The organism is Spiroplasma eriocheiris (assembly GCF_001029265.1).
GTDB classification, from domain to species: domain Bacteria; phylum Bacillota_I; class Bacilli_A; order Mycoplasmatales; family Mycoplasmataceae; genus Spiroplasma; species Spiroplasma eriocheiris.
The window spans coordinates 865,073-980,415 of record NZ_CP011856.1 but is presented as its reverse complement, the minus strand read 5'-3'; the positions used below and the strand labels follow the sequence as shown (position 1 = coordinate 980,415).

General features: G+C 30.1%; 106 protein-coding genes (1 of these 106 cut by a window edge). 95 read left to right on the top strand and 11 right to left on the bottom strand.

Annotated features, from left to right (window positions below):
* On the top strand, nucleotides 1-734 hold the 3' portion of the coding sequence (gene hemW / locus SERIO_RS04465) for a radical SAM family heme chaperone HemW (RefSeq protein WP_047791658.1). Its footprint begins 361 nt before the window's first position; 734 of the gene's 1,095 nt are visible here — the last part of the coding sequence; its start codon lies off the left edge, out of view; it ends in the stop codon at nucleotides 732-734.
* Between the two features lie 82 nt (nucleotides 735-816).
* Nucleotides 817-2,166 (top strand): Sapep family Mn(2+)-dependent dipeptidase, encoded by a 1,350-nt coding sequence (locus SERIO_RS04460; protein WP_047791657.1) that lies wholly within the window; start codon nucleotides 817-819, stop codon nucleotides 2,164-2,166.
* A gap of 22 nt (nucleotides 2,167-2,188) precedes the next feature.
* Here SERIO_RS04460 and SERIO_RS04455 read toward each other — a convergent pair whose 3' ends face one another.
* On the bottom strand, nucleotides 2,189-2,458 hold the full coding sequence (locus SERIO_RS04455) for a hypothetical protein (protein ID WP_047791656.1): 270 nt from the start codon (nucleotides 2,456-2,458) through the stop codon (nucleotides 2,189-2,191).
* Between the two features lie 180 nt (nucleotides 2,459-2,638).
* On the opposite strand from SERIO_RS04455, the gene SERIO_RS04450 reads away from it, so the two are divergent.
* The 15 genes from SERIO_RS04450 to pflB all read left to right on the top strand — a co-directional run bounded on the left by SERIO_RS04450 (nucleotide 2,639) and on the right by pflB (nucleotide 19,268).
* Entirely contained in the window at nucleotides 2,639-3,556 is a 918-nt protein-coding gene (locus SERIO_RS04450; RefSeq protein WP_047791655.1) for a lipoprotein, read from the top strand.
* 51 nt (nucleotides 3,557-3,607) lie between these two features.
* Nucleotides 3,608-4,492, top strand: coding sequence for a hypothetical protein (locus SERIO_RS04445; protein ID WP_047791654.1), 885 nt, complete (start codon nucleotides 3,608-3,610; stop codon nucleotides 4,490-4,492).
* Between the two features lie 267 nt (nucleotides 4,493-4,759).
* A complete protein-coding gene (locus tag SERIO_RS04440) occupies nucleotides 4,760-6,430 on the top strand; it encodes a PTS transporter subunit EIIC (protein WP_047791653.1) in 1,671 nt (556 codons plus the stop codon).
* A 14-nt stretch (nucleotides 6,431-6,444) separates the two neighbouring features.
* Nucleotides 6,445-7,821: a M17 family metallopeptidase gene (locus SERIO_RS04435; RefSeq protein ID WP_053040852.1), complete on the top strand. Its 1,377-nt coding sequence runs from the start codon at nucleotides 6,445-6,447 to the stop codon at nucleotides 7,819-7,821.
* Nucleotides 7,811-8,869, top strand: coding sequence for a M24 family metallopeptidase (locus SERIO_RS04430; protein WP_053040851.1), 1,059 nt, complete (start codon nucleotides 7,811-7,813; stop codon nucleotides 8,867-8,869). The genes SERIO_RS04435 and SERIO_RS04430 overlap by 11 nt, the downstream gene beginning before the upstream one ends.
* 22 nt (nucleotides 8,870-8,891) lie before the next feature.
* Complete coding sequence (locus tag SERIO_RS04425; RefSeq protein WP_047791651.1) at nucleotides 8,892-9,701, top strand: MurR/RpiR family transcriptional regulator; 810 nt, start codon at nucleotides 8,892-8,894, stop codon at nucleotides 9,699-9,701.
* A 19-nt stretch (nucleotides 9,702-9,720) separates the two neighbouring features.
* The gene (locus tag SERIO_RS04420; protein WP_047791650.1) at nucleotides 9,721-10,920 is read left to right on the top strand and encodes a MalY/PatB family protein; all 1,200 of its coding nucleotides are present in this window, start codon (nucleotides 9,721-9,723) and stop codon (nucleotides 10,918-10,920) included.
* A gap of 1 nt (nucleotide 10,921) precedes the next feature.
* Nucleotides 10,922-12,295, top strand: a complete 1,374-nt coding sequence (locus SERIO_RS04415) for a M17 family metallopeptidase (protein WP_053040850.1) — start codon at nucleotides 10,922-10,924, stop codon at nucleotides 12,293-12,295.
* A 221-nt stretch (nucleotides 12,296-12,516) separates the two neighbouring features.
* Nucleotides 12,517-12,894 (top strand): hypothetical protein, encoded by a 378-nt coding sequence (locus SERIO_RS04410; protein ID WP_047791649.1) that lies wholly within the window; start codon nucleotides 12,517-12,519, stop codon nucleotides 12,892-12,894.
* Between the two features lie 107 nt (nucleotides 12,895-13,001).
* A complete protein-coding gene (locus SERIO_RS04405) occupies nucleotides 13,002-13,370 on the top strand; it encodes a hypothetical protein (RefSeq protein ID WP_047791648.1) in 369 nt (122 codons plus the stop codon).
* A 113-nt stretch (nucleotides 13,371-13,483) separates the two neighbouring features.
* Nucleotides 13,484-14,182 carry a hypothetical protein gene (locus SERIO_RS04400; protein ID WP_047791647.1) on the top strand — a complete coding sequence of 233 codons (699 nt, stop codon included), beginning with the start codon at nucleotides 13,484-13,486 and terminating at the stop codon, nucleotides 14,180-14,182.
* Between the two features lie 18 nt (nucleotides 14,183-14,200).
* Entirely contained in the window at nucleotides 14,201-14,992 is a 792-nt protein-coding gene (locus SERIO_RS04395; RefSeq protein ID WP_047791646.1) for a TrmH family RNA methyltransferase, read from the top strand.
* 2 nt (nucleotides 14,993-14,994) lie between these two features.
* Complete coding sequence (gene yihA / locus SERIO_RS04390; RefSeq protein WP_047791645.1) at nucleotides 14,995-15,588, top strand: ribosome biogenesis GTP-binding protein YihA/YsxC; 594 nt, start codon at nucleotides 14,995-14,997, stop codon at nucleotides 15,586-15,588.
* A gap of 115 nt (nucleotides 15,589-15,703) precedes the next feature.
* A complete protein-coding gene (locus tag SERIO_RS04385; RefSeq protein WP_047791644.1) occupies nucleotides 15,704-16,858 on the top strand; it encodes a formate/nitrite transporter family protein in 1,155 nt (384 codons plus the stop codon).
* 325 nt (nucleotides 16,859-17,183) lie between these two features.
* The gene (gene pflB / locus SERIO_RS04380; protein WP_047791643.1) at nucleotides 17,184-19,268 is read left to right on the top strand and encodes a formate C-acetyltransferase; all 2,085 of its coding nucleotides are present in this window, start codon (nucleotides 17,184-17,186) and stop codon (nucleotides 19,266-19,268) included.
* Nucleotides 19,269-19,306: 38 nt separating this feature from the next.
* Here the strand turns inward: pflB and SERIO_RS04375 are convergent, their stop codons facing one another.
* On the bottom strand, nucleotides 19,307-20,062 hold the full coding sequence (locus SERIO_RS04375; protein WP_047791642.1) for a hypothetical protein: 756 nt from the start codon (nucleotides 20,060-20,062) through the stop codon (nucleotides 19,307-19,309).
* A gap of 223 nt (nucleotides 20,063-20,285) precedes the next feature.
* Between SERIO_RS04375 and SERIO_RS04370 the strand changes: the two genes are divergently transcribed.
* The 14 genes from SERIO_RS04370 (at nucleotide 20,286) to SERIO_RS04305 (ending at nucleotide 39,242) form a co-directional block, all read left to right on the top strand.
* The gene (locus tag SERIO_RS04370; protein ID WP_053040849.1) at nucleotides 20,286-21,806 is read left to right on the top strand and encodes a prolipoprotein diacylglyceryl transferase; all 1,521 of its coding nucleotides are present in this window, start codon (nucleotides 20,286-20,288) and stop codon (nucleotides 21,804-21,806) included.
* Nucleotides 21,807-21,835: 29 nt separating this feature from the next.
* On the top strand, nucleotides 21,836-22,966 hold the full coding sequence (locus SERIO_RS04365) for an NADH-dependent flavin oxidoreductase (RefSeq protein ID WP_047791641.1): 1,131 nt from the start codon (nucleotides 21,836-21,838) through the stop codon (nucleotides 22,964-22,966).
* A gap of 88 nt (nucleotides 22,967-23,054) precedes the next feature.
* On the top strand, nucleotides 23,055-23,579 hold the full coding sequence (locus SERIO_RS04360; RefSeq protein ID WP_047791640.1) for a ferritin-like domain-containing protein: 525 nt from the start codon (nucleotides 23,055-23,057) through the stop codon (nucleotides 23,577-23,579).
* 126 nt (nucleotides 23,580-23,705) lie between these two features.
* Complete coding sequence (locus SERIO_RS04355; RefSeq protein ID WP_047791639.1) at nucleotides 23,706-24,917, top strand: DMT family transporter; 1,212 nt, start codon at nucleotides 23,706-23,708, stop codon at nucleotides 24,915-24,917.
* Nucleotides 24,918-25,087: 170 nt separating this feature from the next.
* Entirely contained in the window at nucleotides 25,088-26,617 is a 1,530-nt protein-coding gene (gene rny / locus SERIO_RS04350) for a ribonuclease Y (protein WP_047791638.1), read from the top strand.
* Between the two features lie 206 nt (nucleotides 26,618-26,823).
* A complete protein-coding gene (ffh, locus tag SERIO_RS04345; protein ID WP_047791637.1) occupies nucleotides 26,824-28,173 on the top strand; it encodes a signal recognition particle protein in 1,350 nt (449 codons plus the stop codon).
* A 144-nt stretch (nucleotides 28,174-28,317) separates the two neighbouring features.
* Nucleotides 28,318-29,040 carry a UMP kinase gene (pyrH, locus tag SERIO_RS04340; protein WP_047791636.1) on the top strand — a complete coding sequence of 241 codons (723 nt, stop codon included), beginning with the start codon at nucleotides 28,318-28,320 and terminating at the stop codon, nucleotides 29,038-29,040.
* A gap of 4 nt (nucleotides 29,041-29,044) precedes the next feature.
* On the top strand, nucleotides 29,045-29,593 hold the full coding sequence (gene frr / locus SERIO_RS04335) for a ribosome recycling factor (protein ID WP_047791635.1): 549 nt from the start codon (nucleotides 29,045-29,047) through the stop codon (nucleotides 29,591-29,593).
* Between the two features lie 109 nt (nucleotides 29,594-29,702).
* The gene (locus tag SERIO_RS04330; RefSeq protein ID WP_047791634.1) at nucleotides 29,703-30,443 is read left to right on the top strand and encodes a glycerol-3-phosphate acyltransferase; all 741 of its coding nucleotides are present in this window, start codon (nucleotides 29,703-29,705) and stop codon (nucleotides 30,441-30,443) included.
* Nucleotides 30,444-30,516: 73 nt separating this feature from the next.
* Nucleotides 30,517-31,239 carry a polyprenyl diphosphate synthase gene (gene uppS, locus SERIO_RS04325; RefSeq protein ID WP_330217077.1) on the top strand — a complete coding sequence of 241 codons (723 nt, stop codon included), beginning with the start codon at nucleotides 30,517-30,519 and terminating at the stop codon, nucleotides 31,237-31,239.
* A complete protein-coding gene (locus SERIO_RS04320; protein WP_079450802.1) occupies nucleotides 31,232-32,314 on the top strand; it encodes a phosphatidate cytidylyltransferase in 1,083 nt (360 codons plus the stop codon). The genes uppS and SERIO_RS04320 overlap by 8 nt, the downstream gene beginning before the upstream one ends.
* Nucleotides 32,314-33,459, top strand: a complete 1,146-nt coding sequence (gene dxr, locus SERIO_RS04315; RefSeq protein WP_047791632.1) for a 1-deoxy-D-xylulose-5-phosphate reductoisomerase — start codon at nucleotides 32,314-32,316, stop codon at nucleotides 33,457-33,459. Before SERIO_RS04320 ends, dxr begins: the two co-directional genes overlap by 1 nt.
* Before the next feature lie 36 nt (nucleotides 33,460-33,495).
* The gene (locus SERIO_RS04310; RefSeq protein WP_047791631.1) at nucleotides 33,496-34,836 is read left to right on the top strand and encodes a site-2 protease family protein; all 1,341 of its coding nucleotides are present in this window, start codon (nucleotides 33,496-33,498) and stop codon (nucleotides 34,834-34,836) included.
* A 32-nt stretch (nucleotides 34,837-34,868) separates the two neighbouring features.
* Nucleotides 34,869-39,242 carry a PolC-type DNA polymerase III gene (locus SERIO_RS04305; protein ID WP_047791630.1) on the top strand — a complete coding sequence of 1,458 codons (4,374 nt, stop codon included), beginning with the start codon at nucleotides 34,869-34,871 and terminating at the stop codon, nucleotides 39,240-39,242.
* 24 nt (nucleotides 39,243-39,266) lie between these two features.
* Here SERIO_RS04305 and SERIO_RS04300 read toward each other — a convergent pair whose 3' ends face one another.
* Together SERIO_RS04300 and SERIO_RS04295 are read right to left on the bottom strand one after the other, a co-directional pair.
* Entirely contained in the window at nucleotides 39,267-39,626 is a 360-nt protein-coding gene (locus SERIO_RS04300) for a hypothetical protein (RefSeq protein ID WP_047791629.1), read from the bottom strand.
* Complete coding sequence (locus SERIO_RS04295; RefSeq protein ID WP_047791628.1) at nucleotides 39,626-40,414, bottom strand: polysaccharide deacetylase family protein; 789 nt, start codon at nucleotides 40,412-40,414, stop codon at nucleotides 39,626-39,628. Before SERIO_RS04295 ends, SERIO_RS04300 begins: the two co-directional genes overlap by 1 nt.
* Before the next feature lie 159 nt (nucleotides 40,415-40,573).
* Here SERIO_RS04295 and era point away from each other — a divergent pair, with 159 nt between their 5' ends.
* The 7 genes from era to SERIO_RS04260 all read left to right on the top strand — a co-directional run bounded on the left by era (nucleotide 40,574) and on the right by SERIO_RS04260 (nucleotide 48,340).
* Nucleotides 40,574-41,470: a GTPase Era gene (era, locus tag SERIO_RS04290; protein ID WP_047791627.1), complete on the top strand. Its 897-nt coding sequence runs from the start codon at nucleotides 40,574-40,576 to the stop codon at nucleotides 41,468-41,470.
* Between the two features lie 6 nt (nucleotides 41,471-41,476).
* Nucleotides 41,477-42,232: a DNA repair protein RecO gene (gene recO / locus SERIO_RS04285; protein ID WP_047791626.1), complete on the top strand. Its 756-nt coding sequence runs from the start codon at nucleotides 41,477-41,479 to the stop codon at nucleotides 42,230-42,232.
* A gap of 61 nt (nucleotides 42,233-42,293) precedes the next feature.
* A complete protein-coding gene (locus SERIO_RS04280) occupies nucleotides 42,294-43,664 on the top strand; it encodes a glycine--tRNA ligase (protein ID WP_047791625.1) in 1,371 nt (456 codons plus the stop codon).
* Between the two features lie 21 nt (nucleotides 43,665-43,685).
* A complete protein-coding gene (dnaG, locus tag SERIO_RS04275) occupies nucleotides 43,686-45,539 on the top strand; it encodes a DNA primase (RefSeq protein ID WP_047791624.1) in 1,854 nt (617 codons plus the stop codon).
* 6 nt (nucleotides 45,540-45,545) lie between these two features.
* Entirely contained in the window at nucleotides 45,546-46,904 is a 1,359-nt protein-coding gene (locus SERIO_RS04270) for a sigma-70 family RNA polymerase sigma factor (protein ID WP_047791623.1), read from the top strand.
* Between the two features lie 4 nt (nucleotides 46,905-46,908).
* Nucleotides 46,909-47,571, top strand: a complete 663-nt coding sequence (locus SERIO_RS04265) for a tRNA (adenine(22)-N(1))-methyltransferase (RefSeq protein WP_047791622.1) — start codon at nucleotides 46,909-46,911, stop codon at nucleotides 47,569-47,571.
* Between the two features lies 1 nt (nucleotide 47,572).
* Entirely contained in the window at nucleotides 47,573-48,340 is a 768-nt protein-coding gene (locus tag SERIO_RS04260) for a Nif3-like dinuclear metal center hexameric protein (RefSeq protein WP_047791621.1), read from the top strand.
* Nucleotides 48,341-48,350: 10 nt separating this feature from the next.
* On the opposite strand, the gene ispH is transcribed toward SERIO_RS04260, so the two are convergent.
* Nucleotides 48,351-49,232 (bottom strand): 4-hydroxy-3-methylbut-2-enyl diphosphate reductase, encoded by an 882-nt coding sequence (ispH, locus tag SERIO_RS04255; protein ID WP_047791620.1) that lies wholly within the window; start codon nucleotides 49,230-49,232, stop codon nucleotides 48,351-48,353.
* A 135-nt stretch (nucleotides 49,233-49,367) separates the two neighbouring features.
* Nucleotides 49,368-49,676, bottom strand: a complete 309-nt coding sequence (locus SERIO_RS04250) for a hypothetical protein (RefSeq protein ID WP_047791619.1) — start codon at nucleotides 49,674-49,676, stop codon at nucleotides 49,368-49,370.
* A 315-nt stretch (nucleotides 49,677-49,991) separates the two neighbouring features.
* On the opposite strand from SERIO_RS04250, the gene SERIO_RS04245 reads away from it, so the two are divergent.
* The 9 genes from SERIO_RS04245 (at nucleotide 49,992) to SERIO_RS04205 (ending at nucleotide 61,664) form a co-directional block, all read left to right on the top strand.
* The gene (locus SERIO_RS04245; protein ID WP_047791618.1) at nucleotides 49,992-51,176 is read left to right on the top strand and encodes a hypothetical protein; all 1,185 of its coding nucleotides are present in this window, start codon (nucleotides 49,992-49,994) and stop codon (nucleotides 51,174-51,176) included.
* Nucleotides 51,177-51,348: 172 nt separating this feature from the next.
* Nucleotides 51,349-54,375: a hypothetical protein gene (locus tag SERIO_RS04240; RefSeq protein WP_047791617.1), complete on the top strand. Its 3,027-nt coding sequence runs from the start codon at nucleotides 51,349-51,351 to the stop codon at nucleotides 54,373-54,375.
* Between the two features lie 93 nt (nucleotides 54,376-54,468).
* Nucleotides 54,469-55,050 (top strand): hypothetical protein, encoded by a 582-nt coding sequence (locus SERIO_RS04235; RefSeq protein WP_047791616.1) that lies wholly within the window; start codon nucleotides 54,469-54,471, stop codon nucleotides 55,048-55,050.
* 145 nt (nucleotides 55,051-55,195) lie between these two features.
* Nucleotides 55,196-55,951 carry a hypothetical protein gene (locus SERIO_RS04230; protein ID WP_047791615.1) on the top strand — a complete coding sequence of 252 codons (756 nt, stop codon included), beginning with the start codon at nucleotides 55,196-55,198 and terminating at the stop codon, nucleotides 55,949-55,951.
* Nucleotides 55,952-55,975: 24 nt separating this feature from the next.
* Nucleotides 55,976-56,650 (top strand): ATP-binding cassette domain-containing protein, encoded by a 675-nt coding sequence (locus tag SERIO_RS04225; protein WP_079450800.1) that lies wholly within the window; start codon nucleotides 55,976-55,978, stop codon nucleotides 56,648-56,650.
* A 23-nt stretch (nucleotides 56,651-56,673) separates the two neighbouring features.
* The gene (locus SERIO_RS04220; RefSeq protein ID WP_047791614.1) at nucleotides 56,674-57,546 is read left to right on the top strand and encodes a hypothetical protein; all 873 of its coding nucleotides are present in this window, start codon (nucleotides 56,674-56,676) and stop codon (nucleotides 57,544-57,546) included.
* Between the two features lie 6 nt (nucleotides 57,547-57,552).
* Entirely contained in the window at nucleotides 57,553-60,246 is a 2,694-nt protein-coding gene (locus SERIO_RS04215) for an endo-beta-N-acetylglucosaminidase (protein WP_047791613.1), read from the top strand.
* Between the two features lie 8 nt (nucleotides 60,247-60,254).
* Nucleotides 60,255-61,103, top strand: coding sequence for a hypothetical protein (locus SERIO_RS04210; protein WP_047791612.1), 849 nt, complete (start codon nucleotides 60,255-60,257; stop codon nucleotides 61,101-61,103).
* Nucleotides 61,104-61,223: 120 nt separating this feature from the next.
* The gene (locus SERIO_RS04205) at nucleotides 61,224-61,664 is read left to right on the top strand and encodes a hypothetical protein (protein ID WP_047791611.1); all 441 of its coding nucleotides are present in this window, start codon (nucleotides 61,224-61,226) and stop codon (nucleotides 61,662-61,664) included.
* A gap of 43 nt (nucleotides 61,665-61,707) precedes the next feature.
* Here the strand turns inward: SERIO_RS04205 and SERIO_RS04200 are convergent, their stop codons facing one another.
* Nucleotides 61,708-62,844: a hypothetical protein gene (locus SERIO_RS04200; RefSeq protein ID WP_047791610.1), complete on the bottom strand. Its 1,137-nt coding sequence runs from the start codon at nucleotides 62,842-62,844 to the stop codon at nucleotides 61,708-61,710.
* Nucleotides 62,845-63,277: 433 nt separating this feature from the next.
* Between SERIO_RS04200 and SERIO_RS04195 the strand changes: the two genes are divergently transcribed.
* The 21 genes from SERIO_RS04195 (at nucleotide 63,278) to SERIO_RS04090 (ending at nucleotide 86,107) form a co-directional block, all read left to right on the top strand.
* A complete protein-coding gene (locus SERIO_RS04195) occupies nucleotides 63,278-64,171 on the top strand; it encodes a lipoprotein (RefSeq protein ID WP_047791609.1) in 894 nt (297 codons plus the stop codon).
* Nucleotides 64,172-64,173: 2 nt separating this feature from the next.
* On the top strand, nucleotides 64,174-64,953 hold the full coding sequence (locus SERIO_RS06320) for a hypothetical protein (RefSeq protein ID WP_158500495.1): 780 nt from the start codon (nucleotides 64,174-64,176) through the stop codon (nucleotides 64,951-64,953).
* Between the two features lie 344 nt (nucleotides 64,954-65,297).
* On the top strand, nucleotides 65,298-65,756 hold the full coding sequence (locus tag SERIO_RS04185) for a lipoprotein (protein WP_047791608.1): 459 nt from the start codon (nucleotides 65,298-65,300) through the stop codon (nucleotides 65,754-65,756).
* A gap of 73 nt (nucleotides 65,757-65,829) precedes the next feature.
* Entirely contained in the window at nucleotides 65,830-66,198 is a 369-nt protein-coding gene (locus SERIO_RS04180; protein ID WP_148553463.1) for a hypothetical protein, read from the top strand.
* A complete protein-coding gene (locus SERIO_RS04170; RefSeq protein WP_053040847.1) occupies nucleotides 66,185-69,001 on the top strand; it encodes a hypothetical protein in 2,817 nt (938 codons plus the stop codon). Before SERIO_RS04180 ends, SERIO_RS04170 begins: the two co-directional genes overlap by 14 nt.
* A complete protein-coding gene (locus SERIO_RS04165) occupies nucleotides 68,991-71,081 on the top strand; it encodes a hypothetical protein (RefSeq protein ID WP_047791606.1) in 2,091 nt (696 codons plus the stop codon). Before SERIO_RS04170 ends, SERIO_RS04165 begins: the two co-directional genes overlap by 11 nt.
* Nucleotides 71,082-71,145: 64 nt before the next feature.
* Entirely contained in the window at nucleotides 71,146-72,627 is a 1,482-nt protein-coding gene (locus tag SERIO_RS04160) for a hypothetical protein (protein WP_047791605.1), read from the top strand.
* A 189-nt stretch (nucleotides 72,628-72,816) separates the two neighbouring features.
* Nucleotides 72,817-73,050 (top strand): hypothetical protein, encoded by a 234-nt coding sequence (locus SERIO_RS04155; protein ID WP_148553459.1) that lies wholly within the window; start codon nucleotides 72,817-72,819, stop codon nucleotides 73,048-73,050.
* 41 nt (nucleotides 73,051-73,091) lie between these two features.
* Nucleotides 73,092-73,370 (top strand): PTS sugar transporter subunit IIB, encoded by a 279-nt coding sequence (locus SERIO_RS04150; RefSeq protein WP_047791603.1) that lies wholly within the window; start codon nucleotides 73,092-73,094, stop codon nucleotides 73,368-73,370.
* Entirely contained in the window at nucleotides 73,370-73,843 is a 474-nt protein-coding gene (locus SERIO_RS04145; RefSeq protein ID WP_047791602.1) for a PTS sugar transporter subunit IIA, read from the top strand. The genes SERIO_RS04150 and SERIO_RS04145 overlap by 1 nt, the downstream gene beginning before the upstream one ends.
* Nucleotides 73,844-73,855: 12 nt before the next feature.
* Entirely contained in the window at nucleotides 73,856-74,509 is a 654-nt protein-coding gene (locus SERIO_RS04140) for a 3-keto-L-gulonate-6-phosphate decarboxylase UlaD (RefSeq protein ID WP_047791601.1), read from the top strand.
* Between the two features lie 3 nt (nucleotides 74,510-74,512).
* Entirely contained in the window at nucleotides 74,513-75,376 is an 864-nt protein-coding gene (locus SERIO_RS04135) for an L-ribulose-5-phosphate 3-epimerase (RefSeq protein WP_047791600.1), read from the top strand.
* A complete protein-coding gene (locus SERIO_RS04130; RefSeq protein ID WP_047791599.1) occupies nucleotides 75,376-76,083 on the top strand; it encodes an L-ribulose-5-phosphate 4-epimerase in 708 nt (235 codons plus the stop codon). The genes SERIO_RS04135 and SERIO_RS04130 overlap by 1 nt, the downstream gene beginning before the upstream one ends.
* Nucleotides 76,084-76,248: 165 nt before the next feature.
* Nucleotides 76,249-77,427 carry a Vmc-like lipoprotein signal peptide domain-containing protein gene (locus SERIO_RS04125; protein WP_047791598.1) on the top strand — a complete coding sequence of 393 codons (1,179 nt, stop codon included), beginning with the start codon at nucleotides 76,249-76,251 and terminating at the stop codon, nucleotides 77,425-77,427.
* Between the two features lie 97 nt (nucleotides 77,428-77,524).
* Complete coding sequence (locus SERIO_RS04120) at nucleotides 77,525-77,851, top strand: hypothetical protein (protein ID WP_053040846.1); 327 nt, start codon at nucleotides 77,525-77,527, stop codon at nucleotides 77,849-77,851.
* A gap of 165 nt (nucleotides 77,852-78,016) precedes the next feature.
* Nucleotides 78,017-78,736, top strand: a complete 720-nt coding sequence (locus SERIO_RS04115) for a hypothetical protein (protein ID WP_047791597.1) — start codon at nucleotides 78,017-78,019, stop codon at nucleotides 78,734-78,736.
* A gap of 125 nt (nucleotides 78,737-78,861) precedes the next feature.
* Complete coding sequence (locus tag SERIO_RS04110; RefSeq protein ID WP_047791596.1) at nucleotides 78,862-80,232, top strand: DEAD/DEAH box helicase; 1,371 nt, start codon at nucleotides 78,862-78,864, stop codon at nucleotides 80,230-80,232.
* A 69-nt stretch (nucleotides 80,233-80,301) separates the two neighbouring features.
* The gene (locus tag SERIO_RS04105) at nucleotides 80,302-81,159 is read left to right on the top strand and encodes an SPE_1075/MLC_0560 family membrane protein (RefSeq protein WP_047791595.1); all 858 of its coding nucleotides are present in this window, start codon (nucleotides 80,302-80,304) and stop codon (nucleotides 81,157-81,159) included.
* Nucleotides 81,160-81,249: 90 nt separating this feature from the next.
* A complete protein-coding gene (locus tag SERIO_RS04100; protein ID WP_047791594.1) occupies nucleotides 81,250-83,289 on the top strand; it encodes an ABC transporter permease in 2,040 nt (679 codons plus the stop codon).
* 1 nt (nucleotide 83,290) lies between these two features.
* Nucleotides 83,291-84,286 (top strand): ABC transporter ATP-binding protein, encoded by a 996-nt coding sequence (locus SERIO_RS04095; RefSeq protein ID WP_047791593.1) that lies wholly within the window; start codon nucleotides 83,291-83,293, stop codon nucleotides 84,284-84,286.
* Between the two features lie 261 nt (nucleotides 84,287-84,547).
* Entirely contained in the window at nucleotides 84,548-86,107 is a 1,560-nt protein-coding gene (locus SERIO_RS04090; protein ID WP_073797481.1) for an MATE family efflux transporter, read from the top strand.
* A 13-nt stretch (nucleotides 86,108-86,120) separates the two neighbouring features.
* Here the strand turns inward: SERIO_RS04090 and SERIO_RS04085 are convergent, their stop codons facing one another.
* Nucleotides 86,121-87,227, bottom strand: a complete 1,107-nt coding sequence (locus tag SERIO_RS04085) for a GNAT family N-acetyltransferase (RefSeq protein WP_047791592.1) — start codon at nucleotides 87,225-87,227, stop codon at nucleotides 86,121-86,123.
* A gap of 257 nt (nucleotides 87,228-87,484) precedes the next feature.
* Here SERIO_RS04085 and SERIO_RS04080 point away from each other — a divergent pair, with 257 nt between their 5' ends.
* The 7 genes from SERIO_RS04080 to rpsU all read left to right on the top strand — a co-directional run bounded on the left by SERIO_RS04080 (nucleotide 87,485) and on the right by rpsU (nucleotide 93,385).
* On the top strand, nucleotides 87,485-88,450 hold the full coding sequence (locus SERIO_RS04080) for an L-lactate dehydrogenase (RefSeq protein WP_047791591.1): 966 nt from the start codon (nucleotides 87,485-87,487) through the stop codon (nucleotides 88,448-88,450).
* Between the two features lie 75 nt (nucleotides 88,451-88,525).
* On the top strand, nucleotides 88,526-88,909 hold the full coding sequence (locus SERIO_RS04075) for a hypothetical protein (RefSeq protein ID WP_047791590.1): 384 nt from the start codon (nucleotides 88,526-88,528) through the stop codon (nucleotides 88,907-88,909).
* 75 nt (nucleotides 88,910-88,984) lie between these two features.
* Nucleotides 88,985-90,229: a replication-associated recombination protein A gene (locus tag SERIO_RS04070; RefSeq protein WP_047791589.1), complete on the top strand. Its 1,245-nt coding sequence runs from the start codon at nucleotides 88,985-88,987 to the stop codon at nucleotides 90,227-90,229.
* Between the two features lie 117 nt (nucleotides 90,230-90,346).
* Entirely contained in the window at nucleotides 90,347-91,141 is a 795-nt protein-coding gene (locus SERIO_RS04065; RefSeq protein WP_047791588.1) for a Pr6Pr family membrane protein, read from the top strand.
* A 211-nt stretch (nucleotides 91,142-91,352) separates the two neighbouring features.
* Nucleotides 91,353-92,441: a hypothetical protein gene (locus SERIO_RS04060; protein WP_053040845.1), complete on the top strand. Its 1,089-nt coding sequence runs from the start codon at nucleotides 91,353-91,355 to the stop codon at nucleotides 92,439-92,441.
* 62 nt (nucleotides 92,442-92,503) lie between these two features.
* Nucleotides 92,504-93,088 carry a hypothetical protein gene (locus SERIO_RS04055; RefSeq protein ID WP_053040844.1) on the top strand — a complete coding sequence of 195 codons (585 nt, stop codon included), beginning with the start codon at nucleotides 92,504-92,506 and terminating at the stop codon, nucleotides 93,086-93,088.
* Between the two features lie 132 nt (nucleotides 93,089-93,220).
* Nucleotides 93,221-93,385, top strand: coding sequence for a 30S ribosomal protein S21 (gene rpsU / locus SERIO_RS04050; RefSeq protein WP_025317533.1), 165 nt, complete (start codon nucleotides 93,221-93,223; stop codon nucleotides 93,383-93,385).
* Between the two features lie 34 nt (nucleotides 93,386-93,419).
* On the opposite strand, the gene SERIO_RS04045 is transcribed toward rpsU, so the two are convergent.
* Nucleotides 93,420-94,382 carry a GMP reductase gene (locus tag SERIO_RS04045; RefSeq protein WP_047791587.1) on the bottom strand — a complete coding sequence of 321 codons (963 nt, stop codon included), beginning with the start codon at nucleotides 94,380-94,382 and terminating at the stop codon, nucleotides 93,420-93,422.
* 319 nt (nucleotides 94,383-94,701) lie between these two features.
* Between SERIO_RS04045 and SERIO_RS04040 the strand changes: the two genes are divergently transcribed.
* From SERIO_RS04040 to SERIO_RS03995, 10 genes are all read left to right on the top strand, one after another.
* A complete protein-coding gene (locus SERIO_RS04040; RefSeq protein ID WP_047791586.1) occupies nucleotides 94,702-96,357 on the top strand; it encodes a TcdA/TcdB catalytic glycosyltransferase domain-containing protein in 1,656 nt (551 codons plus the stop codon).
* Between the two features lie 77 nt (nucleotides 96,358-96,434).
* Nucleotides 96,435-96,857: an amastin family protein gene (locus SERIO_RS04035; RefSeq protein WP_047791585.1), complete on the top strand. Its 423-nt coding sequence runs from the start codon at nucleotides 96,435-96,437 to the stop codon at nucleotides 96,855-96,857.
* A 210-nt stretch (nucleotides 96,858-97,067) separates the two neighbouring features.
* Nucleotides 97,068-98,297, top strand: coding sequence for a hypothetical protein (locus SERIO_RS04030; protein WP_047791584.1), 1,230 nt, complete (start codon nucleotides 97,068-97,070; stop codon nucleotides 98,295-98,297).
* A gap of 91 nt (nucleotides 98,298-98,388) precedes the next feature.
* On the top strand, nucleotides 98,389-98,781 hold the full coding sequence (locus tag SERIO_RS04025) for a hypothetical protein (protein WP_047791583.1): 393 nt from the start codon (nucleotides 98,389-98,391) through the stop codon (nucleotides 98,779-98,781).
* Between the two features lie 56 nt (nucleotides 98,782-98,837).
* On the top strand, nucleotides 98,838-100,898 hold the full coding sequence (locus tag SERIO_RS04020; protein WP_053040843.1) for a cysteine peptidase family C39 domain-containing protein: 2,061 nt from the start codon (nucleotides 98,838-98,840) through the stop codon (nucleotides 100,896-100,898).
* Complete coding sequence (locus SERIO_RS04015) at nucleotides 100,891-101,289, top strand: hypothetical protein (RefSeq protein WP_047791582.1); 399 nt, start codon at nucleotides 100,891-100,893, stop codon at nucleotides 101,287-101,289. Before SERIO_RS04020 ends, SERIO_RS04015 begins: the two co-directional genes overlap by 8 nt.
* A gap of 38 nt (nucleotides 101,290-101,327) precedes the next feature.
* Nucleotides 101,328-101,804, top strand: a complete 477-nt coding sequence (ybeY, locus tag SERIO_RS04010) for an rRNA maturation RNase YbeY (protein WP_047791581.1) — start codon at nucleotides 101,328-101,330, stop codon at nucleotides 101,802-101,804.
* A 30-nt stretch (nucleotides 101,805-101,834) separates the two neighbouring features.
* A complete protein-coding gene (locus tag SERIO_RS04005) occupies nucleotides 101,835-102,263 on the top strand; it encodes a diacylglycerol kinase family protein (RefSeq protein ID WP_047791580.1) in 429 nt (142 codons plus the stop codon).
* A gap of 24 nt (nucleotides 102,264-102,287) precedes the next feature.
* The gene (cdd, locus tag SERIO_RS04000) at nucleotides 102,288-102,683 is read left to right on the top strand and encodes a cytidine deaminase (protein ID WP_047791579.1); all 396 of its coding nucleotides are present in this window, start codon (nucleotides 102,288-102,290) and stop codon (nucleotides 102,681-102,683) included.
* Between the two features lie 2 nt (nucleotides 102,684-102,685).
* Nucleotides 102,686-103,801 (top strand): alpha/beta hydrolase, encoded by a 1,116-nt coding sequence (locus tag SERIO_RS03995; RefSeq protein WP_047791578.1) that lies wholly within the window; start codon nucleotides 102,686-102,688, stop codon nucleotides 103,799-103,801.
* A 22-nt stretch (nucleotides 103,802-103,823) separates the two neighbouring features.
* Here SERIO_RS03995 and SERIO_RS03990 read toward each other — a convergent pair whose 3' ends face one another.
* The gene (locus tag SERIO_RS03990; RefSeq protein ID WP_047791577.1) at nucleotides 103,824-104,690 is read right to left on the bottom strand and encodes a hypothetical protein; all 867 of its coding nucleotides are present in this window, start codon (nucleotides 104,688-104,690) and stop codon (nucleotides 103,824-103,826) included.
* Between the two features lie 133 nt (nucleotides 104,691-104,823).
* On the opposite strand from SERIO_RS03990, the gene rbfA reads away from it, so the two are divergent.
* From rbfA to SERIO_RS03970, 4 genes are all read left to right on the top strand, one after another.
* Complete coding sequence (rbfA, locus tag SERIO_RS03985) at nucleotides 104,824-105,165, top strand: 30S ribosome-binding factor RbfA (RefSeq protein ID WP_047791576.1); 342 nt, start codon at nucleotides 104,824-104,826, stop codon at nucleotides 105,163-105,165.
* Nucleotides 105,166-105,279: 114 nt separating this feature from the next.
* Complete coding sequence (locus SERIO_RS03980) at nucleotides 105,280-105,795, top strand: hypothetical protein (protein ID WP_047791575.1); 516 nt, start codon at nucleotides 105,280-105,282, stop codon at nucleotides 105,793-105,795.
* Between the two features lie 26 nt (nucleotides 105,796-105,821).
* A complete protein-coding gene (locus SERIO_RS03975) occupies nucleotides 105,822-106,529 on the top strand; it encodes an ABC transporter ATP-binding protein (RefSeq protein ID WP_047791574.1) in 708 nt (235 codons plus the stop codon).
* Nucleotides 106,522-107,586 carry an FtsX-like permease family protein gene (locus tag SERIO_RS03970; protein WP_047791573.1) on the top strand — a complete coding sequence of 355 codons (1,065 nt, stop codon included), beginning with the start codon at nucleotides 106,522-106,524 and terminating at the stop codon, nucleotides 107,584-107,586. The genes SERIO_RS03975 and SERIO_RS03970 overlap by 8 nt, the downstream gene beginning before the upstream one ends.
* Nucleotides 107,587-107,856: 270 nt before the next feature.
* Here the strand turns inward: SERIO_RS03970 and SERIO_RS03960 are convergent, their stop codons facing one another.
* Nucleotides 107,857-108,711, bottom strand: a complete 855-nt coding sequence (locus tag SERIO_RS03960) for a bifunctional 5,10-methylenetetrahydrofolate dehydrogenase/5,10-methenyltetrahydrofolate cyclohydrolase (protein ID WP_047791571.1) — start codon at nucleotides 108,709-108,711, stop codon at nucleotides 107,857-107,859.
* 130 nt (nucleotides 108,712-108,841) lie between these two features.
* Here SERIO_RS03960 and SERIO_RS03955 point away from each other — a divergent pair, with 130 nt between their 5' ends.
* The 6 genes from SERIO_RS03955 to SERIO_RS03930 all read left to right on the top strand — a co-directional run bounded on the left by SERIO_RS03955 (nucleotide 108,842) and on the right by SERIO_RS03930 (nucleotide 114,980).
* Entirely contained in the window at nucleotides 108,842-110,446 is a 1,605-nt protein-coding gene (locus SERIO_RS03955; protein ID WP_047791570.1) for a formate--tetrahydrofolate ligase, read from the top strand.
* Between the two features lie 66 nt (nucleotides 110,447-110,512).
* Nucleotides 110,513-111,850 (top strand): hypothetical protein, encoded by a 1,338-nt coding sequence (locus SERIO_RS03950; protein ID WP_047791569.1) that lies wholly within the window; start codon nucleotides 110,513-110,515, stop codon nucleotides 111,848-111,850.
* Nucleotides 111,851-111,999: 149 nt separating this feature from the next.
* Nucleotides 112,000-112,479 (top strand): hypothetical protein, encoded by a 480-nt coding sequence (locus SERIO_RS03945; RefSeq protein ID WP_047791568.1) that lies wholly within the window; start codon nucleotides 112,000-112,002, stop codon nucleotides 112,477-112,479.
* Nucleotides 112,472-112,963, top strand: coding sequence for a hypothetical protein (locus tag SERIO_RS03940; protein ID WP_047791567.1), 492 nt, complete (start codon nucleotides 112,472-112,474; stop codon nucleotides 112,961-112,963). Before SERIO_RS03945 ends, SERIO_RS03940 begins: the two co-directional genes overlap by 8 nt.
* 84 nt (nucleotides 112,964-113,047) lie before the next feature.
* Nucleotides 113,048-114,211 carry a bifunctional phosphopantothenoylcysteine decarboxylase/phosphopantothenate--cysteine ligase CoaBC gene (coaBC, locus tag SERIO_RS03935; RefSeq protein WP_047791566.1) on the top strand — a complete coding sequence of 388 codons (1,164 nt, stop codon included), beginning with the start codon at nucleotides 113,048-113,050 and terminating at the stop codon, nucleotides 114,209-114,211.
* A 1-nt stretch (nucleotide 114,212) separates the two neighbouring features.
* Nucleotides 114,213-114,980, top strand: a complete 768-nt coding sequence (locus SERIO_RS03930) for a type III pantothenate kinase (protein ID WP_047791565.1) — start codon at nucleotides 114,213-114,215, stop codon at nucleotides 114,978-114,980.
* Nucleotides 114,981-115,343: the final 363 nt, after the last annotated feature.

Below are 115,343 nucleotides of genomic sequence, written 5' to 3'. Positions count from 1 at the left end.
CTTTTAATGATGAGTTATTAGCCAAGTTAAACCGTAAACATACTGTCCAGCAAGCAATTGATAGTTATTATTTAGCTCGGAAATTAGGGTTCAATAATATTTCCTTTGACTTAATGTATAACTTATTTGACCAAAGTTATCAACAAATTAACGATGATTTAACAATGGTTAACCAGTTACAACCTGACCATCTTAGTTGATATTCCTTAATTTTAAAAGAAAACTCTTACTGGGGTAAAACAAAAACTAAGTTACCAGATAATGATTTAGCTTTTGATGAGATTATTAATGCCGCTTTAGTTAACTTTGGCTATCATCGATATGAAATTTCAAATTATTCTTTAACTCCTGAAAAGCAGTCCCAACATAACCTTTGTTATTGAACTAATAAATCTTTTTTACCATTAGGGCCAGGAGCTAGTGGCTTTCTAAATGAAAACAACCAGTACTTATTATTAGAAAATACTCGGCGCTACCAAGGATGAGAACAAAAGGTAAGTGAAATTAGTTTACCGGATTATTATTTTCAAATCTTAATGATGGGGTTACGATTAACCGCGGGAATTGATTTAGATAATGTCAAAGATGCCCGAGAAGCTTATGAATATTACCAAGGAAAAATTAGGGGAGAAATTACCAAGGGTAATCTAGTTTTAGCTAATAATCAATTTTTAAAATGTACTTCGAAGGGATACAATGTTTTAAATGATATTTTAGTCAATATTATGGATTAAATCAATTTCTAGGCCTTAAAGTATGTTATATTATAAATAAGAACAAGATAACAAGTGTTAGGTTAGAAAGAAGGTACTAATAATGAAAATTGATCTTGAAAAACTACAAAAGGAATATTTTCCCGCTGCTTTAGAAAGTATTAAAGAAATTATTAAAATTCCCTCAGTACGTGGTGAAAAAGCTCCCCAAGCTCCGTTTGGAGAAAATACAAAAAAAGTTCTTGATTTTGCAATTAATTTAGCAAAGGAATTAGGATTTAAAGCATACCAAGACCCGGAAAATCGCTACGGGTATGTTGAATATGGAACTGGCGAAAAAATCTTTGCAATTTTAGGGCACTTAGATGTGGTGCCAACCGGAGATTTAACCAAATGGGAATTTGAACCATTTAATCCTCAAGTTAAAGATGGCAAGTTATTAGGTCGTGGTTCATTTGATGATAAAGGACCAACAATAATTAACTTATATGCGTTAAAATATTTAAAAGACAATGGTTTTGAACCAGATTATCGGATTCGCTTAATTTTTGGGTTAACCGAAGAAACCGACTGGTCATCAATTACTAGTTATATGGAAACAGAAGGGACTCCTGATTTAGGATATACTCCCGACGGAGAATTTCCGGTGGTATATGCCGAAAAAGGAATTTTAAATGCCGATATTGTTGGTGGAGGCGAAAACTTTACCCTAATTGGTGGGGAAGCTTATAATTCTGTTAATGATGTGGTTAAATACCAAGGACCAGAAATGAGCAAGATTGAAGCAATCTTAACTGCCGAAAATATTGAAAATTATGTTGAAAAAGACATGTTAATTATAAAAGGAAAATCTTCCCATGGAAGTTTACCAGAACGTGGAATTAATGCTGCTTTAGAAGCATTAAATGCCATTGCCCATGTTAATTCAACTTCAAAAATTGCAAAATTTGTGGAAGAACACTTATACCGGGACTATTCTTTTAGCAAAATTTTTTCGACAATGCACGATGAATCAGGGAACTTAACAGTTAATAATGGGATTGTTGAAATTAACCAGGACAAAACACGGTTAACTTTAAATTTACGGGTTCCGATTACTTATCACCAAGAAGATGTTGTTAAACCATTAACAACTGAGTTAGCAAAATTTGATTTACAATTAACTGATCTCAAATGAGAAAATCCCGTGCATATGCCAAAAGATAGTACAATGATTCAAAATATTATGCAAGTTTATCGTGAAGTTACCGGTGATCATAATGCCCAACCGTTAGCAATTGGTGGGGGGACATATGCCAAGGCAATGCCCAACTGTGTAGCGTTTGGAGCCGAATTTGATATTGAAGAATCAACAATGCATGCTTATAATGAATATGTTAAAATTGATGATCTTCGCAAAATGTTAGAAATCTATACAAAATCAATTCCACTGTTAACAAAAATTAATAAATAAAAAAGGATTTAAAATCCTTTTTTTATTGGGCAGCACCACTTATAATAGTTGCAATTGATGGTTTATCTAATACTCACATTACAATAACAACTACTGTCCCAATAATAGTAAACATAATAATTCATTGTAATAATGAACAGGCTCCAAAAATTAATTTCCCTTTTCTAGTTGATGGTACGCTAATTCCGGTTACTAATGTCCCAATTGGGTCAATATTGAAAATTCATAAGATTAAATTTAACCAACAGAAAATCATATTTAAAAAAGAAGCTAATAGTCTTTTTAATGACATAGTTTTCCCTACTTTCTATTTTGATATATATAATTATATCTTTTTTCCATTATAAATAGAATAGAAGCGATAATTTTTTTATTATTTTTTATGATATAATTTAATTAAGCAAGAATGAAAAAACATAATTAATTAATGTCAAAAAAATATAATTTTATCTTTGTGAAAGGAACATTAATAATGAAAAAATTATTAGCAAACTTAGGTGCTTTAGTAATTACGGGAACGACTGTTTCAAATGTAATTAGTTGTAATGAAATTATTCGCATCGGAACCATTGATTTAAATAAATTAGACGATCCAAAAGTTCACTTTGCTGAAAATTTACAACTTTATTTAGCGGGCTTACCTACTTTGGATGTTAAAAATTTTGGTTATTTAAATAATGCCATTATGCAAAAGTTAATTGAATCAATTTCTATTTTTAACCCAGATGATATTGCCGCCAGTTTAAAAATAAATATTTATAATGCACAAACAAAAAAAATATTAACCTCAACTAGCCCCACTAACGATTGACCCAAAGCGGAGGATGGAATTATTGTTGAAGTTGTTGCTAATCCTGACAAACCAGCTGATATTAAAGTAGTCGGCATGTTTAAGACTGTTCCAATTGTTTGAAAGCCAGCCATTAGTGAACTAGATATTAGCCAAATTATTAATTGGAATGACCTAATTAATATCTCAATTATTTGGAATTACATTAAAATTAGATTAACTGACCCAGCCTTTAAAGATATTTCAGATAGTGAATTAACAATTGGTGATGAACGAGCAATAATTATGTTGGCAATTAAAGATCCTTGAAAATATACCAATATTGCTTTTAATGATTCAGCATTATTTAATAAGATTGAATTAAAAATTTATAAAGATAAAGATAACCAGCCTGATTTTAATAATAGTTATGATGATAATACTAAGATCGCTTCCTTATCAACAGTTGAAAATCAAAACGAATGATTTGTCTTTAGTCAAATAACCGCCGATGATTTTACTCCTTCCATAACTAAATTTGCTAATTACCAAATTCAATATAATAAAACAAGTTCAAACAAAAAATTAACTTTTATCAAAAATTTTTATGATTTAAAATAAATTATTATTTTAATTATTGGATTAAAAATCGGTAGAAGGAAAAAACTGCTAATGAAAAAACAACATCAAGATCTTAATGTATTTAAAAAATGTTTGAAAGAATACCATAGTTATTTAAAACAGTATAAAAAAGTTAGCCCGCTAAATTTATCCTTGTTTATTATTGATTGTCTAATTTTTGTTATTATCATGGTTGGCTTTATTTTTCAATTAGTCAACCATAAGACCAATAATCCGCTTAATATTATTTTTTCGTATGTTGTTCTAACATTATCATTTTATATTTTAATAAAATTTACCATTGCTAACTTTTTTTACACTAACATTTATTTTATTAAAATAGTAGTATATGAAAAAAGTATTTTGTTAAAGAATATTAAAATTGAAAAAAAGGAAGTCATTAATTGAGTTCCGTTTTGGTTTTTAAACCTTTTAATATTAATTAATGTTATTTCTACAATTGTGATTAATTATCAAGCAGTAGAAATTTTTAAAGATAGCTCAATTATTTCAGCATGTATTTCGACTTTAGCAAATATTTTATTAATTCCATCGTTCGCAACTATTCTTAATAAAATTACCGAAATTCGCAAACCAATCCTGAATAATTATACTAATTTAATTAAAGTTCAATTTGTCGGTTTTCAAGATTTATTTAAAACTTATCAAGCTGCTGAGAATTTTGAGTATATTTCTTTTGAAAACATTTCAATCACTAGTAAAAGGGGAATCTTTGTTTTAAATAATTTAAAAAGTGATGCTTCACGCATTACTAAATTTAATGAAGCAATTGTTGCAATTTATCATGAAATCTGGAAAAAGTATGTTGATTTTTTAAAAGTTACCCGCCAACCTAATAATAAAAGAATTCAGAAGAAAGTTTATTTTATTGAACGAGTTTTTGACCAAATTTTTATTAATTTTTTAGAGTTATAAGATAACTTAGTAAAAAAATAAGTTAAGAACTTTTGTTTAACAAGGCAGTTTATTACTTGTCTTGTTTTTATTTTCTTTTTCCTTTTTTGAAGTACATTTTCCTTAACTAATTAAAAATATTTTCTTTTAATTACCTTAGTGGTATCTTTTCTATAAGAAAGGAGCGAAATATTTTATGGAAAAAAAAGAAAATCCAGAAAAAAAATACCTAAATCAGTCGGTGACTTTAAAAAAGTTAGTAGTTTTTTACAACGGTGGTTTGCCCCAATGCGTAATAAAAAACCTCGCACCGATAATAAATTTTTTGGTTTCATGCAGCAATTAGGTGGGACATTTATGCTACCAATTGCCGTATTATCAGTAGCCGGAATTTTCTTAGGAGTTGGGAGTGCTTTTGGGAGTGATGATTTTTTAAAAATGTGTAATGTTGTTGTTAATAGCAGCAGCTGAAAAGGATTAAAAGGCTTTTTTGGTTTTATTGAATTAATTGGGTCATTTTTCTTTGATATTTTACCATTAGCATTTTGTATGGCAATTCCAATTGGATTAGCTAGTGATAATAAAGGAACTGCTGCGTTTAGTGCTTTTCTAGCATATGTTGCAACTGAAGCTACTATTAACTGATTCTTAGGAGTGTTACCCCCAGAATTTAGTGATTGAATTTTAAACAGTGGGGGAATTAAAGCTAGCGATATTAAAATCGTTAAAAATGTTTTTGGTTATCCCAATGGAATGGACTTAAATGTTTTGGGCGCAATGATTATTGGGATTATTGTTTGAAAAATGCATGAACGTTTTCAATACCAAAAATTACCCTCAGGGATTGCATTCTTTAGTGGTAAACGTTTTACCCCCGTATTATGTTTATTTGTTTTTACTGCTTTTGGGTTAGTCTTAACAATTATTTGACCATTTATTTGTAAAGGACTGTATTACTTTGGCAGAGCATTAAAACATTTAGGGGTGTTTGGACCAGGTATCTTTATTTTAATTAGTCGGTTGTTATGCCCAACGGGACTACATCATATGATAAACTCAATGTTTAATTATACTGCCGTGGGAGGAACATATGATTTACAACTTTTGGATGGCACAATTAAAACAGTTTCGGGTAACTATTATGCGATGAAAGAATCATTAGCGAATGGAATTCCCCTAAGTCCTGATATTGCAAAATGATTAACAGGATCTTATATTTTACCAATTGCTTTTGGTTTACCAGCTGCTGGGATTGCCATGTATGTAACTGCCAAACCAGAACGCAAAGCATTTGTCAAAGGAGTTATTATTTCAGGAATTGTTGCTACTGCCGTAGGAGGAATTACTGAAACAATTGAATTCTTATTCTTATTTATTTGTCCGTGATTATATATTTTCCATGCGTTTATGGTGGCAGTGGGCTATGTTGTGTGAGGAGCGATTGGTGCCTCGGTTGGTGTTGGTGGCGACTTGATTAGTTTTATTGTTTACGGACCATTACAAGGAATTGGCACAAAATGATGATTAGTCTTTCCGTGTGGGGCAGTTGATGCCGCAATTTACTTTACTGTCTTCTACTTCGTGATTAAAAAATTTAATATTAAAACAATTGGTCGTGAAGATGATACCCAATCAACTAAAATGGGTGCAATTTTAGATACAGGGGCGAAAGATACTAATTCTAAAAAAAGAGACAAAGCAACAAATAGTCCTAACTATTTAATGGCCGAAAAAATTTTACAATTATTAGGCGGTTGAGCTAACATTGCTAAACTAGAAAATTGTTTTTCACGGTTACGGATCACTTTAAAAAATCCGTTAGAAATTTCCGATGCTGATGTTAAAGCCGTTGGGGCGGTTGGGGTAAAAACAATTTCCCCAATTAGTCATCAAATTATTGTAGGCATTCAGGTTGAGGATGTCAAACAACAAATGATTAAGATGAAATCCGAAAGTTAGAAGGAGATGGAATAATGATTTTTATTAATGACAAATCCCAAAAATATCAGGCAACATTAAAGTTTTTAACAAAAGAAGACCCGCAGTACAATAATATTTTTGTGGATAAAACACCAGGGGCTATCTCATTTTTAGATAGTACTCACACCTTTTACTTAGCTGGTGAACTTAGCGACCCGGATTGTTATCAAACAATTAGTACTAGTTTAAGAAAATTTATTAAGGGTAATAACTTTACCTTATTAGTTGACATTGATTCTTTTACGTTGGATAACATAGAAATTATTACTGCTATTATTGAAGCAATTTTATATGCAACCCATCCAGAATGAACAATGCAATCACATGTTCAACCCAAAACAGAGCATTATCTACTTAAAACAAGTTATCGCGATATTGATATCTTATACCAACGCTTATTAGCTGAAATTACTAGTGTTAATTTAGCTTGTGATTTACAAGATGGGGCACCCAATATTATTTATCCGGCTGCTTTTGTGGACATCATTACTAATAAGTACCACCATCTTAAAAACTTAAAAATCTCGGTTTTAAATTTAGAAGATATTAAAAAGTTAAAAATGGGATTATTTTTATCTGTTAACCAAGGAAGTGCGGATGAAGGAAAAATTTTAATTATTGAATATCATAATGATCCGACAACCCCCGAAAAAACCGCATTTATTGGTAAAGGAATTACCTTTGATAGTGGGGGTTATGCGTTGAAGCCACCAAGTGGGATGGTTAATATGTGTTATGATATGTCCGGAGCGGCAAGTGTTATTAGTGCTATGTATGGAGTTAGTCAGTTAGCTCCTAAAATTAATGTTGTTGCTCTGGCCCCTTTAACAGATAATCGTATTGGCGGGGCAACTACTTTAAACACTGCCATTGTTCAAGCAATGAATGGTAAAACAGTGCAGGTTACTTCAACTGATGCGGAAGGGCGAATGGTAATGGCCGATGCAATTACCTATGCCATTCAAAAATTGCAAGCAACTAAAATTATTACTGTTGCTACTTTAACGGGGGCAATGATTAAAGGTTTGGGAAAATATGTCACCGGAGCGATGGCAACTAGTGATGAATTATTTCATCGCTTTTACCAAGCAACTCGCCAAGCGCACGAAACTTTTTGACGAATGCCTGTCACCCGAGAAAATTATCAAGCAATGAGTAATACCCAATATGCTGATTTAGTCAATCATTCTTATGATAAATATAATCCGACCGGTAATTCAATGGCATTTTTAGATAATTTTACAGAGTCACTACCATTTCTCCACATTGATATTGCGGGAACCGCCTACATTGATGATCGTGGAAAAGGAACAATGGTAAAATCAATCATTGAATATTGCTTATTAGAAGGTCAGTATTATGAAAAATAAGATTGTTACTGATTTATTAGTCAGCAATGATTTAGATGCCATTTTGATAACTTCAAAAGTGAACCGGTATTGATATACTAATTTTCCATCTTCATCGGGTTATTTATTAATTACCCGCACAAAAGCGTTTTTATTATTGGATGGCAGATATTTAACTGATGCGAAAACAAAAGTTCAGAATGCGGAAATTATTGCCATTAAAGATATTTTTAAAGATCTAAAAACATTAATTACTGCTGCCGAAATTAAAAAACTTGGGTTTGAAAATGAATATTTAACATATGATTTCTATTTAATGTATCAAGAAAATCTTGGCATGTCCTTAATTCCAACTTCGGTGCGTCAATTACGGATGGTCAAAACCCCGGAAGAAATTAATTTATTACAACATTCAGCGTGAATCACAGACCAGGCGTTACAACAAGTAATTGATAATTTTGATGTTGGAATGAGCGAAGATGACATTGAAAATATTATTTTTACAACTTTTGCAAAGCTCGGTGCTGATAAAATTTATCCTCGGGCAATTGTAACCTCCGGTGTGAGGGGATCCTTACCCCACGGAAAACCAACTACCAAGCCAATCATGCAAGGTGAATTAGTAACTATTGATTTTGGCTGTGTTTACCAAGGGTATTATTCCGATATGACGCGAACATTAGCTGTTGGTGAGATTAGTTCGCAGTTACAAGAAATCTATGAAGTTGTGCAAACAGCCCAACGCTTAGGAGTCCAAGCAATTGCCCCGGGGGTTAAAGCATCAGATATTCACCGAATATGTTATGATTATATTAATCAAAAGGGATATGGGGAATATTTTGTTCATCAAACTGGCCATGGCGTTGGTTTAGAAGTTCATGAAGCCCCGCGGATCGCAACATATGATAACACACCTTTACAAGCGGGGATGGTAGTTACTGTTGATCCAGGGATTTATTTACCCAATGTTGGGGGTGTGCGGATTGAAGATGATATTTTAGTTACCACCAACGGTTTTGAATATTTAACCAAACATTCCCATGCTTTAATTAATTTATTGAAGCGTTAAGAACTTAAGGAAGCAACATATTATGGCAAAACAACAACTGTTGAAACAAATTAAAGAGTTAGCAAAAGATGACAATCCAATTCGTAGTTCGATTGCAAGTGTTATTTTAGATAATTTAGACCATATTAGTAAATTATCAATTGTTGATATTGCAAAATTAAGTAATGTCTCTACTACTGTTATTCGTTTTTGCAATAGTTTAGGGTTAAGCGGATTTAAAGAATTGAAAATGGTCTTGAAGTTTTTAAGTCTGTACCATATTAGTGATGATATGTCGTATGCGATTGATAATAGTTTATTAAATCAATCAATGAAGTTTTTAAATCAATACAATGCAATTAAATACCAAGCTAGTTTAGAATTAAGCAATTTATATGAAGACTTAACAATTTATAATTTAGCTAAAATAATTAATGAACGAAAAAGAATTCATATTTTTGCTTTTTCGCTAGCTTATAAAATTGCGAGTATTTGAGCAACACGGTTGGGATGACTAAATATTCAAACTTTTTGTTTGAATGATTATAATTTAATGGAAAACCAAATTAATTTAATTCACGATGAGGATATTTGTTTGTTTATTACCCTGAGTGGACAAAATAAACAGTTAGCAAATTTTTTAGCAACTGTTGAAGAAAATACTAATAATTTACAAATCTATGTGATTATGGGTCAGTATCCAACCCAGCTCTTTAATGATGTTGAAAACAAAATTATTATTCATTGTGATGAACAACAAATCTGAGATAGTTATTCTATCACAGCTCAAACTTTAATTCAGTTTTTAGATTTAGTCTATTATGAATTATTAAATAAGGTCATCAAAAAATAAATAGAAATAGGTGAAAAGAATGAAATATAATTTTGATGAAATTGTCGATCGTAGCGAAACATATGATCGTAAATGAAATATTGAATATTTAACACAAACTTACCAGATTAATCCCCACCAAAAAATTTATTCCGCGTGGATTGGTGATACTGATTTTAAATGTCCGATTGCGGTTGTGGATGTTATTAAAAAACGAGTAGAGACTAATATTTATGGTTATAACTATGTCCCGACTCAGTTTTATCAAAGTATTATTAAATGGCACCAAGAACGCTTAAAGGTTAATCTCCAACCCTCATGAATTCATTTAACTTATGGAACTGTTGGAACTTTATATTATTTAATCCAAGAGTTTAGTAATGTGCAGGATCGGATTTTAGTGCAAACTCCTGTCTATGGTCCCTTTGGAGAAAGCATTATTGATAATAACCGCACCTTAGTTTGTAATAATTTGCTTTACCAGGATAATAGTTATCAGATTGATTTTACTGATTTTGAAAATCAAATTATTAATAACCAGGTTAAAATTTTTATTTTTTGTTCGCCCCATAATCCCGGAGGGATTGTCTGAACTAAACAAGATATTAAAAAAATGTTAAAAATTTGTCAAAAACACCAGGTGTTAGTTATTGCCGATGAGGTTCACCGTGATTTAATTATTAACCAGGAAGCAACATTTACTAGTTGTTTAGCTTTTCCTGAACATTATTCTCATTTAATAGTTTGTACTAGTCCAAATAATGCATTTAATTTTGGAGGTTTTAAAACAAGTTATATTGTGATTCCTGATGAAACATTAACAACAAGATTCTTAAATTGTATGAAAATTAACCGGGTTACTTCTCCTAATACTTTTGGGGCAATTGCTCTCATTGCTGCTTATGATAACTGTCAGGATTGGTTAGAACAGTTAAATGTGTATTTATGAAATAATTTTGTGATTGTTAAAGAATTTTTTCAAACTGAACTTCCATTTTGTAAAGTAATGCATAGTGATGCTTCTTTTTTTGCCTGAATTAATTTTGTCGAAACAGGATTAACTGCCGAGGAAATTGAAGAACTCTTTTTAAAGAAAAATATTATTCTTTCGTATGGGAAAGATTTTGTTCAAAACGGGGAATTCTTTTTTCGACTAAATTTTGGTTGCTCACAAGTATTTTTAAAAGAATTATTGCTACAAATTAAAACTGCTTTTATGGAATTAGAAGGGAAGCGATAGGATGTTAATAATTCAAGCAACTACTAGTCGTGAAAATTCAGATTATTTAACAATTATCTTTATTATTGAGAAAACAAGTAAGCAGAAAATTATTCTCCAGAATATTACCAGCGAAAACCAATCCCATATTGAATTAGTAGTTTCCTATGATTTATTAGCTGATTTATTTCATTATAAAAAAAAGCTAATTAATGTTTTAACCCAGATTTCGAATTCACAAATATTATTTGATTTTAGTTCTTTTTCATCAACACTTCCTAATTGTACGGAGTTATTAAAAACAAGTTTGAAAGCAATTTTATATGTTTTTAATCCACAAAAATGTCAATTTAAAAAAGAACTTCCGAATGTGGATTATAATCTTTTAATTTATCACTCAGCTTATCCGGACTTAGAGGATATTATTCCAACTACCCAGCGCCTTATGCAATGGGTTAATACAGCTCGGTATTTACAAGATATGCCTGCTAATTTAATGACCCCAGTTTTGTTTACTAATTTTTGAAAAGACAAGTTAAAAAATATGAAGAATTTAATAATGAAGATTTATGAAAATCAAGAATTGACAAAAATGGGATTAAATTTATTATTAGCAGTAAACCAGGGTAGTAGTCACCGTGCTTGTATGATTATCGTGGAGTATCAAGGTAATAAAACTACTAGTGAATACCAGACTGCTTTCGTTGGCAAGGTAATAACTTTTGATAGTGGTGGTTATTGTTTAAAAAGTAGTAGTGGGCAGTTAGGGATGAAATTTGATATGTCTGGGGCCGCAATTGTTTTAGCAGCCATTAGCGCATTAGCTGAGCAAGAAGTACCTGCCAATATACTTGCAGTTGCAATGTTAACGGAAAATGCAATTGGGGGTAATGCAATTTTAACTGAAAGTGTTGTTAAATCACATGCAGGTTGATATGTTGAAATTAATAACACGGATGCTGAAGGACGTCTTGTATTAGCAGATGGAATTAGTTATGCTAAACAAACTTACCAGCCAGCCACAATTATTGATGTTGCAACGTTGACTGGTTCGGTTAAAAATGCTTTGGGGGTTAACATTAGTGGGATGTTTAGCAACAATGAAAAGTTGGTGAAGAATTTTACAAAGGTTACTAAGAATACCTTAGAACCAGTTTGATGATTACCAATTCAGTTAGAAAATTATGATAATTTAACTTCTGAAATTGCTGATTTTAAAAATGCGGCCACTAACCGTGAATATGGAGTAGGAAATGGTGCCGCTTTCATTAGCAAATTCGCGGGAGAAACCCCGTGATTGCACTTAGATATTGCCGGAACTGCTGATTATCATAGTCGGGGGACTGGTGTGATGGTTGAAAGTTTAGTTGAATTTATCAAAATAAAGAATTTTTAAATAGTAATTAGCTTAATTACTATTTTTATTTGTAAAATTTACCTATTAGTTGCTAGCTGTTATTTTACTTAAGATCAAATCATAGCAATAACTGAAATTTTAAAAGTTAACATAAAAAAACAGAAAATGGTTTGTTTTTATTTTAACAATGTTATACTTAACTCAGAGAGATGCCATTGGCTTTCTCTTTTTTTATTTTTAAGGAGGTAATTAAAAAAATAATGATTAATTTGCTATCACTAACTACCAAACAAAAGATTTTAATGGAACAATTAACCAAGTTTCATCAGATCTTTATGGATCATCCGGTTAAACAAGATTATTTATTTTTAATGGATAAAATTTTTGATCCCTTTTTAAATAGCATCATAACCTTAGAATTATTAGACGATAATAAGATTTATAATTATTTAATTTTATTTTTGCAATGAACCCAAGAAATTGTTGATAATAAGATTATTTTTCTGGCTAGTAATTCATCCCCAACATTAAATTCAAATTATAATCATAAAATCCGGCGCCAAATCTTAACTAATTTAAAAATTCAAATTACGCAAACGATTCCCTATTTAAAAAAAATATTAGTAATGATGATTTAAATTATTTAGAAACGGCTTTTAATTATTCAAACTTGGTTAATTGTATTAAAAAGCTATTTTTAACCTATTATTGTGATTGAAATAAAATAATTGGGTATTTGGACCAAATGAAAAAGGAATTAAAAAATTATGATGAGGAACTTTTTAATAATAAGAATGATATTTATAGTAAATATAGCAAAAAAGTTAATGAACTTTTGAATGAAAATTATCAAAAGAAAGAACAGCAATTTTTATTGGATTTTTTCATTGAAAAGATAAAACCAGGTAATTTTGAATTGTGACTAGAGTTATGACATGATGTGATTTATGTACGCAACCGGATTACCCATTATCCGGATTCGTTAGTTATTCATAATAGCCTTAATTTTTTGAAAAAAGATGAATACATCTTAGTTTTTGTTTATATTGATTTTATCCTATTTATTTTAGAAAAATATGAGGAAGATTTTTATCAAAATACTGTGGGAACCTAAAAACAAGGTTTTCACGATTTACTTTGACTTAAACCCTAATAAAATATAAAATATATCATATAATAGAATAACGTAATAGAATAACGGATAGTTAGTAAAAAGGTGGTGCATTAATGGTTTCCTATTATACTCAGCGTATTATTAATATGAAAGAAGCTAAGTTAAAAGCCCATTTGACCCAAGATGAAAAACAACAATTTATTGATGCATTTAAAGATTTAGTAATTTTAATTAAAAAAGATTGTGTTGTTATTAAACATCAAAAATTTGGTTATGAATTGTTTAAAAGTAAATCAGATGATAAATATTGGTCCTATGCAATTACTTTTACCGAGCCAATGGATCCTGTCAAACCAATTTATAAGCACCATTGAGTTGGGAATGCTTTTGTTGGTTATGGGTTTGAAACAATTGACCAAACAATTGCGCGGACTTTTAAAATGATGGAACAAGGACCAACAGCAAATACCCAGATTCGGGATTATTTAGTAGGATGAGATGAAAAAAAAGACCGCATTATTTTAGGGTGAGAAGAAAAAGAATGATCATACCATGATTATGTTCATTTCCAAAAATGGTTTAAAAAAAATAAGGTGCGGATTATGGCAAAACAAGAGGGAGTAAAGGATACTGAAGATTATAATAAAGAAAGTAATAAAACAGCATTGACTGTGTTATTAGGTAAAATGCAAGATCCTCCGAAACGCCCTCGTTCAATGGTGACTATTATGCGCAAAACAAAAGCAACTAAAAAAGATTGGGCTAATCCAACGACAAAACGCTATATTGTTGGGTTTTTATATGTTGATTAAAAAAGAAAAGAGAAAATTATGGGGTATCGTGAAATTAATTCAAGTCAAAATGAATATATTAAAGAATTAGCTAAATTAAAGCATAATAAAATTCGTCATGTTAAACAGTTAGCCCTTATTGAAGGTTTACATTTAATTAGTAGTGCCTATGATAATAATTTATTAGTGGAGATTTTAGTAACGAAGGATAATTTACATTTAGTTAACCAATACCAAAATGTTAATATTATTATAGTAACCGACCAAATTATTAGGAAACTGTCAACAAGTGTCACGAGCCAACCAATTTTGGGAATTATTAACTTAGCCAAATATTTTAGCCATCAAAAAATTGATTACCACCAGAATGCTTTAATTCTGGAAAATATTCAAGACCCAGGGAACTTAGGAACATTATTACGGACTAGTTTCGGATTTAATTTTCCCAATGTTTTTTTAGTTCATAATGGGGTTGACTTATTTAATGATAAAGTTATCCGTGCTAGTCAAGGCGCTTTATTTTATTTGAATATTCATGTAATTTCTCACCCTGTTGCTGAATTTTTGGTCCATTTAAAAAAAGAACAATATCAAATTATTAGTACTAATCTTAGTGATAATTCAACATTTTTAGAAACAACCACTTTTGCTATCGACCAAAAATATGCCGTTTGCTTAGGCAACGAAGGTAGTGGGCTATCACCAATGATACTAGATAATAGTGATTTAAATGTTAAAATTAAAATTAATGTCAAGTTAGATTCATTAAATGTTGCTCAAGCAGGAACAATTTTAATGTATGAAATTAATAAGCAGCAGAAAGGAGAATAGTGATGTTCGCAGTTAAAACAGCATCCTATCTTACTTCAGCGGTTGATAAAAAAGACTGAATTAATGATGAGGTCAAAGAAATTTGCTTCTTAGGAAAAAGTAATGTTGGTAAATCAAGTTTTATTAATATGTTAACTAATCGTCGCCAACTCGCCAAGGTGTCCCAAACTCCGGGTAAAACAAGAATGTTAAATTTTTTTAGTATTAATAATAATCAGTTTCGAATTGTTGATGCTCCTGGTTATGGGTTTGCTAAAGTTAATAACCAGCAAAAATTAGCTTTTAGTAAAATGATGGAGAAATACTTAGCATCACGTTCTAACCTGGTTTTTGTTTGTTTATTAGTTGATTTACGACATAACCCAACAAGTGATGATATTACTATGTATGAATATTTACAGCACTATCAAATTCCAACAGTTATTATTGGGACTAAGTTAGATAAGTTAAAGAAAAATGATATTAAAAAAAATGAACAAAAAATTAAAACAATGTTAAATTTTAATCCCGCGGATTATTTTATTAAGACTTCGAGTGAAAAAAAACAAGGTTTAAAAGAGTGTTGGGAACTTTTTACAAAATTATTAAATTTATAAATTTTTTATTTTTTATTGTATAATATTACCGGTATTTATTTATCTGAGGCACGAATTCTTTTATTTGTAATTAGATAAGTACATACTAGCGTAATACAGAGAGGAAAATTATTGAATGGATAAGAAACTTACGCGGATTGTAAAATATCAACAACAACTAACTAAGTTGTCAACAGTTGAACTAAGTATTCTTGATGAACATCACTCTTATTCAGAACAAGCAATCATTGGCGCTTTTGAAGCATCAAATAAAAAGATTAATGCTAGTGTGATGAATACAATTATCAACGGAATCTTAGGTGGATTATTTATTTCGTTGGGTTACATTGTGGCATTGTTTGCGATGCAGGGTGTTAATACGACGGGAGTTAAACAATTAATTTTTGGGATTACCTTTCCAATTGGCCTAATTTTATTGACCTTTTTAGGAGGCGGATTATATACTTCTCATTGTGTCGGATTTATTAATAGTAGCATTGGTGCTGCTAGTCCGTGAAAATTTTATCGCAACTTGATGCTAGTTTTTTTAGGAAACTTTTTAGGAAGTTTATTAGCCGCTGTTGTGATTTATTTTGCCGTGGTATATGGCCATATTTTAACGGGTGATAAAGCAGTGACATTGAACACCCATGGTGATTCATGAAGTGCGGAAACAATGCAAATGATTGAACACAAAATGGGATTTGTGGGAAGTGCCCTTGCTGATGGGCTAATCCCAACTGGCCAACAAATTGGTCAAACCTTTTTAAATAATTTAATGTCGGGAATTTACTGTAATATTTTAGTCGGGGCCACTTTATATTTAACTTATTCTTCAAAAAATGCGGCCGCTTCATTTTTAGGAATTTTCTTAGCCTTGTTTGCTTTTTGCGTGGCGGGGTTCCAGCACGTTGTGGCTAATACATTTATTTTTTGAATGAATATTTTTATGGTTGGTGATCAGTTATCAGCCGCCCATGTCCTACCAGCATCTTCAGTTGGATATTTTGTGTTAGTTAATTTAATTCCTGCTTTTATTGGTAATTTTATCGGAGGGGGCTTATTAATTCCAGTTCTATGTTATTTTATTGCCCGTAAAAAAATCAATGCCGCCGCGGTTAAAGGACAAAAAAAATACTTTAGTGAACAAATTAAATTATTACAATTACAAACAGGGTTTGCTCAAATTATTAATCACGAATTTGTGTTAGATAATACCAAATTTAACCAAGCAATTCAGAATCTTGACAGTAAACCACATCGCCAATGATTTAAACGAAGCCATAAATAAAACACCAGAGTTTTTCTTGTTAAAAGGAAAATTTCCTTTTGGTAATTTTTGGCAATCTTTTGCGAGCAACTATTGCGAAAAAAGAATTATTAGGAGTATAATAAAAATAGATAGGTTTTTAAAAATTATTTGTTATTAAGTGATTACTTATAGTTAGAGATATAAACTATTAACTTAATGTGGGATTTCTGATGTGATAAAGTTATTTTCTGTTTGAAATATTGCATATTTAACAATTGTTATTTTTTTAATTTCAAAAGTAAATAATTTTGTCAAAACATTACTTTTAGTTTTATAACATATAGAGAAAAGAGGGGACAAAATAATGGGAAAAACATGATTTCCTGAGTGAGATGGTTTTACCGCTGGAAAATGAACAGATGAGGTAGACACTCGCGGATTTATTCAAAGTAACTATGTTCCATATACTGGTGATGATAGTTTTTTAGTTGGACCAACGGATGCTACCAAAAAATTATGAGATAAAGTTATGGAATTAACAAAACAAGAACGTGAAAATGGGGGAGTATTGGATGCCGATGAAGATTTACCAGCAACAATTACTTCGCATGCACCTGGTTACTTAGACAAAGACTTGGAAAAAGTAGTTGGAGTGCAAACTGAAAAACCATTTAAAAGAGCAATGATGCCAAACGGGGGAGTTCGAATGGTCCAAGCGGCTAATGAAGCGTATGGATTTAAAGTTTCCGACCGAGTGGTAGAAATTTTTACAAAATACCGTAAAACTCATAACCAAGGAGTTTTTGATGCTTATACAGAAGACATGCGTGCGTGTCGTAAGTCACATATTATTACTGGTCTTCCTGATGCTTACGGGCGGGGAAGAATTATTGGTGATTATCGTCGTTTAGCATTATATGGAGCAGATTATTTAATTGCTAAAAAAGAAGAAGACAAACGTAATACTTCATTAGTAATGACAGAAGATGTTATTCGTTTACGCGAAGAATTATCAGAACAAATTTTAGCGTTAAAAGAAATTAAAAAAATGGCCGCTTCATATGGGTTTGATGTTTCAAAACCAGCCGCTAATGCTAAAGAAGCTTTTCAATGAACATATTTAGGATACTTAGCAGCGATTAAAGAAAACAACGGAGCAGCCATGAGTTTTGGAAGAACAAGTGGTTTCTTAGATGTTTACATTGAACGGGACTTAAAAAATGGAGTCTTAACAGAAACTGATGTTCAAGAACTAGTTGACCATATGATTATGAAATTAAGAATTGTTAAATTTATGCGAACACCAGAATATAACCAATTATTCTCTGGGGATCCAATTTGGGCCACTGAATCAATTGGGGGAATGGGAATTGATGGCCGTACATTAGTTACTAAAACAGCATTCCGTTATATTCATACCTTAGCAAACATGGGACCTTCTCCCGAACCAAACTTAACAATCTTATGATCACAACATTTACCAGAAGGATTTAAAGCTTTTTGTGCTAAATACTCAATTTTATATTCATCAATGCAATATGAAAATGATGACTTAATGCGCGCAACCCACGGGGATGACTATGCAATTGCGTGTTGTGTATCACCAATGCGGGTAGGAAAACAAATGCAATTCTTCGGCGCTCGTTGTAATTTAGTAAAAACATTATTATATGCTATCAACGGGGGAATTGATGAAATCCATAAAAACCAAGTGTCACCACGCTTTGAACCTTGTCATGGCGATGAAAATACACCATTAAATTATGAAGAAGTATGAACAAAATTTGTCCAAATGGCAAAATGATTAGCGGGTGTATATTGTAACGCCTTAAATATTATTCATTATATGCATGACAAATACTTCTATGAAAGAAGTCAAATGTGTTTTATGGATACTAATGCTCACCGTTTCTTTGCCACTGGAATTGCAGGATTATCAGTCGTAACTGACTCGTTATCAGCAATTAAACATGCCAAAGTTTACCCATTAAAAGATAGCGATGGGGTGGTAACTGACTACCGCATTGAAGGGGATTTCCCAACTTATGGTAATAATGATGATCGTGCCGATGATATTGCAATTGAAGTTGTTAAAACTTTCATGAACGAAGTGCGTCGTCAACACCACTACCGTAATTCTGAACCAACAATGTCAGTACTAACTATTACTTCAAATGTGGTATATGGAAAAGTAACTGGTAATTCTCCAGATGGTCGTAAAGCTGGGGTACCATTCTCACCAGGGGCCAACCCAATGAATGGTAGAGATAAAACCGGAGCGGTAAATTCCCTAGCCTCGGTCGCTAAAATTCCATTCAAACATGCATCGGATGGTATTTCAAATACCTTTACAATTATTCCAAATGCCTTAGGAAAAGATCAAGACTTAATTATTCATGGTGATTTAAATATTAGTAGTATTGATCCCCATGATCAACATAAAAAATAGCATATAAAAAAATGAATTCTTTATGAATTCATTTTTCTTTACCGAATTGATTCTTCATCCGGATTGAATCCTGAGAATGACAAATCAATTGGTGAATCTTCCTCATATACGCTGGAACTTTCATAATTAGGTCCCGCCAGTTTGGTTTGATAAAATTTAAATTGGTTAGTAATTTCTTGTGATATTTTGGGGATGTTAAACTGTTCTTTGTAACTAAGGATAAAATCATTTATTTCAGTAAATTGGGCTTGTTCAGCATCCGTAAGTTTGAGATAAGCGGTTAGTAAATCAGCAATTTTAGTTAAATTTTTCTTTTTCTCTTTTTCTCAGCAGTTGGTAGTTTTCTTCATGATGTTTTCATTCTTTTTAATAAAATTATTAATTATACCAATTATTTTTTTCTCTTCTTTTGAGATTCGGAACTTGCCAGGAATTTTTTGAAAATTATGGTATGTTATCTTTTTCCAAATATCATTATTAATAATTTTTAACATCGCAATATTTGTGTTAGATTGAATGGTAGTAATATTTTTAACTAATTGTTCACATATTATTGGGACTATTGTTGTTGATTCTTCATCAGACCCGATTTTTTCTTTCACAATCTTAACTGCTAGTTGAAATTGGTCTTGAATTAATTTAACACTTTGGGTAAAAAATATAGAGAAAATATCATTCGGATCATCGGAAACACAGTCTCTTTGACATTTTTCCCAACTTGCTATTAACTTATTACCTTCAAAATCAGGAAATACAAAATTAGAAAACTCTGGGTATTTAGCATCATTTTTCATTAAAAGCACCTCCTTTTTGTGGATGATTAATAAAAAAACACCAACAAAATAATTGTTGGTGTTTTAAACACTCTCGGTTATTAACCTCCTTTTAAATATTATCATAATCGAGATTTTAAAAACTAAAATATTTTGTTTTTTTCCGCACTTAAAATCTTTATCATATATAATAAAAGAAACAATTAAAATTGTGGGAAAAGATATCTTGAGAAAGGATGACAAAATGTTAAATCAGTTGTTATTAGCCGAACCTTCACCGGGTTGAATTAATCCGGACAATACTCCCCATAATATTATTGCAACATATGGTGGTTGAGTCCATATGTATGCGGTATTTATTACGACCGGGATGATTTTAGCGGTTTTTGCTAGTTATATCCGTTTGAAGGCTAAGAATGTTCCCGTTGAACCGTTAATTTGAGCAGTGTTTATTATTATTCCATTTTCATTATTTGGGGCTAGTTTTTTTGGAAAATATAACGAAGATCCTAGCCAACCCTTAATTGGTTATGATGGGGGTGCACCCTTTTGATCATTATTTGCCTTTTGAAAAGCCGGAATGAGTATTCACGGAGGAGTATTATTTGGGGTTGTTGTCGGAATTATTGTCTTTGCCTTTGTCGCCCGAAAATCACGAGTTTCAATGTGAGTATATATTGACTGTATTGTGCCTAATATCTTATTAGGACAGGTATTAGGAAGATGAGGAAACTTCTTTAACCATGAATTATTAGGAGATCCTGTTTCTTATGAATCTTTAAAATGATTACCAGCTTTTATTCGGGATAATTGTTTCCAATGAGTTGGTGATCATCCTGAGTTAGTTCCTGGAACGGGGGGTATTCAGTGAAGAGCCCCAATCTTTTTATATGAATCATTCTGAAACTTTATTTTATGAGTAATCTTAACTTTTGTGGTTCCTAATTTTGGTAAAGTTTTAGGACCAAAACCATGAAAAAAAGATCCTCAAAAATATCCGTTTGATTTTAAATATAGTATTCGTCATTTCTTTAACCGAAAAATTGAAGAACCTGATAAATTAACTTGAAAAGAAGTGTGGGACAAAGCTTTTTACTATAATAATCCTACCCAAAAACAATTAGAACAAATTAAACCAAAAAAATTTAAAGAAACATCTTCTCCAACCATTAACCGTTTAAAAAAATGGTGGGTAAATGATGCGAAAGAACTAACCCGTTTAAATAACCCAGAAGGTTATTGAATTACTCGTTCGGGAGTCCAGGCTGGTTTATATTTCTTTGGTTGAAACTTAATTCGCTTTGTTCTAGAAACTCAGCGGGAAAATGGGGCAGATTTATTTGTGATGAATAACCGACCATTAGATTATGCAATGTTGTGAATGATTGCCATTTTTGGTTTACTAATGGCCGCTTATGCCCAATGATTCGCCCCAATTAAATTGCGGAAAAATGGTCATTTGTATGAGAAAGAATATGTTGATTATACTAATTTGGCAAACTGAAAATTAGAGTATTATCTTCAACACCAAATTAACTATAATCAAATTTCCCAACAGCAAGAATTAGAAACCTTAATTAAAACAAAAGTAATGACATACTTAGGATATGAAAACAAAAGTTTTGAGGAATACTTTAGTTTAAATGATTTTAAAGTTTTTAGTCACCAAGATCACATTACCAGTTTTACGTTTAAGATTATGACCCACAACCAACCATCAAATATTTTTAGTGATGAAATTAGTTGTGAAGTAGCATTAGTTTAATTATTAATAAATTGAAGGAGAAATTAATTATGAATCGCAAATATGAAAAATTATTTAGTCCCTTTACGTTTCCAAACCAGGTTACCATTAAAAATCGGATTATAATGTCGCCAATGACTACTTTTTCTGGCTTTGAAAACGGAAAATATACGTTGGATGAATTAAATTATTACCAAGCGCGAATTGAGGGAGTTGGAATGGTAATTGCTGGGTGTGCTTATGTTAACCGGAACGGAAAAGCTTTTATTGGCCAACCAGCCATTGATGATGATAAGTACATTCCTAATTTAAAAAAATTAGCTGATTTAATTCACGAGAAACATGGGGTTGCCATTATGCAACTTCACCACGGGGGGCGTGAATGTCACCGTGAGACTTTGTTATTACCAGAGCCATTATCTGCAAGTGCTGTTATTTCATTACGAGAATGAGCAATTACTCCCCGTGCTATGACATCGGAAGAAATTTTAGATACAATTGAAGATTTTGGTGCCGCAACATTACGCGCCATTAAAGCTGGTTATGATGGGGTTGAAATTCATGGGGCTAATACCTATTTATTACAACAATTTTTTTCACCTCATGCTAACCAACGGAAAGATGAATGAGGGGGAACTCTTAAAAAACGAATGAAATTTCCTTTAGCAGTCGTTGAAAAGGTGTTAGCTGTTGTGAAAGAACATAGTACCAAACCATTTATTGTTGGGTATCGGATTTCGCCCGAAGAAATTGAAAACCCAGGCATTACTTTGGAAGACACTTGTGCTTTAATGGATCACTTAGTTAAATATCCGTTAGATTATATTCACATTTCGAATTCGTGGGTATGGCGAAAAAGTTTACGAAATAAAGAAAATCCAACCCCAGTTATTAATGAAATTATCAATAGATTTCATGATAAAATTCCGTTAATTGCTGTGGGGGGTGTTAAAACTCCAGATGATGCCTTAAAAGTACTTGATAGTAACATTCCCTTAGTAGCAATGGGGCGGGAATTAATTGCAGAACCTCAATGAGTGCACAAAGTCGAAAGTGGCAATGAATTAGCAATTCGTACTAGCATCAAATTATCAGATTTAGCGGAATTACAAATTCCCCAACCATTATTAGATTTATTTATTGAAGATAATAAAAATTGAAAAATGAGTATTGAAGATTAATTTTATTTATAAAAATTATAAATAAAATTTAAAAAAAATAAAATAAAAGTGCTATAATTGTGGCAGATAGAAAGAGAGGCCAGATAAAATGCTAACAAAAGAAATGCAAAAAGATCTGCAAGAATATTTAGATGAACATGCGAAGATGCAATTTATTTGTTATAACTTAAGTACTAATGCTGATCGCTTAGGTTATCCCGGGTTTGCTCATTATTATCAAGTTCAAGCGCAAGATGAAGTTTTACATCAACGTCGTATTATGAACTTTATGATGGATCGCGATGGTACTTTTGAAATGACAAAAGTAGAACCTGTCTTTAAAGAATTAAAATCAATTAAAGAAGTTGTGGAAGAATATGCTCATCATCGTAAGCACTTTGCGGAAATTACAAATCATTTTGCGGCAAGATCCCGCGAACTAGGTGATTTAGTTACTAATAAATTCTATGATTGATTTATCATTGATTTTTATGAAGAACTAGCTGAAGTTAAAGATATCTTGGATTGAATCAACATGTCAAATGGTGATTATTACAAACTAGATCGTAAAATGGCAAAACGCGAAGAACCAGATACAAAAACAGTAATTGATCCGTTTAGTCCACATAATTAAAAAAACTGAGTAATCAGTTTTTTTAATTAGGAAATAAATAATAATTCAGAAAAATTAAACCCATTTATTTTTTTAAATTATTAGGGTATAATTTTAAAATAAAAAGGATATTTAAAAGGGGCATTTATGGAAACTAAAAATTTAGAACAATCAAAAAGTCATATGTTTGCAGCAAGTATTTTTGGTGTTACTTCGGCAATTTTTTATTCATTAACACCTTTATTTGTGTTCTTTTTTGCGGGAGATAATTCAACTAAAATTACTTATGCGATATTTTTAGCAACGATTCAAGAACTAATGTCCTTTCTGTTAGTAGCCTTTGCAACTGGATTTTTAGAATGAAAAAGTCTTATTCATAATAATCATAAATTTAAAAATTTAACTTATACTTTAGTCCTTCCTTTTGGTTATATGTGTGGAGTTGGGTTATACTCTTCCATTAAAAACCTAATTTTAAAATTAAAACATTTACGAGTATGAATTATGGCAGGCGTTGGTTTACTAGCTGGACCAATTTCAATGGCGTTATTAATGATTGCGGCGTTATTTTTAAATGATGGAACCCTAGGAAACGTTATTTTAAACACCGCTCCAATTTATTGTATGATTATTAGCCGGGTTGTTTTAAAAGAAAAAATTAACCGTTTTGGACTAGTAGGGATTTTAATAACCACCTTATTTACCTTTGGAATGTTATTTAACTACTTTTTCATGAAAGAACAAATTAATTGAAAATTAATTGCCGGAGTTTTATTATCCTTTGTTGCGGCGTTGTGTTATGCTTTTGAAGGAACTATTAGTGATTATTTTCTCCATAGTAATAAAATTCAACTATCTAACTATGAAGTGGTATCGGTAAAATCATTTATTAGTTTTTGAACAATGTTAATTATTGCGTTACCAATCGCTTCCGCCATTGACAACCAACCAGGTTACCAAGGATGAGTAGTATTTAAATCCAGCTTTGATTTATATGGGTGACAGGCAATTTTAGTGTATGTGTCAGGAATTGTAATGGGAACCGGCCGTTTGATGTATTTTGAAACTGTTAAATTATCAAACGGAACTTATGCTTTAGCAACCCAACTGACAATGTTGATTTGAACCCCAGTTTTACAAATCTTAGGAAATACCTTTATTAGTGAAATTAATGTTGATAAATTACAATGATACTATTGAGTATGATCGGCGCTCATTTTACTAGGATTAGTTATTATTACCTTTAATGAGAATTTAAATAGTTATTATAACCGTTGAAAACTAAAGCATTCAACCCAGCGAACGCTTAACAGTTCTGCCAAACCGGTGAAAAATCCGAACAAAATAATTGATAATTAAAATTACCGAATTATAACAAAGTGCTTAACCGCACTTTTTTATTATTTTGTTTTACCTTTTCTTTTTTAAATAAAATAGTAAAATATATATTGGTAGTTAAATACTATCTTATTCCACTTATTAAAAATAAAATATTTCTTTTCTTAATTAATATTAAGAAAGGAGCTATCATGCCAGTTTATGGATGAGTAATATTATTAGGGGCTTGTGCCTTAATATTTTATTTAATTGGATATTTAGTTGAAAAATATCTACGTTTTAAATTAATTAAAAATACTGAGAAAAAAATTAAAGAATCAGAACTAACTGCCAAAAAAATTATTAATGCGGCGAAAGCAGATGCAAAAGTTGAAGCCGCCCAAATTAGACAAGATGTACGCGAAGAAGTCGCACAAAAACGAGCAGAAATTTTAGAAAACGAAAATTTTTTTAAAGAACGTGAAAAGAATATTATTATAAGAGAAGAAGTATTGACGCACAAAGAGCAGGAGTTATTTTATAAAAGAGAGGAATTACAAGAGTTATTAGCTAAATATGATGGTTTAATCAATAATACAATTCAGCAATTAGAGCAAATTGCGGGGTTTTCGCAAGATCAGGCAAAAGATATTTTATTTAAAGAAATTAATGATAAATATCAAAAACAAATTGGGGAATTTTTAAAAAATGCGGAAGTAAATGCCCGATTAGCAGCAAAAGAAACAGCTGTTAATATTATTACCCAGGCAATTGAACGATATTCAGCGGATGTTGTTGTTGAAAAAACAACTGCGGTTATTAATTTAGCTGATGATAATATGAAGGGAAGAATTATTGGGAAAGATGGCAGAAATATTAAAACCTTTGAAACAACCGCGGGTGTTGATTTAATTATTGATGATACTCCTAATATTGTTCAGGTGTCTTCTTTCAATCCGATTCGGCGTGAAATTGCCAAAAAAGCCTTGGAACGGTTAATTACGGATGGTCGAATTCAACCCAATAAAATTGAAGAAGCAATTCGCTTAGAAAAAACTGATCTTGATACAACAATTTTACAAACTGGAAAAGATACTATTTCAGAGTTAGGAATTTATAATATTGATTTAGAACTAATTCGTTATATTGGAATGTTAAAATACTGCACTAGTTATGGGCAAAATGTTTTAATGCATTCGATTGAAGTCGCTAAACTAGCTGGTATTATGGCGAGCGAATTAGGACTCGATCCGGAAATCGCGATTCGCGCGGGCTTATTACATGATATTGGCAAAGCAGTTGATTTTGAAAATGAAGGTAGCCATGTAACCTTAGGGGTTCAGTTAGCAACTAAATATAAAGAAAGTCCAATTGTTATTAATGCCATTCATTCGCACCACGGTGAAGTTCCGATGGATAATCCGTACTCACCATTAGTAGCCGCTGCTGATACTTTATCAGCTGCGCGCCCTGGTGGTCGTAATAATAATGTTGAAAATTATATTAGCCGGATGAAAGAATTAGAACAAATGTGTATGGAAGTTCGGGGAGTCGCCAAAGCTTATGCTTTACAAGCAGGACGTCAAATTCGGGTAATTGTTAATCCCGAACGGACAACTGATATTCAAACCCAAAAAATTGCCTTTGATATTCGTGAAAAAATTAGTCATAATAAAATTGTCCCCGGGGATATTGTTATTACAGTAATTCGGGAATTACGCTTTATTGAAACCGTAATTTAGAAAAAATTATTAACTTAAATAATAATTTTTTCTTTTATTTTTAATAAATAAATTAAAAAAAATAGTCTGATTAAATCTTTAGTCAGATTATTTTTTTATCCTTAATCTACTATTTAAAATATCTTTAAAAAGATTTGAAATTCCATTGTTTTATGTATAATTATAAAGAGTTTGATTACATTAAAAATACTAGAGGAGTTGAAAACATGATTGGTGACTTTTTAGCTGGGAAATTGAAGAAATCAATTGAAAAAAATTTAAAAAAATCAACATTAACAGAAGAAACTGTTAAAGAAACTTTACGTGAGATTCGTTTGGCATTATTAGAGGCGGATGTTAATAATGAAGTTGTGAAAGATTTTATTAAAAATGTTGAACAAAAAGCTAAAGGCGAATATATTAGTGAAGGTTTAAATGCTTCCCAAATGATGATTAAAATTGTCCATGAAGAGTTAGTAAATATTTTTGGAAAAACTGTCAAAGAAATTTCTTTAACTTCAAAACCAACAATTATTATGATGGTTGGTTTACAAGGAAGTGGGAAAACAACAACAACCGGAAAAATTTCAAAATTATTAGAAAAAAAATATCATAAAAAACCATTATTAGTAGCTTGTGATATTTATCGTCCGGCTGCCATTGATCAGTTAAAAACATTAGGAAAAAATTTAAACATTGATGTTTTTGAAAAAGGAACACAAAACCCGGTATTAACTGCTCAGCAAGCAATTGAATATGCCAAAACTAATAAAAATGATGTTATTTTATTAGATACCGCAGGTCGTTTGCATATTGATGACGAATTAATGACCGAGTTAAAAGAAATTAAAAAAACAGTTAGTCCGGATGAAATTTTAATTGTTGTTGATGGAATGACTGGGCAAGATATTATTAATGTTGCTGAAAAATTTGATGACTTGTTAAAACTAACCGGAGTTGTTGTTACAAAATTAGATGGTGATGCCCGTGGGGGAGCAGCCTTATCAATTACCCATTTAACAAAATTACCAATTAAATTTATTGGAACCGGAGAAGGAATGAGTAATTTGCAAATTTTCTATCCCGATCGGCTGGCTGATCGGATTTTAGGAATGGGAGATGTCCAAACCTTATTTGAAAAAGCAAAAGATGTTTTAGATGAACGTGATATTAAAAAAACCATGAACCGGATGATGATGGGGCAATTTGATTTACAAGATTTATTAAACCAAATGCGCCAACTTTCCAAAATGGGTAAAATGGGAGGGATTATGAAATTAATTCCTGGAATGCCAAAAATTAGTGAAGAAAAAATTATTGAAGCTGAACGCAAATTAAAAGTTACGGAAGTATTATTATCGTCAATGACAGTTAAAGAACGAAGAGAACCACGATTATTAAAACATATCTCTCGCAAAACAAGAATTATTAAAGGTTCAGGACGTAGTGAAAAAGAATATAATGAATTAATTAACCAGTTTGAAAAAACTAAAAAACAAGTTGATGAAATGGCTAAACAAATCAAATCCGGGCGAATGCCAACAAAAGGTTTTGGTGGTTTTGGTGGTTTTAATTAAAAAATTTTCTAAGAACTTAGAAAGTTTTTTTATGGAAAAATTGCTAATTTCCCAACAATTTTTAACCAAAAACTTTTATTCTGAAAATAAATCATTATAATATTATAGAACAAGATATTTTTTGGAAAGGAACTTATTAAGATTATGGGTTTAAAATATAAAAGAGTTTTATTAAAATTATCTGGTGAAGCTTTAGGAGATCATCAAGAACCATATGATCCCCAAAAACTCCATGAAATTGCTAAACAAATTGTTACTTTGCAAAAAGAAGGTTTAGAAATTGCAATTGTTGTTGGTGGGGGTAATATTTGGCGTGGTAATCGAGCTGAAACAATTAATATGGATCCGATTAGCGCCGATTATATGGGAATGTTGGCAACAGTAATGAATGCTTTAGCATTAGAATCAGTGTTAAAATACGAAGGTAGTGACCAAGTTGTTGTTATGTCCAAAATTCAAGTTCCCGAAGTTTCGTCGCCATATTTATTTAAAAAGGCAAAATCACAATTAGAAAAAGGATTTATTGTGATTATGGCGGGGGGAACTGGTCAACCCAAATTTACAACTGATACAGCAGCGACAATCAGAGCAATTGAAATTGAAGCCGATGTTTTGCTAATGGCTAAAAATGGAGTTGATGGTATTTACGATAAGGATCCCAAAACGCATAAAGACGCCATTCGCTTTGAGAATATTAGTTTAAATGAATTACAAAACAAACAATTAAAAGTAATGGATTTAACCGCTAGTAGTTTAGCAATGGAAGATGAACTTGATATTGTTGTCTTTGATATTAATGAACCCAATAATATTTATAAAGCAGCACATGGGAGTGCTCGTTCAACATTAGTTACAGGAGGAAAGTAAAGAAATGACAAACCAAATTGTGGAAACAACCAAGTCCAAAATGGATAAGGTCATTAATAGTTTTGAAAATGAATTAATTAAAATTAGAACGGGAAGAGCTAACCCTAATATGTTAGCACATATTATGATTGATTATTACGGAACCTTAACCCCAATTCAACAAACTGCTAATATTATGGTCCCTGAAGCTCGCCAATTAGTTATTAAACCATATGATAAGTCATTAGTTAGCGTAATCGTGGGAGCTATTAATAAATCAGATTTAGGATTAGCCCCAATTGCGGAAGGAGACTTAGTTCGCTTAAACATCCCCCCTTTAACAGAAGACCGTCGAAAAGTTTTAGTGAAAGAGATGTGAAAAGAAGCTGAACATTTCAAAGTGGCAATTCGTAATGAACGCCGTGATGCGAATGACCATATTAAAAAAAGTAGTGATTTATCAGAAGATGATAAAAAATATTATGAAGTAGAAATCCAAAAATTAACTGATAATTATATTAAAATAATTGATGAAAAAGGGAAAACTAAAGAAAAAGAATTAATGGAAGTATAGCAATATACTTTTCTTTATTTTTTCCGTGGGAAGTTTACAGTAAGCTCTTTTCTTTTAATTAAAAAAATATTAAAATTAATACTAGAATAATTTATTAGAGGAAAGTACAATGAATGGTTATGGAATTTTAGGAACAATAATTGCTATTATTATTGGTTATTTATTAGGATCAATTAATTTTAGTATTTTAATTGCAAAATATTTTCATAAGGTTGATATTCAAAAAGTTAACACGGGGAATCCGGGTGCTACAAATATCACAATTACCTTGGGAAAAAAGTGAGGGTTACTAGTTGTATTCTTGGATGGGATTAAAACTATTATTGTGATGTTCATCACTTTTGGAATTAGTTGTATTAGAATTCCCGGAACAAGTTTTAACCTGGGCCAAACAAGTTATTATATTCCAGCGGTGTTTACGATTTTGGGCCATTGTTTTCCGGTGTACCACCATTTCAAAGGGGGCAAAGGAGTAGCTTGTTTTTTAGGTTTCTTATTAATGATTAATCCGTTTTATTTTATAATTTGTGTGGGGTTATGATGAATTATCTATCCGATTACTAAGCGGGTGACTTTTTCTTCCGGGCTTAGTATGTTAACAATTGCCCTAGTTTGTTGGTTACCATGAATTAGTATGATTACAACTGTTAGTGGCGATTACCATGTGATGATGACTAGCAAAGTAGTGTGATTTAATCATTTTCACCAATATAATGACACTGGTTACTGAGATAATTTTATTTTAATTAATGTTTGTTTAGACTTGGCCGCCTTATTAATTGGGATTGTGACTTATTCAAAAAGTAAGATAAAACAAAAACAACTGCATAATTTATCAAACATTAAATAATTATTTAATGTTTTTCTTTTGGAAAAGTACGAAGTACCCTGGAAATATATAGTATAATTTTGTTAAGTAAAATTTAGAAAAGAGGAATGATATTATTAATAAGATTCCACAACATATTGCTATTATTCTTGATGGTAATGGGCGGTGAGCCACATTACGGGGGTTAAGTCGCACAAAAGGCCATGAAGAAGGCGCACGCCGGATTAAAGATGTGGCATTAAAAGCCAATGAAATTGGGGTTAAATATTTAACAATTTATTGTTTTTCCACTGAAAATTGAAAACGAAATTTAGCGGAAGTTAATTATTTAATGACAATGCCCGAACGGTTGTTAAATGATGAGCAAGTTAAAAAATTTCACAAGGAAAATATTAAATTAAATTGAATTGGGCGGCGAACAAAAGTTCCTGCCGCGACAGCTAATGCTTTTTTAAAAGCAATTGCTGACACTAAAAATAATACAGGATTGGTGCTAACCTTTGCCTTTGATTATGGTTCCTTAGAAGAAATTACTCAGGCGGTTATGGCTATTAAAAACGATCCGCGCATTACTACCATTACTGAAGAAGTTATTTTCAACCATTTATATACTAAAGAACTCCCCCCTGTTGATTTACTAATCCGTACTGGGGGTGAGCAACGGTTAAGTAATTTTTTATTACTCCAAAATTATTATGCTGAGTTTTATTTTACAAAAAAATATTGACCAGATTTTAACGGAAATGCTTTAATTGAAGCAATAATAGATTATAATAATAGAGATAGAAGATTTGGGGGAATTAAACTTGATGAATAATATTAAACCAAAAACACCAGATAATAATCAACCACCAGCAAGTGATAATCAACCAGCTGTTGATAATAGCACACCATCACCAAACCAAAAACACTTAATGTTTCAGAAAAAATATCGCCAGCGCTATATTACTTTCGGGGTGCTATTATGTTTTTTAGTGTTATATATGTTTACCGGGGCAATTACTACTGAATGGCAAACAATGGCCCACATTGATGTTGCTAATTATGTTTTTATTATTTTAAATTGTTTAATTTTATGTTTAGTTAACTATGAAATTTTAAAATTAAACGGGGGAAATAAGTGACCAATTTATACCCAAATCATTACTTACCTATTAATTGTGTTCTTATATATTTTACCGGTCGAAAGGGTAAGTGAGGGTTATGCACCAATTAATTTTCCTTTTTATACTTATGCTAATTGAGGATGATTACAAAACTGACTAATTTTTGTGATTTACTTGTTTGTTTTCCTAGTTTACATGGTATTAATATTAAGCGGGAAAGATATTACCTTTGGAAAAATGTTTATTACTTTTGCCTTTAGTATTTATATGATTTTTGCTTTTAAAGCAATGACAAAATTTATGCTAAATCCTAATTTTGGATGAAGTAGTGTTTTATGACTAGCCTTAATTATTATTTTAACCGATACTTTTGCTTTTGTCGGAGGGGTTAGTTATGGGAAACATAAGTTAGCTCCAAATGTTTCACCTAATAAAACTTGAGAGGGAGCGGTTACTGGGACCCTAGTTGCTAGTGCAATTGCGATTGTATATGCAATTTTAATGTTTAAATTTACCGACCAGGCGGATGGCAAATGAGTGTTTGATTTCTTTTCAAATGATAATAGTCAAAATACAATGCGCTATATTATCTATGTGCTATTAGCAATTATTTTATCAATTTTATCGCAATTAGGTGACTTATCATTTTCATGAATTAAACGAAAATATAATATTAAAGATTTTAGTAATTTATTACCTGGGCACGGCGGTGTACTAGACCGTCTTGATTCGTTTTCACTAGTGTTTGTTGTTATGTTTATTATTAGTGCAATTTTAATGAAATAATGCGCGAAATTATTCTTTTTGGTGCTAGTGGAAATATTGGAAGTCAAACACTAAGAATTTTAAAAAATAACCCGCAGGATTTTTGTCTGGTTGCTGTTGGAATGGGGCAGAACTTCTCCAACCTTGCAGCAATAATTAAGAGTTTCCCTAGCATTAAAAAAGTTTGAGTTTTAGCAACCACAAAGGTTAAGCAATTACAACAAAAATATCCCCAACTCGAATTTTTGACTAATAATACTGGGTTTGATCAAATCTTAGCAAGTTATCCCCAGGCACTCGTAGTGAACGCAATTTCTGGATTTGGTGGGTTATACCCCACATTAGCTAGTTTGCAGACTAAAAATCGTCAGTTATTATTAGCTAATAAAGAATCTTTAGTTTTAGCTGGGGATTTGATTAACCAATTAATTACAACCAATAATTGTACGTTGTATCCTGTTGATTCGGAGCACTGTGCAATTTTTCAATGTTTAGAAGCAAATAATCACATTAATAAAATTTTCTTAACTGCTTCGGGGGGAATGTTTTCCCAACTTTCGTTAGCAGAGTTAGCAAAGATTGATGATACCACAGCCTTTTCCCACCCCACTTGAAAAATGGGTGCCAATATTACAATTGATTCTTCAAGTATGATGAATAAAGCATTAGAAATTCTGGAAGCTTACCATCTATTTAAAACTAAAAAGATTGAGGTTTTAATACATCCCCAATCAATTGTTCATTCTGCCGTGCAATATGATGATTATTCAATTATTGCCCAACTATCAGTTCCTAACATGGAACAGGTTATTAGCTATTTTTTATATTATCCAATTCGTAAAAGCCAAGTTACTTTTCAACCCCTTGATTTTAGTAATTTAACATTAACTTTTCAACCAGCAAATGTTAACCGGTGGTTGGCAATTAAATTAGCATATCAATGCTTAGCGCAACCAAACTCTCTGGCGGTGGTTATGAATGCTGCAAATGAAGCTTTACGAGCATTATTCATTGCTAAAAAAATTCGGTTTTACGAGATTGTTCCGTATGTTGAATATTTTATGCAGCATCATCAACCCCGAAATCTCACAAATTATCAAGAAATTAAAGAATTAAATGATATTATTAAAAGGGAAGTTAATAATTTTTTTGAAAAATCTGATTAACAGAAGCGTTCAGACAAATTGGAAATGGGTGAATAAATGTCAGCAGGAATAATTATTTTAGGGTTGTTTTTAGGAATCTTAATTTTATTAATCTTAGTAACAATTCATGAATTTGCTCATTTTATTGTGGCAAAATTAGCTGGAGCATATGTTTATGAATTTGCGATTGGTTTTGGTCCCAAAATTATTTCATGGGGTAAGAAAGAAACCAAATATTCAATTCGAATTTTTCCTTTTGGAGGTTATGTTTATATTGCTAGTGAATTAACTGATCCTCCGAAGGGAAGAGAAGATGAAGTTGTTCCGAAAGCTTGTAAGATGGAAAATATTGCGCGGTGAAAGCGCTTAATTTTCATTGTTGCGGGAGCATTAATGAATTTTTTTATTGCTGTTTTTATATTTACAACCATGTTTGCTGCAACCGGAATGAAAACTAATGATATGACTTATTGAGGTGCCCACTATGATGTTAATGAACCATTGTATAATGCCTTAGTGACTACTAAAAATAAAGAGACTTGTCAGGATGTTGTAATTTTAAATTATTGGTTGGGAACTGATCAAACAAAATTAAAAGTTGCTGCTCAAGAATATAAAACAACCGGAAAAGGAACTCCTGATGTTACCCGGGTTGATATCGGAACCGTTACTAATATTCCTAATTATTACACAACGGTTTATAGTTTTTTAGACCATTTAAAAACCCAATATAATAGTAATGAAAAACATGATGATTTGATTTTACTTAATTATGTATTAGTTAATAAATATCATGAGGTTTATCGTTATAAATCAGACAATGGTGTAGCATTCCGGGATGGAAATTTAACAGAAGCTGTTCCCCTAAAACAAGGAAATAATACTTATGTGGTGGGAATTGCCCCGCCTAATCGTATCTATCAATCAACAGCGCAAGCTTATGGGGCTGGGTGAACAGAAACCTTTAATGAATCAGTAACTATTTTAAAATCATTTGGGTTATTATTTACTGGTCAGTGACAGCAATTATCAGGGCCAGTAGGAATTGCAAAAACAATGTCGACAATTGTCTCCCAAGGACCAGAGCCATTCTTTATGTATGTAGCGATGTTATCGGCGAACTTATTTGTTTTAAACTTAATTCCCATCCCACCGTTAGATGGTTTCAAATTTTTAGAAACAATTGTTGAATCATTAGGAAATGGTTATTTCCGGATTCGCCAACGAATTTTACTATTAAAATATCGCGATGATAGTGATAAAATAAAAGCAATTAAGGAAGAACCAATTGGGAATTGACAATTGCCCCATAAATGAAAGATAGTTATTAATGTCACGGGAGCAGTATTATTTATTGGGTTATTTATTGGAATTACTATTAAAGATGTCTTTTTTTAAAATCTTAATTTAATAACAAGGAGAGGAATACAATGGATCAACAATTAATTAAACTTTTTATTGCTAATGATTTGGAAGTTGATAATGCATATTTTCAAGATGCCAAAGTAGTTAAAAGTGAATATAGTACTACTGATAGTATTTTTCGGATTGTTATTGCTGTTAATGAGTTACTACCAATTAATATTTTAGCGCATGTGGAATCAACATTACGACATAATAAAAAAATCCCCACTAAAATTACATTAGAAATTAATAATTTAAATTATAATATTAGTAATATTTTTGAATATATTGAGTATATTCGTACCCATAAATCGGAAGTTAAACAAAGTTATTTTAATAAGTTAAGCGCTGATAGTTTTCAATTAGATGATAATAATTTAATTGTTCGAGTTACTTCGGAAAGCGAACGCAAATTAGTTAATGAACATTGTTTATATTACCAAAATCATTTACGTCGCTATGGTTTTAAAGATTTAACTTTAACTGTCAAAGTTGAAGCGGTTGAAAATGATATTTTAGCAATTAACCAAGAAGAGATTGATAAAATTAGAGAAAATGTTCATCGCCAGTTAAGTGAGCAACCCCAGATTTCACCAACCGCCCTTAAAAGAGACAGTAATAATAATGGAACAAAACCCCGGAATTTTTATGGCAAAGTTAATTTAGAAGTTCCCACTTATAATAAGATTAAAGACATTGACCATGATGAACCTAATGTTATTATTCATGGGAAAATCTTTGCGAAGGATCGTGTCGCTACAACGACCAAAAAATTTATTTATGTTCTAACAATTACTGATGGTAGTGATTCAATTTCAATTAAGTATTTTACCCGCGATGAAAATCCCGATGAAAATTTAGAGACTCTTAATATTAATGATTGAATTAGTGTGTATGGTGATATTCGTTATGATACTTATGCTAGTGAGCAGGTTATTTTTTCAAAAAAAATTATTAAAATTGAAAAAGAAGAAATTACACGCCTTGATAATGCTCCAGTCAAACGTGTTGAACTTCATACCCACACCAAAATGAGTACGATGGATGGGGTTGTGAATGTTCCTGATTTGTTTAAATTATTATCAAAATGAAATCACCAAGCAATTGCTATTACTGATCACTTAAATATTCAAGTTTTCTCCGAGGTTTATAACACTAGTTTAAAATATCCGGATTTGAAGGTTATTTATGGATTAGAGGCGGATGTGTTAGATGATGTAGTTTGGTATGTTAAAAACCCGCAACAGCATAATTTACGAACAGCAAAATATGTTATTTTTGACTTGGAAACAACGGGGTTAAGTAATGAATATGATGAAATTATTGAATTTGGAGCAGTTATTATGGATGGGATTAGTGGTGAACGAGAAACTATTAATCACTTATTTAAACCAAGTATAAAATTATCTTCGTTCACCACCGAACTAACCGGAATTACTGATGATATGTTACAAGATAAACCAACTTTCTTAGAATCAGTAGATAAGATTTTAGACTATTTTCAAGATGCAATTTTAGTGGCCCATAATGCTGAGTTTGATATTGGGTTTATTCAATCCTGAATTCAAAAAGCAGGGCATCCAAAAATCAATAATACAATAATTGATACTTTGCAATTATCTCGAGCTTTAGAAAGTGGATTAAAAAATTATCGGTTAGGAAGTATTGCTCGCCGCTATAATGTTATTTATAATGAAGAAGTTGCGCACCGCGCGGATTATGATGCTATTGTCTTAGCTGATATTTATGAACATCAACTTCGTAAAATGATTAACGAATTTAATGTTGAAATTGATGACGACTTAAATAAAATTCATAATAACCAAGTTTATCAAAAAATGCGGGCTAAACATTTAACTATTTTAGCAAAAAACCAGTCTGGGATTTTAGATTTGTTTACCTTAGTTACCAAATCACATACTGATTACTTTTATTCTTCACCAAAATTATTAAAAAGTGTTATTAATCAACACCGCAAAAATTTATTAATTGGTTCTTCTTGTGTGAATGGGAAAATTTTTGAATTAGCGCGGAATAAATCAAATGAAGAGTTAGAAGAAGCAATGGCATTTTATGATTATATTGAAGTCCAACCACCAAGTGTTTATAAACACTTAGTACAACTAGGAGATTTAACCCAGGAGCGGTTGCTAACCGTCATTAGTAATATTATTCACATTGCTAAAAAATTAAATAAACTAGTAGTTGCAACAGGGGATGTCCACTATTTAAATCCCGAAGACAAAATCTTCCGTGAAGTTTATATTCATTCAAAAGGAATTGGGGGAAAACCGCACCCTTTATTTGACTATAAAAATCGGATTAGCGAGTATCCTGAGCAATTTTTACGAACAACCAATGAAATGCTTGCAGAGTTTAATTTCTTAAATGATGAAAAATTAGCATATGAAATTGTGGTTGAAAATACTAATAAGATTGCTGATCAAATTGAAAAAGTTCAAATTATTAAAGATAAACTATATACTCCATCAATTGAAGGTAGTGACCAGTTATTAAAAGAATTATGTTATAAAAATGCTTATGCAAAATATGGGAACCCGCTGCCAAAAATTGTTGCTGAGCGTTTAGAAAGTGAATTAACTGCAATTATTAAACATGGGTTTGGGGTTATTTATTGAATTGCCCATAAACTAGTTGATAAATCATTACGTGATGGTTATTTAGTTGGATCACGGGGAAGTGTGGGAAGTAGTTTTGTTGCCACTATGAGTGCGATTACCGAAGTTAACCCTTTACAACCCCATTATATTTGTGCGAACTGCCGTTATAGTGAATTTATTACAGATGGAAGTGTGCGGTGTGGTTATGACTTAGTTGACAAGGGATGCCCCCAATGTCAAAATATTATGCACGGAGAAGGTCATGACATTCCGTTCGAAACATTCCTTGGTTTTGAAGCAGACAAGGTCCCTGATATTGATTTAAACTTTTCTGGAGAATACCAACCAGTGGCCCATGATTTTACCAAAGAAATGTTTGGGGAACGCAGTGTTTATCGTGCTGGAACAATTTCTACAGTGGCCCAAAAAACAGCATTTGGTTATGTTCGAGGATATTTTGAAGCCAAAAATATTCTACATTTAAAACGAAAAAGTGAAATTGAGCGGATTACTAAAGCTTGTGAAGGGGTTAAAAGAACTACCGGTCAACACCCGGGTGGAATTGTTGTTATTCCCAATGAGTACCAAGTGGAAGCTTTTACGCCGGTTAACTTTCCCGCTGATGATACGACATCTAGTTGGCTAACTACCCACTTTGATTTTCACGCTATTCATGATAACGTCTTAAAACTTGATATTTTAGGACATGTCGACCCCACTGTTCTAAAAATGTTACAAGATTTAACTGGGGTTGATCCTAAAACAATTCCGACAAATGATCCCGCGGTGTTAAGTCTCTTTCAAAATTTAGATAGTTTAAAAATTAGTCCGGAAGATATTAATAATGAAAAAACGGGAGCGATTGGAATCCCCGAATTTGGGACTGGTTTTGTTCGCAAGATGTTATTAGACACGAAACCATCATCATTTGCTGATTTAGTCCAAGTTTCGGGGTTATCGCACGGAACTGATGTTTGAATTGGGAACGCCCAAGATCTAATTAAAAACCATAATATTACAATTTCCCAAGTTATTGGTTGTCGAGATGACATTATGGTTAACTTAATTTATAAAGGGTTACCTGCTAAAAGTGCTTTTAAAATTATGGAAGATGTCCGTAAAGGACGAGGATTAACTCCTGAGCATGTTGAGCTAATGAAAGAACATAATGTTGAACAATGATATATTGATTCATGTAACAAAATTAAATATATGTTCCCCAAAGCGCATGCCACTGCTTATGTTTTAATGGCGTGAAGAATTGCTTGGTTTAAAATTAATTACCCGGTTGAATATTATGCCACATATTTTTCAACCCGCACTGATGTGTTTGACATTAAAACAATCTTAAAAGGGAAAGCGACCATCCAAAATGTTTTACGTGACATTCAAACTCGTTTAGAATCAAAAGACTTTAATATGCTTAATAAACCTTCGCAAAAAGAAAAAGACCTAATTCCTGTTTACGAAGTTGCGTTAGAAATGTATGCCCGTGGAATTAAAATGAAAAATATTGATTTGCAAACTAGTGATATAAAGAATTTTAAAGTTATTGTTGAAAATGGTGAAAAAATAATTTTACCACCATTTGCGACGATTGATGGTTTGGGCGAAGCAGTCGGGGAAAGTATTGTCTCAGCACGGAATACTAAACAATTTATTTCAATTAATGATTTACAAAAAAGAACTAATATTACCAAAGCACATATGCAAGCTTTTGAAGAATTAGGAATTCTAAATCATCTTTCTGAGGATGATCAAATAACATTTAATTTTTAAAAATAAAAAGTACTTCTAAAATTATTAGGAAGTACTTTCTAATTTATATTTGTTAGTTTGCTTGAGGTTAACATTTTGTTTTGGCATTATCAGAATCGATGCCAAACTAATAACTAAACTACAAAAACTTAATCAATTAGTAGTTGTTACTTCTAATTGGTAAGAACTAGTAAAAATAGTAAAGGAAACTATTTTAAAGATAACCGCGGGGACAATGAGAATTTCGCTCATTACAATACTAAACAGTAAACTTCAAAAGTAAATTTTTTTTATTTGTTTATTTTTAATTAAAAGATTAAGCAAATAACTATTTAAACTAGTAATTAAAATAAAGATTAAAAATATTAAAGTGGTATATAAAATTTCCCAATTTGAAATAATCATTAGTCCACCAACTTTCCATATTTTTGGTAGTAATGCGGACTATTAGGATTAAAGGAAGCAAATTGATAGCCCTTATTTTTTAAAATCCGAATTAATTCTGGGAGTCATATTTTTGCATAATTACGAGTATGACAAACAAAAATCTGACCGGGATGTAGATGGGATAAATATTCATGCAAGATTTTATTTTTTCCAGCGCGTTTTTCATTATAGTCAGTTCCTAAATAGCCCCGAATGAAATATTTATTGTTAGTTTTTTGCCCGATATAATCCATTCCATTAAAATATTGCAAATATGCAAACCGCGTGGGGACCAACTCGGGGGTAATTGTTATCTTTAAAATATTTTGATAAATTTTTTGTAATAATTTATAAGTATGGTTTAATTCTTGAACCGCTAATTTTTGGCGACTAAGATAATTAAGATGGGAATAAGTATGACTGCCAATCCAAGAATGACTTGGTCCGGTTAAAATTCTTCGTTGGAGAGCTAAATATTTATTAGCAATGTTGGGGTCTTTGTTATAAAGACGTTGGTCAATATTCCGTCCAATTTGAAAAAACATCCCACTAACTTTTTCTTTTTCTAAAATATCAAGAATTGCATTGTCGGCACTTGCTTCGGGTCCATCATCAAAGGTTAACATCACTACTTTTTGCTTAGTATTAATCCGGTTTACCTCGTAATTATATATTTTATGGGTGTTAACTAAAATATTTAAAATTAAGATAAATATTGTTAAAGTACTAATAGTTAAAAGTAGTAAAATTTTAATTTTTACTTTCATCGAATTTTCCTCTTGTTTTTTCTTTATGAAAGTAGTATATATGATTTTTTGATAATAATTAATTATTTAATGTCAATTTTATAGAAAAGATGAGCCATTAAATCCTCAAATTATTGTTATCTAAGATATAATTATTGTAAAGAAACTGGAAGTGATAAAATGAAAGAAATTAAATCAGGTTTTGTAGCGATTGTTGGTCGTCCAAATGTTGGGAAGTCAACTTTATTAAATACTATTTTACATAATAAAGTAGCAATTGTTACTCCAAAAGCACAAACCACAAGAAACCGGATTCAAGGGATTTATAATGACAATGAAAGCCAAATTGTTTTTATGGACACCCCTGGGGTTCACAAAGCAAAACATGAAATGGGAAAGTTTATGAATAAAGTTGCTTTATCATCAACCAAATCAGCCGATGTTATTTTATTTTTAACTCCTGCCAATGAAAGAATTGGTGATAATGACCAGTTTATTTTAAAAGCAATTCAAGAACGGAATGTTCCGATAATTTTAGTTATTACAAAATCAGATTTGGTTAAAAAAGATGATTTGGTTCTTAAAATTACCGAATGAAATAAGTTGGCTAAATTTGACGAAGTAATCCCAATCTCTAGTCTCCAAAATGAAAATATTACCCAATTATTAACCTTAATTAAATCTAATTTACAACTAGGACCTCAGTATTATCCCGACGATGTTTTAACCGACCAACCCGAAAAATTCTTAATAAGAGAAATTATTCGAGAAAAAATTCTGTTATTAACCGAAGAAGAAATTCCTCATAGTGTTGCTATCTTAATTGATCAGTTTGAAGAACAAGATAATTTATTAAAAATTATGGCATCAATTTGTGTTGAAAGAACTTCCCAAAAGGGAATTATTATTGGGAAACAAGGGAAAATGATTAAAGAAATTGGAACCAAAGCCCGCTTAGAGTTAGAACAAATTTTAAATACCAAAATCTTTTTGGAATTATTTGTGAAAGTGGTGGAAAAATGGCGCGAAAAAGCATCAATGATTGCCAAATTAGGGTATAACAAAGAAAGTTATTAGTTTTGAATGGTTAGTCAAACTGTTGGCATTGTTATTAATACGCGTGATTATCATGAATTTGACCAAATTATCACCATTTTTTCCTTAGGATATGGGAAGGTTTCTTTTTATGCACCAGGTGTAAAAAAGAATAATTCAAAAAATAAATATTCTTTACAATTGTTTTGTGAATCAGAATTTGAATTATTTTTAACTTATCACGATGATAAATTAAGTAAATTAAAAACCGGAAATTTATTAACATCCCATTTATTCCTAGCTAATAATTATAATGATTATTTATTAGGAGTATTAGTATGTGAAATTACCGATCAGGGTTTTGAACCACGGGATAGTGATCCTCAATATTATTATCTTTTAAAACAAACCTTAAATTATTTAACTTCTGCAGAGGATAATTTAATTGTTGTTGTAATGTTAATGTTTTATAGTTTGCGATTTTTTGGCGTCCAATGAAAGTTATTATTTTGTACGCGCTGCTTTAGTAAAAAAAATATTAAAACTATTAGTTTTAGTGAAGAGGGCTTAATTTGCAAAAACTGTTGGCAACATGGTGAAGTTGTTTTTAGGGTCGATTTAATTAAGGATATTATGCAATGACAAACTTTAGAACAGATTAATTTTAGCACCTTAGTTAAGTATAAAACTAATAATGAAATTATACTTCTTTTTCGGATGCTTTGCGAATATTACCAAGATAAAATTGGTTTGTTTTCTTATAGTATTTTTGAAATGAAGAAAAAATCGATTTATTTTAAATAATAACATAGTATAATAATTTTTAGAGTAATACTTTATATACAAGAGAGGAAAAGAAAAATTAATGAAATATTCTTTAGAAGAAGTTGTTAATCATTTAAAAACCCAAGGATTTGTTTTTCAAGGTAGTGAAATTTATGGTGGTTTAGCAAATACCTGAGATTTTGGACCATTAGGAGTTGAAGTTGAACGAAATTTAAAAAGTCAATGGTGAGATTTTTTTATTACAAAATCAAAATTTAATGTTGGCTTAGATAGCGCAATTTTAATGAATAATAATGTCTGGAAAGCATCGGGACATTTAGGACATTTTTCTGATCCATTATTAGATTGTAAAAATTGTAAATCCCGTATGCGTGCTGACAAATTAATTGAGGAGGCTTATCCTGCGGTTAATCCCGGGGGATGAACTAATGAGGAATTGTCTGCTTTTATTGAAGAAAAACACATTTTATGTCCTATTTGCCATGCCCATGATTTTACTCCTATTCGTCAGTTTGAATTAATGTTTAAAACCAACCAGGGGGTTTTACAAGATGAAAAATCAGTTGTTTATTTACGTCCCGAAACTGCCCAGGGAATTTTTGTTAACTTTAAAAATATTCAACGTTCTTTACGCAAGAAATTACCATTTGGTGTTGGTCAAATTGGGAAGTCATTTCGTAATGAAATTACCCCAGGAAACTTTATTTTCCGTACTCGTGAATTTGAACAAATGGAATTAGAATTTTTCTTTGACCCCCAGGATGAAACTGACTGGTTTGAATATTGACTAGACCAAGTTAAATTATTTTTACAAAAAATTGGTTTACAACAACAAAACTATGTTTTACGTGAGCATGACCCCAAAGAATTAGCCCACTATGCAAAACGAACAGTTGATGTTGAATATAAATTTCCTTTTGGTCAAGGGGAATTATGAGGAATTGCCAACCGAACAGATTATGATCTAAAACGTCATAGTGAATTTTCAAAACAAGATTTAACATATTTAAACCAAGAAACTAATACTAAGGTATTTCCTTATGTAATTGAACCGTCAGTTGGGGTTGGCCGTTTAATGTTAGCATTATTATATGATGCTTATTGTGTGGAAACCATTAATGATAATGACACCCGTGTGGTGTTAAAATTAAATCCGCACTTGGCTCCATATCAAATTGCTATTATTCCGTTAAGTAAGCAATTAAATGACCATGCTTACCAATTATATGAAGAATTATTAGAAAAATATCATTGTATCTACGATGAAACTGGAAATATTGGGAAACGTTATCGCCGCCAAGATGCGATTGGAACACCATATTGTGTTACTTTTGACTTTGATAGTTTAGAAGATCAGAAAGTTACGGTCCGCGATCGTGATACAACAGAACAAACAAGAATTGAGATTAGTAAATTATCAGCATATTTAGATAAGTTATTAAATAAATAATTTTAATAAGGAGGGATGCTTATGGCGTTAGTCAGTAACGAAAAAATTGATTTAATTCGTTCAAAAGTTGATATTGTGGCAATTATTTCCCAATATTTAAAACTAGAAAAGCGGGGACGAAATTACTGAGCAGTATGTCCTTTTCACCAAGACTCACATCCTTCAATGAGCATTTCTCCCGAAAAGCAAATTTATCGTTGCTTTGCTTGTTCAGCGGGGGGTAATGTCTTTACTTTTTTACAAGAATATAAAAATATTCCTTTTGTTGAGGTTTTAAAAGAATTAGCCGCAATTGCCGGAGTTTCTTTAACAGAACTTGATAGCTATCAAGTTAAAGCACGCTATGATGACCTTGACAAAAAAATTTTTGCTTTGAATGAAGTTGTTAAAACCTATTTTATTAATAATTTAAATACTAAAAAAGGTCAGAGCGCGCGGGAATACTTAACAAATCGCCATATTGATCATCAGCAAATTGAAGAATTTATGATTGGTTATGCGGATAACACTCCGGATAGTTTGTACCAATTCTTGCTACAGAAAGGTTATCATATTAATGAGATGGAAGCCGCTGGGGTAGTTTCAATTAAAAATGGTAAAGTTTATGATTATTTTAATAACCGGGTAATGTTTCCGATTTTAGATGATGAAAATAACCTAATTGGTTTTTCGGGTCGGGTTTTAACAAGTACTGCGCACCAAGTAAAATATTTAAATACTCCTGAAACAAAAGTTTTTAAAAAAGAACAACTAATGTATAACATTCAAAATGCAAAACTAGAAGCTCGAAAGTTAGGGTACATGATTTTATTAGAAGGTTATATGGATGTTATTAGTTTAACCAAGATCGATATTAAAAATACTGTCGCTTTGATGGGTACTAATTTAAGTTCATATCACCTGCAAGCTTTAAAGAAAGTTACCAATGAATGTTTAATCTTTTTAGATGGTGATACTCCTGGGGTAAAGGCAAGTTTAAAAGCCGCTGGTAAATTATTAGCTAATAATTTTAAGGTTAAAATTGTTAATAATGAAACAAACCAGGATCCCGATGAATTAGTGAATAGTGGCCAGGTTGATGTTATTAGTGCGATGATTGCAAAAGCAACCCATCCTGTTAGTTTTGCAATTAGTTATTATCATTCGCGGTTTAATTTAACCGATGGTAATGAACTCCAAGAATTTATTAACATTGTGGGACCCTTAATTAAAGCAACCGATAATGCGATTGAGCAAGAATTATATATTAATAATTTAGCCCAAGTCACTAATATTGGGAAAGAAACTTTAATTAGTCAAATTAATAATCTTAAAAGTCCCCAGCCAGCAAAGGTTCCTAAACAAGTCCCAGCAGATTTACCTTATTCCCAAAAAATTAAGAAAACATCAGTTAATCCGAAAACAATAACCCAAAATGCGTTGGCTTATAAAATTAAAACTCTAAAACGATATTTATTAGCTGAACAACAAATGATTTTACAATTATTAAATTCACGGAAGGCTGCTGATTTTTATGAAAAGAAAATTAGCATTTTAAATGATAATGATAATCGGCTAATTGCTAATTATATTATTGACTATTACCATAGACATTTGGACCAAGAAAGTGTTAATATTAATATGTTGTGTAATGAAATTAATGAGGAAAAGTTAATTAACCAATTAACAACCATCCTCAATAGTTCAACATTTAAAACTGAATATAATACAAAAGCATTAGAAGACTATGCCATTTTAATAAATGATTTTGCAACGGAAAAAGAGATTGCAATGCTAAGGGCTAAATTAAAAAAAACAACTGATATTATGGAACAACAAGTAATATCAACTGAAATTGACAAAATGAATTTAAGATTAAAATTTAAGAAGGGGTAAAAAATTATGATGTTATCAAAAAAAGAAGTTAAAAACATGAAATCATTTGAAGAATTTAAGGAATATATTAATAAATTTCTTGAAGAAAACAACAATGAAATTGAACAAGAAAAAGTATTAGAGTTAATTAATGAACATTTTGAATTAGAAGATAATGATGTTGATGAATATTTTGAAGAATTATTGGCTAATGGTGTTGAATTTAGTGATGTAAATTTAGACGCCGAAGATTTAACCGAAGATTTAGAAGATGACTCGGCAACAATTAGCGAAGAAAAAACTACAAAAAAACCTCGCGAAGATCGCATTAAATATAAAGTCGGGGGAATTTCTAACGAAACAAAAATTCAAGATATTATTAAAGCTTATTTTAATGTGTTAGGGACAAGTAAAATTTTAACGCGAGATGAAGAAATTAAATATGCTAAAATGTTAGAATCTAGTGATCCTGAAGAAAAAAAATATGGTCGTGAAAAATTAATTACTTCTAACTTAAAACTTGTAGTTTCTGTGGCCCGAAAACATTTAAACCGTGGTTTAGATTTTTCTGATTTAATTGAAGAAGGCAATATTGGGTTAATGAAAGCAGTTGATAAGTTTGACTATACGAGAGGATTTAAATTTTCAACTTATGCAACGTGATGAATTCGTCAAGCCATTACCAGAGCCATTGCCGACCAGGGACGAACAATCCGAATTCCTGTTCATATGGTTGAAACAATTAACAAGTTAACAAGAATTGAACGGCAACTAACCCAAGAATTAGGAAGGGAACCTACTTTTGATGAAATTGCTGACCGCATGGGTCAAGGAATGACGGGGGAAAAAGTTCGGGAAATTAAACGATTATCAATTGAACCAGTGTCATTAGAAAAACCAATTGGAGATGAAGATGATACGCATTTTGGAGACTTTGTTGATGATAAAGATATTTTTACTCCGGATGAATATGCTGAAAAAGAATCATTACGCGAAGTTATTGATGAAGTTTTTCATGAAATTTTATCTGCTCGAGAAGAAAAGGTAATTCGTATGCGCTTTGGAATTTTACCAACAAAATTACGAACTGTGTTACGCTTAGCAAAAGAATGTGAAGATGAATCATTCCCTGAACTTGTGCAAACTGTTAAAAGTTTAGATATTCATTATGACACTCCGATTGAAAAAGTTCAAAGTCGTAAAAATAAAATTATTGATAAACACTTATCAAAATATGATTCGCCAAAAATATTAGAAGAGGTTGGAAAAGAGTTTAAAGTTACCCGTGAACGGATTCGTCAGATTGAAGCTAAAACAATTCGTAAGTTTAAACCTAATCAGTCAAATTCAAAAGCAAAAGTTTTGAAAGATTTCTTTAAAGGATAACACAATGGAAATTTTGTCAGAACGCTTATTGCTAATTGCTAAACAAGTTAATCATAATGATGTTATTTGTGATATTGGAACTGACCATGCGTTAATTCCAATTTATTTAGCAAGAGGTAATTTAATTACCAAAGCATATGCTTGTGATATTGCTGAACAACCTCTTGAACAAGCAAAAAAAAATATTGCTAAATATAAAGTTGGCGAAGTAATTACTCCCGTATTAGCAGATGGACTAACGGGGGTAAAGGAAATTGCTATTGATAGTTGTATTATTTCGGGATTAGGAAGTAACACAATTTTAACAATTTTAGAACAAGATGCTGATAATATTGAACGATATATTCTTTGTCCAAATGATGATGCCAATTTACTTCGCCAGTGGGTGAAAACACAGCATTATTTTTTAGAACAAGAATTAATTATGAAAGAAAATGATCTTATTTATGAAATTCTTGTTATTAATAAATCAGCTGGGAAAAAAGTTAAAAACCAAAAAGATATTATGTTTGGACCAATTTTACGCAAAGAAAAAAGCGCGATTTTTAAAGAAAAGTGGTTATTAAAAGTGGTTCATTATCAAAGTTTATTAGAAAAGGTTCCTGTCAAATCAACGAAAGCCAAAGAATTAACACAAAAAATTAAATTAATTAATAAGGTGATTTAAGATGCAAGCCAAAGCGATTTTTAAAATAATTGAAAAAGATTTTTCAAAGAAACTTGCCTGTAAATGAGATCCCACTGGCTATCAGTATGGTAAACCAACAACCCAAGTTAATAAAATTTTAGTAGCCTTAGATTTAACAACCGCCGTTATTAAAAAAGCAGTGGCGGAAAAGGTAAACTTAATAATTACCCATCATCCTTTTGTATTCAATAAATTGAAACAAGAAAAACAGGATGTTACTAAAAAACCAATTTTTCAGTTATTAGATCAATACCAAATTGTAGTTTATGCAACACATACTAATTATGACAGCCAATTAGCAAACGGGATGAATAGTTTAATTCTCCAGAATCTTGGATGTCAAAATATTATTAACCTAGCCCATGATAATATTGCTAAACAAGGGAGGCTACCAGTGCCATTAAACTATCAAGATATTATTACCAAGCTAAAAAATATTTTTCAAATTCCGGTGGTTCAACATAATATTAGTGATTTAACCACAAAAATTAGGACAATTGCCATTTGTACTGGTGCTGGTGGTAGTATCATCCATCGGTTAACTGATAAGATTGACTTGTTTATTACTGGTGAAATTAAATGAAATGAGTGGCTAAAATTTGATGAACAACAAATTCCCGTTGTTTGTTTTAACCATTATATGGAAAATTATTATACTAACCATTTTAGTGAATATTTAAAGGGAAAATTACCAAAACCAATTGATATTATTCCATATCAAATTAAAAACATTATTAACTATTATTAATAATGTTTTTTTATGGTAAATTTTCTAAATATTTAATAACTTCTAATTGCAGTAAGCTAGGAGTCGAAGCACCCGCGGTAACAGCCACGGTAGTAACATTTGTTAACCACCCCGGATTAATATCATTTTTATCATTAATGCGATAGGATTTAATATTAATACTTTCACCCATTTCCACTAATTTATTAGTATTATTACTCCGTTCATCTCCAACAACTAATAACAGTTGAACTTCGTGGGGATTCAAGTTTAAGACAGCATTTTGACGTTCTAAGGTAGCATTACATAAATCATTTTTAAAAAGAATACGATTTCCAAAGATATTTTTTAATTTGTTAACAATTTCTTCAATATCAATTTTGGAAAGGGTAGTTTGATTAGTAACTAAGATTGGTTTGTGGGGGTCAACTTTATCAATTATTTTATCAACATTGGCCAAGGTGGTTACTAAATGAATTCGTGAGTCAATTGACATTATGGCATTGGTCTCTGGGTGATAATCTTTCCCAATAAAAATTATTTCATAATCTTTGGTAAGGTATTCTTTAATTAAATCTTTGGTTGCTGTTACTCATTCACATTCAGTATCAATCAGGATAATATTCTTAGCTTGTGCAACATCCTTAATTTTTTCATGACTTCCATGGGCACTTAATACCACTACCGAATTATTAGGCAGGGTTTGTAGAATTGCCAAGCGATCTTGTTTGAAATCATTAATCGGAATAATTCCTAAGTTAGTAATTTCATTAACAACATGATGATTATGAACTAAAAACCCAAGCATATAAATTTGCTGTCCGGGATAATTCTTAATGGCATCTTTCGCCATTTTAATTGATTTAACAACCCCAAAGCAATATCCCCGGGGTGTTACTTTAATGACATTCACTGTTTTTCACCTACTTATATATAAATTAATCATAATATAAAAAATTATAATTTAAACTTTTTTATGTTATTTTTGAAGGGAAAATTTTATAAAAAGTAAATTTTTTGTAAATTGTCTTTAAAAAACAACTCGTTTTTAAGAGTTGGATTCTGATTGTTCTTTACAAAAATATAATAATTCTTCACCTTTTCATATTGCATAACGGTCATTTTTTTGGGAAAGATTATTCCATTTTCAAATTAAATAGTTATAATGTTTATTAATTTTAATTTCATAATGGTGAGTTACTGGTGAGAAAAAAACATCTTTTTTTGCAATTAAAACTCGTAAATACTGGTTACTTGGTTCAGGAATTATAAATAAAATTAAGCGATCATCCTCATAATCGTATTTATGATGGGGCAAAACGCTAATTGTTACTCAAGAATTATTTTTTTGTTCCATGGTTTTATTACTCCTTTGGGTAATGGTTCACATTCAAAAGTTCAATAATGAATAGATCGATAAAACTTTTGATAAGAAATACTAGAAAGAGTCATTGTTCATTTATATATTATGAATAAGCATTGATTTGAGTATTAGCGCCTAATCTTATCTTTATCATTATCTATCTACATTATATGCTACAACTAACATAAATTACTAATTTTTATCACAAATTTATTGAATGTTAAAGTTGCTGACCATTTTCTATGTTATAATATTAACAATTAAATGAGTTGCGAACGGTTAAAATTAATAATGTAAAGGAAATTTTCAATGAAAAAATTATTTACTGATAAAATGCTACTAATCTATCGGATTATAGGAGTTATTTTAATTTTTATTTTTTTAGTTCTTGATTTTATTTTAGTGTTAAGCACTGCTGGGGCTGACCACTTAAATTCTTATGGGGAACGCTTGAGTCATTATTATGCGTATTTTACGACCCAATCAAATTATTTGGTTTTTGGGTATTTTGTGTTTTATTTATTTCATAAAAAGTTTAAAAATACAAAACCTGATTTTATTATTCGGTTGATGGCCACCGTATACATTACAATGACCATGTTAGTTTTCTGGTTAGGGTTATTTACTCAGGGCGATATTGTTCAGGGGATGTCAGTGTATGAATGAATTTCAACTGTTATTTTACATACTGTTATTCCGGTGGCGATGATTTTAAGTTTCTGTATGACTGCTGGGGATGCTTTTTATAAGTTTAGTAATCATCATAAAGGAAACTACTGAATAATTTGTTTATATCCTTTTTTATATTTAATTTGTATATTAGTACGTGGCTATATTCGTCATTTAGACCATAAACCGGCAAACACTTTATTTCCGTATTTCTTTTTAGATTTTTATGCAACCAATGGGGTTGCCATGCTGGCGGCTGGGAGTGTTTTAGTCTTTGTTTTGTGTACATCGTTTCAATACTTTTTTATTTGGGTTAATAATTTATTTTATTTTAAAAGACAAATTAAAGAACATCACCCTGAAAAAGTTAAGGAAATTAAAACAATTATTGATATTAAAAAATATCAAAAACTTGATCATAAGGGGAAAATTGCGCTAATTTTAGCTATTGTTGTTGCTTGTTTTAATATTATTTTTTCGGTCTTATATTATACCTTACGAGATGTGTGATCAAAAGTTTTAAACTATCCTTATAATAATAGCATTGTGCTGGCCTTTAGTATTATCATTATTGTTTTTAGCACTATTACTATTGTGTTTAGTATCTTAGGTTTTGCTAATTTCTATTGAGCACGGATTATTGTCGGATTCTTATCCGTTGCTTTAATTTGTTTTAATTGAATTTGAATTGTAGGACCAATTTTTGATATTGCCATCGCGTTTATTTGTTTTAATAATCCAAAATATTCACAAGCTGATTTAGATTTATACCTAACGAAAAAGAAAACTAAAGTTGATCTTGAAAAAATTAAGTTGGATGATTAGTTGTTACGATCTTTGACATTTTAAATGTTTAAAAAATAATAATTATAATAATTAATTGTTAATTAATTTTTCGTTATAATAAACTTGTTAATAGAGTACACAAAGTACCTAACAAAATAATCTTTTGTTAGGTACTTTTTTATGGAAAACAAGTTTGAAGGGAACGCCAACAATGAAAAGAGATATTATATGCAATAGTTGCTGTAAAAAAATTTTAAGTTATCTAAAAAAGACTGGGCAAGAAAATACTATCATTTTAAATAATTTTGATGTTTATAAAATTAACATTAACCAAGATTTGGATGAAACTAATTTTGATCCGTTAATTATTTTTAAGTGTCGAAAAGTTTTTTTTGGGTTATTTTTAAAAGAAAATATCATAAATAATCCTCAAGATGTTAATAATGACACCCGTACCATTACACTACCAACTAGTTTAGTTGTTAAAAAATTCAAAGCAAGTAATCGGATTTTACGCAAAAAAAGGCAACGCTTTTTATTAGCAAACTTATCTAACTTATCATTAATAGGGGACAAAAGTCATTTTAATTTAATAACAACTCTCGATCATAAATGTGTCCCCACTCCTAAAAACGAAGTGAGTTATTATCATAAAACTATTTTAAATCAACACAAGCATTTTTTTAAAGCATTATTTTTAAAATCAAATTTACGATTTAAAATTAGTTTTATGTTAATAATTATTTTAATAATAGGATTAGCAATCGGCGGTTGACAAATTTTTATTAGTTTAAATCCTTCTGGTTCATCAGTTGACCACCGAATTAATATTTCTCAAGATGGGGGTGATTATTATAAATCGGCTGCCACTATTCAAAATACCTCATCAAAAGAATTATTATCCGCAGTTCAACATATTAGTAATTTAAATGTTGATTTGCAAAGTGCTATTAATGATAAGACAACTATTTTAACAACCCGTGATCCACTTCAATATGATGGGGGATATCACTTAATGAAAATTAATATTAATGCCAATCATTCTGAAATTTTTAAGGGAACTACTACAATTACAATGAATATTAAAGCTACTAAGTTTGACATTTCTCAGCTAAGCGGTGATTTTAGCCATAATAATCCGTTGCATATTGCTAATATTGATAATACTAGTTTATTAAATGCTCTTAAATTATTACCAAACTTAAATTCTAATTTAGCAAGTGCACTTCTTGATAAAGAAATCCAAATTTTTAATATTAAAGGTGCAATAATTCCTGATGGGTTTGCCCACCGCATTAGTTTTACCTTGGATGCTAATAACACTAATAATTTTAAAGGGCAACTTAATTGTCAATTAAATTTAATTTCGGATAAATTTGATATTTCTAATTTAAAAAATGATTATACAACATCACCACCCGTTACGATTCGAGATACTAGTTTTAATAGTCTGGTTTATTTAATAACTTCGGTAGCCGGGATGGATGACCATTTAATCTCCGCCGCCCAGGATCCAAATATTATTTTAACCCCCAAATCACCATTACCTGATGATGGTCAAAATCATTTATTAAAGGTAACAATTGATGCCACAAATACTTTGACATACAGTGAACAGTTAACGATTGCGTTAAAAGCCCAAGCAGGGAAAATGAATATTAGTAGTTTAAGCCAAGATTTAACTTCTAAACCTGCTGTTAGTGAACAAGATACTAGTTCTGAAAGTTTACTTGATGCATTGCAAAAAGTGCAGGGAATTAACCAAACAACTTTAAATGTTTTAAAAGAAAGCAACTTATTAATTATAACCTATTCTAAATTGCCAAATGATGGTGTTGCTCACGAACTTGATATTACTTTAAATGCTTATCAAACTTTAGATTATACCGGAATTGCGATAATTAAGTTAATGGCGAAAACAAGTAAAACAGATATTACTAATGCTGGGGGAAACTATACGGCTTATGGAAACATTATTAGTACCAGTGTTGATTCATCAGCATTAATTAAAGCATTAAAACAAATTAAGCAAACTAATCCTGTTATTTTAAGTGCAATTAGTGATCCCCGGGTAGTTGTTAGCACAACTTCAAAACTACCTCAGGATGATTTAGCCCATGACATTGAGATTACGGTTAATGCTAATGGATCGCAAGATTATACGGGAACTACCAACATTTTAGTTTCAATGGTTTATCCCAAAACAGATATTACCAATTGAAACCAAGATTTAACAAGTTCACCTGTTGTGATAGAACCAGATGTTAATCCAAAAGAACTATTTGATGCTTTAAAAAAAGTGAGCGGGTTAAATCCCCAATTAAAAAATATTTTAACCTTACCAGGAGTCACAATAACAACAGAATCAAAACTAATTAATGATAATCAACCCCACAAAATTAATATTATTATTGATGCAAATAATGCTGCTAGTTATAAAGGAAAAGCGACAGTAACTTTATTTATTAAAGCTAGCACAATTGATTTAAGCTATTTTAGTGGTAATTATTCGCAAGATGGTACCTTTATCATTAAAAATACTAGTCAAGATGAATTAATTAAAGCAATCAACGCAGATTCTAACATTAATCCAGTTTTAAAAAATGCTGTCCACGAAAACAAAATTATTGTTTCAACATCTGACAAGGTGCTTGCTACTGGCCAAGGTATTTTAATAACTATTACAATTGATGGGACTAATACAATTAATTATTTCAATAGTGCTAATATTAAATTAATGGTAATGATTCCTAAAAACCCTTTAATTGTTAATGTTCCTGCTGGAATACTATCAGTATCAAATAAAGTAGATGAATGAGGTGTTGTTGCAGAGTATAGTAGCGAATCACCACCCTTTGCGATGATTGACTGGACTAAATATGCTGATAATTGAGAAGACTTTATTCTTCAATATCCAATAATTACTGTTAACAAAATGGTTGGTAAAATTCATGCGGATGATTTTAGGATTTATGATCAAACAGTAACTTCCTTTGGTCCCTTAGCAGTTGATCGTGTCATTCCCCGAGATGGTAGTCAAAATTATCAAAAGGTTGCTAGCTTTTATAGTGCCCCGTATCCAACCGGTTGTGTCGGCGCTGATATTTATATTAAATTTTGAAAAGCCGGAAATTTCATTTATGTACAAGTTAAATCGTATGTTATTGGCGGAGGCTCATCATTCTCACATAAATATTCAACAAGTGCTATTGATGTTAGTCAAATTAAATTTAATTAAAAGCAAGATTATTAAATTTATCTTGACTTTTTTTCTTATTTTTTGTTATTATCACTTTGAAGTAATATTAGATTATTACCCTGAGGACCTTTTATGAAACCACAAAAAACATTTATAACATATAACTCAGTTTTACAAGCCGGTTTATGATGGAATTTCATTTTTGTAATTGCTAGTTTTTTGGTGTTCCTATTTTTTGGGATTTTATTATTAATTAATTTTAATAATCATTTTGGACCCACTGTACAGATTATTACAACTGGAATTGTTTTGGTAATTTTAGCAATCTTATGCTTGTTATTATTAATTTTCCCTAGTTTAATGGTGGGAATTGCGACCCCGTTACCCCAATGGTTAAAGATTTTAACGGGAATTATTGCGTTATTATGGTTAGTATTTCCGGGGGTAATGATTTTAACGGGAAAAGTTAATCCCGATAGTAGTAACTATAATAAACAACAGAAAAACTTTAAGAAAGCTCGCACGTGAATGATTGCAACAACCCCAATTATTACCGTGGTCACCGTTAGTTTAGGATTAACATGGTGCTTACCAATGATTGAAAATTTGAAACTTAAAATTATCAGTCAGGATTATGTCAGTGATACTTTTGGCATGCTTACTTTTCTTTTAATTAACCCAATTGCTTGATGTATAATATTAGCTAATAATTAAATTTATTATTTTTTACAAAAAAAGTGTTAAAAAAAATATTTTTTTTGCACTTAACACTTTTTTTTTTTTTTTTTAGTCTATATAATGATACTTGTTTAGTAAAAATGGACAGCGTTTTTCTAATTTAAACAAAAGGAGAAAAAACATGAAGAGATCAATTTGAACTTTATTTTTTGGTTCATTTTTAGTTTTACCGTTGGCTAGTATTATTAATTTTTTTGTTAATGATAATTTTAGTAATATTAATGATTTAAACCAAATTGTTAACCCCAGTCGGGAATGACCAGCGAAAAATAAAAATCAACTTCGAATTTGAGAATTTTTATATGATGATACCCAGCAAAAGATTGTAGCAGTCAATAATAAGATTTTAAATAATTTTTATGCTTTCTATAATAATGAATACCAAAAGTATAAACCAACTGCTGCTGAACATGCTGGGCAACCAGGTTATGATGAAATTGGAATTCCAAATGATGTTATTAATAAGTATATTAAAAATAACATTATTTTATCGTATGATATGCAAGTTTTTAGTGCGCTCAGTTTGCGCTCATATTATATTGAATTATCCATTAATAAAATTAATGATCCAACAAATAATACTATTAATCCAAATGAATATTTAAATTTATGAGTAATGAAGTATTTTACCGCGGGGATTTATTATCAATGAGCAAAAATTTGGGTCCCTGACTTAGGGCGGACTGTTGAAAAACCAATTGATATTGATTTCTATACTTTTGGTTCATTAGTTAAAAAAGATAGTAATGGCAATCCAATCTGAAGTGAAGGCCCTGATGAAGCGGCTGCCGCAAAGGTCAAACCATTATTAAAATTAGATCCCGTTATGAATAAACTAATTAATACCATATATGATGAATTATTTTTGAACCAGTAAGATGTTAATAGGAGCGACAACTAGATGATTATTTTAGAGAATATTAGTAAAAGTTATGGTAAAAATGAAGTGTTAAAAGATATTAATCTAAAAATTGCAGATTCAGAATCAGTCGCAATTTTAGGATCAAATGGGAGTGGAAAAACGACTCTTGTTGAAATTATTTCAGGGGTTTTAAAACCAAATAATGGCCATGTTTATTTTGTTGACCATAATAATGAAAAAGTTCATAAAAAAATTGGGGTCCAATTTCAAGATGGTTATTGACCAGCGGGAACAACACCAATGGATTTAATTAAATTTTATAAGGGAAAGGGTTATTTAACCACTATAGAAGGACAACAATTAATTGACGCTTGTGAATTAAAAAATATTTTAAAAAAAGACATTGCTTCGTTATCCGGGGGACAACGGCAACGATTCAATTGCTTTTTATCAATTTTAAATGATCCAGAAATTTTAGTGTTAGATGAATTAATTACGGGACTAGATTTAAAAATGCAAATTAAACTTGTGAATTTTTTCAAAGAATGGAAACAATTAAAGAAGATTAATTTATTAATTGTTTCGCACACTCCGGAAGAAGTTGAGATGTTGTGCGACCGGGTAATAATTTTAAAAGATGGTCTTGTTTATTTGGACCAAAATATTAACACGATTTTACAATTCTTAGTTATCATTGCGGAAAATGTTAATTAAATATTTTGAAGAGGAGGTTGGCTATGAAGACTAATTTTCTTGATCATTGTAAACCAACATTTTCAAAACTTAATAAAACAGCCAGCTTACTCTTTAAAGTAATTTTTACTAATCCGCGTACCTACATTTTTGTTTTTATTTTTTCTGGTTTATTGTCCATTTTGTGTTCATGGTTATGAAATACTTATAGTTTTTTTGTCATTTTACCACCCATTTTAATTAACTTTTTATCAATTTCAGTTTTTATTGTTAGTTTTTACTTAGGACTATATTTAGTGGAGTGGCGAAGAAAACAGTTTTTGAAAAAAATTAAATTAATTAATTTACATCAATATCATATTATTATAGTAGTTTTTCTATTAAACCTTGCTTTAACTAGTATCTCAGTTTTAATTAATATTATTTTATATAATATTTATTCGTTAATTCCAATTTTTAATTTCCACTTACCATTGCTTTCTAATATTAGACCATTTATTTGGTTACTTTATATCATAGGAATGATAATGTTAACGTTTTTCTTAACCCTATTATATGTGTGAATGGCCACGGCAATTTCCAACCGGAATTGGTCATTTGCTACCCTAACTATTGTCACTTTATTTTTATTAATCTTTTCAGATGTTATTTTACAACCAACAATTACTAATAAAATGTGACCATTTATTATTTTTGGTTATCTATGTCCAACCAAATATTTTATTTGATTTAACATGTTATTTACTTCCTATCAATTTCTAGACCCATTGGGAATTAGCCAAATTATTCAAGATTTTAATCAAGTCTCATTTATTGTTTTTAACCAAGTGTGAGAACCCTTCCTTGGTATTGTTGTTTTTATTGGTATTTTTAGCTATTTAACACCCAAATATTTTACCTGGGGAATGAAAGGATAAGATTAGATGCGAAAATTATGAATTTGTTTAAGTTTAGCAACAATAATTACTTTACCGTCAATGTTATTAACATCATGTTCAATTGGTAGCGCCAGTGGCAACCAATATCTAAATAGTCTCCCAAATTTTGACTGGGCCAGTGATGAGTATGGGGATGGAATTGCTTTTAATAATACTGACCAACATAATATGTTAGTTAATTCTCCCCACCAAATACCACTTGGTAATATTACTCCTGCGCATGAAGGAAGATATTTAGATTATTCCAAATTTAGTACTGGTTTTCAGTGAAGTCAAAATATTAAAAAACAAGCGGTAACCGGGGTGCCTCTTAATAAAGGGTTTATGCCAAATGGTAACTATGCCCAAGATTTTGGGGTTACTTCTTTAGCCCAAAAATATTTACGTCTTAATTCAATTTTAGATTGAAACCCCGCCACTGACTATGATGCCAAATATAATCGTAGTGTTGTTCCTTTACAACCCCGCAAATATGTTGCCACTTATAATTCTTCGGAGCAAAATGAAAATATTAAGTATAACCAATTAGGTTTTTCATCACGTAAACACCGTACTTTTGATAACACAATTGTGGGTACTAAAAATCCTTTTGAAAATACTAATTTGAATTGACAATATATTAATGAATATGTTAACTGGTCCGGATCATGGTTTGAAGGACCAATTGTTCCGCCACCCGCCGATGTAATTGATGCAGCCCATGTTAACGGAACACCTATTTTTGGAAATGTTTTTTTAGATGGTTATCATGGATTAACAAGAGAAATGCTGAAAGATTTTTTAGCACAAAATAGTGATGGTAGTTATAAAATTGTTGATATTCTAATTAACTTAGCCAAATATAATGGTTTTGATGGTTGGTTTATTAATAATGAAGCAAACGGGGCTGCTCCGAATGGTTCAATTTTGGATTATAATACAATGTATGAAATTATCAAAGAATTTAATTATAAAGTTGCTACTGCTAGTGATCCAAATATTAAAAAATTAAAAGTAATTTATTATCGTAATGATGCGACGGTTTCAAAAGGAAGTCATGGCTATGATGACCAAGAAACAATTAAAATGACAACCAGTGGTTATCAAAAACCAGATGGGGAAATTACTCCGACTGAAATTCAATTAAATTTTGGAGAGATTCCGGATAAAACGGTTGATTTCTTAAAAGATAACCCTAATTATCATCCTAGTGATTTGCACACAATGGTTGATGAGGGTGCTAATCCAAAGTATTTTGGAACATATGATTTTCGTCAGTTAGCTTATCAAGAACAGTTACGTGGAGGAAAACCTTCTTATAATAAAGATGTATATACTAGTTTTTCAACTTATTTAAATGCTGGCGCTGGGACTTTTGGAACAGATGCTTATAACTGAGCGAAGGCTAATGGCGTTAATAATCCGATTCGTGCTTATTTGTTTGCTACCCAAGTTACTAACTTATTTAATACCATTCAATTTTCAGGGACCAACACTTTTATTAGTAGTAATGATGAAGGTTTACAGTCAAATCGGTTTTTAAATGATTATCAAGGATTAAATCCTAGTGGTTCTTATCAACGAGCAGCATTTATTTCTGATCCTCGAATTAAAGCCGCTAATAAAGGAAAGGTTGATCCCTTTGTTGAACAAAAAATCTATGATTATCAAGGCCATGGGGGTTATAATTCTTCTAGTTATGGAATTGGTAGTTTAGTCAAAGAACAAACAACTTTATTTGATGAAGACCAACTTTTAAATAAACAAACCAATTTTTCAACTGGGAGTGGTGTGCAGTTTGTTGAACGTGATCAAAATGGTCAGCCAATTGCTGCTAATAATTATCCCTGAACTAATAAGAGACTAACCGATATTTTACCAACTTACCAATGAAAAATTTATGATGAATCTCAACGAGATAAACCATTAAATATTAATGCGCTGAGTGGTTTTTATGATTATGATACAGTCTACCAAAAGGGTAATTCAATTGCGATTGGTAGTGGCTTTAATAAAAATGGGGAAGTTTTACCCGCCGAGTGAGATAACAACAAAGTATATGACTGGGATATTTTTGGAACTAATTTAATTAGTAATAACCACCAAGTTAGTTTTATTTATTATGATGGATCAGATAATAATAGTAATGCGACAGTAAACTTCTGGGTAACTACTACTGACCAACAAACAATGATTCCTACTAGTCAAAGTATTATCCCTGATCATAGTGAAAAATTACCCGGGGGATGAGTAAAAATTGATTTAAATTTAAATAAGTTAAGCAATATTAGTTCTACCAATCGAATTGCTAAAATTGGTTTGCAAATTAAACCACAAACAAATAAGTTTAAATTTAATGTCGGCCAATTTGCAATTACTACACCATCAACTAATAATTACAATAATACTTCCTTAGAAATTAAAAATCCTGCTGCGGAATATGTTATTAACCGGATGGTTAATAATACAGAGTTATATAATATTCGTTTTGGGTGAGAAAGTACCCAGGCTACTAATTTAGACTATTATGCAATTTATTATCTTTATGAAGGGAAGTGGTATCGGATTGGCGAAACTACCCAAAATTATTATTTTGTGAAAGACTTACAAAGCACTGGCCACCAGATTACCTTAATGATTAAACCAGTTTTACAAAATAATTTACCCCAACCAGGGTATGTGATCAATGTTAATGTTTAGGAGGTCTTATGAAAATAAAAACACAACACCAAATGTTTAATCGTTGCATTAACTATATCTTTAAGTCTGTTTTAAAAACGACCAGAACTTATATTTATATGTTAATTGCCCCAATTGTTTTAATGACCCTGGTTTATTTTTTATGGTACCAAAGTATTTTAAAAAATAGTCGTTATATTTTAATTACGGCTTTTACATTATTACCCAGCTTATTTTTATTATTTTTAGTATCATATATTATTTGTGAATGACGAGATTCGGTTTTTATTAAACAACTAAAAAATTTTGGGATTAGTCGGTTCCAATTTATTAGTGCTTTATTAATTGTTTTGTTTACAACTAATTTTATAGCGGTGTTATTAGTCATTGGTTATTTATTTTTCTTAGATTCCTTTCGTCATCCTCATATTGTGCAAATTTGATTATTGCAAATGCACGCGGTTGACCAGTGATTGGGAGTTATTTTTGGTATTATTTTAAATATTCTAGTGGTATTCTTCCTATCTTTATTAGTTTCAGGAGCGTTAAAAAATATTTACTTAGTGCAGTCAATTAATATCTTAATTTTAGTGCTCTTTCTTTTCTTTGGTGATTTTTTTATCGACTTAGGATATGCGACAAGTAAAGCGGCAATTGTAGTTGGTTATTTTATTCCGCAAAAATATCTAACCTGAATTGTCTATATGTTTTATACCCAAAGTGAAATTAATAGTTATGGTTTTTTTCTAATTGTCCCAGCTATTGACCGCAATTTATCATTTTTATCAATTTACCAACCAATTTTTGGAACCCTAATTTTTCTGGGACTCTTTAGTGTTAGTTCCTACTTTGCTTTCTTAATGGGAACGAAGCGTTAAGATTATTAATAATTTTGAACAATTTTAATTTTTAAGATTAGTAAAAGAAGTTAATTTTGCTAGCGATATAATTAAACCAAGAATAATAAAATAATAATTTTATTAAAAGGAGGAAGCCCTATGAAACACTTATTAGTTTTATGCGGAGTAATTGGTTTAACAACACCGCTAGGAAGTTTAATCACTAATAATGGAGAAGATGTTCATACTGCAACTCTCGCTCCGGATGGTAAAAACTATCTTACCCCTGATTACTATGGAATAACTGTTCGCTTATTTATTAATCATCAAACATGGGGAACAATGTGAAATGAATACTATCAGGATTTTAATATTAAACCACCATTTGAAATTGCTAATGACTATGCTAATATTATTAGCAAATTTCCCCATGCCGCTACGATCCAGCCGAATATTACAACCTACCAACGTTTGGCAATGATTGCATATTTAAATGCTTATCAAATTCAAAGTATTAATGCGAAGGGAACCAAAGGTGTTAATATTTTAATTGGAATTTTTGACACCGATTATCGCTTAGATAGTATTACCTTACAATAACCTAAAAAAAATAAATTCTAGTAAGAATTTATTTTTTAATTAATTAAATATTTAAATAATAAGTATCATGGTCTTTAAAATTATAAAATATTAAAGTATTGTCAATTTTTCCTAATCCAATCCCCGGGATTTTTAAATCAGTTGTCTTCCCATCAGCAGATAATAAATATAATTTTTGATCATTAGTTGTAAAAGTTAAGTAATTATTATCTATTATAGTATAGGTTGTGAAAGTATAATTAATTTTTATTACTTGCCCACTTGGTGTTATTAATGAACTTGGATCAAATAAAAGAACTTTATTTTGGTCCCAGTATTGTGGGGTATTTCCCAGGCACGGTAGACTAGTCAATCCACCATTTTGGTCAAGTTCATAGATTTTACTATCGCTTGTTGATACTAAAATTTTATTTGTTGTATATTTCGATAATGAATCAATTTTGATTTGGGTAATCGGAGTTAAACTAATGTTATTATTATTTATTTTTAGCAATGCATGGGTATTATTCAAGGTGGTAAGTACCCCTCAATGTTCATTTGCCATTGTTACATAGTCCCCAGCATATGCAATTGGCGTTACTTGTTTAGTTTGAACATTAATAATTTCTGAATTTTTAAGTGATTGTCCGGATAAAGTGGGATTATTTAAATATAAGTTATCCGTTATTTTATAAAAATTACTTGATGGGTGATGTCATTTTGTAATTTTACCGTTTTCATTAATAAGATAAGTGTTACCATCACTAATGGTATATAATGCGGTGGTTGCGTTTAAAATAATTAAATTAGAATCAAAACTAAAAGGAATGTCTAGCTTTTGTTTTGTTCCGGTTGTTGTTATTAAATAATAGGCATTTGGTGTCACCACGATTCCCTGGTGAGCATTAAAAGGCAAGAAGAAGTTAGGGTTAACTGCTCCCTGACCAATTTTTAAATTTAAATCAATAAATTTATTATTTTTAGCAATTAGATAAATTTCATTCGTTTTGGCTTCGGCCCCAATCGCGAAGTGACTATTTGGTCAAGTGTTAACGTATTTAAATGTTTTATCTAATTTAACTGGTTGATAATTTGTTACTTTTGTTACATGTTGATAATCATTGTTCTTCATAAGATCAAAACCATTGATACTACTAGTAGCAATTACTAGTGGACATAATAATGTTAATAATTTTTTCATTATTTATTCCTCCTAATGAATCCGTTCCCGTAGTTAATATTCTTAATAGTTGGATTTAAAAGTAACAGAATATATAATTTTTTCAATTAAAATATAACACATTTTAAGAATTGAAAGTTTTATTATTTTTAAACAAAAAAATAGACAAAAAAATAGATAAGGATTATTTTTTAAGTAGTTAAAAATTAGTAAAATTATTTATTTTTTATAATATTTTGTTGACTTTTAAATTGTTTGTTTGTTAATATCTAAGTTAGATAATTTAATAGAATAGGCGAGAAACATATTGGTATTAAAATTATCAAGAGATTAAAATTAGTTTTTAAAGAGGGTAGTTTGATAATTAATTTTAATCTAATCTTATATTTATTTACATTATTTTATATATCAAGATATTAATTTTTTAAGGATATTTTAGGAAGGTATTAATGATATGAAGAAGTTATTATCATTTTTTAGTGCGCTTAGTTTAGCAATAACAAGTACAACTAATATTGTTGCATGTAGTTCTAGTGAGAATTCAAGTGTAACTCGAAATAAGCAAGAAATAACGCCTGAAAACTTAGATAAGTTTTTCTCATCACATATGACATGAGATTTTAAAGATCAATTCTTTTTTAAGGATAAAAATAAACAAACAGAAGAAGAAAACACTAGATTCGATTATATTTCGACAGGTTTAATGACAAGCAATTTATTTACTTTAGTTAAAAATAAATTTGATAATTTATTTGAATATAATGACAAAGACTATTGGTTTTCAATTCTTTTTCAAAATGATGAAGTTTTTGATAAATCAGGTATTATACTTAATAATTTATATAAATTACCTTTTGATGTAGTTGTAACTCCAAAAGATAAATCATGATCTTATCGGAAAGAAAATCTTGTATTAAATTTTGAAGAAACTAAGATTTATTCTAAGCAAGTTTGGTTAGAAAAATTTATTAAGTTTTATGCAGAAAACAATATAGAAAGAAAAACACCTGCAACAAATTTACCCAATTTTAATCAGTTATTTCTTACAAGTATTATGGAATCAACAAGTAATTTAAATAAATACAAAGAAAACAATTCTGCTTATGTAGTGAAGCATGTATCAGAAGAATTGACTTATCTTTTTAGCGGAGAAAAAGATTTTCCTGATACGCGTTGATTATATGAAGATTACAAAATCAATTTTAATATTAAAAATTACCACTATCTTAGTGATGATTTAGACATGCCATATGTAATTTATTTTAATTCTGATTTTACTGCTTCTTTTTTAAATGAGCCTGAAATTAATTTTTCTTCTAACTCTAATTTTAGTGTGCTTTTTGTTTAGTTATGAAGCTTAAATTTTTAAATTCAAAAAGAAGCATCTCAATATTCTCTGCTATTTGCGTATTGTCTGTTGCAACTATAGTAGCTACGGTTTCAACGGTGGTTGCGCATAATAAAGTTAAGGATAAAGTATATTATAAGTTTGATGGGAAAGTGTTTAATTCAAATCAAGAGATTATGGATTATGTTAATTCAAAAGCCCAAAAAGTATCGTATACTACGGAAAATAGTTATTTTACTTATAATGATAAGAGTTATGGTATTGATGAAAACTCAAAATTAAAATCAGATTTATTAACTGCTAATCCATTAAAAGAAGTTAAAACATATCGTAATCCTGCACAATATATAATTAATAGTGCTAGTGAAGTTTCAAATCAAGTTTTAACTAATACTAATAAAAAATTGGGAGTTGTTTATAAAGGAAAAGATGGTAATGTTTATCTAAATAAAGATGATGCAATTAAAACATATGAAGATTATCAAAAGGTTTATAAATTAGGAAACATTAATGACTCAAGTACTGCTAGTGTGGAATTTAATAACAAGTATGAAGCGATTCAGTATTTAGAAAATGTTGTGAAACCAAACATTAATGAAAATAATAAAACTAGTTGTTATCAAATGGCGGGGACATGTCTAACAAGAGATCAAATTTCTGATTGGATTAAATCAACAACTGACATTGAATATGACTATAATGGTTATAAATTTAGTCGGTTACATCATCCTGATCTTTCGCAAATGAAATTAACTGAAAAAGAAAAAGCAGTTAATATTTAGAGAATATAAAGATTTTAAAAATAGTTTTTGGTTTGATATTCTTAAGAAGCCACCACTAGGAGTATAGTTTTTTTTTTTTTTTTGTAATTAATTAAAATTTGGAAAAAATATTTATTTTTTTATAAAATTTTGTTGACTTTAATTGTCTGTTTGTTAATATCTAAGTTAGATAATTTAATAGTGGACGAGAAACATATTGACATTTAAATTATCAGGAGATTAAAATTAGTTTTTAAAGAGGGTAGTTTAATAATTAATTTTAGTCTAATCTTATATTTATTTACATTATTTTTATATATAAAGATATTAATTTTTTAAGAATATTTTAGAAAGGTATTAATGATATGAAAAAATTATTATCATTTTTTAGTGTGCTTAGTTTAGTAATGATAAGTACAACTAATATTGTTGCATGTAGTTCTAGTGAGAATTCAAGTGTAACTCAAAATAAACAAGAAATAACACCTGAAAACTTAGATAAGTTTTTCTTATCACATATGACATGAGATTTTAAAGATCAATTCTTTTTTAAAGATATAAATGAACAAACAAAAGATGAAAGTATTAAATTTTATGGTTCTATTGAATCTATGCTTGTATATTTATTGTCTAATATGATAGAGCAAGAATTTAATATTATGTTTAATTATAAAAAATCTGATTTTTTCTTTTTAGTTAATTTTGATAATTCTGGTTTTTTTGATAGTTATGGGATTTCAATTGATGAATTATATAAATTATCTTTTTCTGTAATTGTTAGTTCTAAAAATAATCAAAATGAGTGGATTTATAAAAAAAAATAATTTAGTTTTTAATTTTCAAGAAACGAATATTTATTCAAAAAAAGATTGGCTAAAAGAGTTTATTATTTTTTGTATGAATATAAAGACCATTATGTGAGTTAATAAAACAAGTAATATTCAAGTATTTGATGTACCTATTGATGATTCAAATTCTAAAATTAATGAATATAAAAAAGAAAACTCTAAATATGCAATTAATTATGCTACAGAAAACTTAAATTTAAGTTTTAGTGGTAATAAAAATATTAATGATTTGTCTTCTTTTTATGAAGATTATAAAATTTTATTTAAAATAAAAAATTATAAATATATCTATGAAAAAAGTGAAGATACAAATATTATTTATTTTAATTCGGATTTTATTGCTTATTTTGAAAATAATTCAAATGTTTCTTTTTCGACTAATTCAAATTTTGCGGTTTTTTTAAATGATGAAATTTAAATTTTTAAATTCAAAAAGAAACATTTCAATATTTTCTGCTATTTGTGTATTGTCTGTTACGACTATAGTAGCTACGGTTTCAACAGTGATAGCGCATAATAAAGTTAAGGATAAAGTATATTATAAGTTTGATGGGAAAGTGTTTAATTCAAATCAAGAGATTATGGATTATGCCAATTCAAAAGCCCAAAAAGTATCTTATACTACGGAAAACAATTATTTTACTTATAATGATAAGAGTTATGGTATTGATGAAAATTCAAAATTAAAATCAGATTTATTAACTGCTAATCCCTTAAACGAAGTTCAAACATATCGTAATCCTGCACAATATATAATTAATAGTGCTGGTGAAGTTTCAAATCAAGTTTTAACTAATACCAATGAAAAATTGGAAGTTGTTTATAAAGGAAAAGATGGCAATGCTTATCTAAATAAAGATGAGGCAATTAAAACATATGAAGATTATCAAAAGGTTTATAAATTAGGAAACATTAATGACTCAAGTACTGCCAGTGTTGAATTTAATAATAAGTATGAAGCAATTCAGTATTTAGAAAATGTTGTGAAACCAAACATTAACGAAAACAATAAAACTAGTTGCTACCAAATGGCAGGGGCATGTTTAACAAGAGATCAAATTTCTGATTGAATTAAATCAACAACTGATATTGAATATGACTATAATGGTTATAAATTTAGTCGGTTACATCATCCTGATCTTTCACAAATGAAATTAACTGATGAAGATAAGGCAATTAATATTAGAGAATATAAAGATTTTAAAAATAGTTTTTGACTTAATATTGATACTTCAGGAATGCGAGGATCATTAACGGGTACACAATATATTGAGACAAATGATACACCTCAAACAGTTATTTCAAAACTTGCAACAGGTTGAGTAAAAACTTCAGGTTTAACTATGAATTATGAACTTGCTTCCTTAGTAATGATGACTGATATGATTAATTTATTTATGAATCAATCTAGCCAACATAATAATGATTTTGATGTAAAAAGAGATTTATTTAATAGTGATAATTTACATTATCAAAAATTTAATAAATTATTTGCCAAAGCAAATAGTATATTTGATAGTACCGGTGATAAGAAAGATAGCTATCTATTAGTTAGTTCTGTCAAAACTTCTATTAATAGTCTTAAAAATATAAAAGGTATGTCTACTTTTTATAAAACACTAATTTTTCTTCAGAGAGTTTACCAATATACATTATTGTGTAATCATTTGAGCAAAGAAAAAGCTGCCCTAGAATTTGAGAACTTTTTGAAAGAAACTTTAAAAAATCTAATTAATCAACATGCTGGATTATTAGCACATACATTAGATAAAATTTTTGAACCTTCAGTTTCTTGAGCAGGTAGTGATGAAGAGTTATCAATACCAGAAATAATTCATTTATTTTTAAATCCTGCTCATTTTGCTTATTCTTCTCCTTCAAAACAAAATCTTTTACAAGGTATTCTTCAAGATACACAAGCATATTGAGATAATTTATTTGGAACTATTCAAGAAGCTGAAAAAGAAGCTGCTCAGGGTCATTCAGCGACTGGAAAAGCTATTGAAGCAATCATTGGTGCAGTGTCGCAAACTATTGACCAAGGTTCAGAATTTTATGATGAAAATGGTAAATTAATTGAAAAAACTAAATTAAAAGAACAAACTAAAAATCTAAATACATTATTAGAAATTACTGATGATATATCACACTTTGTTATAAATAGTGCGAAAGTAGTAGGAGGTATTTTAAATTGTCTTAGTTCAATTGTTAAAGGGCTAGATATTGTTAAATCAATTTGAGAAATTACACAAACATTATCACCAGTAAGTTATGTTACCTATAAATGTGATTTAGGAGATAATCAAGTCTTATATTATTCAACAACTGAATATAAAATCCCGTTAGTTGGAATTACGCTTTTTCCCGATAATCCCGGTGATCACTTTCAAGTAACACCAGTTTTTACTGGAATGGCTATGAAAGTACCAGATGATAATCAAAATACAAAATACTATACTGTTTTAGGTTCAATTTTTGATAATGAAGAAAAAGCAGAAGATTATTTGAAACATTATATTATTCGTAACCCCGAAGATTTTAAGACAGTGAAAGAATTTTATATTACTATCATGGGTAAAAATGATCATTTAGAAGTTAAAAAAGATAAAGATAAGGTAGATAATAATTCCAACCAAGTAGTTGCTGAACGTGCTGAGTTAGATAAATTTGTTGATTATATCTTTGATCGTTATTTTAAAACAAATGTTAATTATAAATATTTTGATGGGATTAATGAATTCTTTGATAATGCATTAGATGCTGTTCATAGTTTAGAAAATAAAATTACTGCTTCAAAATTTGTTATTAAATATAAATTTATTGATAATAGTGGGATTGCTAGATATTATGATTCCTTAGCGGAGTTAAAAAGTGTTGAAGATAATTATATTGAAAATACTTATTTAACTTCAAAAACAATCTTAACAACTGATTTAGTTAAGACAATTACTTACGATCGTTTAGAAGAACAGTTAGGAAATTATTTTAAAGTTTATAGTGTGCTATTTAATGGGGTAATGCATTATTTCTTAACTAACGATGATGCTTATACCTATCTTTATCACCATGCTAATATTGCTTATCACCATGATAAAACAATTAATTATTATGTTTATTTTGGACCCCAAAAATTTAATAGTCCTGATGATTTTTATATGTGAATACAAAATAATACTACATTAGTAAATGATAGAGGAGAGGTGATTACCAATGGGCATTAGTATTTTAAAAACTATTATTGCCGCTGGCGTTTTAACAATTTCCCCAGTGGCAATAACCACTAGTATGGTAATGACTAATGATAATAAGGCAGGTTCTCCGCGTGATGCAATGTTTGAAACAATTAAAAAAAGTTCAAAAGTAACAGCAACTACAACCCAATGAACTTATGATAATCATAAATTTTATTCTGAAAGTGATTTGAATAATTATATTTATATTCATAATAAGGTTGAAACAATTCAAACAACTTCTAATCCGGGCAAAATTATTACTGATTATCAATACCACTTATTAGATCCAAATCAAATTTATGATACTGATATCAATAATTATCAGTTAGTTTATCAAGATGCTTTTGGTAATGCCGCGTTGTCAAAAGAGCGGGCTTTAAATTCTTATACCAATAATGGATTAGTTAAAGAAAAGTACGGTTATGATGGTACTCATTGGTACGATTCCCCTCAAGAAGCAAAGGATGGTTTTATTTATAAAGGTGGATTACGAAAATCTTTATATTATTATGTAAGTGGTCGTTATTATAATGTCTTTAATAAACAAGACCAAACTGATTTATTAAAAGTATTAACTGATGGTTATCATTTAAAACCCAGTGATTTTACTAATGGGGTTTCGCTATATGGAACTGAACAAAGTTTTCGAAATGTTGTGCAAGATAATTTTCGAAATGTTTGAGGAGCTCCAGAATCACATAATAAAATAAATTATAAAAATTATATGAATTTTTCTAATACCCATAAAATTTATTTAAGCCCTGGTGGTGGAGATTTGATGAAAGTTAAGAATAATAAAACTGGCGATTATATGGAAGTTGGTCATGGTGATAGTGTGGTAATTGATGATATTGATGATCAATGAACAATTGCTGATTTTACAGAATCCAAACGAAATTGAGCGCAAAGTAAGCAATGTGATGATTGATCTTGTTCAGTTGGAAAATATTATTATACCAAAAACTTTCATTCTGCTAATAGATCTTATACTTTAACATATTTACCGGCTAGTTCCGGGTCCGCTTGACGAGCAACTAATTTTAGTTTTGGTAATATTTCAAGCTCTGAAACATTTGATGCTGATGTTTTATTATATGACAAACCACTAACCAATCCTTCCAAACATTCAATTTGAAGAGTTCATCTTAATCATCAGGTTAATAACTATGTGGAAATTCCAACGGAATATATTTTAGAAGCTTATGACACCTGGTTTAATTATTTTTATGATAATGACTTTTTAAAATTAGATAAAGTTGCTTCCAATGGCACTCGCTATAACGACTATGGTGTTTATGCTGATACATTATATGATGTTAATGGTCAGCATGGTTATAAATACTCCGTTACTGATAGTATTAACTATTATAATAATTATTTAAAACCTCAAATTTTAGCGCAACCAGTAATTGATAAAAATGGTAATAAATTATATAAATTGCGGGATGATTTTTATGCGACTCAACAAGAAGTTAATGATTATTTATTCTTAGAAGGAATTGTCGATACGCGCTTAATGTATACCTTTTTAGATGTCCAGGATATTTCTTCCCAAGATGGTTTATCCTTAGCGCCAACGCAAGCGGAAGCGCAAGAAAAATTATTTCAGTTACAAGCGGGGGTACTATTAAAAGAATTCTTTGCCTATGATGTCTATGGTAATTATGTGTTATCTGGAGATAGTGGGGAAGAAGCAATTCGAAAACTCCAACAAGCAATTACTTTAACTGGAAAATATGTTCATCAAAAAGAAATTGCATCCTGACAAAATCGTAGTCATAGTTATGATAGTATCATTAGTGATGGTCACTATATTGTTTACCGGGTTTATAGTTCCCAACGGGCCCAAGCAGGGTTAACCCCATATTTATATTTTGATAATTATAATTATGCTTTAAATGCAATTAAAGCAGGAATTAATGGCCAAATTATGATTGATACAACTACTGTTAACATTTATCTGTATATTTATATTGATAAAAATAACCACCAACACTCATACTCATATATTAATGATGAAGAAATTAATAATATTATTGATGAAATTATGAAGTTAAATAATAATTAAACAGATGTTATTTTATTATAAAATTAAAAAAATTCTTCCCTGAATATTGGGGATTTTCTTCTTAATGATATTAGTTGGTGGAACTTTAACCATTGCAATTTTATTAAAAAATGAATATCGTAATTATGTTAATTATGTCAATATTTTAATTATTTTATTAATGGGATTATTAAGTTTGTTTATATATTTTTACCAATTTTGACCAAGTCGCAACCAAGAGTTAGCCCTAACAACCATTAAAAAAGTTTTAAATAAAGATCAAATTAATAATTTAATGAGCATTTTATTATTATGTTTATTTATGACAATTTTTATCGGGGGATATGGATTATATTCCCTATGAGCAATTTTATTTAAATTTTTATCCCCAGTTTGTTTGGTTGGATTATCATTTTTATTAAGTTTAGTAATTGCGATTATTTTTAAGAATGGTTTGCTAACAATAATTTTTACAATTCCCGTTATCATATATCCCTATCTAATTAGTGCCAATCATTCATGACTAATGATTGGCGCTATTCTATCGGGATTAACAATCGGAACTATTCTTAATCATAAAAATGCGGTTTGAAATTACCTTTGACACCACCAACCGACATTCTTTTGAAAAATTTATCGCACTAATTTAAAACTATTATCTTCGGCAATTATTATTGGGCTGATTATTTATTTTACAATTGGTAATGAACCATTGGCGTTCTTTAATAATAAGTTAAATTTTTCAGACAGTTTTATGTTAATTAATTTAATTCCGTTATTAATAGTAATATTAATGTTAATTGGTCATTGTAATTTTGCCATGACACTTTTCTTTGGTATTTTAATGCAAACAATTGTTGGTTTTGCAAAAGGGAGTTTTAATGTTGTTAGTGATTTTAACAATGTTACAATTTTAATTTCCCAGGTTACCATTTTATTTGGCGATGGCCATTATTTTCTGTTAAATTATTTTAATTATTTAACAAACGGATTAATATGAAGTGCTATTTATTTTATGCTGATTGCTATTTATTTAAGTTTTAATAGTTTCTTTTATAATTTAAAGCAAATTAAAAGTTACCAAAAACTATTACAAAAGAAAATTCAAATTACCAATCAACCAGGAATTTCTTATTATGTTAGTTATTTTTTTCTTAAATGCTTACTAACTTGGGAACCAACAATATTATTTAATGATAAAGATTATCAAATCTTTGGTAAAGAAGCTCCTGAGCACTATTTAAAACGAATTATTATTGAAGTAAGTTTATTGCAAATTTTTATTAACCTCACATGTAATGGTTTCGCCTATTTAACAATGAGTTTTTGGATCTATACAACTCACCAAATTAGTTTTCTTGATGGTTATTTATTAATGCTAAAAACAGTTTTTCCCTTATATTGAATTATTATAATAATTTGATTATTAATTTCTTTTAAAAAATTTAGTAAATTTATGTTGGGAGATTGGTTCCAACAATTTCGGAAACTCAATGTCAAAATTTTTACTCCCAAACATTTAAAAGGGAAATGACCTAATAAGAAATGAACAGATCATGATAAATAAAAAATTACTGGATAGGAAAAAGAACTTTTAAATTTAAAAGTTCTTTTTTATATTAATGTTTCAATTAGTGTAATAAGTTTTGCAATTTTAGCTTCACTAGAAGTTTTATTATTAATAATTACCTTAATTTGTGTTTTTATTTTTTTTAACATTGGTGGGGTTAATGGTAATAATCCTGGTTATCTTGGAATGTGAGACTGAGATATTTTATGAGCTGTTATTTTGATGTTAATTAATGTTGTGGGAGTTAATAGTGCCCCCTATATGTTAATTTTAATCATTCCCATTTTCTTATTAATTGCCCAATTAACATCAACTGGATTAACTGCGGAAATGCCATTAAAAAGAATTATTAAAAGTAACAGAAATCTTATAACAAAAATAGAGAATGAAAATATTAAAGCGAATAAAATGGATAATTAACTTTATCCATTTTAACCTTTATAAAATAAGGAGGAAAGCAAATGTTAAAAATATTATGTGCTTGTGGAAACGGAATGGGTTCCTCAATGATTATTAAAATTAAAGTAGAACAAGTATTAAATGAACTAAATGTTGAGGGAACAGTGGAAACTGCTTCGGTTGGTGAGGCAAAGGGTATAGGTGATAACTTTGATATAGTGTTATGTTCTACATATTTAGCGGATGACTTAAGTGATCTCCATGCAAAAGTAATAGGGCTAGAAAACTTATTAGATGAAAAAGCAATTAAAACGGCATTGGCCCAGGAAATTAGAGAATAATGCAACTGGATTTTTTAGAATCACTCTTAACTAATAATTCAATTTTGCTTCATCAAACAGCCACGAATTGAGAAACGGCAGTTCAAATTGTTTTTAAACCCTTACTTGCAACCAAAGCAATTAGTGAAGAATATATTGATAATGTTATTAAAAAAACAAAAACTTTGGGGCCATATTATATTATTGCTCCAAAATTAGCGATGCCCCATACACGTCCGGAAGAAGGAGCATTAAAAAATGCTTTTAGCCTAGTTTCTTTAACAGAACCAGTGCTATTTGCTGATAATCAACCAGTTAGTTTATTAATTGGATTTTGTGCGGTTGATGCCGAAACACATTTAAGTTTAGCATTGCCACAAATTGTCGCAATTTTTGAAAATCCGGTGGTAATTGAGCAAATTATTCAAGCTAATTCTTCCACCGAAGTGATGAATATTATTAAAAAAATTAATTATATGAAATATGTTAAATAGGAGGATACTGAAATGAAAAAACCACTTTTGCAAATTGCATTGGATACTTTGACACTACAAGAAGCCCTTGATAACTTAGCCCTTGTTGCTCCGGAAGTTGACATTATTGAAATTGGGACAATTTTATTATGTGCTGAAGGAATTAGTGCTATCAAAACCATAAAAAAACATTATCCGAATAAAATTATTTTAGCGGATGGTAAAATTGCTGATGCTGGCAAAATTCTGGGCGGAATGTTACTAGCCGCTGGGGCGGATATTATTACGGTTATTTGTTGTGCTGATCTTGCGACGATTGCTAGTGTTGTAGAAATTAGTAAAGAATATCACAAAGAAATGCAAATTGAATTAACTGGTGTCTGAACCTTTGAACAAGCCCAAAAATGAAAAAATCTTGGTGTTGAACAGGTAGTTTATCATCGTGCTCGTGATGCACAAGCTGCGGGTGCCAAATGGACAACGGAAGATTTTCAAAAAATTGAACAACTAATTAATCTTGGTTTTAAAGTTACCATCACGGGTGGGATTGAGCCTAATGATTTAGATCTTTTTAGCAAATATCCAATTTATATTATTATTGCTGGCCGTGCTATCCGTGATCATAACGACCCCCACCAGGCAGCCATTACATTTCAAAAATTATTACAAACGAAATGAGAAAACTAAACAATGTTTAAGATTAATAATCAAGTGGGGGTTTATGAAAAAGCGTTGCTCAAAGGTAATTGGTCAGAAAAATTTAAGATTGCCAAACAATTTAATTTTGACTTTATCGAATTATCCATTGATGAATCACCAGAACGTTTAGCACGTTTGGACTGGAGTGATCAAGAAATTAATAATTTAAATAAGTTGCAAAGTGAATATCAAATTAAAATTCGTTCAATTTGTTTTTCTGGCCACCGCAAATATCCTCTGGGTAGTCATAACGAAATAATTCGTACAACTGCTTTAACATTATTAAAAAAATGTATTATTTTAGCTGTTAAGTTAGGAGTTCGGATTATTCAATTAGCAGGTTATGATGTTTATTATGAAATAAAAGATCAGGATACGCGAAAATGATTTTTTACTAATTTGAAAGCAGGTTTAAAACTTGCCAATCGTTATGGGGTAATGTTAGCAATTGAAACAATGGATGATCCTTTTATTTCATCTATTACTAAATATTTAGCAGTTAAAAAAGAATGCCCTAGTCCGTGGTTAAGTGTCTATCCGGACGTTGGTAATTTAAGTGCTTGAGTAGGTGAAGAAATTACAAAGGAAATTGCAACCGGAATTAACGAAATTGTTGGTTTTCATTTAAAAGATACTATTGCGGTTAGTTCTCATTATCCTGGCAAATTTAAAAAGGTGCCGTTTGGGACCGGATGTGTAGATTTTGTAAAAATTTTGCAATATCTTCGGACAGTTGATTACCAAGGTTCATTTATGATTGAAGCATGATATGAAGATGATAACGCACCAGTGTCAGAATTACAAACAGCGGTTAGCTTTATTAATAAACAGTTTCGAAAGGCGGGGTGAGGATAATGTTAGAAGAATTAAAACAAAAAGTTTTAAGCGCAAATTTAAAGTTAGTTGAATATAATTTGGTTACTTTTACCTGGGGGAATGTTAGTGGCATTGATCGAGACAAGGGTCTAATGGTTATTAAACCATCAGGAGTTAAATATGAAGAGTTAACAATTGATGATTTAGTAGTTCTTGATTTAAAAGGAAATATTATTGAAGGTAAGTTAAACCCTTCCACTGACACCCCAACCCATTTATATCTTTACAATAAATACCCAGACTTAGGAGGAATTACACATACCCATTCAGTTTATGCGACATCCTGAGCACAAGCTGGATTAGATATTCCCCCACTCGGGACAACCCATGCCGATAATTTTTATGGACCAATCCCTTGTACTCCCCATTTAGAAATGAATGAAATTAAAACAAATTATGAATATGAAACTGGCGTTATTATTGCCAAAACATTTGGAACTCGTAATTTGGATCCCCAGAAAATGCCTGCAATTTTATGTAATAACCATGGTCCTTTTACTTTTGGTAATAGTCCGTTAGCATCTGTTGAAATGGCAAAGGTTTTAGAAATTGTTGCGCAAATGGCTTATCAAGCCTATGGTTTAAATCAGAATACTAATAAAATTAGTCAGGAGCTCCTTGATAAACATTATTATCGTAAACATGGGGAAACTGCCTATTATGGTCAACCTCGTAAAGAATCATAGTTACTATTCCATTTTAAAAAGTATTAAGATTTTTATTTAATTTTAATGCTTTTTTATTTAACAAGTTTAGTTTGAACGACAAACAATTATGCCGAGAGTGCTTTCTTTTTAATTTTTTTCTATGGTATAATAACTTCAATATGAAAATCGGAGGAGGGAAACAATATGAAAAAATTAATAGCTATTTTAAGTACTTTAATGATAACCTTTGGTACCAGTGCTCTTGCTGTTAGTTGTTCAACAACTTCATCCTCTCATTCATCCTTACCAACGCCCCAACCAAAGCCTAATCCAGATCCAGTTGAAAATGAGAAAGAATATGATTCTGTCATTAATGCCCTTGATCACCATCAGTTTGGGTCGGTGTATACTGGACCTTTGGGTGGTTTTTATGTCGGTGAATCATTAACTAATATTATTAACACCATTTTAAATGCGGTGGGCGATGAACTTGATAAACTTATTTATCGGAATGGCGAAGAATTTGATTATATGAGTTTAAAATTAACCCAAGCTAATTTAAAATATAATAATCAAATAGCGACCGAGTTTATTTTTTTAACCGCTGGAGTATACTCATTATTTGCTAGTTTTCAGTACCATGATAAATTTAGTAATCCAATTAAATTCAATATTCCCATTATTGACCCAATGGATGCCGCTATTTATCGGGGATTACAACCATTTGCACGAAATGCTAAATTAGTGGTTGAACAAAATAACTTTAATGTTCAGGAGTTGGAAGAGGTATTTTTAAAAACAAATTATGTGAAATATAATTTAAGTAATGAAAGTGTTTTCCCAGCCTTTATCTATAATAACAGTAAATTTTCGCTAATTCGAATGCAAATCAATGGTCAAAATATTACTAATGAACTTTTTAAAACTCCTGGTCTTTATAAAATTACCATTAGTTTTCGTTATGGGAATTATACAACAGATGGGCCATCGCCACTTTATTGATACTTAGATTTAACGGTTGTTCCAGCAAATACATCTTATTTTACTAATTTTTTATATAATCCCAATGATTTAGAAAATAAGATAAAAATTGCGGATTATAGAGAAATCAATAATTTGACAAGAGTTAATTACCAAGATTTGAAAAAAATTCTTTCCCGGGTAATGGGAAAATTAGCAGTTCAGCAGTGGGGATTTCCAACCCAATATGATTATGAAATTTATAATGACAAAAAAGGAACTAGCTTCGGGAGTGAAACATTTGACTTAACACTTCCGGTGCAGAGAGATTTTTACTTTAAAATATATGGCACTAGTAAACTTAATGATCAGTGCCAAAGTAGTATTTTTAAAATAACCTTACCACTAGTTTATCAAGAGTAAGATAATTTTCATTATCTTGCAAAATATTTTTGGTTATTAAGCAAAAAAGGTATAATAATATTATACGTATTTACGCATGAAAGGAGACTAAAACTACATGGCGTCAAATGGAGAGAGCAGGTCTACAAAATTAAAAGTTCAACGTCAAAGAGAGATTGAGACAAAATGAAATGAAATTAGACAGCAAGCAATCGGATCATCAACTCCGGCAATGAAACGGGCAATTGGTCGTTCAATGGGCGATTTTTATATTAAAACAGCAAAAGACTATCGAGGAAAAGACGGTAGCGCAGGAGCAGTAATAACAAATGCCAAAACATTAATGGAAAAAAACGCAGCCACTGCAACTAAAAAACAGCTGGGAAAAGATAAACCAGTATCAAAAGCACAAAAAAGTGCGAGTAAAAATAAAAAAAGTAAGTAATTATCAAAACTAAGGAAACACAATAGCAATAACTAATTTTTGTTAGTCATTGCTATTCCTTAAATATCTTACTAATATATTGCTAAAAATTTAGAAATATAATATTAAGGTTTTTAAGAAATAGGTCTATAATAAAGTTGTTATATGAAAAGAGGGGAAAAATATATGAAATCATTTGGAAAATGAAGTATTAGTTTGATGTGAATAACCACGGTCATCATCTTAATTGCGACCTTGGCCGTTCTTGGCAAACATTATGAAGGATACTATTGGGATGGCAAGGATATTCCCGCTAATATTAATGATATTAAAGAATTTAGTGGTAGTGGTTACCAATTAATTGGTAAATTAGGATTAGGAAAAGTAATGAGTTTAGCCCAATCAGGGTCATTTATTTGAGGATATACTTCTAATATTGAAGTAAATGACCAATGGTTTGATTTAAAAACTTGAGTTCAGGGACATAGTGATGCGAGTGGTGTTATCCAATGACCAGAAGATTATGAATTAGCAAACGGAACTAATTTTGCCCAAGTAACCGGCGGGATTATGGTTGCGCTGTTAGTAGCGGTACCGGTTTTAATTTTATTATCTTCATATGTTACTGTTAGAATGGTTAAAGCAATGACTCGCCCTTATTCAATTGAATATATTGACGCACGGAAAGCTCTTAAAAAAAATACTAAAAAAAGTAAAAAAGCAATCAAAAAAATTAAAACCGAAATTAAACACGGTGTTGCTCCCCAAACTGATTTACAACGAACAATTGATTACTGAGACAAAAATGTTAGTGCTGCCCAAAAAGAGTTTGATCACCAAAAAGAACTTCACCAAGAACGTTATCAAAAACAACCAAATGTTAAAAATTTAAAACCACAGGTATAAAAGGATGATATTTAATTTATTTAAATATCTTTTTTATTGTTTAATCCATTAATATTACATATTATAGTAAAAACTTTAAAATAAAATATGTTATAATAGCATAGGTTTGAAAGTGAGTGATAGCAATGAATAATTTTACTGATTTTGGTTTAAAAAAATTTCTGATGACCGGAATTACAGCGTTAGGGTTTAACAGTCCTACTCCCGTCCAGCAACAAGTAATTCCGTATTTATTAAAATACCAAAATGTTATTTGTAAATCACACACTGGAACGGGAAAGACACATGCCTTTATTTTGCCAATTTTAAATAATTTAGATTATAATAATTCCGCACTTCAAAGCGTAATTGTTGCGCCAACACGAGAATTAGCAAAACAAATTTATGAAAACATTCGTTTTTTTAAAACGTATAATCCAGCGTTAAAAACTGGTTATTATATTGGGGGAGAGGATATTAACCGTCAAATTGACCAGCTTACTAAGCACCAACCCCAAATTATTGTGGGAACCCCAACAAGGTTAAAAGATTTATTTAATCACCAAGCACTTAATTTTAGGAAGCTCACAACTTTTATTATTGATGAATGTGACATGATTTTTGATTTAGGATTTATTGAAGATGTTGATTTTGTTTTAAGTAAAGTTAGTCCAGATGTTAAAATTTCGGTTTTTTCGGCCACAATTGCTCCTGGTCTTCGGCCTTTTTTACTAAAATATTTAACTAACCCTCAGTTAATTGAAATTAACGATAACTTGGCAACTAACCAGAACATTGAACATATTTTAATCCCCACTAAACACCAAGAACGATCAAGCGTTTTATTAAAATTATTAGCAACGCTTAACCCGTACTTATGTATTATCTTTGTTAATAAAAAAGAAATGATTGAACAATACTATGATTTATTATTAAAAAATAATTACCAAGTAACCCAACTCCATGCTGGATTACCACCCCGTACTCGCATGCAAACGATTAAGCGTATTAAGAATTTGGAATTTAAATATATTATTGCCAGTGATGTTGCTGCCCGAGGGCTTGATCTGGATGGGGTTAGCCATGTAATTTCCATTGATTTACCAACAGATTTAGAATATTATATTCACCGTAGTGGACGAACTGGTCGGGCTAATTACCATGGCTATAGTTATGTTTTATATGATACTAAAAATTTGAACTTAGTTAACCAATTAAAAAGCAAGGGAATTGAATTCCAAATTATGAAGTGGTGGGGGAATGACTTGGTGGTTGCTAATTTAAGTTCGATGGCAAAAAAATCATCATCCGAACCAAACCATGAAATTAATAAAATTATTAACAAATACCCCACAAAAAATAATCAAAAAAAAGTAAAACCCGGGTATAAGAAAAAACGGAAAGCAGAAATTGCTGAATTAAAACGGAAAACGCGCCGTGAACATATTAAAGCCTCAATTAAAAAAATAAAAAAACAAAAAGCTAAGGAAAGAAGTTTGAAATTGTATGATAAATAGGTTAAGATAATCTTGTCATATTCTTACTGCGGAAATATTTATATTTTAAGGAGGCAGCATTGTTAAATTATGCAACTATATTTTAAAAGAGAAATAATAAATTGAAAAAACAACTGACGAACTATTTTAATCCGGTTTGTAATCTATATTGTTGGAGTTTACTTATTTGGACTAGGAATTGCCCTTTATATGAACACCAGAGTTGGCGCTTCGCAAGTTGATATTACAAACTTTGCTTTTTTAGGTGTGTTAATTAATATTACAAAAACTGATGAAAATAAAGGGGCGCTAGGTCCCGATGAACTAAGCCATTATTCATATTTTTTAATGATTTTTTATGTTTGTATGTTTGGGGTGGCGACAATTATGCGCATTATCAATGTTATTATTAAATATCGCCACACTAAAGATAATAATGTAATTATGGAAGGAATTGTCTATACGGTTTTAGATTTAATTCCCTTATTTGTCTGAGCTTATTTTGTACAGTTAAACCTTTTATTTTTAGGCGGTGCGGTTGGTGATCGGATTAGTCACATGGGAATTTTAGAACGCACCTGAATCTTTATGGCGGCGTTTATAATTTATTGCTTTGGGATTGCGTTTGCAGTATATGCTAATATGCTATTTGGACCATATAATGCCTTATCAATGGAACTCCACCGGTTAACCAAAATGAATTATAAATTAACCCGGGTAATTGCTGATTTATGCTTAGCCTTGGTCGGAATTATTTTAATTCTCGCCTGCTCATGATCATGAGATTTAAAACTTGCTTTTTTTAGTAATTACTTAGGATTTGGAACAATCTTTATGACATTTATTTCAGGGCCAATTATTGGGGTAATTCTAACTTACATGCATAAGTTTATTAAGCTAGAGCGTTTAACCAAACCAGTAGTCGTGATTAATGAAAACAATGAGTAGGTACTCATTGTTTTTCTTTTTAAAATATTTTTGGGAATGACTTGGTTTTAATTTATAATTAAATAATAAGTTTAGAAACGGAGGAGTTATATGACTAATAATCCTAATAGTTCGCAAACTATTAAACAACTATGAAACCGCGAAAAAACTAAGGAAAAACTACAAGACATTTTTAATTTAAAAATGTTTCGTTATACATTGATCAAAATGTTAAAATCACCCTCAACCTATGTAATGTTTATTTTAACATTTTTACTTCATTTAATTATGGTAATTTCAATTGCTGCTAATATTATTCGTGATGCTCGTGATTGAACAGTCACAATTTCGGAGAATTATGTATTATATTCGTGAATTTTTTACATTATTTACTTTACTTTTTGTGCAATGTATATTGCCTTTAAATCAACCCAAATTATTCGCGATGAAATGGATGATGGAACCTTATTAATCTTTGCTTCGATTCCCATTTCACGGGTAAAAATGATTTTTGAAAAATGGTTGGCTTTACAATTAACTTGTTTATTATATGCCGTGATTACTTTATTATTTCCTATTTTAATTAGTATGGCTTGTGGGGATTGGGGTTATGCCTTTGGTAATTATGCGCTGGGGCGTGTTGGCTATATGATCTTAACCAGTTTTATTGTCCAATTATTATTATCAACAATTGCTATTTTATTATCGTTATCCCTAAATTCAAAAGGGGTCATCGGGATTTTATTTGTAATTGGGTTTTTATCAATTATTGGAGCAATTATTCCGATGATTTATAATGCTTCTAATAATTCGCGTAGTAATATGTATTTAAATAATACAAGTAACCTGGGGAAAAATTTTAAGACAATCATTGCAAAGACCCATCCAAGTAAGCAATTAGTAACAGCGCTAACAAACCCAACCGGATGACCATTATGAACAGCTGACGATACACCAAATGCCCGCTTGAGTTTTAATGATAACTTACGAGGAGTTTATGATAATCACAGCTATAGTTTAGCACCTAATCTTAACGCAACAACTTTTGCAACGCAACTAAACAATGCGCTAACCGAATATGTGGCTACCACAACGAATTATGATAACTGAAATAATTTTTATATGTGAGTTATTAGCCAAGGAAACAAGTATATTGATTTAGTTAAATTTGGGCAATTTAATGATCACAACGGAGGAATTATTCTTGACGGGGCTAATTTTAACATTGTCAATAATATTAGCAAAACAGTTGAAATTAATAATAACCTTAATGAAGGTCTTAATTTAATTAATCAGTTTTACCAAGCAGCGTTAAAAACAACGAGCGGATCGCCCACAATCACGATTAAAAATGATACGCAAGTAAAAGGAGAATCAACTTCGGTGATTCCAAGTGCTATTAACCCTGATTTATTATCAACTTCCCAAGACAAAGAAATTTATCATTTCTTAAAAGCAACTTATGATAGTAAACTCTTAAATAATTCACTAGCAACAGTATCAAGTATGGTGTATGGAACTCCGAATAGTAGTAATTCTGGAACTAGTTGAAGTCAATTATTAAGCAATGCCTTAACAAGCGCAATTTCACCTTCTGCTCCCGGGGGGACTGCTTTAATTGATGATATTAAAAATTTAGTTCAAGAAAATTATGATAGTCATAGTTATCAACAACCGGCGGCTTATTTAGTTAATGGACTATATTCAGCAGTTTATAAATTTGCCAATTTATTATTTAACTATACATTAACAAGTATTTATAATGGTGATCAGAATGATTTAGATAGTTCACCGGATGCTTGAACTGCTACAAAAAGTGACATTGATGGGGCAATTGTAAATTATAAATTAATGGGATATTTAAATATTTGACAACAATGAGTAATTATGTGAACGGGAAATGATCGCCCGGTTGAAAATTGACCATTGTCAGGAATGTTTTTACCCTTAAATAACTATATTACCCCAACTGTGAAAGAAGTTAATTATCAAAATAATGCTATTGATTATACTTTATACTACATCGCTGGTGATTTTAACCAAGCCCAAACAATTGATAGTTTAGGAGGAATGTATGCGGCTTATGTGTTCATTTCCTTAGGATTAGCAGGATTAGTAATTTGAAGGGTATGTAGAAAGGACTTTGTCTAATATGAAAAAAAGAGATGTTACAAATAAAATCGTAGCTGATCCTGATTTGGCAATTGAAATTCGCCATTTTACCAAAAAATTTAAAGATTTTAAAGCTGTTGATAATATTGAGATGACTGTTAGCAAGGGAAAAATTCACGGGTTTATTGGACCTAATGGTTCAGGAAAAACAACAACTATTAAATCAATTATCGGGGCCATTATTCCAACCGAAGGAAAACTATTTATTCATGGGATGAAATCTGCTTCGACTCCCGCTAAACGAATTATTGGTTATATTCCGGAAAATGCTCGTTTTCCAAAACATTTAAATGTTTATCAATATTTAGTAGAGATGAGTTTTTTACGGGGGTTAAAATATCGTCAAGCCAAAACTCGTGCGGAAAAAATTTTAGAAAATTTAAACTTATGAAAATTACGCAAGAAAAACCCTAATAATTTTTCAAGTGGGATGAAAAAGAAAGTGTTATTAGCCCAAGCTTTAATTACTAACCCGGATGTCTTGATTTTAGATGAACCAGCAGCCAACTTAGATCCGACTGCTCGTCAGGAATTATTTAATGATTTATTACGTGTCCGCGAAGAGGGTAAAACAATTTTAATTTGTTCCCATATTCTAACTGAATTACAAGGAATTGCTGATGAGATTACAATTTTAAATTATGGAAAAGTAGTTTATGCGGGGGAAGTTATTAATGCAACCCATAATTATTATCAGTTTACTGTAATGGAACCAGTGATGCTAAGTGATTTAACTGCTATTGTTGAACGTTATAATTATAAGATAATTAATAAAACTCCAGATTCATTAATTATTCACTTACCAAAACAAAATGATGATATTAAAACAATTGCTTATAATGCAATGGAAAAGCGAATTGTTTTAACCCAAATTCAACCGTATATTACTAATATTTCTGAAATTTATGATCGGGTGGTCTTTTCGGTCAACCGTGATTTTGGAAAAGCTTCTGCGTTACTGCAACCGGGCGAATAGGGAATGCTAATCGGGGGGAGAAAATAATTAGAAAAAAATTATTTTCCCCACCTTTTTTATTTTTTTGGACTATAATATTGTTAATGTTTAGTAAGAACTAGTGGGTAGTCTTATTAAATATCATTAACTGTTTTTATCGTAAAAAATAAAATAGAGAGGAGACACTATGACAACAGTTATTTTAACTGCGCGTGAAAAAAATTACGGTATGCCAAACCATGATTAACTATTGCGTATTTTTGTATTCCTACTGTTTTATTGATGATCATCCAAGGTTTTTATAATATCATTGATAAAACATTAGCCTTACAATTTGCCGCTCCGGACGCAATGAAAGACCCATTTTATGTTGATGCTTATAACGCGCTAAATCATTTTACTGGTTCTCAAATTGTAACTGAAATTCCCTTAAAAGAAATGCAATCATATATTAATATTGCCACGCAATATGCAAGTCAAACTTATAATTTGCAATGGGCTTTTAGTGTCATGATGGGGATGGGAGCAGCGATGAACTTTTCAATGGCTTATGGTCGACGTAATATTACTAAAATGAAAGAGTTATCAGGAAATGGTTTTACTTCAACAATCTTATTTTCTTGTATCACGGCGTTTGGTGTTTTTTGTATTGTTTATCCAGGTTGAAATGCCGTTTTTATTACTTCGCAAATGGGCAGTCATTATAATGTTATTACTGAACATTTATGTTGAACTTATACAATTCCGTTATTAGCCGCTGCTCCTTTAATGTTTTTAAGTTATTTTTTTATGTCAATGTTGCGTAGCGAAGGAAAAATGCTGTGGGTGGTTCTTATGATTGTGTCATCATTGCTAGTTAACTGTGGAGCTGGGATTTTCTTTATGCACGTATGTCACTTACAATTATCCGGGGCAATGATGGGAACTGTTTTTGCTTGACTAGTCCAAATTATTTGGGGTTTAATTATTGTTTTTGGGGTTAAAGGTAGTTATTTGAAATTTGGTTGAAAAGACATGCTATTTTTGAAATGACAAAATATTGTGGCGTTTATGAAAGCAGGGTTACCAAATTTTATTAATAATGCGGCGTTAGTGATTACTTCGTTCGCTTTAACAACTTTAGTTGTTCAATTACCAAACCAAAGTTATAATAATGGGATTTCGATTTTACAGGAATTATATTCTTCGATTACCCCATGAATGACAATTGTTTTATCGGCGGGGATTGGTTTAACCCAAGGAGCTCGTTCAATTATTGCTTATAACTATGGGGCGAAAAAATATAACCGGATTTGACAGGTGCTAAAACGGGTAAGTATTTTAATTATTATTTGGTTTACCTTAATGCTCGTGGTCTTTATTTGCTTTGGTGGTTTAATGATGCAAGCCTTTGCCTTTCCCAAAGAATATGTTCCCCAGTATCGATGGTGAATAGTAATTAACTTTATGACTTATCCTTGTTGTGCCTTTACTTATATTGCGTTAACTTTATTTCAAGGAATTAATAAATCAATGTTAGGAACTTTTACAAGTAGTTTACGAACTTTCTTAGTAATTTTACCATTAATTGGAATTGGTTATGCTGTAAGTATGGCTACCGGAAACCCCATTTACTTCTTTGTGTTTATTGGTTTAAATGATTTAATTTCATCTTGTATTATTGTTCCAATTCTTGTCCATTATTGGTTTAAATACCGTCAGAAATTAGTTGATTTACCCGATGATTTTCGCTCAACAAGTATTAACGAAGAAACTTTTAAGGATAGTTTAGAACATTTATCAAAAACGGAAGTAACAGCTGCCAAAGAACAAACCACGCCACCTACTAAAAAACAATCGTAACTTCTAATCTTGGTTACGATTGTTTTTGATTCACCATAATAACTCACTTATCTTTTGCATTTAATTTATAACAATTTTGGTGGTAAACATTAATTTCAAAGTCATTAGTTAAGCGATAAGCCATTAAATATTCCGGATCATTAATGATGTTTTGACAACGATGGCATTTTTTATTCCCAACTTGGCTGATTAATTGTTGATAATTAACATTTTGCAAGCTTTTCATTTTACCCCGACTAATTTTTTTGGCAATTTGTTCAAGATTATTAGTTTGACTTCTGGCAACATATTCGTTTAGATATAATTTAATTGGGCGAAAACCTAGTTTACGATACATATTAAACCCTTCGGGGGTGGCAATTAAACCGACTAAATCATAGTCATTATTTCAAGCGGTTGTTAAGAGATGGTCAATCATTAATTTTGCTAACCCCTGGTGGCGAAAGTTTTGATGAGTCGCAATATCATCAATAATGGCAATTTCTTTTTCAAAATAGATATTTCCGGTTCCTGCTGGCTGGTTATTTTTATATAACAAGTCAATTTGACAAATTGTTTCATCCTTATTTAATTTTAATAAGGTCTTGTAAAAAGCATAATCCCAACTTTTTGGACCAAAGGCGCTTTTTAAAATAATACTAAAATCTTTTAAGCGTTTATTATCATTTACCCGACGGAATTTAATATTCGGTGGGATTTTTTTACGTCCTTTTTTTCACCGTTTCAAGTCAAAGACCATTCCAATTAATTGCTCATTTAATACGAGACCTAAACTTTCTAAAAAGTCTGTTTCTTGCTCGTCATGGTGATCACCAATGGTATATAAAATAAAGTCAAGGTCATTATCAACTTGGTATTTGGTAATTTCTTTAATTTTTTCGCTATCTTCTTCATAATCAAATTGTGTACTAATTGCCACGGTATAGGAATTGCCTTCTTCAGTGGTAATTTCTGTTTGATAAATTTCATTTTCAACATCAATAATATCATAGCCACCTTCTTCCCGAAAAGGATCAGTGACATAACGTACAAAATTTTGTGCGAGGGTGGTGGCCTCATACTGGCCTTTAAATTTAAATATTTTTTTAATCTTACGGTTCTGACGATATTTTCTTTTCATGTGAACTACTCTCTTTTCCCTTATTGTTCATAAAGTTCTACATACATATTATAAAATGTTTTTGCAAAAAATAAATTGAAAATTAATGGTTATTTACCTGTTTGGTAACTAATTTGCCAATTGTTTTTACAATTTTTTATTTAAAAAAGGTATCTTATTTTAAAAAGTTATTATAAAATAAAAATGAGATGAGACAATAATGGAAACATAAATTAGGTTATTAAGAAAAACTATTCAATAAATAAGGAGAATAAATAATGAAAAATCGTAAAATTGTATTAGTAGGGTGTGGTAGCGTTGGAACTTCATTCTTATATGCTTCAATTAACCAAGGATTAGCGCAAGAATATGTTTTAATTGATATTAATCATGACTTGGCGGAAGGAAATGCCCTTGATTTTGCTGATTGTAATGCAGTATTAGAAAAACAATTTGTTAGTGTCGAAGCAGGGGATTATCCTGATTGTAAAGATGCTGATATTATTGTGATTACCGCTGGTCGCCCCCAACGGCCAGGAGAAACCAGATTAGATATGGTTGCCGATAATGCACGGATTATGAAAGATATTGCTTTGCAGATTAAAGCATCAGGATTTAGCGGGATTACAATTGTTGCTTCAAATCCTGTTGATGTGATGACAATTGTTTATCAACAAGTAACTGGTTATGATCACCATCGGGTGTTAGGGTCAGGAACTATTTTAGATTCTTCACGCTTACGTCGGTTAGTGGGAGCCAAATTAAATGTGCACCCATCTTCTGTTCATACTTATATTTTAGGTGAACATGGAGACTCTTCAATTGTGCCATGAAGTGCCGGGACAATTATGGGGAAACGTATTAGTGACTACATTGAAGATGGCAAAATTACCCGCGCAGAATTAGAATGATGCCGGGAAGAAGCAGTTAATATGGCTTATAAAATTATTGAAAAGAAAAAATCAACTTTTTATGGGATTGGAGTGGCGTTAGCATATATTGCGCGTGCTATTATGCGTGGGGAAAACGCGGCATTATTAATTGGTGCTTATTTAGATGGTGAATATGGTCAAAAAGGAATTTACATTGGTGTTCCGGCAATTGTTAACCAAAATGGATGAAGTCGAATCATTACCTTACATATTAATAGTGAAGAACAAAAAGAATTTGACCGCTCATGTCAAACTATTAAAGAAACAGTTAAAAAGGCGTTTGAAGCAATTGATATTAAATACGAAATTTAGTATAATAAAAATAGAACATTTAAAATGTCATCAACAAAAATTGATGACATTTTTTTAATTAAGAGGGTGAAAAAAATGTTTAAGAAAAAATCGAAACCATCGGTACCACAATGAAAAAAAGATAAATGAAAGTTATGAAAAAATTATTATTGAAAACGAAGCTTTTTTCATTGATTTTTATATGTTTGTTTTGATATTAGATACCAACCTTATGAAAGAGAGGTCACAGAGGAATGGGGCAAAATGGAAAAAGAAAAATGAGACGTTTATCAACGGGACTATTATGGGGAAAATGCTCCTAATCAAGATCTTTTTAAAAATAAAGACATAAATAATATAAATAAATCATCAGCCTCTTTATTAGATAAAAAAATAAAAAATGGGGAAAAATATAAATCAAATAATGAGCAAATAAATCAAATTGCTGCTTCCAAAGCAAACGATCAAACTAGTCGATAAGGTTTTTTCTTTTTACCTTATTGTTATTAACAAGAAAACTATTATAATTTAAGGTAGATAAATGAGGTGAAAAGGATGCAACAGCCATTATCATTTTTATGACGACCACAATCATTAGAAGATGTAATTGGTCAAGAACATTTGATTAATGATCAAAATGGAATTTTATCCCGGATGATTAAAAATAATTTTGTTAGTTCTTTAATTTTTTATGGTAATCCTGGCATTGGTAAAACTAGTATTGCATTAGCCTTAGCCAATGATTTAAAAATTGAACATAGTATTTTTAATGCTGCGATTGATAAAAAAAGTGATTTAGAAAAAATCATTAAAAAAGCACAAAATTATGATCGTTACATTATAGTTCTAGAAGAAATTCACCGGATGAATCGTGATCGCCAAGATATCCTTTTACAATATTTAGAACATGGTAATTTAATTATGTTTTCTTGTACAACTGAAAATCCATTTTTTGTTATCAACCCTGCGATTCGCAGCCGAAGTAATATTATTGAGTTAAAGCCAATTTCGGCTGCTGAAATGTTTAACGGTTTAAAACGAAGTTTACAAAAATCAAAGGATATTAAAATAGATATTACCGATGAAGCCTTAAGTTATATTTGTAATTTAGCGAGTGGAGACTTACGAGTTGCCATTAATATTTTAGAATTAGCAATTCATTTATATCCCGAAGAATTAGTTAATCTAGATATTGTGCAGGCGATTTCCCCAACTGCTAATTTATTAAATTCTCACTATGGTGATGAACACCATGATTTAAAATCAGCCTTTCAAAAATCAATTCGGGGCAGTGATGTCGAAGCTGCTCTGCACTATTTTAGCCGGTTATTAGCCAGTGGAGATTATGAAGCATTATTGCGAAGAATGCTAATTATTAGTTATGAAGATATTGGGTTAGCAAATCCCGCCATTCCCTTACATGTTAAATCAGCGATTGATTCCTTTCGCCAAATTGGAATGCCGGAAGGAATTATTCCACTTGGATTAGTAGTAATTGAAATGTGTTTAAGTGAAAAATCAAATAGTGCTTATTTAGCAACTTTTAAAGCTTATGAAGATGTTATGAATGGCAAAGTGCATCCAGTACCGTTACATTTGCGGGATGCTAGTTATAAATCGGCCAAGAAATTAAACCGGGAGTTAGGTTATAAATACCCCCATGATTTTCCTAATGACTATGTTAAACAACAGTATTTACCAAATGAATTGTTAGGAACAGTTTATTACCAACCTAAATTGCATAGTGTCTATGAAAAACGGTTAAATGATTTATACCAAGCTTTTAAAAATAAAAAATAAGAAAATTATTGCAAAATGGAGAAGTTGCTTTTTCTAATAAAATTGGTTAAGATAATTGAAGTGCTATTTTAATTTAAAATAGCACTTTTTTTATCTAATTTAATAAAGGAGCCTTAAATGTTATTAGAAACTAAGAAAATCAACCAAATTTGAAAACAAAGTTATAAATTATCATTTGCTATTATTGGGATTAGTATTTTAATTTGAAATTTAATTGGTGGTTATTTTGATAACTATACTATTAATATTGTTTATAAAGGCGATTACAATGACTATACCATTAATTTTTTCAGTACTTTTACGGGTTGGTCTAATATTATGTTATTAGTCTGGTTTTTATATGCTGGAATTTGTCACCAGTTGGAAAATAAACGAAAACTATTATCTTATCCGGTGGCCTTAACTGTTGGGTTATATATTACCATAACTTTTATTATTTATAATTGTTTACTAGTGCCCACCCAAGGGTTTCCAAGTGATCCCCGGAATGTCATTACTACTATTTTTGACCATATTATTAATCCGCTTGTTTTTGTAATTTATGTTATTTGTTTTTTTGAAAACAAACAACCAGTTAAATCAACTATTTTACTAAAAAAATATCTCGCGAAAATAATTGGATTTTTATTAATTTATTGTTTTTATGCAATTGTCCGGGGTGAATTACGCCGCGCCTCTGGTGATCGTTATACATATTTTGACCCCCACGCGGGAGGCGAATTAGCTAACACATGATATCCATATTTCTTCTTAAACTTACACGACCCAACCTTTGGAATTCCGGGATTGGCGTGATTCTTTATCATTGTTGCAGTTATTATTGGTCTTCTTGTTGGTAGTTTGTATTTATACAATTTTTTAAGTAATAAAATGGTTACTAGTAAATACTATCCCAAATTACAAAGTCAATAAATGATTTAACCTTTAGGAAAATTAATTCCTAAAGGTTTATTTTTTTTAAATAATAAAATGATAAAAATTTTACTTTTTTAATTAAAAATAGAAAAAATTAGACATTTATGAATTATCCGGTATAATAAAAACAAATAATAGGATGTTATTTTGTACACAACAGCTAATATTTAATAAATTTTGATAGTTATCACTAAGGAGAAAGGAAGATATGTTAACAACACAAAAGAAGAAAAAGTTGGTCATGCCAACCAATTTTACGATTATTTTAATGATTTTAGTTGTCATCATTATTGTATCGTGAATCCCTAATACAGCGGACCATAAATTAGGGATTTTAGATATGTTTTATGCAGCAATTAAAGGATTTATTAGTCGTGCTGATTTAATTGTCTTTTTATTAGTAATAGGGGCTTTTTTAAAAGTAACGATGGATTCAAAATCGCTAGAAGCCGGGATTGGACGTTTATTAGCGAAGATGAAAGGGAAAGAAATTTATTTTATTCCCTTAGCAACCTTTATTTTTTCGTTAGGGGGAACAGCCTACGGAATGTGTGAAGAAACCCTGGCGTTTTATCCTTTTATGATGCCGTTATTATTAGCGGCTGGCTTTGATGGGTTAACTGCTTTTATGGTAATTATGCTAGGAAGCGGGGTTGGTTGTTTAGCAGCTACTCTTGATCCGTTTGCACTATTTACTGCGGCTGATGCCATTAATAAAGTTTCCAATGGGGCCCAAATTGCCATTTCCGATGGAATTATTTGACGCTTTATTGGGTGAGTAATTTTAACGGGATTATTAATTGCTTTTATTACTTGGTATGCCGCCCGGGTGAAGAAAGATAAAAAGAACTCTGTTTATGGTGAATATTATGATGAACATTTGCAAAAATTTGTTAAAGCGGGGGAAATTCCGGAGTTAACTCGTAAACGTAAATGAGTAATTGGAATTTTTATTACAACTTTTGTTTTACTAATTTTTTGTATTATTGCCTGAGATAAGTTTGGAATTAATGTTTTCTTAGTTTTGGCCAGTGTTCTAAATGGAAATGGGAACACTGATAATAACTTTGTTTATTGGGCACATTTACATGGCATTGGTGGTCTGGGACAATTTTGAGACAGTGCCAATGGTGAATTTATTAATGTAACTGCGCAAAATGCTAGTGATGCTGCTCATCAAGTCGCCACTTTTTCCGGAGCGTTTGTTTTGCACTACGATTATGATGGAACGGTTCATTATGAAATTACTGATGCTTTTAAAAACTTTTTAACAAGTCACGGTTATCAGGTCAATTAAGTTTTGATTATTTATCCGCCTTAGCTGATACCACAAAATCAGGAGTCTATATATTTGGTAATATGATTGCGATTGGAACCTGGTATATGGCGGAAATGGCTTGTTTATTCTTTATTTCGACATTAATTATTGGATTTATGTTTTGACATACTGAACGTCATTTTGTGGATAAATTTATTAGTGGGAGTGGGGAAATGTTAGGAATTTCCTTAATTGTCGGGGTTTCCGCTGGAATAGGGGTTGCCTTATCAATGTCAGGAATGTCACACCATATTATTAATGGACTAACGAGCGGACTTAGTCACTTACCAAAAGTCGGAATTGTGGTGGTATCATACTTTATTTATTTACCATTATCATTCTTAATTTCTTCGACTTCTGGATTAGCAAATGCCACTTTCCCCGTCTTAGGACCAGTTGCCAATAACCTGGGAGTTGCTCCCCAAGTTATTACGGCCTTTGTAATGGCTTTAGGATGAGTTAATTTATGATCACCAGCATCAGGAGTGGTACCTGCCGCCTTAGGATTAGCAGATGTTGATTATGCGAAGTTCTTTAAGGGCGCATGACCAATTTTAGTAATAATGTTTATTGTTCCAATTCTCTTGCTAATTATTGGGAGTTATTTACCAATGCTATCAAATTAAGGAATTCTTAAAATACGCTAAATGTTAAAAAAAGTAATAATTTAGTTTAAATAGTTTTAAAAGTGTTTCAACAAATAAAAATCTATGATAAGATTAAATTGTTAATTTAAATAGATTTTAGGAGTTGAAAAAATGGCTACTATTGTTGTAAAAAATGGCGAACCGCTAGATAAAGCGTTAAAACGTTTTAACAAAGTATCAGCAGTGCGCCGTAAAGAAGCCCGTCGTAAAGAACATTTCTTAAGTAAGAAAGAAAAAAGACGATACAAGCAAGAACAAAACCGTAGTTTTAGATAAAAAAAACCAGTTTTCTGGTTTTTTTTAAAATTTCTTAAAAATTACTATCTTTTAAAATTACATAATCAACTTTTTTAATGGCTTCTAAATCACGCCCACCGGCATAGGAAATTGAAGATTGTAAGTCTTCAGTCATTTCTTTTAAGGTATCAAAGATACTGCCACGAACGGTAATTAATTCTTTTTTTCCTTCGACATATCTTTTTTCTCCTTTATTATATTCACTAGCAGAGCCAAAGTATTCTTTGTATTCAATACCATTTTCTACAACTAATTTCCCCGGTGATTCTTGATGGGCCGCAAATAAACTTCCAATCATGCACATTGTAGCACCCATTCGGATTGATTTTGCAATATCACCATTAACACGTAAACCACCATCCGCAATGATTGGTTTTGAACTTCCTTTACTGCACCATTTCACAGCTGCTAGTTGTCAGCCTCCATTTCCAAATCCGGTTTTTAGTTTGGTAATGCATACTTTTCCGGGACCAATTCCAACTTTGGTAGCATCGGCGCCTCAATATTCTAAATCGCGAACTCCTTTTGGAGTCCCGACATTTCCGGCAATAATAAAGACTGCTTGTTTAAAATTCTTGCGGATATGTTCAATCATTTTTTTAACTGATAACGCATGGCCATGGGCGATATCAATGGTAATATAATCCGGAATAAGATTTTCTTTTTTTAGGTTATCAATTACTTGATAGTCGCTTTCTTTGACCCCAACTGAAATTGAGGCAATCAAGCCTTGCTGTTTCATCTTTTTCACAAATGCGATCTGGTCAACATTAAAGCGATGCATAATATAAAAGTAATTTTGTTGGGCCAATTTCTCACATAATTCTTCGTTAACAACAGTTGCCATGTTAGAAGGAACCACTGGTAAGTTAAAGGTATGTTTTCCTAATTTGACGCGGGGATCACATTCTTTCCGTGATTCTACCACACACATTTCGGGAATTAATTGAATATCTTCATAGTCAAATGCTTTCATTTTTCACCTCACATAATTAAATTTACCATAGTTTGGGGGGAAGGCAACTATTAAAATTAATTAATTAGGAATGGTATTTCATAATGATGGCAAATATTTAAAAAAATGTAATTTTAACAAAAAAATTGTTTAAAATTAGTAATTATTTCTTATTTTGTTTTCTCCTATTTTATGTTAACTTATGAATGTAAGTTAAGTAATTATTTTAGTAACTGATATTTTAAAGGAATGAAGGTAGTTTATTAATAATTTTTATTACGGATTATTTAGATTATTTTGGAAACCACAGGTTCTAATTAATAAAAGGAGAACTTTGTATATGTTATTGCATCAAGATATTATCCAACTCCGCGAACTTTTTTATACCCAAAGCGATACTTTTTTAAAGAAATTTGCCCCAACCTTTGATTTGTTTTTTAATAATTATGATACTTTAACTACTATTGAACAGGAACAATATTTAAATGCGCTCCATTTATTATGTATTCGCGAGTTTAAAGATAATTATGAAACTAACCAATTATTTCAATTGATTAATCATTTTATTCGCCAAGATGGTAAATTAGAAGCTGATGAAAAGAACATTCATTATATTTGATATGGTTTGTTAGAGCCTCGCCAAACTAATTGTATTAAAGTATGAACTTATTATAATCCGGATTACCAAATTAATTTATGGACTAATTTTGATAGTAGTTTAGTGAATTTATTACATTTAAAAATTAAAGAGGCGGCCAACAATGATTTAGCGAAGATTATTAAATTACAAAATGAGTTTTACCATAATTATTATTTAAAACATCGTAATGTTAGTTTTAACGAAAATGTTAAACAATTCTTAGTTAATAAAAAGTTAATGTTAGCTTTCCGCATTGAGGAGATTATTCAAGAAATTAAAGAATCATTTTACCAAGCTCAACAAGAATTACAAAAATTTACGAGCAATCAAGTAATTATTCGCGAAATTAATGAGGAAACATTACGCTGTGGGAAGGTTACTTATTGGTTTTTAAATAAGGAATTAAATTTGCGACAACATATAAAGTCGGTCTCTAATCGTTTACGTTATCTAATTTTACGGGCTTATGGTGGAATTTATTTAGATTGGGATGTTTTGCCAAGTTTTAATAAAAAAATGTTAGCAAGTTATTTACTTAATTTGAAAGATAATGATCGTTCACAGTTAATTTTGAAAAGAGAGATTATCATGCTTTTAAATAATCAGGATTTATTAGATTATCACTCTCAGCGAACAGTGAAAATGCTAACTTTGATTAGCAAAAGCTATTTGCAAATTTTTTTGAAACACCATCAACCAACCTCCCCATGGATTACTTCCGAAAGTTATATTGAACGGATTTTAAGTGAAATTATTGATTATTTTGGGTTTGACAATTTAATTGTGCCATTGGGAGATTACATTATTAGCAATGGTTATCATATTATGTTTGGGGGACCAAATGATTTTTATAATGATAAATTTTTAATTGCTAAAAAAAATAGTGTTTTTTTAAACCGACTAATTTTAACAATTCAAGAAATTGATAAATACATTGAACAAAAAACCTATGATTTATTAAGTTATAATAACCAAACATTATCTTCTTTTTACCATGATTTATTATTACAAGAGTCAAATAGTAATTATTTAAATTTTATTAATTATCGCTTTGATTATTTAATCCCTGATATTAAAACCGCAACTTCGCACACAGGTTCGAAGATTATTAGTTTTGCGTTTGCTAATCTGTTTGTTAATTGGTTAAAAAAAATTAACGAAAATATGCCCAATGAATTTATTCCTCAAATTATCGGAGAAAAAATTCGCTTACAAGTTTATAAGAATTTTTTCCGCTATAATAATTTATTATATGATAATATTAATGATAACCAAATGTTGATTGGAAACTTAAACTGACCAGATAATTCCAATAATAATTTATATCATCAGTTAGCGCGCCAAGAGTATGTTTAAAGTAATTTTTTTTAAAAATTACTTGCTTTTTTATTTTTTTCTTTAATAATTAATTTATTGGAAGGAGTATCGGAAGCATGAAATTAAATGGACTTGGTTTAGGGGGAATCATTATTATCCTTGTTGGTAGTAGTTTGTGTATTTTAGGTTCTTTAGTTATTTTATTTGATGGTTTATCAACTTTTAACTTAGCAGGCCAAATTATTCTGTTTTTTGTTATTATGTCATTAATTTTACTAACTTTAGCAATTATTTTTGGGGCTTTGGCAATTACCAAAAAGCATAATGGATTACGAATTGCCTGTGCTGTATTAGCGATTGTGGCCATTGCCTTTGCTTGAATTAACTGGGGAGTTCCTATTCTATTATTGTTAGTTGGCGGAATTTTAACCTTATGTGGGCGAATGGTCCCGATTGAATCGCCTCCTCCTGCACCCAGTTCTGTTAATAATTATCCGCCAATAGGTAGTTCAGAACGTGATGATTTAGATTCTGATTAAATCCCGAGGGGATTTTTTTATTTTTACTGAAAGTAATGGTTAAATTATTATTATTGTGTATAATAAATATATTAATATAAGTAAGATACTAAATTATTAATTTACTAAAATAATAACATTTTTAATAATATCATTTATCATTTTTACGAAGACTTTTATCATACCTTATTAATTATTTTAAAACAATGTTAATGATAAGGAGCGGTTCTGATGTGACGCAAGCATAAATGACTTTTAATTATTGGAAGTAGTTTGACAGTAATTATCCTAATTCTAAGCTTAGGTTTAGGATTATATTTTGGTTTAACGGCAAAACAAAACCATACAAATAATTCGTCCCCATCATTAGATGAAATGAATAATCCTCAGTACCAACTGCTACACCAATTTAATAATAGAATTATTAATTTTAAAAAAGATTATCAAAATAATTTATATGTGTTATTAGATAATAATGAATTTTGAAAAATAACATCCACTGGGGTCGCTGTCTTATTAATAAAAAAAATTGATATTATTACCACAACTTATCCAATTTTACAATTTGATATTCGTGGTAATTGATATCTTGTTGATGAAATTCAATTGTGAACAGGTAATGGTAATGTTAATAATATCCAAGAATCATTTAATTTCGCCGATCATTATCAAGATAAAGATAATATTCAAATTACTGCTTTTAATGTTAATCCAATGGGGGAATGAATAGCAGCGGTTAATATGAGAGATGCGAAGACAACTGATCTGTGGCAGGGGTCTGTGAGCCATTTGCTCCTCCAAATTGTTAATAAGATGACGGGGGTGATTAATGTTGTTCAATTTGACCACCAAAATAATATTTTCGTGGTCAATAAACAAACTATTTACCAATTTAACTGGACTATGAAAACGCTGGATCCAGTCTATATGAACCCCGTTGATATTATTCAAATTAATTTTGACCACCAAAATAATTGGTATCTCTATGATGTTGAAAGTACGATTCAAATTGGTCACCAAGCCGGAATGTTAATTACTGATCATTACTATCAGTTACCACCACCTTTTTTAACAACAACTACTCGTGATTTTATATATGGATTAAGACATCAGTTTTGATTGCTATATTTAAATTGAAATTTTGATCAAGTTAACCATTGGTCAATGCGAATTCAAAATAGTATTGTTGTTGGTGATACCAACGGAATTATTGGTTATTATCATTTAAAGTTATTTCTTAATTACGAAGGTGAGGCACCGAACAATCTACATGAAGTTATCTTTTGAGTCTTTTATTTTTTAGATGAAAAACACTTGCAACTTGCTACTTTTCACAAAATCTTCAACATTGATTTAACCACCGCCCAAAAATTCCCAATTCCGGAACCAAATAATCATTTTCTAATTTCTGAAAATAAAACTTATTACCTTTTTACCGGCCGTTTCAAAAATAAGTTATAATTAAAACACGACAAAATGCAGAGGGGGATAACATATGTTTCAAGAAAAACTAACCTTAGAATTTTAAAACGAAGAGTATGAATTTCAAACCGTGGCAACAATTGAAAATATTTATTACCAAGCCAAAAACCATATTAAAGTTAATTTTAATTATTATAATAACACGAAAATGAATATCACTGATACGATTACGATTCCGATTGTCGAAGATGTGTCAGTCTTTGAAACTGCTTATCAGGCAATTACTGAATATATTTTCAACCATCTTGTTTGTGAACATGATGAAAAGAAAGAAATTACTACCCATCACCACGATGACCAAACCAATGAAATTATTTTTCATGTTATTTGTACGCGCTGTGGGGCTGAAGCTGACTTACGCGTGCCGTTTAACCCGGAAAAATCATTAAAACAGGAGATGGAAGAATTAATTTGGTTTACACCTGATGAACAACCAAAAGTCGCTACCATTTTACAAGATTAACACAAGGAAACTCACTTTTTTCTCGGTAAATTAAAAGTAGAAAGGAGTGATTTTTAATGTGATATCCTTTTGTTCAACAAGAACAAACAAATGATTGTGCCTATGCTTGCTTGGCAATGCTAGTTAATTATTATCATCATCGTAACCTTAGTATTAGTGAAATTAAAACAACTAACCAGCTTAATTCAAACGGTGATGTTAGTATTTATGAATTAGTTAAGCTCGCCCAGAATTATCAAATTACCTTATCTCCATACCAAGTTACAAAAACTGAATTTTTGAAAATTAAAACCTTTTCGCCAATGGTTGTTTATTTATTAACCAAGGAAGGGCAGGGCCATTTTGTGATTTTATATCAAAAAAAGCGCCACCATTATTTAATTGCTAATCCTGGTGCCCAAAGTTTACAGTGAATGCCAGAAGATGACTTTTTAGGTGCGTTTCAGCATGTTGCTATCTTTACGAAAAAAAATGAAAATCTTAAATTTAAAAATAAATCATTTGCCAATATTTTTTATTTTTTAAAACCATATTGAAAAACAAGTTTAATGTTAATTATTATTGGTATGTTTGTTAACTTTGTCCTGATCTTAAACAAGAGTTTTATTAAAATTTATCTTGATCAACTCCATAAATTAATTCACCATGAAATCATTCTGCTGTTCTTAGTTTTTACACTAATTATTTTGTTGAAGAGTTTTCTCAACTTTTGTTGACAAAAATTATTGTTAAAGTTTCAATTTAGAATTACCCATGATGTCGTAGCATCTTTTATGAATAATTTAAATTCCTTAAGTTTAACCGAATATGAAAAATTTGACCATAGTGACTGGTTAAAACGAATGGAAGATTTAGCCTTATTAGCTAATTTTATTGGGACTACCATGTTAACGGCTTTAATTCGGACCATCATGATGGTGATGAGTTTTATTTTATTATTAACAATTAGTAATGTAATTTTATTAATTGTTATTTTAGAAACAATTTTTAATTTTTTATTAGCCCTCATTTTTTGACAAATTAATAAGATTATTTACTACCGGTGGTACGAAAAATCATTATCTTATCAAAGTCAAGTGCTCCAATATTTTACGAGTTTTATATCCCGCAAATCACGGAATTTGACTGCCCATTTTTATTACCAGTGAAATAAAGAATACCAAGATTTATTACAAGCAACCTATCAATTAGAGAAAGATAGTTATCACCAACAGAGTGCATTAAATATTTTCAGTCAACTTTTAAATTTGGTTATTTTTTACCTGGCGGTTAATTTAATTACGACCCAGCACCTTAGTATTGGTGATTTGATGTTTTACTCGGCGTTAGCATTATATTTTAATGATTTTAGTAATTTATTTGCAAACCTTATTGCCAATAAAAGTCATTTTGTTAATGCTTATCAACGTGTTGAATGATTATTATTTAAGAATTGTGAATCAGCACCTGCACCAAATAATTTACCAACCAAAATTAAAGAAATTACAATTAATAATTTAACATATGAAATTAATGGAATTAATTTATTTAAAAATCTTTCCTTAACTTTTCAGCATCATATTTTTTTAAAAGGAACATCCGGGGTTGGCAAAACAACGTTACTAGCCATTCTTGGCCGTCTCAAAGAAAACTACCAGGGTGAAATTTTAATTAATAAGCAAGTTAACTTAGCAACCGTTGATGAAGCAGAATGGAGAGCAAAAGTTATGATTTTGCACCAACAAGATTACTTATTTGCTAATAGTGTTTATGATAACATTATTAATTTTAATCCTAATGCTGACATTGCAATTTTAAGGAATCCGGTTATCCAAACAATTTTACAAACAAATCAGATTGACTTAACAAGAATGCTTGTTAATAATGGTGATAATTTGTCAAAGGGCCAACGCCAAATTATTTTATTTCTTAATTTACTTTGTCAGCGCAAAGAAGTTTATTTTATTGATGAAAGTTTAAGTAATGTGGATGAAAAAACAAAGTTAGCACTAGTTAATCTTTTATTAACTTCTAAACAAGATAGTTTAATTATTTATTGTGGTCATGATCCCAAAATTGAGCAATCTTTTTCTCAAGTAATTGATTTAAGTGCGGAGGTCCAACGTAATAATGTTTAAAATTAAACCGGGATTTTGACTAATTATTATTCTTAGTTTAATTAGCGCGCTCTTTATTTTTTTAAGCACCCAAACTGTTAGCATTGTTTATAATGGGTTTTTAACTTTGCACAATCTTAGTAGTGATTCTGGAGAAGATGATAACCAAGAAGTAATTTTAGAAATTAATGACCCGCAATTTCATAATCCGGCTTTATTAACCACAGTTAAAATGATTAAATATCAAAAAAATAATTTATGGTACCAAATTACTAACCACTTTCATTCAAGTAATAATTATGTTGTTTTAGAAACCCTCTCTCCAGTTGAACTTGCCACGTGGTACCAACCAGCGCAGGTTTTTCTTGGTAATTTTTCGATGTTAGAATATTTTTTTACGATGGTATTTTAATTTGTTATAATATAAATAGTGAAATGAAGGGTGATTTTGTGGAAGATAATTTTGATATTAATAATGAAACGCATTTTGAAATTGATAATTTTAACCAAGATTTTATTAATATTTTTAACAAAGTTAAGGAAACATTAAAAATCATTGAGCCATTAGAATTAACATTAAATTTTGTTGATGAACAAACTCAGGTTGAATTAAATAAAAGATATCGTCATAAAGATTATGTAGCGGATGTCCTAACTTTTGCGTTAGAAGAAAATGAAGAACTTGATTTATTTAAGTTAACGGGATTGCGCTCATTGGGAGATATTTTTATTTGTTATCCAAAAGCAGTTAGCCAAGCTGAAGAATATCAACATTCATTGCGTAGAGAATTAGCATTTTTATTCACCCACGGGATGCTTCATATTTTAGGTTATGATCACCAAACTAAACAAGACGAAGAAATTATGTTTAATTTACAACGAATTATTCTAAATGATTTACAAATCCTCCGAAATCCAATAGAATAATATTGTGAGTTATTAAGAGAGGAAAAAATAATGGCAAGTCGAAATCCAAACAAAAAAAAGATGTTCTTTAAATTACGTAATAAATTTGCGAATGCTTTTCGTGGTGTTTACACGGCAGTTAAGGAAGAATCAAGTTTAATTATTCATATTATTGTTTCCATTGCGGTAATTGGATTAGGGATTTGACTGCAACGTGAAGTACCTAGTGAATTTGGGTATTTACAATGGGCAATTATCTTGTTAACTATTGGGAGTGTCATTGGTTTTGAATTAATTAACACAATGGTTGAAAACTTTGTTGACTTATTATCATTTGAATATAATATTAAGGCCAAAAAGATTAAAGATATTTGTGCCGCGGCGACCTTAATTAACTCAATTTTAGCTATTGTGATTGGTTTACTAATTATGTTACCACCATTAGTTGATGTTATTAAAATTTATTTAAAAATTTCATAAAAGAAAGAGTAAAGGAAAATAGCAATGAGTAGTTGATTTGATAAATTAAATAAGTTAAAGGACCATGCTTATGTTCCTTATTCCAAGTTTCATGTTGCTTGTATTTGCGAATTAACTGATGGTCAGACGGTTGCGGGTGTGAATGTAGAAAATGCTGCCTATCCCGTTGGATTATGTGCCGAGCGAACAGCTTTATCCCAAGTTTATACTTTAGGATATCAAAAAAAAGATATTAAAAAACTTTATTTATATACTGATAGTCACCATATTGGTTCCCCTTGTGGAATGTGTCGCCAATTTATTTTTGAATTAGTTGGTGGGGAAGTAGATATTGAAATTTATAATCAGGGGGGCGAGTCATTAACGATTAAAGTTGCTGATTTATTACCATATGGTTTTACTAGTGGAGATTTAAGTTAGTTATGAAGTTTAGTAAGAAAAAACCGGAAGTTAAAAAACTAAAGTTCCATGATGACTTGGAAACGGTTGATTTAGAAAATAGTACCGATTTAATTACGCCCCAAGTTTATAAAACAGTGCCTGACAGTGAACTTGCCCAATATATGGAAAATAACAAGATTTATATTAAATTATTTTATACAATGCATGACAAAAGGATTTTATTTCGTCATAATTTTTGGCGCAAATTGCCAAATAGTAACATCCAAGATTATGCTAAAAAATATATTAATGCTTTAACAGAACGATTAAAAATAAATGGGATGCATTTAACCGAATCAGAATTTAATTCGCCTTGGGAAATTCATGAATATGATGTTGAAGGTTACCAAGGGATTAATTTAAAAACAGTTAGTATTAAGAGTTGAGTTAAAAATGAAAACAATAATAAATGAGTAATTGTGGTCCATGGTTTAAACTCGCATAAATTTCGTTCAATTTTCTTTGGGCTAATTTATTTGCGCTTAGGTTATAATATTTTAGTTTATGATCAACGTAACCATGGTGAATCCGATAAAAGTATTACCACAATGGGTTACAATGAAAAATATGACTTATCCGCAATTGTTAATTTTTTAAAAACCCAATTTAAAGGGAATGTTGACGAAATTAACTTTCATGGGTGGTCAATGGGGACTTTTGTGATTGTTGAATATTTAAAAGAAGATTATGAAAGAGAACGGAAATTAATTAAATGAATTGTTCTTGATTCAACTGTTGCTAATCTAAATGATTTATACCGCTATTATATTTTGAAATTACGTTTTAATTATTTTGAACATTTTTATGCGATTCGCAGATATGCAATTGATACGCGCGGTTATGATCCCGAAGAGTTAAATCCCGGGGAAGGGTTAGAACCATTGAAACGGTTACCATTTTTATATATTTTAAACAAACACGACCATGCCACACCTTATTTAATGGGTGAAGAAGCATATCAAAATAAAATTGCGAGTGAAAAACCCCAGCTTAGTGTTAAGGTTGATTTTGACGGTGACCATGTACGTGGTATTTATAATGATCCAGATAAATATTTATCCTCAATTGCTGAGTTTATTAAAAAGTATTCAAAATAAAAGATAACCTTCAGGTTATCTTTTATTCTTTTTGATAATCTTTTCTTTTACTAGTTTTGGTTTTAATTCAATTTTTAAATTTAACCCAAACTTTTTCATACCATAATGTTTTATTATGGTATTTCTCAAACACTTTAAACATTGCATTATTTAATAAAGTTAATAAAATTTGCACGCCCGAAAAAATAACAAAAAATCCAAAAATAATTAACAGACTATATTCAACTTTTGAAGCATTTTCCACCATGGGGAAATTTAAATCTAAGAAGGGATAGGCCCAAGTGGTGTTTCCATCTTTTGTTCATATTGCTCCGCGCACCACAACATAAAAAAAGTAAAATAATGGGTAGCTGATTGCAACTCACCAGTCTTTTTTAACAAAATTTTTGACCCAATGAATTTTATAATCTCCAAAAGTTAGGAAAGTATAAATAAAGAATAAGATTGGCATCACAAAGTGGGTAACAACTGTACAAGCAACTTGTGCTGAAGTATAATCACTAATTGTTAACTGGCCATTTTTATAACCAGTAATAATTCCAATTCAAAAAATGATAAACATCAAAATATTTCAATTTAGAATGCTTAATTTAAAATTTGTTGAAAAAAATCAGTTTTTTTGCTCGCGATGATGATTAAAAATAATTAAAATTAACCAGACAATGGTAATAATATTAACTTGGACCGAATAAAAACTTAATAAGACATCATAATTTTGTAAACTATAATCAGTTACTCAAGGATCAAAACGTGGATTAACATATCAAAATTCTTTAAAACAATTCATATAGAAACCATAAGCTAAAAAACCAAAGGCAATTGCACTAATGATAATTTTATAGTATCAAATGTAATCTTTATATCATTTTTTAGGAATTCACCGTTTCATTTTGATGCCTCACTTATGTCTTTTATTACAATTATCTACATCATAACGGAATTAAAAGTATTTATCAACACTATCTTTTGGGAGAAATTAAAGTTATAATAAAAATATCAATTTGATAGAAGAGGTGAAAAAAATGTCTAATCAAGTTAAAATTGAAAAACTACAATCAATTATTAGTCGTGATTTAACTTTAATTATGCAAAGGGAAATTAAGGGCCAAGTTTTAAGTGGGATTTCAATTAGTGAAGTAAAATTAACAAATGATTTAAGTCATGCGAAAGTTTATTACTCCTCATTAATGTCAAAAGATAAAGATGAATTGCAAAATACAATTGATCGTTATCGTAAAGAAATTCGATCAAAATTGGCACATAAATTAGATACTTATAAATGTCCAGAGTTAGAATTCATTTATGATGATTCTTTAGATAATGCTAATAAAATTGAAGCAATTTTAAAAAAAGTAAAAGAATAAGTTTATTAAAAAATTATATGACCCAATAGGGTCTTTTTAATTAATAAATAATTCATCTATCTTGATAAAATTTTTGGATCCGATATTATTAATAATACAATAAGGAGAATTAAAATGAACTGACGGTATTTTTTAAAAAGGTTTAATATGAAGTTATTACCAACATTATATTTAATATTTTTATGTTGATATTTTTTCATGTTTTTCTTTTTGCCAGCTCTGATTCCGTGAGTGTTATTAATATTAGTCTTTACTTGAATTAAGAAAAAATTTAATACGAAAACAATTTTCTTTAGTGGATGATTTATTATTACATTAATATTAACCTTATGGATGTTTATTTTACAAATTGGGTTTGTCATTTTTGCCTTTAAACAGTTCCATGAATCTTTATTTGTTTTAGGTTGAATTACTTTATTTGGAACTTATTATACTATTATTATTTTTCAGAAGTTTAAAATTGTTTATTTCTTAATAGAAGAAAAAGAACCAATAAAATCAGATCTTGAAATAATAACTATTATACCTGACCAAGCGCTCCGGTGGTTATTATTTATCATCGTTCTGCAGAATAAAATAAGAAAATTAAAAATTAAAACGGTGTTATCACCCCCAAGTTTTCTAAAATAAACTAATATTTTAGAAAGGGTGTAAACATGAAAAAAGCAATTATTATTAAAAATGTTAGTAAAACAAATATTTTAAATGCAATTAATCTAGAAATTGAACATCAAGAAATTATAGCAATTATGGGTTTTAGCGGTTCTGGTAAAACAACGCTTTTAAATTTAATATCAGGACTGGATAGCCCAACTACGGGAACAATTGAACTCAACGGAACAAATTTAACCAAATTAAAAGAACCACAGTTAACAAAATTTCGCTCGCAAAATATTTCTTATATTTTTCAGGATTATAAATTAATTGATTATCTTACAATCAAAGAGAATATTTTAATTACCCAGCGAATTAATCACCAAAAAATTGATAATAATAAATTAGATTACTTAGTAAAAACTTTAAATTTAGAGCAAGTTAAAAACTTAAAAATTAATTATTTAAGTGGAGGTCAAAAACAACGAGTATCAATTGCCCGTGCTTTAATTGGCAATAATAATTTTATTTTTGCTGATGAACCAACTGGTGCTTTAGATTTGATTACCCGTGACCAAATTTTAAAGGAATTAATTAATAATGTACGGCACTTTCAAAAAACTTTAATTATTGTTACCCATGATCCTTATGTTGCTCAATATGCTGATCGTATTATTTTTATTGCTGATCATCAAATTGAATCAATTCATCCGCAACTACAACTTGATGATATTGAAAAGAAAATGAAAGCACTATTTAAAAATGTTTAAGTTTGCCATTTTTCAATTTAAAAAGAATTGATCGCTCTCACTTGCAACATATTGTACTTTATTTATTGGAGCCTTATTTATTGGCACCTTTTTAAACTTATTAATTGCCAGTTTTATTAACAGTGCTCAACCAAAGTCGACAAATACAACATTATTTTTCACTATTTATTTTGGATTAGTTACCTTAATTTCATTATTAATAATTAAAATAATTTTAAAATTAAATTTTAATTTAAAATTAGAGCAATATATGAATTTAAGAATTCTGGGGTTTCGAATTGGTCAAATTCGTTACCTTGTGTTTTTAGAAAATATTATTTTCTTAGTACCAATATTAGCGTTAGCTTTTGGGTTGTCTTTTCCGGTAGCCAATTATTTTATTAAATTACTAATGCAAAGATCAATTGTTGATGCTAGTTTTAGGCTCTACCAAAACCCAGGGTTAATTATTGGGTATGTAATTATTGGAACGCTCTTTGTTAATGTTCTGCTATATTTAGCAACTTTTAAGGTAAAAACAATTAGTGTTACCAAGTTAGCCAACAAAAATAAAAATAATAAAAAAGTTTTATGACTTAAAATCATTCTGGGTTGTCTTTTTTTGGGTTTCGAATTTGGAATTTACTATTCAAATGCAACCTTAAATGGTGCAACTTTCCTTTTTGGTGGATTATTTATAATTATTAGCTTTAATTTAATGGGAAAAGAAATTATTGGAATAATATTCCTTGGCATTACTAAGATAAATAAGAAAGCCTGCTATTTGCAAAATGCGGGAAAAGAATTTTATAGTTCATTAAATAAACTATTTCAAATTATTTTAGTGATAATAATTATTATTTTTTTCTTAACTTATTCATTATATGGTCTTAATTTTGAGGCATCTGTGCCCACTTTGAAGGGTTCTAATAATAATTCTCACCTTATTATTTTTAAACATGCGTTAGAATTTTTAGGAACAATTTTATTATTTGTGTTAGGGGTTTTTCTATTGTGATTGCCATTAACTATTTGTGAGTTTTTATCATTAGTAATCTTAATGAATATGAGTTATTAAGAAAATTAGGTTATCAAAGAAAGAAAATATTCTTGCATTTATTCTATCAATCAATTTTACTAAGTTTCTTTGCCTTAATCGGTGGTTATTTACCAACATTAATTATTGGTTTAATTTTCCAAGAGGATCATCTTTTACAAAGTCCCTTTATTTGAATTTTAATTCCAATCATTTTAGTTAGTAGTATTTTAATAATTAACTTTAGTATTCTGTGGTGTCAATTTAAGTTTAAAAAAATATCTTAAAAATAGTAGTTTAAAACTACTATTTTTATTTATTATGTAATTCATATAAGTGCATGATATTTTCTAATAGTGAGGCAATTGTCATCGGACCAACTCCCCCGGGGACGGGTGAAATCATTTTAACTTTGGAGTAGACATCATCAAAATCAACATCCCCACATAGTTTATTATTTTCATCCCGATTAGTTCCCACATCAATAATAATGACATTTTCTTTAATCATTTCTTTGGTTAACATTTTTGGTTTTCCCACAGCCATAACTAAAATGTCAGCTTGTTTAGTGTAATAAGATAAATTATTTGTTTTGGAATGGCAAACAGTTACAGTAGCATGAGCGTTAATTGTTAAGTTAGCAAGAGGTTTGCCCACAATGTTACTTCTTCCGACAATAACAACATGCTGTCCAACTAAGTCAATATTATAATAGTTAAATAAACTCATAATCCCTTTGGGAGTAGCAGGCACAACTTTTGTTTTATTAATCATTAGATTTCCAAGGACATGAGCTGAAAATCCATCCACATCTTTTAAGACATCAATAGCATCAATAATTTTATTAGTGTCAATTTGATCAGGCAAGGGTAACTGAACTAAAATACCATCAACATTGGGGTCATTATTTAAGGTAATAATATGTTCAATTAGTTCTTGTTCAGTAATTGTTACTGGATATTTTAGTAAATTAAATAAAATTCCGACTTTTTCACAGGCAATTTTTTTATTTTTAATATAAGTACTACTAGCCGCATTATCGCCAACTTGGATTACACATAGTTTTGGTGTTCGATAATTATTCAGTTTAATATTATTAATTTCGGCAGTAATTTTAGCTTTAATTTCACTGGCCACTAATTTTCCATCAATTATTTTTTCTTCCATTTTTGGTTCCTTTCTTAATACAATCTATCAATATTTTATATGAAAAGTAGTAATTTTAATAATTAAAAAATATTATATTAGCATTTAAGATATAATCATAGTAAGAAATTAGTTGAAAGGAATGATTGTTATGAAAGATATTCGTAACATTGCAAAACAAATTAATTTAGCAACTGATGATTTAATTTTGTATGGTGAAAATATTGCTAAAATTAAATATAATAATTTTGAGCAGATGAACCGCAAGGGCAAATTAATTTTAGTTACTTCTATTAATCCCACCAAAGCAGGGGAGGGAAAAACTACTTCGGCAATTGGAATTGCTGATAAATTAAATAATTTAGGACATCAAACAATCTTAGCATTGCGTGAACCTTCGTTAGGACCGGTCTTAGGTTTGAAAGGATCAGCTACTGGTGGGGGAGAGTGTGTATTATTACCAGAAAATGAAATTAATCTCCATTTTACTGGAGATTTTCATGCGATTACCAGTGCAAATAATTTAGTATCAGCAATGATTGATAATTTTTTATATTGAGATAATCCACTCCAAATTGATATTAATAAAATTGTGTGACAACGTTGTTTAGATTTGAATGATCGTGCTTTACGGGAAGTTGAGATTACTATTAAAAAAGATCTTGTCCGCAAGGAAAAATTTCAAATTACTGCAGCTAGTGAAATTATGGCAATTTTAAGTTTAAGTAAGAACCTTACTGATTTAAGACAACGTTTAGATCAAACAATTGTTGCTTATAATATTAATAATAAGCCAATTTATATTAAAGACTTAAAAATAACTGGTTCGTTACTAGCTTTATTAAAAGATGCCATTTTGCCAAATTTAGTTCAAACTAAATACGAAACTCCCGCATTTATTCATTGTGGCCCATTTGCTAATATTTCACATGGGACGAATTCAATTATTGCCACGGAGTTAGGGTTAAAATTAAGTGACTATGTTGTTTGTGAAACTGGTTTTGGTAGTGATCTGGGTTTTGAAAAATTTAATGATATTGTTAATTCGCATCAAGAGTTTACTCCTGACTGTACGGTATTGGTGGTTACCATTAAAGCATTAAAATTAAATGGAGACTTGCCAGAAGAAAAATTAGATACTGTTGATTTATCAAGTCTTGCTAAAGGTTTAACTCACTTGGAGCACCATATTAATATTATTAGAAATTACCATTTAAATTTTTTAGTTTGTATTAATCGATTTGCCACTGATTTACCAGTTGAAATTGAATTTTTAACTGATTGATTAGAAAAAAATAAAATTGAATATGGCATTAATAATACTTATCATTTAGGAATTAAAGACCAACCAGATTTAGCAAATAAAATTATTAAATTAACAAATCAACCACAACACTATACACCAATTATTGATTTTAACCATACTTTAGTAAATGAAAAAATTGATATAATTTGTCAAAAAATATATGCTACCAATAATATTGAATATCGCCCCGAAGCATTAGCTAAAATTAAGCATTATAATACTTCGGAATTTAAACATTTTCCAGTTTGTATGACTAAAAATCACCAAACAATTTGGGGGAACGCTGATCGCCATGATAATAAAGTAATCATTAGGGATATTAAATTAAATTCAGGAGCGCAATATTTTATTGTTTATTTATCAAAAATTATTACCTTACCAGGATTAAATAAGAATCCGAATGCCTTTGGAATTGATGTTCAAGATAATACAATAATTAACATTAAATAATTTTTTAATTCAAGATATAATTAATAAGAAGAGGAATTTTTAAATTCAATAGAAGAAGGACTACAGATGGACAAGAAACCAAAGTTTTTAGAATTGAATAGTATTGTTAGTAAACATTTTAATTTACAGACCAATATTAAACGAAAGTTAAAAACAATTTTTGATAATTACCGCCAGGCGTTTAAAAAATATGGTTATCAAACAATTGCCCTTGGCGAATTTGGCTGTAAAACCTTAACAAAATATGAAAAGATTGAATTAGAAATTGCGGTTGTTAAATACTTGCCAAAAACAGCAACTGGTTTGCGGGAAAAAATGTTTCAGAATATTGCTAGTGAAATTCGTAAAAATAATAATTACACTGACTCAAAAAATACGCAAAATGATGGTTATTTAGAATATTTAGTTGAAGAGGAAGTTACCATTAAAGTTCGTATTATTCCGTTTTGTTATAAAAATAATAATGGGAAACTTGATTACTTTTTTTGACGCAACGGGGTGGAAAAAACTGATAATATGATTCAGGTTGTCCAGCATTTTAACAAAGCTAATAAAATTTCAAATAATTTATTGCGATGTTTAGTTAAACTAATTAAATATGTCTTAAAAGGAGACTTTGCTTATTATTATATTTTATACACCCTAGTTTTGCGTTGATTTTATGAATATTTTATCAAACGCTATGATGCTTTTTTGCAGAAGATTGATAGTATTAATCGCCTTGAGAAAAAGGACTTAGAAAAATATAATAATATTAACTATCAAAAAAACTGGTTTAATAAAAATATTGATGGCGAAGAATTAATCTTTTATATTTTAGAGCGTTTTTGACGTTCAGAAACTTATTATTTCCGTGAGTTTGAATTTATTGAAGAAGAAATTTTTGAATCAATTTCTCGTTATAGTTGGTATACTAATAGTGTTTTTTTAACACCATATGATTACTATGTTGATTTTAAAATTTATAATATTAAAGAATTTAATGATTTAAATATAGTTCAGAATGAATTAAAAAATTCCCAAATTTCTCGCATTCAATATGATTATTGTCGTTCCCATGATTTAGGGATTTATGTGACTCCTATTAAAATTGAAGGAGTGGTTGGTTTTATTGACTATGCGATTAATTTTAAAAAGAAAGCAACTGAATTATTTAAAAAACTAGATCCTGAAAAACGGAAAGATGCGATTAGTGTTAATCAACGCGAAATTATGGAAGAATTAAATTTAATTGCCCACAAGTGATTAACAACTTATCGGCAAAAATTAACATATATTAAAACTTATTTTGATCGAAAATATCCAATTTTATCTGGGACTAACTACTATATGAAAATCCAAGCAATTATTTCTTCGGTGGATAATCTAAAAAATGATGACTATATTATTGGATATGATACTTAATTTTTTAATAATTAAGTCATTAATAAAATGATAAAAATATAATTCAAATGATTTTCATAATTTAAGAAAATAGGATAAAATTAATAGTATATAAATTTATTATTTATATTGAGTTGCAGAAAAATATTTGTCTAATAAGGAGAGAAAATATGGAAAGTAATGAAATTGGTAGGGGTAGTCCATTCTATAATGCTGTTATTAAAGAACTATCTTTAATTGTGGAAACCGAAAATATTGTGAACCAAATTAATCCAATCTTATCATTAGAAATTAAATTATATTATATTAAGAAGAATGGTAATTATACAATGACAGAAAAAGATGATATTATGAAACGCATTATTATCGAAAAAACTCGTAGTTTAGAACATACCATTAGTGGGCTAGTTAAAGAATATGCTGATGCTTACCAACGTCTTTATCAAAAAGAACCCGAGTTACACTATACTTATATTAAAATTTTAAAAAAAGTTAAGTTAGTTGCTCAGGAGTTATATGGTCAAAAATTAAATTATGTTAAAACTTTTTATTTCCGTTATTTAGAATGAATGATGTGAAATGAAAACTTGCAAGATTTACGTTCACAAGCGGTTAAAAAAATTCGCTCGGGGTACCACAAGAATGGTTAATAGTTATGAGCGTTTGCTTCAACGCAACGATTTAATTGAAGATGTTCAAAACAGCTTTTTAGAATTATCAAAGGCAATGGGCGAATTGACAAAAATTGTTTTAGATAATAATAAAGATTTTGAACAATTTTTAGCAAGTAATCCTCATCTAAAAAAGACATTGGCGGTAGCTCAACAAAATTATCGCTTGATCGGGGACAAAATTTTAATAATTAGTGATTTACAAAAAACAATTTACGGAACTTTAACAGAAATTGCTAAAATTTTATTTGAAGAAGCAATTATGGTAAGTAAAGACAACGAAAGTAATTTTAACAAAGTATCGGAAATTATTGAAAATCTTGAAAAAAATAATGGGGAATTTCAAATTAATCAAAAAGAATTAGCAGAATTTATTAATAAAGAAGCGCTAGATGATGAATTTCAAGAATTACTAGAAGGCTATAATTTAATTCCAAGTGAAGAGCAAAAAGATGATGAGTAAGGAGATAATTATAATTATCTCTTTTTTTCTTGGCCATTATATTATAGAATAACCTTAACAAGGCAAAATTAAGGAGACAAGAAAATGAAAAAGATTGTATTAGCAATTACTGGTAGTGTTGCTGCTTTTAAGGGGTTAAAATTATATGAAGCTTTAAAAAAGAAATACCATGTTGAGTTAGTGCTTACCAAAGGAGCTCTGCATTTTTTAGAAAATCTACCGGCAGAAATTAATACTGAAATTTTTACTCATGACTATTATAGTAAAAATGATCCCTCTGAGCATATTGGGATTGCCAAAGATAGTGATTTATTTATTTGCTATCCTGCGACCCATAATTTTATTGCTCAGATTGCGAATGGTTTTACGGATAGTTTAGCAAGTTTAGTATATAGTGCCACGGATGCTTATAAAATGGTATTTCCAACGATGAATACGGTAATGTATAATTCACCAGCTAATTTACGTAATTTAGAAACTCTAACCAGGGATGGGGTGGAAGTTTTACCAGCTAAATATGGGTTATTAGCATGTAAAATTTATGGTATTGGTCGTGCGTGGGGATGAGAAGATGTTTTGACCCATGTCGAAGAGTATTTTTCTTTCCAAGACCAGTTTCAAAATCGTAAAGTTTTATTGAACTTTGGTCGCACGAGAACTTATCTTGATGGCATTCGCTACATAACAAATAATTCATCGGGTAAAATGGGGGATGCCTTAGCTCATGTTTTACAGTGAGCAAAAGCCGACCTTACTGTTGTACAAGGGGATGTTGATATCCCCATAAATTACTCAACCACAAAAGTAACCACTAACCAAGAAATGCTCCAGGTAATGTTAAAAAATTATGCCGAGCAAGATATCGTGATTGCTTGTGCCGCTTTAAATGATTACCAAATTGCTGATCCGCTAACGGGGAAAATTAGCAAAAAAACTCATCCGGAGTTGGAAGTCAAATTAACAGCAAATGTTGATGTTTTAAAAGAATTAGGAGCGCAGAAAACACACCAATTTTTAGTTGGGTTTAGTGCCCAAAATAATTTTGACTTAGAATATGCGAAAGAAAAGTTAATACAGAAGAATTTAGACTTAATTGTCGTTAACGAAATTTCAGCAATGAATAGTGAGGAAAATAAAATTATTTTATTATCAAAAACAAGAACGTTACCGGTGGATAATAGTTCAAAATTAGGAATTGCGAAAGCAATTATCAATGAAATTTTATTTTTACAGCAAAAGGAGCAATAATATGTACTTATTAATTGATATTGGGAATACTGCCATCAAGTTTGCTAATTATGATGGCCAAGAAATTAATCATTTTTTAACCTTACCAAGTCAAAATTTAATTATTGAAAAACACTTATTGCAAAAAATTAATGCTGCTTTTAATAGAATTGGTATTACATGAACAATGATTAAATTAATTTGTTTATCTTCTGTCCGTCCAATGTGGGATGGAGTTATTCGTGATTTAGCAAGTAATCACCATCTGGCATTTTACCAACTGAAAAAAAATTTAGTTCTTGATGATTTTACAATTAATGTTCCTAATCCCCGTAATTTAGGTGCTGATTTATTAGCTGCTGCTTATGCTAGTTATCATGAGTTTAATAAAAATGATAGTGTTGTTATTAATATGGGAACCGCCACCACCATTACAATGGTTAAGAACCATCAATTTGAAGGAACAGTTATTATGCCTGGCTTAGCAACAGCCAGTGAAGCCTTGTTTTCTCGTGCACAATTATTGCAACAATTTGAGATTTCCTATGAAGATGCCTATATTGGTAAGAATACTAAACAAGCTATTAATATTGGTCTGGTCAAAGGTCATGGTTTAGCAATTAGAGCCCTTGTTGATGAAATTGTTGTTCATTTAAAAAACCCCATTATTGTAATTACTGGGGGAAATAGTTATCATTTTGAGCAGTTATTATCAAATTATTTATTTGATAAACTCTTATTATTTAAGGGATTAGTATATGCTTTGCACCATAATAATTTAATAAAATAAAAAATAGTAGTCTTCACTACTATTTTTTTGAGATATTTTGTTTAAAAGACCATTTAGGTATCATACACGGTCAACGTTCGTTCTATTATATTTAAAATATAATAATTACCTAACATGTTCTCTTTATATGTGCATTCTTAATTTACTTATTGTTTTGTCTACTTAAGACAATTAAATAATATCACTTATTTTTAAAAATGCAACAGTAATTTTGCAAAATTTTGACAATTTGATATATTTTAACAACATTTAGAGCCTTAAAATTCAAGGTTTTAATAGTGGTCGTAATTTTTGTTAAAATAAAAAAAAAAAAAAACAGATTTGGTAAAATGAACAGCCTAGAAAACCAAATCTGCCCTTCAA